The sequence below is a fragment of the Streptomyces sp. NBC_00122 genome (assembly GCF_045160845.1).
Classification (GTDB): domain Bacteria; phylum Actinomycetota; class Actinomycetes; order Streptomycetales; family Streptomycetaceae; genus Streptomyces.
In genome coordinates, this window is sequence record NZ_CP108191.1 from 3,790,072 (window position 1) to 3,904,798 (window position 114,727).

At 71.8% G+C, this 114,727-nt stretch carries 106 protein-coding genes, 1 pseudogene and 1 riboswitch (2 of these 108 running past the window's edge); of the genes and pseudogenes, 78 read left to right on the forward strand and 29 right to left on the reverse strand.

The window, feature by feature from the left end:
• From secY to glmM, 15 genes are all read left to right on the forward strand, one after another.
• On the forward strand, positions 1-896 hold the 3' portion of the coding sequence (gene secY / locus OG737_RS18075) for a preprotein translocase subunit SecY (protein ID WP_328927162.1). It extends 418 nt beyond the left edge of the window; the window shows 896 of its 1,314 coding nt (coding positions 419-1,314); its start codon lies beyond the left edge, outside the window; it ends in the stop codon at positions 894-896.
• On the forward strand, positions 896-1,543 hold the full coding sequence (locus tag OG737_RS18080) for an adenylate kinase (protein WP_328927163.1): 648 nt from the start codon (positions 896-898) through the stop codon (positions 1,541-1,543). Before secY ends, OG737_RS18080 begins: the two co-directional genes overlap by 1 nt.
• A 169-nt stretch (positions 1,544-1,712) precedes the next feature.
• The gene (gene map, locus OG737_RS18085) at positions 1,713-2,564 is read left to right on the forward strand and encodes a type I methionyl aminopeptidase (protein WP_328927164.1); all 852 of its coding nucleotides are present in this window, start codon (positions 1,713-1,715) and stop codon (positions 2,562-2,564) included.
• A gap of 138 nt (positions 2,565-2,702) precedes the next feature.
• Positions 2,703-2,924, forward strand: coding sequence for a translation initiation factor IF-1 (gene infA / locus OG737_RS18090; protein WP_003956442.1), 222 nt, complete (start codon positions 2,703-2,705; stop codon positions 2,922-2,924).
• 74 nt (positions 2,925-2,998) lie between these two features.
• Positions 2,999-3,112, forward strand: coding sequence for a 50S ribosomal protein L36 (gene rpmJ, locus OG737_RS18095; RefSeq protein ID WP_003956441.1), 114 nt, complete (start codon positions 2,999-3,001; stop codon positions 3,110-3,112).
• Positions 3,113-3,310: 198 nt separating this feature from the next.
• The gene (gene rpsM / locus OG737_RS18100) at positions 3,311-3,691 is read left to right on the forward strand and encodes a 30S ribosomal protein S13 (protein ID WP_007265919.1); all 381 of its coding nucleotides are present in this window, start codon (positions 3,311-3,313) and stop codon (positions 3,689-3,691) included.
• A 54-nt stretch (positions 3,692-3,745) separates the two neighbouring features.
• The gene (gene rpsK, locus OG737_RS18105) at positions 3,746-4,150 is read left to right on the forward strand and encodes a 30S ribosomal protein S11 (protein WP_003956432.1); all 405 of its coding nucleotides are present in this window, start codon (positions 3,746-3,748) and stop codon (positions 4,148-4,150) included.
• Between the two features lie 150 nt (positions 4,151-4,300).
• The gene (locus OG737_RS18110) at positions 4,301-5,323 is read left to right on the forward strand and encodes a DNA-directed RNA polymerase subunit alpha (protein WP_007265920.1); all 1,023 of its coding nucleotides are present in this window, start codon (positions 4,301-4,303) and stop codon (positions 5,321-5,323) included.
• A gap of 92 nt (positions 5,324-5,415) precedes the next feature.
• Positions 5,416-5,889, forward strand: a complete 474-nt coding sequence (gene rplQ, locus OG737_RS18115) for a 50S ribosomal protein L17 (RefSeq protein ID WP_319733898.1) — start codon at positions 5,416-5,418, stop codon at positions 5,887-5,889.
• A gap of 107 nt (positions 5,890-5,996) precedes the next feature.
• Entirely contained in the window at positions 5,997-6,848 is an 852-nt protein-coding gene (truA, locus tag OG737_RS18120) for a tRNA pseudouridine(38-40) synthase TruA (RefSeq protein WP_328927166.1), read from the forward strand.
• Positions 6,849-6,890: 42 nt separating this feature from the next.
• Entirely contained in the window at positions 6,891-8,510 is a 1,620-nt protein-coding gene (locus OG737_RS18125; protein ID WP_405678944.1) for an ABC-F family ATP-binding cassette domain-containing protein, read from the forward strand.
• A 67-nt stretch (positions 8,511-8,577) separates the two neighbouring features.
• On the forward strand, positions 8,578-9,861 hold the full coding sequence (locus tag OG737_RS18130) for a glycosyltransferase family 87 protein (RefSeq protein WP_328927168.1): 1,284 nt from the start codon (positions 8,578-8,580) through the stop codon (positions 9,859-9,861).
• Between the two features lie 232 nt (positions 9,862-10,093).
• Entirely contained in the window at positions 10,094-10,537 is a 444-nt protein-coding gene (gene rplM / locus OG737_RS18135; RefSeq protein WP_150258788.1) for a 50S ribosomal protein L13, read from the forward strand.
• Positions 10,538-10,579: 42 nt separating this feature from the next.
• A complete protein-coding gene (gene rpsI, locus OG737_RS18140; RefSeq protein ID WP_215143970.1) occupies positions 10,580-11,101 on the forward strand; it encodes a 30S ribosomal protein S9 in 522 nt (173 codons plus the stop codon).
• 136 nt (positions 11,102-11,237) lie between these two features.
• Entirely contained in the window at positions 11,238-12,596 is a 1,359-nt protein-coding gene (gene glmM / locus OG737_RS18145) for a phosphoglucosamine mutase (protein WP_405678940.1), read from the forward strand.
• Here the strand turns inward: glmM and OG737_RS18150 are convergent.
• Both OG737_RS18150 and coaA read right to left on the reverse strand, forming a co-directional pair.
• Entirely contained in the window at positions 12,593-13,564 is a 972-nt protein-coding gene (locus OG737_RS18150; RefSeq protein ID WP_405678938.1) for a DUF389 domain-containing protein, read from the reverse strand. The genes glmM and OG737_RS18150 overlap by 4 nt on opposite strands.
• A 16-nt stretch (positions 13,565-13,580) precedes the next feature.
• Positions 13,581-14,630, reverse strand: coding sequence for a type I pantothenate kinase (gene coaA, locus OG737_RS18155; protein ID WP_405678936.1), 1,050 nt, complete (start codon positions 14,628-14,630; stop codon positions 13,581-13,583).
• Between the two features lie 253 nt (positions 14,631-14,883).
• On the opposite strand from coaA, the gene OG737_RS18160 reads away from it, so the two are divergent.
• The 8 genes from OG737_RS18160 to OG737_RS18195 all read left to right on the forward strand — a co-directional run bounded on the left by OG737_RS18160 (position 14,884) and on the right by OG737_RS18195 (position 22,901).
• Positions 14,884-15,657, forward strand: coding sequence for a hypothetical protein (locus tag OG737_RS18160; RefSeq protein WP_328927172.1), 774 nt, complete (start codon positions 14,884-14,886; stop codon positions 15,655-15,657).
• Positions 15,658-15,764: 107 nt separating this feature from the next.
• The gene (gene glmS, locus OG737_RS18165; RefSeq protein WP_405678934.1) at positions 15,765-17,612 is read left to right on the forward strand and encodes a glutamine--fructose-6-phosphate transaminase (isomerizing); all 1,848 of its coding nucleotides are present in this window, start codon (positions 15,765-15,767) and stop codon (positions 17,610-17,612) included.
• A gap of 14 nt (positions 17,613-17,626) precedes the next feature.
• Positions 17,627-17,995: a holo-ACP synthase gene (locus OG737_RS18170; RefSeq protein WP_328927174.1), complete on the forward strand. Its 369-nt coding sequence runs from the start codon at positions 17,627-17,629 to the stop codon at positions 17,993-17,995.
• 216 nt (positions 17,996-18,211) lie between these two features.
• Entirely contained in the window at positions 18,212-19,603 is a 1,392-nt protein-coding gene (locus OG737_RS18175; protein ID WP_328927175.1) for an NAD(P)H-hydrate epimerase, read from the forward strand.
• A 119-nt stretch (positions 19,604-19,722) separates the two neighbouring features.
• Entirely contained in the window at positions 19,723-20,859 is a 1,137-nt protein-coding gene (gene alr, locus OG737_RS18180; protein ID WP_328927176.1) for an alanine racemase, read from the forward strand.
• A gap of 20 nt (positions 20,860-20,879) precedes the next feature.
• Complete coding sequence (locus tag OG737_RS18185; protein WP_328927177.1) at positions 20,880-22,073, forward strand: alpha/beta hydrolase; 1,194 nt, start codon at positions 20,880-20,882, stop codon at positions 22,071-22,073.
• Entirely contained in the window at positions 22,021-22,602 is a 582-nt protein-coding gene (gene tsaE / locus OG737_RS18190) for a tRNA (adenosine(37)-N6)-threonylcarbamoyltransferase complex ATPase subunit type 1 TsaE (protein WP_328927178.1), read from the forward strand. The genes OG737_RS18185 and tsaE overlap by 53 nt, the downstream gene beginning before the upstream one ends.
• A 116-nt stretch (positions 22,603-22,718) precedes the next feature.
• Positions 22,719-22,901 (forward strand): hypothetical protein, encoded by a 183-nt coding sequence (locus OG737_RS18195; protein WP_328927179.1) that lies wholly within the window; start codon positions 22,719-22,721, stop codon positions 22,899-22,901.
• A 40-nt stretch (positions 22,902-22,941) separates the two neighbouring features.
• Here OG737_RS18195 and OG737_RS18200 read toward each other — a convergent pair whose 3' ends face one another.
• Positions 22,942-23,499, reverse strand: a complete 558-nt coding sequence (locus OG737_RS18200) for a hypothetical protein (protein ID WP_405921757.1) — start codon at positions 23,497-23,499, stop codon at positions 22,942-22,944.
• A 109-nt stretch (positions 23,500-23,608) separates the two neighbouring features.
• On the opposite strand from OG737_RS18200, the gene tsaB reads away from it, so the two are divergent.
• Genes tsaB through OG737_RS18225 form a run of 5 tightly spaced genes read left to right on the forward strand, consistent with a single transcriptional unit; the run spans position 23,609 to position 26,850 of the window.
• On the forward strand, positions 23,609-24,286 hold the full coding sequence (gene tsaB / locus OG737_RS18205; protein WP_328927181.1) for a tRNA (adenosine(37)-N6)-threonylcarbamoyltransferase complex dimerization subunit type 1 TsaB: 678 nt from the start codon (positions 23,609-23,611) through the stop codon (positions 24,284-24,286).
• A 17-nt stretch (positions 24,287-24,303) separates the two neighbouring features.
• Positions 24,304-24,786, forward strand: a complete 483-nt coding sequence (gene rimI, locus OG737_RS18210; RefSeq protein WP_405922431.1) for a ribosomal protein S18-alanine N-acetyltransferase — start codon at positions 24,304-24,306, stop codon at positions 24,784-24,786.
• Complete coding sequence (gene tsaD, locus OG737_RS18215) at positions 24,779-25,909, forward strand: tRNA (adenosine(37)-N6)-threonylcarbamoyltransferase complex transferase subunit TsaD (protein ID WP_328927182.1); 1,131 nt, start codon at positions 24,779-24,781, stop codon at positions 25,907-25,909. The genes rimI and tsaD overlap by 8 nt, the downstream gene beginning before the upstream one ends.
• Entirely contained in the window at positions 25,906-26,178 is a 273-nt protein-coding gene (locus OG737_RS18220; protein WP_328927183.1) for a hypothetical protein, read from the forward strand. The genes tsaD and OG737_RS18220 overlap by 4 nt, the downstream gene beginning before the upstream one ends.
• Before the next feature lie 51 nt (positions 26,179-26,229).
• Entirely contained in the window at positions 26,230-26,850 is a 621-nt protein-coding gene (locus tag OG737_RS18225; RefSeq protein ID WP_405921758.1) for a hypothetical protein, read from the forward strand.
• On the opposite strand, the gene OG737_RS18230 is transcribed toward OG737_RS18225, so the two are convergent.
• Positions 26,840-28,027, reverse strand: a complete 1,188-nt coding sequence (locus OG737_RS18230) for a THUMP-like domain-containing protein (RefSeq protein WP_328927185.1) — start codon at positions 28,025-28,027, stop codon at positions 26,840-26,842. The two genes, OG737_RS18225 and OG737_RS18230, sit on opposite strands and share 11 nt — an antisense overlap.
• 190 nt (positions 28,028-28,217) lie before the next feature.
• On the opposite strand from OG737_RS18230, the gene OG737_RS18235 reads away from it, so the two are divergent.
• Entirely contained in the window at positions 28,218-29,090 is an 873-nt protein-coding gene (locus OG737_RS18235; RefSeq protein WP_328927186.1) for a polysaccharide deacetylase family protein, read from the forward strand.
• Entirely contained in the window at positions 29,087-29,971 is an 885-nt protein-coding gene (locus OG737_RS18240) for a polysaccharide deacetylase family protein (protein ID WP_328927187.1), read from the forward strand. Before OG737_RS18235 ends, OG737_RS18240 begins: the two co-directional genes overlap by 4 nt.
• A 51-nt stretch (positions 29,972-30,022) precedes the next feature.
• Here OG737_RS18240 and OG737_RS18245 read toward each other — a convergent pair whose 3' ends face one another.
• Both OG737_RS18245 and OG737_RS18250 read right to left on the reverse strand, forming a co-directional pair.
• Entirely contained in the window at positions 30,023-31,423 is a 1,401-nt protein-coding gene (locus OG737_RS18245) for an FtsW/RodA/SpoVE family cell cycle protein (RefSeq protein WP_405921759.1), read from the reverse strand.
• A gap of 317 nt (positions 31,424-31,740) precedes the next feature.
• Positions 31,741-32,123 (reverse strand): annotated as a pseudogene (locus OG737_RS18250) (response regulator); the annotation flags it as partial.
• 287 nt (positions 32,124-32,410) lie between these two features.
• Between OG737_RS18250 and groES the strand changes: the two are divergent.
• Together groES and groL are read left to right on the forward strand one after the other, a co-directional pair.
• Positions 32,411-32,719, forward strand: coding sequence for a co-chaperone GroES (groES, locus tag OG737_RS18255; RefSeq protein ID WP_030230757.1), 309 nt, complete (start codon positions 32,411-32,413; stop codon positions 32,717-32,719).
• 136 nt (positions 32,720-32,855) lie between these two features.
• The gene (gene groL, locus OG737_RS18260) at positions 32,856-34,484 is read left to right on the forward strand and encodes a chaperonin GroEL (RefSeq protein WP_328927189.1); all 1,629 of its coding nucleotides are present in this window, start codon (positions 32,856-32,858) and stop codon (positions 34,482-34,484) included.
• 69 nt (positions 34,485-34,553) lie between these two features.
• On the opposite strand, the gene OG737_RS18265 is transcribed toward groL, so the two are convergent.
• From OG737_RS18265 to OG737_RS18275, 3 genes are all read right to left on the reverse strand, one after another.
• On the reverse strand, positions 34,554-35,243 hold the full coding sequence (locus OG737_RS18265; RefSeq protein WP_328927190.1) for an ester cyclase: 690 nt from the start codon (positions 35,241-35,243) through the stop codon (positions 34,554-34,556).
• 79 nt (positions 35,244-35,322) lie between these two features.
• Entirely contained in the window at positions 35,323-36,096 is a 774-nt protein-coding gene (locus OG737_RS18270; RefSeq protein ID WP_328927191.1) for an SDR family oxidoreductase, read from the reverse strand.
• 31 nt (positions 36,097-36,127) lie between these two features.
• Positions 36,128-36,814 (reverse strand): MOSC domain-containing protein, encoded by a 687-nt coding sequence (locus tag OG737_RS18275; protein WP_328930382.1) that lies wholly within the window; start codon positions 36,812-36,814, stop codon positions 36,128-36,130.
• A gap of 89 nt (positions 36,815-36,903) precedes the next feature.
• Between OG737_RS18275 and OG737_RS18280 the strand changes: the two genes are divergently transcribed.
• Positions 36,904-37,812: a LysR family transcriptional regulator gene (locus OG737_RS18280; RefSeq protein WP_328927192.1), complete on the forward strand. Its 909-nt coding sequence runs from the start codon at positions 36,904-36,906 to the stop codon at positions 37,810-37,812.
• Positions 37,813-37,944: 132 nt separating this feature from the next.
• Here OG737_RS18280 and OG737_RS18285 read toward each other — a convergent pair whose 3' ends face one another.
• Positions 37,945-38,271: a WhiB family transcriptional regulator gene (locus OG737_RS18285; protein ID WP_053786417.1), complete on the reverse strand. Its 327-nt coding sequence runs from the start codon at positions 38,269-38,271 to the stop codon at positions 37,945-37,947.
• Positions 38,272-38,650: 379 nt separating this feature from the next.
• Between OG737_RS18285 and OG737_RS18290 the strand changes: the two genes are divergently transcribed.
• The 4 genes from OG737_RS18290 (at position 38,651) to OG737_RS18305 (ending at position 43,065) form a co-directional block, all read left to right on the forward strand.
• Positions 38,651-39,262 (forward strand): response regulator transcription factor, encoded by a 612-nt coding sequence (locus tag OG737_RS18290; protein ID WP_003948568.1) that lies wholly within the window; start codon positions 38,651-38,653, stop codon positions 39,260-39,262.
• Positions 39,263-39,540: 278 nt separating this feature from the next.
• Positions 39,541-40,170, forward strand: coding sequence for a sigma-70 family RNA polymerase sigma factor (locus OG737_RS18295; RefSeq protein ID WP_328927193.1), 630 nt, complete (start codon positions 39,541-39,543; stop codon positions 40,168-40,170).
• A gap of 126 nt (positions 40,171-40,296) precedes the next feature.
• Entirely contained in the window at positions 40,297-41,796 is a 1,500-nt protein-coding gene (gene guaB, locus OG737_RS18300; RefSeq protein ID WP_328927194.1) for an IMP dehydrogenase, read from the forward strand.
• 144 nt (positions 41,797-41,940) lie between these two features.
• Positions 41,941-43,065 (forward strand): GuaB3 family IMP dehydrogenase-related protein, encoded by a 1,125-nt coding sequence (locus OG737_RS18305; protein WP_328927195.1) that lies wholly within the window; start codon positions 41,941-41,943, stop codon positions 43,063-43,065.
• 81 nt (positions 43,066-43,146) lie between these two features.
• Here OG737_RS18305 and OG737_RS18310 read toward each other — a convergent pair whose 3' ends face one another.
• Positions 43,147-43,623: a hypothetical protein gene (locus OG737_RS18310; protein ID WP_328927196.1), complete on the reverse strand. Its 477-nt coding sequence runs from the start codon at positions 43,621-43,623 to the stop codon at positions 43,147-43,149.
• A gap of 119 nt (positions 43,624-43,742) precedes the next feature.
• Positions 43,743-44,972: a nucleotide sugar dehydrogenase gene (locus tag OG737_RS18315; protein WP_328927197.1), complete on the reverse strand. Its 1,230-nt coding sequence runs from the start codon at positions 44,970-44,972 to the stop codon at positions 43,743-43,745.
• A 254-nt stretch (positions 44,973-45,226) separates the two neighbouring features.
• On the opposite strand from OG737_RS18315, the gene OG737_RS18320 reads away from it, so the two are divergent.
• The 6 genes from OG737_RS18320 to OG737_RS18345 all read left to right on the forward strand — a co-directional run bounded on the left by OG737_RS18320 (position 45,227) and on the right by OG737_RS18345 (position 57,361).
• Complete coding sequence (locus tag OG737_RS18320) at positions 45,227-46,933, forward strand: glycerol-3-phosphate dehydrogenase/oxidase (protein WP_328927198.1); 1,707 nt, start codon at positions 45,227-45,229, stop codon at positions 46,931-46,933.
• 149 nt (positions 46,934-47,082) lie between these two features.
• Positions 47,083-49,431, forward strand: coding sequence for a protein kinase domain-containing protein (locus OG737_RS18325; RefSeq protein ID WP_405921760.1), 2,349 nt, complete (start codon positions 47,083-47,085; stop codon positions 49,429-49,431).
• 79 nt (positions 49,432-49,510) lie between these two features.
• Complete coding sequence (locus tag OG737_RS18330; protein ID WP_328927200.1) at positions 49,511-52,006, forward strand: protein kinase; 2,496 nt, start codon at positions 49,511-49,513, stop codon at positions 52,004-52,006.
• 125 nt (positions 52,007-52,131) lie between these two features.
• Positions 52,132-53,829, forward strand: coding sequence for a serine/threonine-protein kinase (locus OG737_RS18335; protein WP_328927201.1), 1,698 nt, complete (start codon positions 52,132-52,134; stop codon positions 53,827-53,829).
• 103 nt (positions 53,830-53,932) lie between these two features.
• Positions 53,933-55,561 carry a succinic semialdehyde dehydrogenase gene (locus OG737_RS18340; protein ID WP_405921761.1) on the forward strand — a complete coding sequence of 543 codons (1,629 nt, stop codon included), beginning with the start codon at positions 53,933-53,935 and terminating at the stop codon, positions 55,559-55,561.
• 9 nt (positions 55,562-55,570) lie between these two features.
• Positions 55,571-57,361, forward strand: coding sequence for a GMC family oxidoreductase (locus tag OG737_RS18345; protein WP_328927203.1), 1,791 nt, complete (start codon positions 55,571-55,573; stop codon positions 57,359-57,361).
• A gap of 446 nt (positions 57,362-57,807) precedes the next feature.
• Here the strand turns inward: OG737_RS18345 and OG737_RS18350 are convergent, their stop codons facing one another.
• On the reverse strand, positions 57,808-58,071 hold the full coding sequence (locus OG737_RS18350) for a chorismate mutase (protein WP_328927204.1): 264 nt from the start codon (positions 58,069-58,071) through the stop codon (positions 57,808-57,810).
• Between the two features lie 294 nt (positions 58,072-58,365).
• Here OG737_RS18350 and guaA point away from each other — a divergent pair, with 294 nt between their 5' ends.
• The 4 genes from guaA to OG737_RS18370 all read left to right on the forward strand — a co-directional run bounded on the left by guaA (position 58,366) and on the right by OG737_RS18370 (position 62,816).
• Positions 58,366-59,952, forward strand: a complete 1,587-nt coding sequence (guaA, locus tag OG737_RS18355; protein ID WP_328927205.1) for a glutamine-hydrolyzing GMP synthase — start codon at positions 58,366-58,368, stop codon at positions 59,950-59,952.
• A gap of 147 nt (positions 59,953-60,099) precedes the next feature.
• Positions 60,100-60,933 (forward strand): class II aldolase/adducin family protein, encoded by an 834-nt coding sequence (locus OG737_RS18360; RefSeq protein WP_328927206.1) that lies wholly within the window; start codon positions 60,100-60,102, stop codon positions 60,931-60,933.
• Between the two features lie 94 nt (positions 60,934-61,027).
• Complete coding sequence (locus tag OG737_RS18365) at positions 61,028-62,284, forward strand: hypothetical protein (protein ID WP_328927207.1); 1,257 nt, start codon at positions 61,028-61,030, stop codon at positions 62,282-62,284.
• A gap of 19 nt (positions 62,285-62,303) precedes the next feature.
• Positions 62,304-62,816 carry a DoxX family protein gene (locus OG737_RS18370; RefSeq protein ID WP_328927208.1) on the forward strand — a complete coding sequence of 171 codons (513 nt, stop codon included), beginning with the start codon at positions 62,304-62,306 and terminating at the stop codon, positions 62,814-62,816.
• Here OG737_RS18370 and OG737_RS18375 read toward each other — a convergent pair.
• Positions 62,762-62,986: a hypothetical protein gene (locus OG737_RS18375; protein WP_328927209.1), complete on the reverse strand. Its 225-nt coding sequence runs from the start codon at positions 62,984-62,986 to the stop codon at positions 62,762-62,764. The two genes, OG737_RS18370 and OG737_RS18375, sit on opposite strands and share 55 nt — an antisense overlap.
• Entirely contained in the window at positions 62,973-64,298 is a 1,326-nt protein-coding gene (locus OG737_RS18380) for a PspC domain-containing protein (RefSeq protein WP_328927210.1), read from the reverse strand. The genes OG737_RS18375 and OG737_RS18380 overlap by 14 nt, the downstream gene beginning before the upstream one ends.
• A 132-nt stretch (positions 64,299-64,430) precedes the next feature.
• Between OG737_RS18380 and OG737_RS18385 the strand changes: the two genes are divergently transcribed.
• The 3 genes from OG737_RS18385 (at position 64,431) to OG737_RS18395 (ending at position 67,620) form a co-directional block, all read left to right on the forward strand.
• A complete protein-coding gene (locus tag OG737_RS18385) occupies positions 64,431-65,726 on the forward strand; it encodes a PspC domain-containing protein (protein WP_405921762.1) in 1,296 nt (431 codons plus the stop codon).
• The gene (locus tag OG737_RS18390) at positions 65,723-66,424 is read left to right on the forward strand and encodes a response regulator transcription factor (RefSeq protein WP_328927212.1); all 702 of its coding nucleotides are present in this window, start codon (positions 65,723-65,725) and stop codon (positions 66,422-66,424) included. The genes OG737_RS18385 and OG737_RS18390 overlap by 4 nt, the downstream gene beginning before the upstream one ends.
• 83 nt (positions 66,425-66,507) lie before the next feature.
• On the forward strand, positions 66,508-67,620 hold the full coding sequence (locus OG737_RS18395) for an alpha/beta hydrolase-fold protein (RefSeq protein WP_328927213.1): 1,113 nt from the start codon (positions 66,508-66,510) through the stop codon (positions 67,618-67,620).
• A gap of 24 nt (positions 67,621-67,644) precedes the next feature.
• On the opposite strand, the gene OG737_RS18400 is transcribed toward OG737_RS18395, so the two are convergent.
• From OG737_RS18400 to OG737_RS18410, 3 genes are all read right to left on the reverse strand, one after another.
• The gene (locus OG737_RS18400) at positions 67,645-68,721 is read right to left on the reverse strand and encodes an NlpC/P60 family protein (protein WP_405921763.1); all 1,077 of its coding nucleotides are present in this window, start codon (positions 68,719-68,721) and stop codon (positions 67,645-67,647) included.
• Positions 68,722-68,849: 128 nt separating this feature from the next.
• Positions 68,850-69,203: a hypothetical protein gene (locus OG737_RS18405; RefSeq protein WP_328927215.1), complete on the reverse strand. Its 354-nt coding sequence runs from the start codon at positions 69,201-69,203 to the stop codon at positions 68,850-68,852.
• Between the two features lie 120 nt (positions 69,204-69,323).
• The gene (locus OG737_RS18410) at positions 69,324-70,232 is read right to left on the reverse strand and encodes an alpha/beta hydrolase (protein ID WP_328927216.1); all 909 of its coding nucleotides are present in this window, start codon (positions 70,230-70,232) and stop codon (positions 69,324-69,326) included.
• A gap of 141 nt (positions 70,233-70,373) precedes the next feature.
• Here OG737_RS18410 and OG737_RS18415 point away from each other — a divergent pair, with 141 nt between their 5' ends.
• On the forward strand, positions 70,374-70,715 hold the full coding sequence (locus OG737_RS18415) for a metalloregulator ArsR/SmtB family transcription factor (RefSeq protein ID WP_328927217.1): 342 nt from the start codon (positions 70,374-70,376) through the stop codon (positions 70,713-70,715).
• Between the two features lie 12 nt (positions 70,716-70,727).
• Positions 70,728-73,262 (forward strand): DNA helicase PcrA, encoded by a 2,535-nt coding sequence (gene pcrA, locus OG737_RS18420; RefSeq protein WP_328927218.1) that lies wholly within the window; start codon positions 70,728-70,730, stop codon positions 73,260-73,262.
• 74 nt (positions 73,263-73,336) lie between these two features.
• On the opposite strand, the gene OG737_RS18425 is transcribed toward pcrA, so the two are convergent.
• Both OG737_RS18425 and OG737_RS18430 read right to left on the reverse strand, forming a co-directional pair.
• On the reverse strand, positions 73,337-74,896 hold the full coding sequence (locus OG737_RS18425; RefSeq protein ID WP_405921764.1) for a peptidoglycan DD-metalloendopeptidase family protein: 1,560 nt from the start codon (positions 74,894-74,896) through the stop codon (positions 73,337-73,339).
• A gap of 222 nt (positions 74,897-75,118) precedes the next feature.
• Positions 75,119-75,925, reverse strand: a complete 807-nt coding sequence (locus OG737_RS18430; protein ID WP_328927220.1) for an alpha/beta fold hydrolase — start codon at positions 75,923-75,925, stop codon at positions 75,119-75,121.
• A gap of 174 nt (positions 75,926-76,099) precedes the next feature.
• On the opposite strand from OG737_RS18430, the gene OG737_RS18435 reads away from it, so the two are divergent.
• Positions 76,100-76,501, forward strand: coding sequence for a cobalamin B12-binding domain-containing protein (locus OG737_RS18435; RefSeq protein ID WP_328927221.1), 402 nt, complete (start codon positions 76,100-76,102; stop codon positions 76,499-76,501).
• Positions 76,502-76,590: 89 nt separating this feature from the next.
• Here OG737_RS18435 and OG737_RS18440 read toward each other — a convergent pair whose 3' ends face one another.
• Together OG737_RS18440 and OG737_RS18445 are read right to left on the reverse strand one after the other, a co-directional pair.
• On the reverse strand, positions 76,591-78,183 hold the full coding sequence (locus OG737_RS18440; protein ID WP_405921765.1) for a DUF5691 domain-containing protein: 1,593 nt from the start codon (positions 78,181-78,183) through the stop codon (positions 76,591-76,593).
• 252 nt (positions 78,184-78,435) lie between these two features.
• Complete coding sequence (locus OG737_RS18445) at positions 78,436-79,779, reverse strand: SWIM zinc finger family protein (protein WP_328927223.1); 1,344 nt, start codon at positions 79,777-79,779, stop codon at positions 78,436-78,438.
• Between the two features lie 134 nt (positions 79,780-79,913).
• Here OG737_RS18445 and OG737_RS18450 point away from each other — a divergent pair, with 134 nt between their 5' ends.
• From OG737_RS18450 to sucD, 5 genes are all read left to right on the forward strand, one after another.
• Positions 79,914-81,020 carry an AAA family ATPase gene (locus tag OG737_RS18450; RefSeq protein WP_405921766.1) on the forward strand — a complete coding sequence of 369 codons (1,107 nt, stop codon included), beginning with the start codon at positions 79,914-79,916 and terminating at the stop codon, positions 81,018-81,020.
• Complete coding sequence (locus tag OG737_RS18455) at positions 81,017-83,275, forward strand: DUF5682 family protein (protein WP_405921767.1); 2,259 nt, start codon at positions 81,017-81,019, stop codon at positions 83,273-83,275. Before OG737_RS18450 ends, OG737_RS18455 begins: the two co-directional genes overlap by 4 nt.
• A gap of 95 nt (positions 83,276-83,370) precedes the next feature.
• On the forward strand, positions 83,371-84,570 hold the full coding sequence (locus OG737_RS18460; RefSeq protein WP_328927226.1) for a VWA domain-containing protein: 1,200 nt from the start codon (positions 83,371-83,373) through the stop codon (positions 84,568-84,570).
• Positions 84,571-84,848: 278 nt separating this feature from the next.
• Positions 84,849-86,027 carry an ADP-forming succinate--CoA ligase subunit beta gene (sucC, locus tag OG737_RS18465; protein ID WP_030864234.1) on the forward strand — a complete coding sequence of 393 codons (1,179 nt, stop codon included), beginning with the start codon at positions 84,849-84,851 and terminating at the stop codon, positions 86,025-86,027.
• A gap of 21 nt (positions 86,028-86,048) precedes the next feature.
• Positions 86,049-86,939 (forward strand): succinate--CoA ligase subunit alpha, encoded by an 891-nt coding sequence (gene sucD, locus OG737_RS18470; protein ID WP_030710487.1) that lies wholly within the window; start codon positions 86,049-86,051, stop codon positions 86,937-86,939.
• 65 nt (positions 86,940-87,004) lie between these two features.
• Here sucD and OG737_RS18475 read toward each other — a convergent pair whose 3' ends face one another.
• Positions 87,005-88,336: a helix-turn-helix domain-containing protein gene (locus OG737_RS18475; RefSeq protein ID WP_405678912.1), complete on the reverse strand. Its 1,332-nt coding sequence runs from the start codon at positions 88,334-88,336 to the stop codon at positions 87,005-87,007.
• A 120-nt stretch (positions 88,337-88,456) separates the two neighbouring features.
• On the opposite strand from OG737_RS18475, the gene OG737_RS18480 reads away from it, so the two are divergent.
• On the forward strand, positions 88,457-90,061 hold the full coding sequence (locus OG737_RS18480) for a DUF6350 family protein (protein WP_328927228.1): 1,605 nt from the start codon (positions 88,457-88,459) through the stop codon (positions 90,059-90,061).
• 152 nt (positions 90,062-90,213) lie between these two features.
• Here the strand turns inward: OG737_RS18480 and OG737_RS18485 are convergent, their stop codons facing one another.
• The gene (locus OG737_RS18485) at positions 90,214-90,798 is read right to left on the reverse strand and encodes a hypothetical protein (protein ID WP_328927229.1); all 585 of its coding nucleotides are present in this window, start codon (positions 90,796-90,798) and stop codon (positions 90,214-90,216) included.
• A gap of 226 nt (positions 90,799-91,024) precedes the next feature.
• On the opposite strand from OG737_RS18485, the gene purN reads away from it, so the two are divergent.
• Together purN and purH are read left to right on the forward strand one after the other, a co-directional pair.
• Positions 91,025-91,648 carry a phosphoribosylglycinamide formyltransferase gene (purN, locus tag OG737_RS18490; protein WP_328927230.1) on the forward strand — a complete coding sequence of 208 codons (624 nt, stop codon included), beginning with the start codon at positions 91,025-91,027 and terminating at the stop codon, positions 91,646-91,648.
• Positions 91,645-93,240 (forward strand): bifunctional phosphoribosylaminoimidazolecarboxamide formyltransferase/IMP cyclohydrolase, encoded by a 1,596-nt coding sequence (gene purH / locus OG737_RS18495; protein WP_328927231.1) that lies wholly within the window; start codon positions 91,645-91,647, stop codon positions 93,238-93,240. Before purN ends, purH begins: the two co-directional genes overlap by 4 nt.
• Positions 93,241-93,337: 97 nt before the next feature.
• Here purH and OG737_RS18500 read toward each other — a convergent pair whose 3' ends face one another.
• Positions 93,338-93,952 (reverse strand): hypothetical protein, encoded by a 615-nt coding sequence (locus OG737_RS18500; RefSeq protein ID WP_328927232.1) that lies wholly within the window; start codon positions 93,950-93,952, stop codon positions 93,338-93,340.
• Between the two features lie 242 nt (positions 93,953-94,194).
• Between OG737_RS18500 and OG737_RS18505 the strand changes: the two genes are divergently transcribed.
• The 6 genes from OG737_RS18505 to OG737_RS18530 all read left to right on the forward strand — a co-directional run bounded on the left by OG737_RS18505 (position 94,195) and on the right by OG737_RS18530 (position 99,947).
• On the forward strand, positions 94,195-95,055 hold the full coding sequence (locus OG737_RS18505; RefSeq protein WP_328927233.1) for a bifunctional methylenetetrahydrofolate dehydrogenase/methenyltetrahydrofolate cyclohydrolase: 861 nt from the start codon (positions 94,195-94,197) through the stop codon (positions 95,053-95,055).
• On the forward strand, positions 95,045-95,554 hold the full coding sequence (locus OG737_RS18510; protein WP_328927234.1) for a DUF3017 domain-containing protein: 510 nt from the start codon (positions 95,045-95,047) through the stop codon (positions 95,552-95,554). Before OG737_RS18505 ends, OG737_RS18510 begins: the two co-directional genes overlap by 11 nt.
• A 245-nt stretch (positions 95,555-95,799) precedes the next feature.
• The gene (locus tag OG737_RS18515) at positions 95,800-96,789 is read left to right on the forward strand and encodes a malate dehydrogenase (RefSeq protein WP_328927235.1); all 990 of its coding nucleotides are present in this window, start codon (positions 95,800-95,802) and stop codon (positions 96,787-96,789) included.
• Positions 96,790-96,929: 140 nt separating this feature from the next.
• A complete protein-coding gene (locus OG737_RS18520) occupies positions 96,930-98,681 on the forward strand; it encodes a hypothetical protein (protein WP_328927236.1) in 1,752 nt (583 codons plus the stop codon).
• Entirely contained in the window at positions 98,671-99,048 is a 378-nt protein-coding gene (locus tag OG737_RS18525) for a hypothetical protein (RefSeq protein ID WP_328927237.1), read from the forward strand. The genes OG737_RS18520 and OG737_RS18525 overlap by 11 nt, the downstream gene beginning before the upstream one ends.
• A gap of 2 nt (positions 99,049-99,050) precedes the next feature.
• Positions 99,051-99,947 (forward strand): hypothetical protein, encoded by an 897-nt coding sequence (locus OG737_RS18530; protein WP_328927238.1) that lies wholly within the window; start codon positions 99,051-99,053, stop codon positions 99,945-99,947.
• On the opposite strand, the gene OG737_RS18535 is transcribed toward OG737_RS18530, so the two are convergent.
• Positions 99,948-100,433, reverse strand: a complete 486-nt coding sequence (locus tag OG737_RS18535) for a carboxymuconolactone decarboxylase family protein (protein WP_328927239.1) — start codon at positions 100,431-100,433, stop codon at positions 99,948-99,950.
• Between the two features lie 47 nt (positions 100,434-100,480).
• On the opposite strand from OG737_RS18535, the gene OG737_RS18540 reads away from it, so the two are divergent.
• Positions 100,481-101,878, forward strand: a complete 1,398-nt coding sequence (locus OG737_RS18540; protein ID WP_328927240.1) for a PLP-dependent aminotransferase family protein — start codon at positions 100,481-100,483, stop codon at positions 101,876-101,878.
• 48 nt (positions 101,879-101,926) lie between these two features.
• Here the strand turns inward: OG737_RS18540 and OG737_RS18545 are convergent, their stop codons facing one another.
• Positions 101,927-102,772 carry a DMT family transporter gene (locus tag OG737_RS18545; RefSeq protein ID WP_328930383.1) on the reverse strand — a complete coding sequence of 282 codons (846 nt, stop codon included), beginning with the start codon at positions 102,770-102,772 and terminating at the stop codon, positions 101,927-101,929.
• Between the two features lie 111 nt (positions 102,773-102,883).
• Here OG737_RS18545 and OG737_RS18550 point away from each other — a divergent pair, with 111 nt between their 5' ends.
• Both OG737_RS18550 and OG737_RS18555 read left to right on the forward strand, forming a co-directional pair.
• The gene (locus OG737_RS18550; protein WP_328927241.1) at positions 102,884-103,201 is read left to right on the forward strand and encodes a hypothetical protein; all 318 of its coding nucleotides are present in this window, start codon (positions 102,884-102,886) and stop codon (positions 103,199-103,201) included.
• 8 nt (positions 103,202-103,209) lie between these two features.
• The gene (locus tag OG737_RS18555; protein ID WP_328927242.1) at positions 103,210-104,412 is read left to right on the forward strand and encodes a glutathionylspermidine synthase family protein; all 1,203 of its coding nucleotides are present in this window, start codon (positions 103,210-103,212) and stop codon (positions 104,410-104,412) included.
• Between the two features lie 7 nt (positions 104,413-104,419).
• Here the strand turns inward: OG737_RS18555 and rocD are convergent, their stop codons facing one another.
• Positions 104,420-105,622, reverse strand: a complete 1,203-nt coding sequence (rocD, locus tag OG737_RS18560) for an ornithine--oxo-acid transaminase (RefSeq protein WP_328927243.1) — start codon at positions 105,620-105,622, stop codon at positions 104,420-104,422.
• A 109-nt stretch (positions 105,623-105,731) separates the two neighbouring features.
• Positions 105,732-105,822: riboswitch (ZMP/ZTP riboswitch) on the forward strand.
• Positions 105,823-105,856: 34 nt separating this feature from the next.
• Here rocD and glyA point away from each other — a divergent pair.
• The 6 genes from glyA to OG737_RS18590 all read left to right on the forward strand — a co-directional run bounded on the left by glyA (position 105,857) and on the right by OG737_RS18590 (position 112,207).
• Positions 105,857-107,122 carry a serine hydroxymethyltransferase gene (glyA, locus tag OG737_RS18565; RefSeq protein WP_328927244.1) on the forward strand — a complete coding sequence of 422 codons (1,266 nt, stop codon included), beginning with the start codon at positions 105,857-105,859 and terminating at the stop codon, positions 107,120-107,122.
• A gap of 480 nt (positions 107,123-107,602) precedes the next feature.
• Positions 107,603-108,616, forward strand: coding sequence for a tryptophan--tRNA ligase (trpS, locus tag OG737_RS18570; protein ID WP_328927245.1), 1,014 nt, complete (start codon positions 107,603-107,605; stop codon positions 108,614-108,616).
• Positions 108,617-108,711: 95 nt separating this feature from the next.
• Complete coding sequence (locus OG737_RS18575; protein WP_328927246.1) at positions 108,712-109,296, forward strand: 2'-5' RNA ligase family protein; 585 nt, start codon at positions 108,712-108,714, stop codon at positions 109,294-109,296.
• A 166-nt stretch (positions 109,297-109,462) separates the two neighbouring features.
• Entirely contained in the window at positions 109,463-110,341 is an 879-nt protein-coding gene (locus OG737_RS18580) for a YhjD/YihY/BrkB family envelope integrity protein (RefSeq protein WP_328927247.1), read from the forward strand.
• A gap of 52 nt (positions 110,342-110,393) precedes the next feature.
• Positions 110,394-111,476 carry an IS630 family transposase gene (locus OG737_RS18585; RefSeq protein WP_405922432.1) on the forward strand — a complete coding sequence of 361 codons (1,083 nt, stop codon included), beginning with the start codon at positions 110,394-110,396 and terminating at the stop codon, positions 111,474-111,476.
• A gap of 281 nt (positions 111,477-111,757) precedes the next feature.
• On the forward strand, positions 111,758-112,207 hold the full coding sequence (locus OG737_RS18590; protein ID WP_328927248.1) for a hypothetical protein: 450 nt from the start codon (positions 111,758-111,760) through the stop codon (positions 112,205-112,207).
• 73 nt (positions 112,208-112,280) lie between these two features.
• On the opposite strand, the gene OG737_RS18595 is transcribed toward OG737_RS18590, so the two are convergent.
• Positions 112,281-113,543: a D-alanyl-D-alanine carboxypeptidase family protein gene (locus OG737_RS18595; RefSeq protein ID WP_405678904.1), complete on the reverse strand. Its 1,263-nt coding sequence runs from the start codon at positions 113,541-113,543 to the stop codon at positions 112,281-112,283.
• A 121-nt stretch (positions 113,544-113,664) separates the two neighbouring features.
• On the opposite strand from OG737_RS18595, the gene OG737_RS18600 reads away from it, so the two are divergent.
• Both OG737_RS18600 and OG737_RS18605 read left to right on the forward strand, forming a co-directional pair.
• Complete coding sequence (locus tag OG737_RS18600) at positions 113,665-113,925, forward strand: SCO4848 family membrane protein (protein ID WP_328927250.1); 261 nt, start codon at positions 113,665-113,667, stop codon at positions 113,923-113,925.
• Positions 113,922-114,727: the 5' portion of a metallophosphoesterase gene (locus OG737_RS18605; RefSeq protein WP_328927251.1), read on the forward strand. 523 nt of this gene lie beyond the right edge of the window; only the first 806 of its 1,329 coding nucleotides appear in the window; it begins with the start codon at positions 113,922-113,924; the stop codon falls past the right edge of the window. Before OG737_RS18600 ends, OG737_RS18605 begins: the two co-directional genes overlap by 4 nt.

A 114,727-nucleotide genomic window follows, 5' to 3' on the forward strand; every position in this document is an offset into this window, starting at 1 on the left:
CCCTTTTCGGGACCTGCCCGGTCGGCCGCGAGATCGTTCCGGACCGGTCGATCTTCACCACGATCGTCATGGTGATCACCATGACCGCCGGCACCTGCGTCGTCATGTGGCTCGGTGAGCTCATCACCGACCGCGGCATCGGCAACGGCATGTCGATCCTCATGTTCATCTCGATCGCCGCGGGCTTCATCGGCGCCCTCTGGGCCATCAAGCTCCAGGGCAAGATCGCGGGCGGCTGGGTCGAGTTCGGCGTGGTCATCATCGTCGGCCTGGTGATGGTCGCCCTGGTGGTCTTCGTCGAGCAGGCGCAGCGCCGGATCCCGGTCCAGTACGCGAAGCGCATGATCGGTCGCCGCGCGTACGGCGGCACCTCGACCTACATCCCGCTGAAGGTGAACCAGGCGGGTGTCATTCCCGTCATCTTCGCCTCGTCGCTGCTGTACATCCCGGCGCTGATCGTCCAGTTCAGCGGATCCCAGGCGGGCTGGGCCACTTGGATCCAGAAGCACTTCGTCAAGGGTGACCACCCGTACTACATCGCGACGTACTTCCTCCTGATCGTCTTCTTCGCGTTCTTCTACGTGGCGATTTCGTTCAACCCCGAGGAAGTTGCAGACAACATGAAGAAGTATGGTGGGTTCATCCCGGGTATCCGCGCCGGTCGACCTACCGCCGAGTACCTGAGCTACGTACTCAACCGGATCACCTGGCCGGGGTCGCTGTACCTGGGTCTCATCGCTCTTGTGCCGACGATGGCGTTGGCCGGCTTCGGAGCGAACCAGAACTTCCCGTTCGGCGGGACGAGCATCCTGATCATCGTGGGTGTGGGTCTGGAAACCGTGAAGCAGATCGAGAGCCAGCTCCAGCAGCGTAATTACGAAGGGTTCCTCCGCTGATGCGAATCGTCCTCGTTGGACCGCCCGGTGCGGGCAAGGGAACGCAGGCTGCGTTCCTTGCCAAGAACCTGTCGATCCCGCACATCTCCACGGGCGACCTGTTCCGGGCCAACATCAGCCAGAACACCGAGCTCGGCTTGCGCGCCAAGGCGTTCATGGATGCCGGTGACCTCGTCCCCGACGAGATCACCATCGGTATGGCCAAGGACCGCATGGAGCAGGCCGACGCGGTGAACGGCTTCCTGCTCGACGGCTTCCCGCGCAATGTCTCGCAGGCCGAGGCGCTCGACACGATGCTCCAGGCCGCGTCCATGAAGCTGGACGCCGTCCTCGACCTGGAGGTCGAGGAGGACGAGGTCGTGAAGCGGATCGCCGGTCGGCGCATCTGCCGCAACGACTCCGCGCACGTGTTCCACGTCACGTACGCCCCGCCGAAGGCCGAGGGTGTCTGCGACACCTGCGGCGGCGAGCTGTACCAGCGCGGCGACGACTCGGAGGACACCGTCCGCAACCGGCTGGAGGTCTACCACACGCAGACCGAGCCGATCATCGACTACTACAAGGCCCAGGGCCTGCTCGTGACCATCCCCGCCCTCGGTGAGGTCGCGGACGTCACGAAGCGCGCGATGGAAGCGCTGCAGAAGTAGTCACCCCTTGTTGTGCAGGTACGGCCGCGGTGTCCCCACGGGGGTGCCGCGGCCGTCTGCATGGCGCGGCTTCTTGTGACATCAGCCAATAATTGAGGAACCACAGCGGAGATCAACCACCTCCGCGAGAGCGGCGGCGGTTTAGCCGCAAAAGAGGGAAGGCACGTTCATGGTGCAGATCAAGACCCCCGAGCAGATCGCGAAGATGCGCGAGGCAGGGCTGGTCGTCGCCGCGATCCACGCGGCGACCCGTGAGGCGGCCGTCCCGGGCGCCACGACGCGGGATCTGGACATGGTGGCCCGCAAGGTCATCGCGGACGCCGGGGCCAAGTCGAACTTCCTCGGCTACGGCGGTTTCCCCGCGACCATCTGCACCTCGGTGAACGAGGTCGTCGTCCACGGCATCCCGGACGACAAGACGGTCCTCAAGGACGGCGACATCATCTCGATCGACGCCGGCGCGATCGTCGACGGCTGGCACGGGGACGCGGCCTACACCGCCTTCGTGGGCACCGGGCACGCTCCTGAGCTCGTGGAGCTGTCCCGGGTGACCGAGGAGTCCATGTGGGCCGGCATCGCCGCCATGAAGCTCGGCAACCGCCTCGTGGACATCTCGAAGGCGATCGAGGGGTACATCAAGCGCCAGCCGCGTCCGGCGACGGGTGAGCACAGCCTCGGCAAGTTCGGGATCATCGAGGACTACGGCGGCCACGGCATCGGGTCCGAGATGCACATGGACCCCCACCTGCTGAACTACGTCTCGCGCAAGCGGGGCAAGGGGATCAAGCTGGTCCCGGGCGTCTGCCTGGCGATCGAGCCGATGGTCTCCCTGGGCACGGCCCAGACCGAGGTCCTGGCGGACGACTGGACGGTCATCTCGACGGACGGCACCTGGTCCTCGCACTGGGAGCACTCCATCGCCCTGACGGAGGACGGTCCCATCGTCCTGACCAGCCCGGACTGCGGCAAGGCGAAGCTGGCGGAGTACGGAGTCACCACGGCTCCGGACCCTCTGGCGTAATGATCTACACTCTGGGGCAAACTTTCCGGATTCGTCTTTCTGGGTGCCCTGACGTAGACTGACTCGTCGGCTCTCGTGCACTTCCATGCCTGCATGGCGCGCGAGGCCGATCAAGGTAGCCGATTCGAAGGGCGAAGCGTGGCCAAGAAGCAAGGTGCCATCGAAATCGAGGGCACCGTGATCGAGTCCCTCCCGAACGCGATGTTCAAGGTGGAACTGCAGAACGGTCACAAGGTCCTCGCGCACATCAGCGGCAAGATGCGCATGCACTACATCCGCATCCTCCCGGATGACCGGGTCGTCGTGGAGCTGTCTCCGTACGACCTCACGCGTGGCCGGATCGTCTACCGATACAAGTAGATCTTGTCCTCACTCCTGCCTGGGCGTCTTGTCCCGGTGCGGGTGGTGGCACTGACCCGGAGAACCTCACCAACATGAAGGTCAAGCCGAGCGTCAAGAAGATCTGCGACAAGTGCAAGGTGATCCGCCGTCACGGTCGGGTCATGGTCATCTGCGACAACCTGCGCCACAAGCAGCGCCAGGGCTGACGCACGCCGACCGACCTGCACTACGCAGTTCTTCGCGCGACGTAAGAAAACGTACATACGCAGAATCCGCCCAGCCCTGCAAGGGGCCGGCGGTACCTCCGGCGGGGGCCGGGGACCCGGACGTACCATCACCCACTTCGGGTGGTCGGCGGTCGGGAGTGGTTCTGCGGAAGACCCCCGAACACACAGGAGCCATTTGTGGCACGCGTTTCCGGTGTTGACATCCCGCGCGAAAAGCGTGTGGAGATCGCACTCACCTACGTCTTCGGTATCGGGCGCACCCGGTCCAAGGAGATCCTCGCCTCCACCGGCGTGAACCCGAACACCCGCGTTCGTGACCTGGCCGAAGAGGACCTCGTCAAGATCCGCGAGTACGTGGACGCCAACCTCCGTACCGAGGGTGACCTCCGCCGCGAGATCCAGGGCGACATTCGCCGCAAGATCGAGATCCAGTGCTACCAGGGCATCCGCCACCGTCGTGGCCTGCCGGTGCACGGTCAGCGCACCAGCACGAACGCGCGTACCCGCAAGGGCCCGCGTCGCGCGATCGCCGGTAAGAAGAAGCCGGGCAAGAAGTAGTCCTGTTCAGCGGTCTTGCGCTGTAGGACCGACCACCTCCCGTAGGAGATTTAGATGCCCCCCAAGGGTCGTCAGGGCGCTGCCAAGAAGGTGCGCCGCAAGGAAAAGAAGAACGTCGCTCACGGGCACGCCCACATCAAGAGCACGTTCAACAACACCATCGTTTCGATCACCGACCCCTCGGGCAACGTGATCTCCTGGGCCTCCGCCGGCCACGTCGGCTTCAAGGGCTCGCGCAAGTCCACCCCCTTCGCCGCGCAGATGGCCGCCGAGTCGGCCGCCCGCCGCGCGCAGGAGCACGGCATGCGCAAGGTTGACGTCTTCGTCAAGGGTCCGGGCTCCGGCCGCGAGACCGCGATCCGCTCCCTCCAGGCCACCGGCCTCGAGGTCGGCTCGATCCAGGACGTCACCCCCACCCCGCACAACGGCTGCCGCCCGCCGAAGCGCCGCCGCGTCTGACGCAGCGGACGCACCTGTGCGTTCTTGAGTGTCCGGGCGGTACGACCCCTTCGGGGGACGTACCGCCCGTACCCTTGCAGTAGCCGTACTCCGGTACGGCATCCCGTCGGGCGTCAAATAGTGGGCGTCCACGAATGAAGGAACACAGACATGCTTATCGCTCAGCGTCCTTCGCTGACCGAAGAGGTCGTAGACGAGTACCGCTCGCGGTTCGTGATCGAGCCGCTGGAGCCGGGCTTCGGCTACACCCTCGGTAACTCCCTGCGCCGTACGCTCCTGTCCTCGATCCCGGGTGCCGCTGTCACCAGCATCCGCGTGGACGGCGTCCTGCACGAGTTCACCACCGTGCCGGGTGTCAAGGAAGACGTCACCGACATCATCCTCAACATCAAGCAGCTGGTCGTCTCCTCGGAGCACGACGAGCCGGTCGTGATGTACCTGCGCAAGCAGGGTCCCGGCCTGGTCACCGCTGCCGACATCGCGCCCCCGGCCGGTGTCGAGGTGCACAACCCGGACCTGGTCCTCGCCACGCTCAACGGCAAGGGCAAGCTGGAGATGGAGCTGACCGTCGAGCGCGGTCGCGGCTACGTCTCCGCCGTCCAGAACAAGCAGCTGGGCCAGGAGATCGGCCGCATCCCGGTCGACTCCATCTACAGCCCGGTCCTCAAGGTCACCTACAAGGTCGAGGCGACCCGAGTCGAGCAGCGCACCGACTTCGACAAGCTGATCGTCGACGTCGAGACCAAGCAGGCCATGCGCCCGCGTGACGCGATGGCGTCCGCCGGTAAGACCCTGGTCGAGCTGTTCGGTCTGGCGCGCGAGCTCAACATCGACGCCGAGGGCATCGACATGGGCCCGTCCCCCACGGACGCCGCCCTGGCCGCCGACCTGGCGCTGCCGATCGAGGAGCTCGAGCTCACCGTTCGGTCGTACAACTGCCTCAAGCGCGAGGGCATCCACTCCGTGGGTGAGCTCGTCGCCCGCTCTGAGGCCGACCTGCTCGACATCCGCAACTTCGGTGCGAAGTCGATCGACGAGGTCAAGGCGAAGCTGGCCGGCATGGGCCTGGCCCTCAAGGACAGCCCGCCCGGATTCGACCCGACCGCCGCCGCCGACGCCTTCGGCGCCGACGACGACGCGGACGCCGGTTTCGTCGAGACCGAGCAGTACTAAGCAGCACCCGTAGATCTTTCCCGCGGCGTCCGCCTCGGGGGAACTGACACCGGTACCTGACACGGCCGGTGCAGATATGAAGGAGTAACACCATGCCGCGTCCCGCAAAGGGTGCCCGTCTGGGCGGCTCCGCCGCGCACGAGAAGCACCTTCTCGCGAACCTCGCGAAGGCGCTCTTCGAGCACGGCCGCATCACCACCACCGAGGCCAAGGCCCGTCGCCTGCGTCCCTACGCCGAGCGTCTGGTCACCAAGGCCAAGAAGGGCGACATCCACAACCGTCGCCTGGTGCTGCAGACGATCACGGACAAGAGCATCGTGCACACGCTGTTCACCGAGATCGCCCCGCGCTACGAGAACCGCCCCGGTGGTTACACGCGCATCACCAAGATCGGCAACCGTCGTGGCGACAACGCCCCGATGGCCGTGATCGAGCTGGTCGAGGCCCTTACGGTCGCCCAGCAGGCCACCGGTGAGGCCGAGGCCGCCACCAAGCGTGCGGTCAAGGAGGCGGAGGCCAAGGCCGAGGCCACCGAGACCCCCGCCGAGGAGACCAAGGAGGCCTGATCCCGCTACGGGATCGAGCTTGCTTGATCGGCTTTGAACGGGCCCGCCCCTTCCGGGGGCGGGCCCGTTCTACGTTCCTGAAAGACCCGCCTGAGAGGATCTGTCACGTGAGTGACGAGGTGGAGCCCGGGCACGTCCGGGTGCGGCTGGACCTGAGCTATGACGGCAAGGACTTCTCCGGCTGGGCGAAGCAGCGCGTGCTGCGGACCGTCCAGGGCGAGCTGGAGTCGGCCCTGCAGACCGTGATGCGGCTGTCCGAGCCCGTCGAGCTGACCGTGGCCGGGCGTACCGACGCGGGTGTGCACGCCCGCGGGCAGGTCGCGCAGTTCGACCTGGCCGAGGAGGTCTGGGCCGAGCACCACGACAAGCTGTTGCGCCGCCTCGCGGGCCGGCTGCCGCACGACGTACGGGTGTGGAAGGTGGCCGAGGCCCCGCAGGGCTTCAACGCGCGTTTTTCGGCCATCTGGCGCCGCTACGCCTACCGCGTAGGCGACCATCAGGGCGGCGTCGACCCGCTGCGCCGCGGCCACGTGCTGTGGCACCAGTGGCCCCTCGACGTGGACGCCATGAACGAGGCCGCCGCCCCGCTGCTCGGCGAGCACGACTTCGCCGCGTACTGCAAGAAGCGCGAGGGCGCCACGACCATCCGTACGCTCCAGCAGCTCAGCTGGGAGCGCGGCGACGACGGGATCATCACCGCGACCGTCCGCGCCGACGCCTTCTGCCACAACATGGTCCGCTCGCTGGTGGGGGCCCTGCTGCACGTGGGTGACGGGCACCGGCCGACCGACTGGCCCGGCAAGGTGCTGGAAGCGGCCGTACGGGACTCCTCGGTGCACGTGGTCAAGCCGCACGGGCTGACCCTGGAGGAGGTCGGCTACCCGGCCGACGAGCTCCTGGCGGCCCGCAGCAAGGAAGCGCGCAACGTGCGGACCCTCCCGGGCGCCGGTTGCTGCTAATCCGTTTGGGCGGATCGGCGCTCGGCCTGGACAATGCCCGGCATGGGACATCTCGAAGCCAGCCACCTGGAGTACTACCTTCCCGACGGGCGGGTACTGCTCCCTGACGTCTCCTTCCGCGTGGGGGAGGGGTCGGTCGTCGCGCTCGTCGGGGCGAACGGGGCCGGTAAGACCACCCTGCTGAAGATGATCTCCGGGGAGCTGCAGCCGCACGGCGGCGGCATCACCGTCTCCGGCGGCCTCGGTGTGATGTCGCAGTTCGTGGGCTCGGTGCGGGACGAGACGACCGTACGGGACCTCCTGGTCTCGGTGGCCCAGCCGCGGATCCGGGAGGCCGCGAAGGCCGTGGACCGCGCCGAGCATCTGATCCTGACGGTGGACGACGAGGCCGCGCAGATGGCGTACGCGCAGGCGCTGAGCGACTGGGCCGACGTCCAGGGGTACGAGGCGGAGACGCTGTGGGACGTCTGCACGATGGCCGCGCTGGCGATCCCGTACGACTCGGCGCAGTTCCGCGAGGTGCGCACGCTGTCGGGCGGTGAGCAGAAGCGGCTCGTGCTGGAGGCGCTGCTGCGCGGGCCGGACGAGGTGCTGCTGCTCGACGAGCCGGACAACTATCTGGACGTCCCGGGCAAGCGGTGGCTCGAGGAGCAGCTGAAGGCCACCCGCAAGACGGTGCTGTTCGTCTCGCACGACCGGGAGCTGCTGACGCAGGCCGCCGAGAAGATCATCAGCCTGGAGGCGAGCCCGAACGGTTCCGACGTCTGGGTGCACGGCGCGGGCTTCGGCACGTACCACGAGGCCCGCAAGGAGCGCTTCGCGCGCTTCGAGGAGCTCAAGCGGCGCTGGGACGAGGAGCACGCCCGGCTGAAGGCCCTGGTGCTGCGGCTGCGCAACCAGGCCGCGATCAGCCCGGACATGGCCTCGCGGTACCACGCGATGCAGACCCGCTTCAAGAAGTTCGAGGAGGCCGGTCCGCCGCCCGAGCCGCCGCGCGAGCAGGACATCCGGATGCGGCTCAAGGGCGGCCGTACGGGCGTGCGCGCGCTCACCGTGGAGAACCTGGAGCTCACGGGCCTGATGAAGCCCTTCTCGCTGGAGGTCTTCTACGGCGAGCGGGTCGCGGTGCTCGGCTCGAACGGCTCGGGCAAGTCGCACTTCCTGCGGCTGCTGGCGGGCGAGGACGTCAAGCACACGGGCACGTGGAAGCTGGGCGCACGGGTGGTTCCCGGCCATTTCGCGCAGACGCACGCGCACCCGGAGCTGTTCGGCCGCACGCTCGTGGACATCTTGTGGACGGAGAGCGCGCTGCCGCTCGGCGCGGCGATGGGCGCACTGCGCCGGTACGAGCTGGAGCGCCAGGGGGACCAGCCGTTCGAGCGGCTCTCCGGCGGCCAGCAGGCACGTTTCCAGATCCTGCTGCTGGAGCTGGCGGGCACGACGGCGCTGCTGCTGGACGAGCCGACGGACAACCTGGACCTGGAATCCGCGGAGGCGCTCCAGGACGGCCTGGAGGCCTACGAGGGCACTGTGCTGTGCGTCACGCACGACCGGTGGTTCGCGCGCACATTTGACCGTTACCTGGTCTTCGGTTCGGACGGTGTTGTGCGGGAGACTCAGGAACCCGTCTGGGACGAACGTAGAGTCGAACGCAAGCGCTAGGGGGAGACCACCCCCTCCGCCGGAGTGAGGGGAAGTCGCCGTGGGGCTGCGGCCTAGCATCTGGCTGATGAAGTGGGAGACCCAGAACGCCGGGGCCCGGATCCCCGGGAGCGCGCCCGCCGGCAACCGGCTGATCGACTGGCTGCTGCGGCCCGCCTCGCGGCCCTGGCAGCTCCTCTCGCTCGCGGTGCTGCTGGGGATCGCCGTCTCCACGAGCCTGCGGGAGAACTGGGGCTCGGACAACGCCTTCGTGGTCAAGGCCGCGGAAACGCTGCTGGCGGGCGGGTCCCCGTACGAGGACAAGCGCTTCCTGTACCTGCCCAGTGCCGTGCTGATGGCGGTGCCGGAGGCGCTGCTGCCGCAGGTGGTGCTGAGGTGGACGCTGCCGGTCGCGATGTCGGCGCTGCTGGGCGTGGGGTGGCTGGCGGCGCTGCGGCTGTTCTCGGTGCCGCTGCGCTCGCGCTTCGCGGTGGTCGGCTTCCCGGTCCTCGCCCTCGCCTACAAGCCGTACATCAACCTCGTGCTGATCGGTAACTGGACCGCCATCTCGGCGGCCGCGCTGCCGGTGGCGCTGCTGCTCGCGCACCGGCGGCACTGGGGGGCGGCCGGCCTGGTGGTGGGGCTGGCCATCGCCTGCAAGCCGATGCTGGTGCCGATGGGGCTGCTCTTCCTGGTCGCCCGGCGGTGGCGGGGGCTGGCCGCGGCCGTGCTCGTGCCGCTGGGGATCTCGATGGCCGGCGCGCTGCTGATGCCGAGCCCGTCGCTGTTCTTCACCAAGACCCTGCCGTTCCTGCTCCAGGGGCAGGACGCGTACGCGCTCCCGTGGGACGCCTCGCCGATCGCGGTGCTGCCGCGGCTGGGGGTGCCGGAGCCGCTGGCGGTGCTGGTCGCGTTCGCGGGTGCCGGGGCCGGACTGTGGGCGGCCTGGACGCGGTGGCGGCGGACGGACGAGGCCGACGACGGCGAGCTGCGGCTGGTGGAGACGGCCTGCATGGTGATGCTCGCCGCATTCCTGGTCTCGCGGCCGTCCTTCGACCACTACCTGCTGGTGGTCCTGCCGCTGCTGCTCGCCTCGGCGGTGCGGCCGGGCTCGATGCCCCGCTCGCCCTGGTTCTGGGCGGCCCTGGGGCCGCAGGTGGCGGGGATCCCGTGGCCCTCGGAGCTGGAGCGCAAGCGGCGGGCGTTCAAGGACTGCGCCACCCTGTGCGGGCTCGCGATCCTGCTGGGGCGTCGTGCGCTGCGCTCCGGGCGGGTTACTCTGGACCCTGTAACAACTGCGGGGTCCCCTCCCAGGACCGAACCGGAGTGCGCCGCGACGCCAGCAGAATCGGCATCGCGGACCGCGTTTTGACCCGTATGGGTCTGCTTGGGTATCCTGCTGGTTTGTTATGCGTATTGGCTTGCTCATTCTCACGTGAAAGGGCCTTACGCCGGTCCACCGGGCCGATGACCAGCGGTTCACACGGGTTGCGTCCCTGATGTGAACGAGGGCTGTCGTGATCGTCCGTGGTGACCTGTCAGGACCCTTCCCGCAGGGCTTGCGCCCCAGGGGATACCACCACTGAAGAAGCGAAGGCATACGCGTGCGTACGTTCAGCCCCAAGCCCGGCGACATCTCGCGCCAGTGGCTCGTCATCGACGCCCAGGACGTTGTCCTCGGCCGTCTGGCGACCCAGGCCGCTGCCCTCCTGAAGGGCAAGCACAAGCCGACCTACGCCCCCCACATGGACATGGGCGACTTCGTCATCATCGTCAACGCCGACAAGGTTCACCTGTCCGGCAACAAGGCGTCGCAGAAGATGGCGTACCGCCACTCCGGCTACCCGGGTGGTCTCCGCTCCGTGCGCTACGACGACCTCCTGGCGAACAACCCGGAGAAGGCCGTCGAGAAGGCCATCAAGGGCATGCTCCCCAAGAACACCCTGGGCCGTCAGATGCTCTCGAAGCTGAAGGTCTACTCGGGCGACCAGCACCCCCACGCTGCCCAGCAGCCGGTGCCGTTCGAGATCACCCAGGTCGCGCAGTAGTTCCGGCCACCCCCTAAGACGTAGAAAATTCTGAGGAGCATCGTGGCCGAGACCACCGCCGAGACGACCCCCGTCGACGAGTTCGAGGGCAACGTCGAGGAGTACACCAGCGAGTCTGAGGTCGTCGTCGAGGGCGACTACACCTCCGAGTCCCTTGCCGGTCGCTTCGGCGACCCCCAGCCGGCTGCCGGCCTGGGCCGTCGCAAGAACGCCATCGCCCGCGTCCGGATCGTTCCGGGCACCGGCAAGTGGAAGATCAACGGTCGCACCCTTGAGGACTACTTCCCCAACAAGGTGCACCAGCAGGAAGTCAACGAGCCGTTCAAGCTCCTTGAGCTGGACAACCGCTACGACATCATCGCCCGCATCGCGGGTGGCGGCGTCTCCGGCCAGGCCGGCGCCCTGCGCCTCGGTGTGGCCCGTGCGCTGAACGAGGCGGACGTGGACAACAACCGCCCGGCGCTGAAGAAGGCCGGCTTCCTCTCCCGCGACGACCGTGCGGTCGAGCGCAAGAAGGCCGGTCTCAAGAAGGCCCGTAAGGCTCCGCAGTACAGCAAGCGTTAATCTGCGCCTGCTGTTCTGCAACGAAACCGCCCCGGCAGCACTCTCTGTGCTGCCGGGGCGGTTCGTTTACCGCCACAAGCGGCAAATACCTGTCACAAGCGGTCACAAAGCGAAGCGGAAACTCGGGAGGACAACAGTGGGACGACTCTTCGGGACGGACGGTGTACGCGGCGTCGCCAACGCGGATCTGACGGCGGAGCTCGCGCTCGGCCTCTCCGTGGCGGCTGCCCACGTACTGGCCGAAGCGGGTACCTTCGCGGGTCACCGCGCGACCGCCGTGGTCGGCCGGGACCCCCGGGCCTCCGGCGAATTCCTCGAGGCGGCGGTCGTGGCCGGCCTCGCGAGCGCGGGCGTGGACGTCCTGCGCGTCGGTGTGCTGCCCACCCCGGCGGTGGCGTATCTCACCGGTGCGCTGGGTGCCGACCTCGGCGTGATGCTCTCCGCCAGCCACAACGCCATGCCCGACAACGGGATCAAGTTCTTCGCGCGCGGCGGCCACAAGCTCGCCGACGAGCTGGAGGACCGCATCGAGTCGACCTACGAGGAGCACCGCACCGGCGCTCCCTGGGACCGGCCCACCGGCTCCGGCGTCGGCCGGGTCTCCGACTACACCGAGGGCTTCGACAAGTACGTCGCCCACCTCATCGGGGTCCTCCCCAACCGCCTCGACGGCCTGAAGGTCGTCCTGGACGAGGCGCACGGCGCGGCCGCGTACGTGTCGCCCGAGGCCTTCACCCGGGCCGGCGCGGAGATCGTCACGATCGGCGCCGAGCCCAACGGCCTGAACATCAACGACGGCTGCGGCTCCACCCACCTCGGCCTGCTCAAGGCGGCCGTGGTCGAGCACGGCGCGGACTTCGGCATCGCGCACGACGGTGACGCGGACCGCTGCCTGGCCGTGGACGGCACCGGCGCGGAGGTCGACGGCGACCAGATCCTCGCGGTGCTGGCGCTGGCCATGCGCGAGGCCGGGCAGCTGCGCGAGAACACCGTGGTCGGCACCGTGATGTCGAACCTGGGCTTCAAGCTGGCCATGGAGGCCGAGGGCATCCAGGTCGTGCAGACCGGCGTCGGCGACCGGTACGTGCTGGAGTCGATGAAGGAGCACGGCTACGCGCTGGGCGGCGAGCAGTCCGGCCACGTGATCATCCTCGACCACGCGACGACCGGCGACGGCACGCTGACCGGCTTGCTGCTGGCGGCGCGCGTCGCGGCCACCGGCAAGTCCCTCGCCGAGCTGGCGGGCGTCATGCAGCGGCTGCCGCAGGTGCTGATCAACGTTCCCGACGTGGACAGGTCCCGCGTGGGGACCTCCGCGGAGCTGGCGGCGGCGGTGGCCGACGCCGAGCGCGAGCTCGGCACCACCGGGCGGGTGCTGCTCCGTCCGTCGGGTACGGAGCCGCTCGTACGGGTGATGGTGGAGGCCGCGGACATCGAGCAGGCCCGCGCGGTGGCCGGCCGGCTCGCGGACGTCGTGAAGTCGGCGCTGGGCTAAACCGCACCGCTCGGCCCGCGTGGCGCACCCGGCTTCCGGATCATCCGGCTCTGCTGGGTGCGCCACAGCAGTTTCCAGGCGATGAGGGTGAGCGTGCCCGAGAGGATGATGCCGCCCAGGTTGAGCGCCAGCTGGATGGCGGAGCCCCACATCTGGGCGAACTCTCCGTAGCTGAGCGCCACGGCGGCGTTGGCGCCCGCCGGGACGGTGGTGACGGAGATCGCCACGCCGACCAGCGCACCGGCCTTCGCCGACGTCAGCGACAGCATGCCGGCCACGCCGGCGAGCAGCGCCACGACGAAGGAGAACGGGTCGGGCTGCCAGATGAAGCTGGTGTTCGGCCGGGGGTTGTCGAGCATTCCGCCGTGGAACAGGCCGAGCGCGTCCATCACCAGACTGAAGACCGTCGTCGCCACGATCGCCGCCGTGAAGCCGACGACCAGCGCGAAGAGCGAGCGCCCGGCCAGCCTCGGCCGGCGCTGCACCAGGCCCGTGCAGATGCCGGCGAGCGGGCCGAACTCCGGGCCGACCGCCATGGCGCCCACGATCAGGATGGCGTTGTCCAGGATCACGCCGCAGGCCGCGATCATCGTCGCCACGATCATGAAGACGCCGTAGGTGATCGTGAGGGTGGATTCCTCGTGGGTCGACTCGGCGAGCTGTTCCCAGACCACCGCGTCGGCGGCCTCGCCCGGCGCCTCCTCCTCCGCGTCGTCGGCGCGTGCGGAGATCGACAGGTCGATGTTCTCGACGGCGATCGAACCGGTCTTGCCGATGCCGATCGAGCGCATCTCCTGCAGCAGCTCGTCGGCCGCCTCGCGGGCGACGTCGCACAGTACGAGATCGCCCTCGGGGTCGCGGGCGGCGCCGGTCAGCACGACCAGATGGGTGGTTCCGACCGTCCGGCCGATCAGCGCCACCACCTGCTCGGTGAGGTGGTGCGGGGTGATCATCCGGAGATGCAGCATTCCCGCACCCTAGCCACTAGAGCTTGCGCAGGCTCAGCTTCTGCACCTTGTGGTCCGGTCCTTTGCGTACGACCAGGGTGGCGCGGCCGCGGGTGGGGGCCACGTTCTCCAGCAGGTTGGGCTTGTTGACGGTCCGCCACATCGTCTGCGCGTACTCCATGGCCTCCTCCTCGGAGACCTGGGTGTACTTGCGGAAGTAGGAGAAAGGATTCTGGAAGGCGGTCTCGCGCAGCTTCCGGAAGCGGCCCAGGTACCAGCGCTCGATGTCCTCGGGGCGCGCGTCCACGTACACGCTGAAGTCGAAGTAGTCGGCGAGGCCGACGCGGGTCCGGCCGTCCTTGCCGGGGAGGGCCGGCTGGAGCACGTTGAGGCCCTCGACGATGAGGATGTCCGGGCGGCGTACGACGAGCTCCTCGCCCGGCACGATGTCGTAGATCAGGTGCGAGTAGACCGGGGCCCGGACCTCGTCCTTCCCGGCCTTGATGTCGGCGACGAAGCGGGTGAGCGCACGGCGGTCGTAGGACTCGGGGAAGCCCTTGCGGGACGTGAGCCCGCGCCGCTGGAGCTCCTTCATCGGGTAGAGGAAGCCGTCGGTGGTGACGAGCTCCACGCGCGGGTGCTCGGGCCAGCGGGCGAGGAGGGCCTGGAGCAGACGGGCCACGGTGGACTTGCCCACGGCGACCGAGCCGGCGACCCCTATGACGAACGGGGTGCCCTGCTGGGCCCCGTGGCCGTTGCCCGCGTCGCCGAGGAAGGTGTTGAGGGTGCCCCGGAGGTTGCTGGTGGCGCCGACGTACAGGTTCAGGAGGCGGGACAGTGGCAGGTACACGTCACGGACCTCGTCGAGGTCGATGACGTCGCCGAGGCCGCGCAGCCGCTCGACCTCGTCGGCGGTGAGCGGCAGCGGGGTCCGCTCGCGCAGGGCGCTCCACTCGGCACGGGTGAGGTCGACGTACGGCGAGGGCTCGGGGCCCCGCCGGTGGGCGGGGCGCGTGGGGTGCCCCTCCCGGCCATTGCGCCCCGTTGCGCTGTCCGGCGTGCTGCTTCGTGGCGGCGAAGTGATCACACCGCCATTGTCGGGGCTCGGGGGCGGTTGTGGGTGGTGGGGTCGGTCACGTGCCGAGGGGGAGCGGGCAGGGGCCCGGGCCGGGGCCGGTCTCGATTCGGCGCAGCGGGGGTCTCGCCCTGGTCACGATCCGGAGCCGCCGCGCGAAAACCCGATCGCGTGATCGAATCGCCCGTACATTGTGGATCACCGCAGCTCCGAGAAGTTCTTCGTGCTGCCCTGAATTCGTCGTGCTCCATGGGGGAGATCTTTCGTGCGTACCGCTCTTGTCCGTCGTAGCGTCCTGGCCGCGTCCGCGGTGTCCCTGACCCTGCTGGCCACCGCCTGCGGTGCCGACAAGGCCGACACCAAGGCGGACGCCAAGCCGTCCACCGGCGCCCCGGCGGCGTCGGCCGCGCCTGCCGCCAAGGCGAAGACGGACGCCGAGCTGACCGGCCTGCTCGTGGTCCAGGCCGACCTGCCCGAGCACGTGGTCAAGCCGGCCACCCCGGCCGAGGCCGCCGCGGCGGCCGGCGCCACCAGCGACAAGCCCGAGTGCCAGCCGCTGGTCAAGGCGCAGTCCATGGCCCCGGTCGGCTCCGCCGCGGGCACCGCCCGTACCAAGGCCGTCGCCAAGGGCAAGGAGCCCGCCGCGGACGCCAGCCCCGAGGACAAGCTGAAGGCCGCGATGAACGCCCTGGGCGCCACCGCCACCTCCGTCACCCTGTCCTCGTACGAGGGCAAGGGCGCCGAGGAGGCCTTCGGCATCATCAAGAAGGCGGGCACGGCCTGCACCGGCGGCTACACGGGCAGCCAGGCCGGCGACTCCCTCAAGATCACCAAGCTGGCTCCCGGTGCCGCGGTCACCGCCGGTGACGAGGCGCTCTCCTACACCGTGGTGGGCGACGCGGACGGCGAGAAGCTCAGCATGGAGCTCGTGGTCGTGCGCAAGGGGAACACCCTCGCGACCTTCTCGGCCCTGAGCCTGACCGGCACCGCCGAGCAGCCGAAGGCCGTCGTCGACGCCCAGGTCAAGAAGCTCGGCTGAGCCCGGTCTGACTGACCGTCGACCCCGCTCCGGCGTATTCGCCGGGGCGGGTTTTCGTCTTGTTCAGGTACGGGGCAGGCGGGCGACTTCGGCGTACGCTGCGGCCTATGTGCGGAATTGTGGGTTACGTGGGAGCGCAGTCGGCGCTCGATGTGGTCATCGCCGGACTCAAGCGGCTGGAGTACCGCGGCTACGACTCGGCTGGCGTCGCCGTGCTTTCCGACGGGGGCCTGACCTCCGTGAAGAAGGCCGGGAAGCTCGTCAACCTGGAGAAGGAGCTCGTCGGCAGACCGATGCCGGCCGGATCCACCGGACTGGGGCACACCCGGTGGGCCACCCATGGCGGGCCCACCGACGTCAACGCCCATCCCCACCTGGACAACTCCGGCCGGGTGGCCGTCGTGCACAACGGCATCATCGAGAACTTCGCCGCGCTCCGTGCCGAACTGGCCGAGCGCGGGCACCGGCTGGAGTCCGAGACGGACACCGAGGTCGTGGCGCACCTGCTCGCCGAGCGGTTCGGGCAGACCGCGGACCTGGCGGCGGCGATGCGGCAGGTGTGCCGGCGGCTGGAGGGCGCCTTCACGCTGGTCGCGGTGCACGCCGACGAGCCGGACGTGGTGGTCGGCGCGCGCCGGAACTCGCCCCTGGTGGTGGGCGTTGGAGAGGGAGAGAACTTCCTCGCCTCGGACGTGGCCGCGTTCATCGCCCACACCCGGTCCGCGATCGAGCTGGGGCAGGACCAGGTCGTCGAGCTCCGCCGCGACGGGGTGACGGTGACCGACTTCGACGGTGCGCCCGCGTCCGTGCGGGCGTACCACGTGGACTGGGACGCCTCGGCGGCCGAGAAGGGGGGTTATGACTACTTCATGCTCAAGGAGATCGCCGAGCAGCCGAAGGCTGTCGCCGACACCCTTCTGGGCAGGATCGACGCGAGCGGCTCGCTGACCCTGGACGAGGTGCGCATCCCCGTCTCGGTGCTCAGGGAGGTCGACAAGGTCGTGATCGTGGCGTGCGGTACGGCGTACCACGCGGGCATGATCGCGAAGCTGGCCATCGAGCACTGGACCCGCATCCCGTGCGAGACGGAGCTGGCGAGCGAGTTCCGCTACCGCGACCCGATCCTGGACCAGCGGACGCTGGTGGTCGCGATCTCGCAGTCCGGCGAGACCATGGACACCCTGATGGCGCTGCGGCACGCGCGCGAACAGGGCGCCAGGGTGCTGGCCATCTGCAATACGAACGGCTCGACGATCCCGCGCGAGTCCGATGCCGTGCTGTACACGCACGCCGGTCCCGAGGTGGCCGTCGCCTCGACCAAGGCGTTCTTGACGCAGCTGGTGGCCTGCTACCTCGTCGCGCTGTACCTCGGGCAGGTACGGGGCACGAAGTGGGGCGACGAGATCGAGGCGGTGATCCGGGAGCTGTCGGACATCGCCGCGGCGGTGGACACCGTCCTGGAGACCATGGAGCCGGTACGGGCGCTCGCACGGTCCCTGGCCGACAAGAACACCGTGCTGTTCCTGGGGCGGCACGTGGGGTACCCGGTGGCGCTGGAGGGTGCGCTCAAGCTCAAGGAGCTGGCGTACATGCACGCCGAGGGCTTCGCGGCGGGCGAGCTCAAGCACGGTCCGATCGCGCTGATCGAGCAGGACCTGCCGGTGGTGGTGGTCGTCCCGTCGCCGCGCGGGCGGTCGGTGCTCCACGACAAGATCGTGTCGAACATCCAGGAGATCAGGGCGCGCGGGGCGCGGACCATCGTGATCGCGGAGGAGGGCGACGAGGCGGTCGTCCCGTACGCCGACCACCTGATCCGGATCCCGGCCACCCCGACGCTGCTCCAGCCGCTGGTGGCGACGGTGCCCCTGCAGGTGTTCGCGTGCGAGTTGGCGACGGCGCGCGGCAACGAGGTGGACCAGCCGCGTAACCTCGCAAAGTCGGTGACGGTGGAGTAGTGGGGGCTGATGCGGTGATTATCGGCGTGGGGATCGACGTCGCGGAGATCGAGCGGTTCGGTGCGGCGCTGGAGCGGACGCCGAACATGGCGCAGCGGCTCTTCCTCGACGACGAGTTGACGCTGCCGAGCGGTGAGCGGCGCGGAATCGCCTCGCTCGCCGCCCGGTTCGCGGCCAAGGAGGCGCTGGCCAAGGCGCTCGGCGCGCCCGCCGGGCTGCTGTGGACCGATGCCGAGGTGTACGTGGAGGACTCCGGGCAGCCGCGGCTGCGGGTGTCCGGGACGGTCGAGGCGCGGGCGCTGGAACTGGGCGTGAAGTCCTGGCACATCTCGCTGAGCCACGACGCCGGTGTCGCGTCCGCCGTGGTGATCGCCGAGGGTTAGGGGGTGTCTTGCCGATCAGGCCGGGCTCGCGGCGTCTGGTGCCGCGCCTCGCCGCGTTCTCGTCGGTCGCCGACGTCCCCCAGCTACCGCTGGGAGGTGCCCCCACTGCGTCGACTCCCTCCTCGGCCTTGCGATACACGGCACCAGAAGCCGCTCCCTGTTCCGGCCTGATCGGCAAGACACCCCCTTTGCGTCCTCGTCGGGCACGCTGGTGCCATGCGTACTGCTTACAGCGTGGAGACCGTACGGGCCGCAGAGCGCGAGCTGATGGCCCGACTGCCCGAAGGCGCCCTGATGCAGCGCGCGGCGGCCGGGCTGGCCGCCGTCTGCGCCGGGCTGTTGCCGAGGGTCTACGGGGGGCGGGTCGTCCTGCTGGTCGGGCCCGGCGACAACGGCGGTGACGCCCTCTACGCCGGGGCGCGGCTCGCCCGGCGCGGGGCCGGGGTGACGGCGGTGCCGATGGACCCCGAGCGGATGCACGCGGGCGGGTCCGCCGCGCTGCGGGCCGCCGGCGGGCGGATCGCGCGGGAGGTCCCGCGGCGGGCGGACCTCGTCGTGGACGGGCTGCTCGGGATCGGCGGGCGGGGCGGTCTGCGGCCCGCGGCCGCAGCGCTGGTGGAGGGGATCCCGCAGGGGGTCCCCGTGGTCGCCGTGGATCTGCCGAGCGGCGTGGACGCGGACACCGGGGAGGTGGCGGGGCCCGCCGTCACGGCCGATGTGACGGTGACCTTCGGGGCGTACAAGCCCGGACTGCTGATCGATCCCGGGGCCTCGCGGGCGGGCGTGGTGCACCTGGTGGACATCGGGCTCGAACTGTCCGCGCCCGCCGTGGAGGCCCTGCAGCACGCCGATGTGGCGGGGCTGCTGCCCGTGCCGACGGCGTCGAGCGACAAGTACCGGCGGGGCGTGGTCGGGATCGTCGCCGGTTCCCTCCAGTACCCGGGCGCGGCCGTGCTGGCCGTGGCGGGGGCGCTGCGGGGCGGCGCGGGCGCGGTGCGGTACGTCGGACCGGCGGCGGAGTCCGTGCTCGCCCGGTACCCCGAGACGCTGATCGGCCGGGGCCGCGTACAGGCGTGGGTGGTCGGGCCGGGACTGGGCGAGGGGCGCGGCGGGGAGGTCGCGGACCTGCTGGCGCAGGACGTGCCGGTCCTGATCGACGCGGACGGGCTGCGGGGGCTGGACGCCGGGGTGCTGCGGGCCCGGACGGCCCCGACCCTCCTCACCCCGCACGCGGGGGAGGCGGCGGCGCTGCTGGCGGTCTCGCGGGAGTCGGTGGAGGCGGGGCGGCTGGCCGCGGCGCGGGCGCTTTCGCAGCGGTACGGGGCGGCGGTACTGCTGAAGGGCTCGACGACGCTGGTCGCCTCCGCCGGGGTGGCGGCCGTCCGGGTCAACCCGACGGGGACCGCGTGGCTGGCCACCGCGGGGAGCGGGGACGTGCTGTCCGGGCTGGCCGGGTCCCTGCTGGCGGGCGGGCTGTCCGGGGCTGACGCCGGGTCGGTGGCGGCGTACCTCCACGGTCTGGCGGCCAGGCTCACCGGCGGGCCGCTGCTGGCCCAGGACGTGGCCGCAGCCCTGCCGACCGCCTGGCGCGACGTCCGCCGGCCGTGACGGGCCCGGGCGCCGCGCCCCTGCCGGGGATCCGCCCCGGACCCCGCGCCGCAAGCGGCAGCGGTGTGCACGTGGCGCCCCGAGCAGGGGGCGGCAGGGGTTCTGAGAGACTGTGGGGGATGAACGAGACACCGACGCGCGTGTACGCCGAGATCGACCTCGATGCCGTACGGGCGAACGTGCGCGCGCTGCGCGAACGGGCACCCCGGGCCGAGCTGATGGCCGTCGTCAAGGCGAACGCCTACGGGCACGGGGCCCTGGCCTGTGCCAAGGCTGCCCAGGAGGCCGGCGCCACCTGGCTCGGTACCGCCACGCCCGACGAGGCGCTCGCGCTGCGCGCCGCCGGGATCGAAGGCCGGATCATGTGCTGGCTGTGGACCCCCGGCGGCCCCTGGCAGGCGGCCGTCGAGGCCGATCTCGACGTCTCCGTCAGCGGGATGTGGGCCCTGGACGAGGTACGTGAAGCCGCCAGGGCGGCCGGCCGGCCCGCCAGGATCCAGCTCAAGGCCGACACCGGACTCGGCCGCAACGGCTGCCAGCCCGCCGACTGGGCGGAGCTCGTCGGGGCGGCCGTCGCCGCCCAGGCGGAAGGCGCCGTCCAGGTCACCGGCGTCTGGTCGCACTTCGCCTGCGCCGACGAGCCCGGACACCCGTCCATCCAGCTCCAGCTCGCCGCCTTCCGCGACATGCTCGCGTACGCCGAGAAGGAGGGCGTCGAGCCCGAGGTCCGGCACATCGCCAACTCGCCCGCCACCCTCACCGTGCCCGAGTCGCACTTCGACCTCGTGCGCTGCGGGCTGGCCGTCTACGGGGTCTCGCCCGCGCCCGAGCTCGGCACCCCGGCCCAGCTGGGCCTGCGGCCCGCCATGGCCCTCAAGGCCTCCGTCGCGCTGGTCAAGAACGTCCCGGCCGGGCACGGCGTGAGCTACGGGCACCACTACGTCACCGACGCCGAGACCGCCCTCGCGCTGATCCCGGCGGGCTACGCCGACGGCATCCCGCGGGCCGCCTCCGGGCGCGGCCCGGTCCTCGTCGGCGGGAAGATCCGCCGTGTCGCCGGGCGGGTGGCCATGGACCAGTTCGTCGTCGACCTCGACGGCGACCGGGCGGCGGTGGGTGACGAAGCCGTCATCTTCGGGGACGCGGAGCGCGGCGAGCCCACCGCCGAGGACTGGGCTCAAGCGTCAGACACGATCGCGTATGAGATCGTCACCCGTATCGGAGGGCGCGTGCCCCGGGTGTACCTGGGCGCCTGAGACGGAGTGAGGGCGGCGGCGTGAGCGAGAACTGGCGCAAGGCCGGCTGGGCCGGCGCCGCCATCGGCGTGATAGCCGCGGGCGCGGCTGCCGGTGTCGCGGTCGAACGGATCACCGTCGGGCGGGGCATGCGCATGAAGGCGCGCCTCGCCCTCGACGCGGCGGGCGATTACGGGTCCCTGCGCGGGACGCAGGGGACCTGTCAGGCCGAGGACGCCACCGAGCTCTACTACGAGGTCGACGAGCTCCCCGAGGAGGGCAAGCGGCCCCGGTCGCGACTGCGCCGCAAGCCCGCCCAGCCGGCCACCGTCGTCTTCTGCCACGGCTACTGCCTCGGCCAGGACTCCTGGCACTTCCAGCGCGCCGCCCTGCGCGGCGTGGCCCGCTCGGTCTACTGGGACCAGCGCAGCCACGGCCGCAGCGCCCGCGGACTGGCCCAGGCGGACGGCGATCCGGTGACCATCGAGCAGCTCGGCCGCGACCTGAAGGCCGTCATCGACGCCGCCGCGCCCGAGGGCCCGCTGATCCTCGTGGGTCACTCGATGGGCGGAATGACCATCATGGGATTCGCGGAGCAGTTCCCCGACCTCGTACGCGACCGCGTCGTCGGTGTCGCCTTCGTCGGCACCTCCAGCGGCCGCCTCGACGAGGTGACGTACGGGCTGCCCTCCGTCGGTCTCGGTGCCGTACGCCGCATCCTGCCGGGCGTGCTCAAGGCGCTGGGCTCACAGGTGGAGCTGGTGGAGAAGGGCCGCAGGGCCACCGCCGACCTGTTCGCCGGCATGATCAAGATGTACTCGTTCGGCTCCCGGGACGTGGACCCGGCCGTCGCGCGCTTCGCCGAGAGGCTCATCGAGGCCACCCCGATCGACGTGGTCGCCGAGTTCTACCCGGCCTTCCAGACCCACGACAAGACCTCCGCGCTCCAGCGGTTCGCGGACATACCCGTCACCGTCATCGCCGGGGACAAGGACATGATCACTCCGCCCGGGCACAGCGTGGCCATCAAGGAGGTGCTGCCGGGCTCCGAACTGGTGGTCCTGGAGTCCGCCGGGCACCTGATGATGCTGGAGCACCCGGAGACGGTGACGCGGCTGCTGACCGAGCTGCTGGCGCGCACCGGGGCGGTCCCGGCCGCCGCACCGACTAACGTTGGCGGGCATGGAAGAAGTACCGCTGGAAGCACAGCGCAGCCAGGCACCGGGACGACCTGAGGCAGGCGCCGACGCGGGCGCCGGGGCCGAGGCCCGGATCACCGTCGACTCCCCGGACGCGATGCGCGATCTGGGCCGCAGGCTCGCCGGCCTGCTGCGCCCGGGCGATCTCGTCCTGCTGACCGGAGAGCTGGGCGCGGGCAAGACCACGCTGACCCGCGGGCTCGGTGAGGGCCTGGGCGTGCGCGGGGCCGTGACCTCGCCGACCTTCGTGATCGCCCGCGTACACCCTCCGCTGGGCGGCGGGCCGGCGCTGGTGCACGTGGACGCGTACCGGCTTGGCGGCGGGCTGGACGAGATGGAGGACCTGGACCTCGACGTCTCGCTGCCCGAGTCCGTCGTCGTCGTGGAGTGGGGCGACGGCAAGGTGGAAGAGCTCTCCGACGACCGGCTGCACGTGGTGATCGCGCGGGCGGTCGGCCACGAGGAGGTCCTGGACGACGTACGGCAGGTCTCGGTCCGCGGGGTCGGGGCGCGCTGGGCGGGCGGGGCCGGGCTGGACGCCCTGGCGGGCGTCCTCTCGGAGTAAACGTACCGACAACTCGTCGGCAAGATATTGCGCCCATGGCGGCGCCCGTGATGACATGGTACCGAGAGTTTCTTAGGTATGCCTAAGTTCGGCGTGCCGGGGCCCAGGAGGCAGCCATGTCGGCACCATCAGGAGCGCACCGCGAACCCCGCCCGTCCGCCGTGTCGATGCGGGCGCTGCTCGCCGCCGGCATGGCCGCCACCGCCGTCTCGACGCCGCCCGCGCCCGAACACGTACCGCAGGACGGGCCGGAGGGCGGCGTACGGGAACAGGCCGCTCCGGAGTCCGAAGCGGCCTGAGTGCGTGCGGGCCTGAGCTCTTACGGGTGAAGCCGGCCCGTCAGGGAACGACGACGACCTTCGAGTTGATCGTCGCGAAGGCCCACATCGCGTCGCCGTCGGCCTTCGCCATGCGGATGCCGCCGGTCTTCTTGTTCGGGTCGGGCTCCGGAGTGGCGCCGTCCGCGCGGGCGCTGAAGCCGATCGCCACGCCCTCCGTGCTGGCGAACCGTACGACGTGCTCGATCGGCACGCCGTCCGAGCCGGTGACCGAGCCCGAGCGCGAGCCGACCACGTAGCTGCCCGCCTTCGGGTGCACCGTGCTCGGCATCACCGTGAACGACTTCGGCTCCTGAGCGGCGTCGCCCACCAGCCACACCCGCTTCTGGGCCACCGAGTACACGACGCGCACCCCGGTACCGGATCCCTCCGGCACGGGCACCGGCTTCTTCGGGTCCTGCTTGACGGCGGACGGGCTCGGGGCGGGAGCCGGCTCCTGCTGCGCCGCCTTCGGAGGGTGCGCGGGCGCCGTCGCGGATGCCTGGTAGCCGAGGAAGCCGACGGCGGCGATTGCCGCGGCGGTGAGCCCGGCCACGATTCCCGAGCTGCTGCGTGCCACCTTGCTCCACCTCTCCGTGCTGCCTGGAATACCTGATCGAAAGGTAGCAGCAGGCCCGCTCCGCAACCGCCCGCGAACCCTTGGGGTTCCGGAGTCGTAGGCTGTTCGCGTGCTCTTGCTCGCTGTAGATACCGCCACGCCCGCCGTCACCGTCGCCCTGCACGACGGCGAGTCCGTCCTCGCCGAGTCCAGTCAGGTCGACGCCCGCCGCCACGGGGAGCTGTTGCTGCCCTGTGTCGACAAGGTGCTCGCCGAGGCCGGGCTGAAGCTCGAAGCCGTCACCGGCATCGTCGTCGGCGTCGGCCCCGGCCCCTACACGGGTCTGCGCGTCGGCCTCGTCACGGCCGCGACCTTCGCCTCCGTGCTGGGCGTGCCCGTGCACGGCCTGTGCACCCTCGACGGCCTCGCCTACGCCGCGGGGGCCGCCGGGATCGAGGGTCCCTTCACCGTCGCCACCGACGCACGGCGCAAGGAGGTCTACTGGGCGCGCTACGAGGACCCGCGCACGCGGGTCGGCGAGCCCGCCGTGGACCGCCCGGCCGACATCGCCGAGCAGGTCGCCGGCCTCCCGGCGGTGGGCCAGGGCGCGCTGCTGTACCCGGACGTCTTCACCGACGCGCGGGCCCCCGAGCACCAGAGCGCCGCCGCCCTCGCGTCCCTGGCCGTGGAACGGCTCGCGGCCGGGGCGCCCTTCGAGAATGCCGAGGGTCTGCCTCCGACGCCGCTCTACCTGCGCCGGCCCGACGCGCAGGTGCCCAAGAACTACAAGGTGGTCACCCCGCAGTGACGGCAGCACTGCGCGAGATGCGCTGGTGGGACATCGAGCCCGTGCTGGAACTGGAGCACGAGCTGTTCCCCGAGGACGCCTGGTCCGCGGGCATGTTCTGGTCCGAGCTCGCCCACGCCCGCGGCCCGCGCGCCACCCGCCGCTACGTGGTCGCCGAAGACCCCCGCACCGGCCGTCTCGTCGGCTACGCCGGGCTGGCCACCGCCGGCGACCTGGCCGACGTACAGACCATCGCGGCCGCCCGCGACCAGTGGGGGACCGGGCTCGGCGCCCGGCTCCTGACCGACCTGCTGCGGGCCGCCACCGCCTTCGAGTGCGCCGAGGTGCTGCTGGAGGTACGGGTGGACAACACCCGCGCCCAGAAGCTCTACGAGCGCTTCGGCTTCGAGCCCATCGGCTTCCGGCGCGGCTACTACCAGCCCGGCAACGCCGACGCGCTCGTCATGCGACTGACCGACCCCGCACAAGCACGAACTGAGAGCAGTGAGAGCAATGGCTGACGAACCTCTCGTCCTCGGCATCGAGACCTCCTGCGACGAGACCGGCGTCGGCATCGTCCGCGGCACCACCCTCCTCGCGGACGCGATCGCGTCGAGCGTCGACGAGCACGCGCGCTTCGGCGGGGTCGTGCCCGAGGTGGCCTCGCGCGCCCACCTGGAGGCGATGGTCCCCACCATCGAGCGCGCGCTGAAGGAGGCCGGGGTCAGCGCCCGCGACCTCGACGGCATCGCGGTCACGGCGGGTCCGGGCCTCGCGGGGGCACTGCTGGTGGGCGTGTCGGCTGCCAAGTCGTACGCGTACGCCCTCGGCAAGCCGCTCTACGGCGTCAACCACCTCGCCTCGCACATCTGCGTGGACCAGCTGGAGCACGGCCCGCTGCCGGAGCCGACCATGGCGCTGCTGGTGTCCGGCGGGCACTCCTCGCTGCTGCTGGCCCCGGACATCACCTCCGACGTGCGGCCGCTCGGCTCGACCATCGACGACGCCGCGGGCGAGGCCTTCGACAAGATCGCCCGCGTGCTCCAGCTGGGTTTCCCCGGCGGCCCGGTGATCGACCGGCTGGCGCGCGAGGGCGACCCGAAGGCGGTCCACTTCCCGCGCGGGCTGACGGGGCCGCGCGACGCCCCGTACGACTTCTCCTTCTCCGGCCTGAAGACGTCCGTGGCCCGCTGGATCGAGGCGAAGCGGAACGCGGGGGAGGAGGTGCCGGTGCGCGATGTGGCCGCGTCCTTCCAGGAGGCCGTGGTGGACGTGCTGACGCGCAAGGCGATCCGGGCGTGCAAGGACGAGGGCGTCGACCACTTGATGATCGGCGGCGGTGTGGCCGCCAATTCCCGGCTGCGCTCGCTGGCGCAGGAGCGGTGTGACGACGCGGGCATCATCCTGCGGGTGCCGCGGCCGAAGCTGTGCACCGACAACGGCGCGATGGTGGCGGCGCTGGGCGCGGAGATGGTCAAGCGGAACCGGCCCGCCTCGGACTGGGACCTGTCGGCGGACTCCTCGCTGCCGGTGACGGACCCGCACGTGCCGGGCGTCCAGGGGCACGGCCACGGACCCGGCCACGGGCAGGCCCACGACCACGACCACGTGCACGAGTTGAGCAAGGACAACCTGTACTCATGAGCACCGTCGCGCTGATGTGGGAGGCCCGGGCCGCCGACGGCCGGGGCAGCGAACTGCTGGAGTGGGCCCGTTCGCAGGTCCTCGCGCGGGAGCCGGTGCGCCGCGAGGTGTTCCGCGCCCCGCAGGACCGGGTCCTTGTCGTCACCTGGTGGGAGGCGGCCGAGGGAGTGGCGGCGGATCTGCCGCAACTCCCGGAGCCCGCCGCCGACTTGATCACGCGGGCGGTGCACCGCTGGAGGTTCGAGTCGGTGGAGGTCACCGGCGGCTGACCGGTGTCGTCCGGCCCCGGGCCGGGCCGCCGTGCCGCTATGGTCATGCGCATGCCTCGCCGTGACCTGCCGCCTCCGCCGCCCCCCGTGCACATGCGCGCCTGGCTGGACGAAAGCGCCGTACGGGCCGACCGCGCGCGCATCCTGCGGGAGTTGGGCCGCCGGAGCCTGGGGATGGGGCGGCTGCTGCTGCTCTGGGCCGTCTCGGCCGTCTTCGCCCTCGGCTGGACCTTCGTCGCCATGGGTCTGATGGCCTTCGAGGAGGGCGACGTGGTCTCCTACGGCCTCGGCGTCCTCTTCGCGGTGCTCGGCGTCGGTGTGCTGGTACCGGCCGGGTTCTGGTTCGCCTGGGGCGCCCGGCGGGACCGGCAGGTGCGCAGGCTGCTGTGCGCGTGGGCGGAGGCGGACCGCGATCCGGCCGCCGACGCGCGGGTGCGCGCGCCCGGCCGGAGCCTGACCTGGCTGCTCGCCTCCTTCGGGCTGGCCGGGGCGGGACTGTTCCTGACCTTCGGGGTCGCGCTGTCGGTCCCGCCGGCCGAGGGGCGGTTCGGCGAGATCGCGTACTACATGGGCCTCGGGATGATCCTGTGGATCACGGGACTGCTGGGCCTGGGCAAGGCGGGCGCGCACTACCGCTGGGCGGTACGCGCCTTCCGCGCGCCTACGCCGTAGGAGCCGCCTTCGCGGGCGAGCCGATCAGCATCGACGGGGCCCCCGCCACCCGGGTCAGGAAGACCGTCGCCGAGTTCGGCCCCTGCGGCTTGACCCTCTTGCGCAGCTCCTCGGGCTCGATCGCGGAGCCGCGCTTCTTCACGGTCAGGATGCCGACCCCGCGCTCGCGCAGCAGGGCCTTCAGCTTCTTCAGGCCGAAGGGCAGCACGTCGGTGATCTCGTACGCCGTCGCGTACGGCGTCGCGCGCAGCTCGTCGGCGGTGATGTAGGCGATGGTCGGGTCGATCAGCCGGCCGTCCAGCTGCTCGGCGACCTCGGCGACCAGGTGCGCGCGGATGACGGCGCCGTCGGGCTCGTAGAGCCAGCGGCCGACCGGCCCCGCCTCCGGGTCGGGCAGCGGATCGACGGTGTGCAGGGCGCGCGGCCCGGGCAGCAGGGTGGCGCGTACGGTGCCGGGCGCGGTGCCGAACCAGAGCACGGCCTCCTTGACGTCGCCCTGGTCGGAGATCCACTCGGCCTCCGCCTCGGCCGGGACCGCCTCGTGCGGGATCCCGGGGGCGATCTTGATGGCGGCGTACTTCGCCGCACGGGCCGTCTCCACGGCCCACGACAGCGGCGGCGAGTAGGACTCCGGGTCGAAGATCCGGCCGCGCCCCCCGCGCCGGGCCGGGTCGATGAAGACGGCGTCGTACGAGGACACGTCCACGTCCGTCACGTCCGCCTCCCTGACCTCGATCAGGTCCGCCAGCCCCAGCGCTTCGGCGTTGGCCCGCGCGACGGCGACGGTCAGCGGGTCGTGGTCGACGGCGAGCACCCGGATGCCGAGCCGCGCGAGGGCGAGGGCGTCCCCGCCGATGCCGCAGCACAGGTCGGCGAGACTGCGGACGCCGAGGTCCGCGAGCCGCTCGGCGCGGTACGCGGCCACCGACGCGCGGGTGGCCATCTCGCCGCCGCCGGGGGTGAAGTACATCCGGAAGGCGTCCTCGGCGCCGAACTTCGCCACCGCCCGCTGCCGCAGCCGGGCCTGCCCGAGCGCGGCGGAGACCAGCCCGGCGGGGTGCTCGCGGCGCAGCCGGGTGGCGACGGCCAGCTCCTGGGCGGGGTCGTAGTCGCGGAGCGAGTCGAGGAGGGCGTGCCCCTCGGGAGTGAGGAGGGCGGCGAAGTCTTCGGGGGTCACGTGTCCATTGTCGGCGACGGGGCCGGCCGGTGTGGGCCAGTCGATGGAAGGTCGGATTCCGCTCGCGGTGCCTTCCGGGGAGCCCGCGTGTCGGGTGCCAGGATGCGCAGCTATGCAGCTAGTCCGACAAAAGGAAGATAAGACGCAACACGGTCACCGGTACGCGGCGGGTCCGCGCGGCCGGTTCGGGGTGGCCGTGGCCGCCCTGCTGGTAGCCGCCCTCGGCACGGCGTGCGGCTCCGGGCAGTCCGGCGCACCGGACAAGGCCGAGAAGACGAAGACCGCCAAGGGCGCGGAGGCGGGTGCGGCCGGCGCGCTCGGCGCGGCCGAGAAGGCCAAGGCGGCCCAGCAGGCGCGCATCGCCGCGGCGAAGAAGTGGGGGCTGGCCAAGACACCGCTGACGGCCCCGCCGGCGCCCAGGACGAAGCCGGAGATCACCACCCGCGACGGCTTCGAGGTGGAGGACCAGGAGGAGTACCCGCACGTCTTCACCACCGTCCCCACGGAGGACAAGGTCGTCTTCCTGACGATCGACGACGGCGCGGAGAAGGATCCCGAGTTCCTGAAGATGATGCAGGAGCTGAAGATCCCGTACACGGCCTTCCTCAGCGACTACATCGTTCGGGACAACTACCCGTACTTCAAGCAGATGCAGGCGGCCGGCGTCACCCTGAACAACCACACGCTCAACCACCGCTACATGCCCGGCCTGTCGTACGAGAAGCAGCGCGAGGAGATCTGCGGCCAGCAGGACACGATCCAGAAGGAGTTCGGCAAGCGGCCGACCCTCTTCCGGCCGCCGTACGGCAACTACAACCAGGACACGCTGCGCGCGGCGAAGTCCTGCGGCATCAAGGCGGTCCCGCTGTGGAACGCCGAGGCCTTCCCGAACCGGATGGACTACCGGGAGTGGGACCGCGATCTGCACCCCGGTGACATCATCCTCACGCATTTCCGGGGCAAGGAGGACTGGAAGGGCACGATGCCTGACATGATCCGTCATGTCATGAAGACCGTCACGGCCAAGGGGTACGCCGTGGCTCGCCTGGAGGACTATCTGTGAAGCACGCGCGCCGGTTGGTAGCCGGAACGCTGGTGGCCGGCGCGCTCGCGCTGTCCCTGACGGGGTGCGGGGACAGCGCGGACACCACCGAACGGCTGGGGCCGAAGGCGAAGGAGACACCGGGTGCGCCCGGCGCGTCCGCGTCGCAGCCCGCGCCGTCGCCGACGGGCGGGGCGGGCGCGGCCTCGGACGAGGCGTACCGGAAGTGGGGCCTGAAGGGCCCCCTCGAATACGCCCCGAAGCCGGCCCGGAAGCCCGAGATACCGAAGGCGGCCCCGGGCAAGGTCCCGGTGGTCGACCGAATACCCGTCCCGGCCGGGGAGAAGGTCGTCTTCCTGACCTTCGACGACGGCGCGGAGAAGGACCCCGAGTTCCTGAAGATGGCGGCCGATCTGAAGCTGCCGATCAGCATGTTCCTGACGGACAGTGTGGCCTCGCCGGACTACGGGCACTTCGAGAAGCTCCGTGACAACGGCTCGGCGAGCACGATAAACAACCACACGCTGACGCACCCGAACCTGCGGACCCTGTCCTACGCGGCGCAGAAGCACGAGATATGCGGCCAGCAGGAACGCCTGGAGAAGCGCTTCGGCCACCGCCCGCCGCTCTTCCGCCCGCCGTTCGGGAACTACAACGACGACACCCTCCGGGCCGCCTCGGAGTGCGGAGTCTCGTCCCTGGTCCTGTGGCGGGTCTCGATGCAGATCAACAACTTCCAGTACGCCGAGGGCTCCGCCCTCAAACCCGGTGACATCATCCTGGCCCACTTCCGCGGCCCGTCCGAGCTCAAGGGCACGACGGAGACCCAGATGACGACGCGGATGCTCCAGCGGATCCAGGAACAGGGGTACCGGATAGGGCGCCTGGAGGACTACCTGTAGGCGGCGGCCCTGGCGGAGCCGGCGGACCTGCGGACGCGGGGACTCCCGGCGTCATCCCGCCCTCGACACCACCGGGGTGATCGTCGTCTCCGCCGGGCCACGGGCGTCCGCCTCGCGTTGGCGTTCCGCGCTGTCGCTGATGCGCAGCAGCAGGGCGATCATGATCCAGTTGGCCAGGAGGGACGAGCCGCCCTTGGCCAGGAACGGCAGCGCCTTGCCCGTCAGCGGGATCAAGCCCGTCACACCGCCCGCGACCACGAAGACCTGCAGGGCCAGCGCCGAGGCGAGGCCGACCGCCAGCAGTTTGCCGAAGGGGTCGCGGGCGCCGAGCGCCATCCGCAGCCCCCGCTGCACGAGGAGGGCGTACAGGATCAGGACGGCCATCACCCCGGCCAGCCCGAGTTCCTCGCCGACCGTGGTGAGGATGAAGTCGCTGCGGCCGGCGAACTTGATCAGTTCCGGGTGGCCCATGCCGAGGCCGGTGCCCGAGATGCCGCCGGTGCCGAAGCTGAACAGCGCCTGGGCCGACTGGTCGGAGGTGACCCCCGGGGGAGGGCTCGGCGAGTAGACCGACAGCGGCTCCAGCCAGGCCGCCACGCGCGCCTTGACGTGCGGTTCCGTCGAACCCACCACGAAGGCGCCCAGCGACGCCATGAGCACGCCGCACACGATCCAGCTGGTGCGCTCGGTGGCGACGTAGAGCATCACCACGAACACCCCGAAGAAGATCAGCGAGGTGCCGAGGTCGCGTTCGAAGACCAGCACCAGCATCGAGACGATCCACACCGTCACGATGGGGCCGAGCTGGCGCATCGGCGGCAGCCGCATGCCCAGGAACCTGCGGCCCGTCAGCGCCAGGGAGTCGCGGTGGATGACCAGGTATCCCGCGAAGAAGATGGCGATCATGATCTTCACGAACTCGCCCGGCTGCAGCGAGAAGCCGAAGAGGATGATCCAGCGCTTCGCGCCGTAGGTGTCCGCGCCGAAGAACGCCGGAGCGATCAGTAGCACCAGTGCGACGGCCATCGTGATGTAGATGAACCGCTGCAGCAGCCGGTGGTCGCGCAGCAGCGCCAGCACCAGGATGCAGGCGGCGACGCCGACCACGGTCCACATCAGCTGCCCGGGCGCGTTGGCGTCCGAGCCGTACCGCTCGATGTACCCCTGGTCGAGCCGGTGCAGCAGCACCAGTCCCAGCCCGGTCAGCAGCATGGCCAGCGGGAAGATCAGCGGATCCGCGTAGGCGGCGAAGCGGCGCACGCCCAGGTGACCCACCAGCGACAGCAGCGTCATGCTGATCGTGAAGCCGGTGAGGTTGGGCGGCAGCTCGCCGTTCATCGCGAGGCCCGCGGCGGCGTGGCCGAAGACGGCGATCGCGACGACGAAGACCAGGAGCAGCGCCTCGGTGCGGCGGCGTGCGCCCGCCGTCGTCAGGGGCCTCAGTCCACGCACGGGATGCCGCCACCGTCCGCGGGGGCGGGGGAGGACGGCGGTGAGGACGGCGGCGGGGCCGCGTCCGGTGAGGAGGAAGCGGCGCCCGGCGAGCTCGGGCTCGCAGTGGCCTTGGGCCCGATCTGCTCGGCAATGAGGCGCTTTATCTTCATATCATCTACGACGTTTATGTCCTCCCCGTGGTTCCTTCCGAAGCGTTCGGGGCGCGCGGGCGGGAGGACGGCCGAGCAGGAGTCCGCCCCGGGTCCGGCGCGCACCCCGCACAGGCCCGGGCCTCCTTCGGGTCCCCGCTGGTCGCCACCGTCCGCCCGCCCGGAGGGTGGTGCGAGGTCGGGGGTGCGGGCGCGGCGGGCCAGGGCCCGGATGCGGGCGGCCAGGACCACGAAGGAGAACGGCTTGGTGAGGTAGTCGTCGGCGCCGGAGTCCAGGCCCTCGGCCTCGTCGTACTCACCGTCCCTGGCGGTGAGCATCAGCACCGGGGTGGTGTCGCTGTGGGCGCGCATGCGGGTGCAGATCTGACAGCCGCTCACGCCCGGCAGCATCACATCGAGGAGGACGACGTCATACGGGCCCCGGCCAGGGCGAGGTCCAGGCCGCGGTGGCCGTCGTGCGTGACCTCGACCGCGTGCCCGTCGGCGGACAGGCCGCGCCGCAGGGACTCGGCGAGGCCCTCTTCGTCTTCGACCACGAGGATGCGCACGCCCCCAAGCGTCACATACCAGACACAATGCCCCGGTGCGGGTGGTGATCCACAGGCGCTCCCGCCCGGGTTTCCGGGGCTCGGAGGCCTGATCCGCGCAACGCCCGGCGGCGAGAATTGGCACTCCGCTTGACCGAGTGCTAATCGCCGGAATAGTCTCGCACCTGGCACTCGCCCCTGGTGAGTGCCAACACAGCGACAGGCAGGTCCGGCACCCGCGACGACGGATCGACCTGGTCGCCACCTCAGACAGTTAACCCCGGATCTCCGAAGGGGGAGGTCGGATCGTGACGACCGCCAGCTCCAAGGTTGCCATCAAGCCGCTTGAGGACCGCATCGTGGTCCAGCCGCTCGACGCCGAGCAGACCACGGCCTCCGGCCTGGTCATCCCGGACACCGCGAAGGAGAAGCCCCAGGAGGGCGTCGTCCTCGCGGTCGGCCCGGGCCGGTTCGAGGACGGCCAGCGTCTCCCGCTGGACGTCAGCGTCGGCGACATCGTGCTGTACAGCAAGTACGGCGGCACCGAAGTGAAGTACAGCGGCGAGGAGTACCTCGTCCTCTCGGCTCGCGACGTGCTCGCGATCGTCGAGAAGTAATTCGCTTCCAGTTTTGATTTGAGCTGCGCCCCTGGTCACCCTGCTGATGCCGGGCGGCGAGGGGCGTAGTTCGTTCTAGGCGGTGGAGGTCGCGGTGAGCGGCCGAGGATCGCAACGAGAGGACTGAACCGCTCCCATGCCGAAGATCCTGAAGTTCGACGAGGACGCCCGTCGCGCCCTCGAGCGCGGCGTCAACAAGCTTGCCGACACGGTGAAGGTGACGATCGGCCCCAAGGGCCGCAACGTCGTCATCGACAAGAAGTTCGGCGCCCCGACCATCACCAACGACGGCGTCACCATCGCCCGCGAGGTCGAGCTGGACGACCCGTACGAGAACCTGGGCGCGCAGCTCGTGAAGGAGGTGGCGACCAAGACCAACGACATCGCGGGTGACGGCACCACCACCGCCACCGTGCTGGCCCAGGCGCTCGTCCGCGAGGGTCTGCGCAACGTCGCCGCGGGCGCGTCCCCGGCCGCCCTGAAGAAGGGCATCGACGCCGCGGTCAAGGCCGTCTCCGAGGAGCTCCTCGCGACCGCCCGCCCGATCGAGGACAAGTCCGACATCGCCGCCGTGGCCGCGCTCTCCGCGCAGGACCAGCAGGTCGGCGAGCTCATCGCCGAGGCGATGGACAAGGTCGGCAAGGACGGTGTCATCACCGTCGAGGAGTCCAACACCTTCGGCCTGGAGCTGGAGTTCACCGAGGGCATGGCCTTCGACAAGGGCTACCTCTCGCCGTACATGGTCTCCGACCAGGAGCGTATGGAGGCCGTCCTCGACGACCCGTACATCCTGATCAACCAGGGCAAGATCTCCTCGATCCAGGACCTCCTGCCGCTGCTGGAGAAGGTCATCCAGGCCGGCGCCTCCAAGCCGCTGCTGATCATCGCCGAGGACGTCGAGGGCGAGGCGCTCTCCACCCTCGTCGTCAACAAGATCCGCGGCACCTTCAACGCGGTCGCCGTCAAGGCCCCCGGCTTCGGTGACCGTCGCAAGGCGATGCTGCAGGACATGGCCACCCTCACCGGTGCCACCGTCATCGCCGAGGAGGTCGGCCTCAAGCTCGACCAGGCCGGTCTGGACGTACTGGGCACCGCCCGCCGCGTCACGATCTCCAAGGACGACACGACCATCGTCGACGGTGGCGGCAGCCACGAGGAAGTCGTCGGCCGTGTCAACCAGATCAAGGCCGAGATCGAGTCCACGGACTCCGACTGGGACCGCGAGAAGCTGCAGGAGCGCCTGGCGAAGCTCGCCGGCGGCGTCTGCGTCATCAAGGTCGGCGCCGCCACCGAGGTGGAGCTCAAGGAGAAGAAGCACCGCCTCGAGGACGCCATCTCGGCGACCCGCGCCGCGGTCGAGGAGGGCATCGTCTCCGGCGGTGGCTCCGCGCTCGTCCACGCCGTCAAGGTGCTCGAGGGCAACCTCGGCCTGACCGGCGACGAGGCCACCGGTGTCGCGGTCGTGCGCCGCGCCGCCGTCGAGCCGCTGCGCTGGATCGCCGAGAACGCCGGTCTCGAGGGTTACGTCATCACCTCGAAGGTCGCCGAGCTCGACAAGGGCCAGGGCTTCAACGCCGCCTCCGGCGAGTACGGCGACCTGGTCAAGGCCGGCGTCATCGACCCGGTCAAGGTCACCCGCTCCGCGCTGGAGAACGCCGCTTCCATCGCCTCCCTGCTGCTCACGACCGAGACCCTGGTCGTCGAGAAGCCGGCCGAGGAAGAGGCCGACGCGGGCCACGGCCACGGTCACGGCCACAGCCACTGATCACGCCCCGCACACCGGGAAGGCCCCGTTCCGCACCTGCGGAACGGGGCCTTCCCGTGTGTGTGGCGGCTACATGGCGCCCAGTTGGCGCATCATGCCCATGGCGTCGTAGTGCCACCAGCCTTCCTTGATCATTCCGTCCTGACATCGGAAGACCGTCGTGCCGGTCATCGTGCAGGTCTTGCCGGTGGGGGCGATGCCCATGAACTCGCCCTTGTGCGTGCCCGTCCAGGTCCACAGCGTGGTGACGTAGTCGTCCTGCGCCATCTGGGCGTCGCGCGTGAAGGAGAAGTCGAAGCCGCTCCGCCACATCTCCACGTCCTCGCGGATGCCCGCGGGCCCTATCTTGTCCTCGGCGTTGCTGATGTCGTGGTCGCGGTAGTCCGACGCGAAGATCTCCGGGATGACGGACATGTCGCCCTTCATCGCGATCTCGTCGTACATCCGGTTCACCAGCATCGTGTTGAGGTGTTCGTCCCGGACGACGTCCAGGTTGGTGAAGCTGGGCATCCCGTCACAGAGGGCCATCATCTCCTGGAACATCCTGTCCGTCTCCGGAAGATGAGAGTTCTTCATGGCCTCTTCGTACGAGGGGAATTCGACCACGTCCACGTAGTGGTTCTCGTTCTCGCGGTCCCTGCCCACAATGCTGTGGGTGACAGTGCGCTTGCCCTGGCTCTGCGAGACGTACCGGTCGAGCAGCTGATCGAGGTCGTCCTGCCGACTGGTCTTGTAATCGATTATCTGTACGAATGTCATGGCGGTCTCCCGGGCTTGGTGGACAAGTCCAGTTTAGGGAGATTTCACCCGGTTGGCCGGTTTACCGGCGAGTACTGGGTTACTGGGGGCCGTACTTGCGGCCCGTACGCGAGGACACGCCACCCAGCAGCCCGCGCGGCGTCAGCTTCACCACGCCCATCAGCGCCTTGTACCGCGGGTCCGGGATCGACACCGTCTTGCCGCGCGCCAGGTCGTCCAGGGCGGCGGCCACCAGCTTGTCGGCGTCGAGCCACATCCAGCCGGGGATGTTGTCCGTGCCCATGCCGGCGCGCTGGTGGAACTCCGTCCGGACGAAGCCGGGGCACAGCGCCATCAGCCGCACCCCGGAACCCGCCAGGTCCTTCGCCGCGCCCTGGGTGAACTGGACGACCCACGCCTTGCTCGCCCCGTACGTACCGCGCGGGACGAAGGCGGCCACCGAGGCCACGTTGATCACGCCGCCGCGGCCGCGCGTGCGCATCGACGCGGTGGCCGCCGAGGTCAGCCGCAGGACCGCCTCGATGTGCACCTTCACCATGGTGAGCTCGTCGGCCATGGAGACCTCGAGGTAGCGGCCCTTGTTGCCGAAGCCGGCATTGTTGACGAGCAGGTCCACGGGGTGGGTGCGGTCGCCGAGGCGCTCCTCGACCGCCGCGATGCCCTCCTCGGTGGCCAGATCCGCGGCCAGCACCTCGGCCTCGATGCCGTGCCGGTCGTGCAGCTCGGTGGCCTGCTCGCCCAGCCGCTTGGTGTCGCGCGCCACCAGCACCAGGTTGTGGCCCTGGGCGGCGAGCCGCCGGGCGAAGGCGGCGCCGATGCCCGCCGTGGATCCCGTAATCAACGCAGTCGTCATAGGCGCAACCTAGCCGCCCCGGGTGTCGGTTCTACTTCGCCCCGGCTCCGGTCCCGTACTTCTCCACGTACCGGCGCACGGTCTCGTGACCTTCCGGTTCCATTGCCGCGCCCGCCGCCAGGGTGTGCGGCAGCAGCGCGCGCTCCGTGGTGAAGGCGCGGAACCAGAATTCCACCGTCACCTCGTGGTCCGCGCGGTGGACGACCTCGATGGCGTCGCCGGGGGAGACCGAGCCCTCCTCGATCACCCGCAGGTAGGCGCCCGGCCGCCCCGCCTGGGTGAACCGCCTGACCCAGCCGCTCTCGCCGAGGGCCCCCTGGAAGGTCCGGCACGGGATGCGGGCCGAGGCGACTTCGAGGAGGAGGTCCGCGCCGACCCGCCAGCGGTCGCCGAGGCGCGCGGAGTTCAGGTCGATGCCGGAGGTGGTGAAGTTCTCGCCGAAGGTCCCGCCAGGCAGCTCGCGGCCCAGCTCGGCCTCCCAGTGGTCCAGGTCCTCGCGCGCGTACGCGTAGACGGCCTGGTGGTCGCCTCCGTGGTGGCGGCGGTCGCACACGGCGTCGCCCTCCACACCGCTGCCGAGGCCGGTGGCTCTCGGGCCCGGGGCGAAGACGCGGACCGGCCCGGGGACCGGGCGCTTGCCGTGGCCCGTCACCCCGCCCTCCGCGTCGGTGTAGTCGGCGGCTTCGGCACGGCCGAGGTTCACGGAGATCAGATGCATGGGAGCCATGCGCACACGCTAACCGAGCCCGCCCCAAAGGGGCGCGACGTTATTCACGCGACGGTCAAAGAAGGGCTTATGCTCAAAAGGTGATCGAGGCACGTCATCTCCGGGTTCTGCGCGCCGTCGCCGGGACCGGGTCCTTCTCCGCCGCCGCCCGCGAGCTCGGCTGCACCCAGCCCGCCGTCTCCCAGCAGATGAAGGCGCTGGAGCAGTCGGCCGGCACCCCGCTGCTCATCCGCACCGGCCGCGAGATGCGGCTGACCCAGGCCGGCGAGGCCCTGGTCCGGCATGCCGCGGGGATCCTGGCCGGGCTGACCGCCGCCGAGGAGGAGGTCGCGGCCATCTCCGGGCTGCGCGCGGGCCGGGTCCGGCTGGTGTCCTTCCCCAGCGGCAGCTCCACGCTGGTGCCGACCGCGCTCGCCGCGATGCGCGCCGAGCACCCGGGCACCCGGATCTCCCTGGTCGAGGCCGAGCCGCCGCGCTCGGTGGAGATGCTGCGCGAGGGCGACTGCGACCTGGCGCTGGCCTTCCGGTACGGCGGGGACGGTGACGGGCGGGGCTCCACGGCGGAGTGGGAGGACCTCGTGGTGCGCCCGCTGCTGACCGACCGGCTCGTCGGACTGGTCCCCGAGGGGCACCGGCTGGCCGGGTCGGAGCGCGTGGGCATGGCGGACCTGGCCGACGAGCCCTGGATCGCGGGCTGTCCGCGCTGCCGCCGCCATCTGGTGGAGGTGTGCGAGAGCGCGGGCTTCACCCCGCGGATCGACTTCGCGACCGACGACTACCCGGCGGTGGTCGGCCTGGTCGGCGCCGGGCTGGGCGTCGCGGTGCTGCCGGAGCTCGCGGTGGAGTCCGTACGGGCCAAGGGCGTGAGCACGGTGGCCGTGGAGCCGGCCGTCGAGCGCGAGGTCGTGGCGCTGACCCTGCCCGACCTGGCCAGGGTCCCGGCGGTGGCCGCGACCCTGGCCGAGCTGGAGCGGGCCGCCACGCGCTGACCGCACCCGTGGCGTCGGGTACGGCCGGACGGGTGACGCCGCGCGCAGGACTGCGACACGCCCGGCGAGGGCGGCGGCCGGAAGGATTTCGCGGACGCTGCAGCAACGTTCCTTCGGACGTTTGTACTCGGATCAGTGCGGCGGGATCGGTCCGATCGTGCTGGACGCCGGGATCAGTCGATGCCGCGCGCGGCCCATCAGTTCCTCGCGCTCGTCCTCGGTGAGGCCTCCCCACACTCCGTAGGGCTCGCGGACGGCGAGTGCGTGCGCGGCGCATTCCGAACGAACCGGGCATCGCATGCAGACCTCTTTAGCCGAGGCCTCGCGCGCGCTCCTGGCCGCGCCCCGCTCACCTTCCGGGTGGAAGAAGAGGGAGCTGTCGACCCCGCGGCAGGCAGCAAGCAGCTGCCAGTCCCAGAGGTCGGCGTTCGGTCCGGGGAGCCGGGAGAAATCTGCCATTGGTAGTCCTCTTGGTGCCGGTACTGAGGCGGATACGGTCCATGTCTCCACACCTACTGTCCTAGTAGATGTAAATATGACTCACTGGGAATCTAGCCTCAGACATGTGCCAAACGGAAGGAAAGCCGCCAAATAGGGCATAGCTCCAGATGGAGGACGAGTGGCTCGTGGCTCCAGCGCCGTGATCGCTTCCTCACGTAGAGTGCTGAAGGTGTCCGTCCGACCCGTAACTCTTTCGAGTGACCATCGTTGAGAGTGCGAAGGCGGTTGAACCAATAAGTTCTCGGACAGGTGTCCGGGGGCATCGACCGCACAGGTGACGATACGTACCAGCCTGGAGGCTCAAGGTGACGCGCATCAGCAGCTGCGGAGGGCGGTCATGACATCCGTCCTCGTCTGCGACGACTCCCCGCTTGCCCGAGAGGCGCTCCGTCGCGCGGTTGCCACCGTGCCCGGCGTCGAGCGTGTGACGACGGCTGCCAACGGCGAGGAAGTCCTCCGCCGCTGGGGTGCCGACCGCTCCGACCTGATTCTGATGGATGTACGGATGCCCGGGCTCGGCGGTGTGGAGACGGTCCGCCGGCTGCTCTCGGCCGACCCCGGCGCCCGCATCATCATGCTGACGGTCGCCGAGGACCTGGACGGCGTGGCCCTCGCGGTCGCCGCCGGCGCCCGCGGATACCTGCACAAGGACGCCTCGCGCGCCGAACTGCGGGCCACGGTCACCCAGGCCCTCGCCGACCCGACCTGGCGACTGGCCCCGCGCCGGCTCCGCTCGGCCGAGATGGGCGCGGCGCCCACCCTCACCGCTCGCGAGATCCAAGTGCTGGAGGGCATGAGCCACGGCCGGTCCAACGCGGAGATCGGGCGCGAGCTCTTCCTCTCCGAGGACACGGTCAAGACGCACGCCCGCAGGCTGTTCAAGAAGCTCGGCGCCTCGGACCGGGCGCACGCCGTGGCGCTCGGCTTCCGCTGGGGCCTGGTCCGCTGACCCGCGGGTCACGGTCCGGTCCGTGTCCCGCCGTACCCGGTGCGCACTCGGGGATTGGCGGGGCACAATCCGGGGGACGTGTCGCTTCGTGCGCGATGCCGCATCCTTGAGGGTGTGCCGCATTCTTGGAGATGTGGAGTCCTCGTCCTTGGGGACCATTCGGCCGAGCGGGAGGGGAGGGCGCAATCATGAGTTCCGGCGCACCCGCTCATAACGCTTCGATGCACGAAACCGGCCGTGGTGCCACGGAAGCTCCGGCGTCAAGGCACCATGGATTGATGCGCGACGACGAGGCCCTGGGGTCACCCGCGGCCACCGGCCCCACTGGCGCCGCCAAAAGCGGTAGTGCCGGGGGTGTCAGCGCGCTCGTACGCCGAGCGGTGGAGGGCGACGAGCAGGCCACGCACGACCTGCTCGCGTTCGTTCACCCCCTCGCTATCCGCTATTGCCGCACCCGGCTCTCGCGGCTCCCGGGTGACGCTCGCCACTTCGTGGAGGACCTGGCGCAGGAAGTCTGCGTCGCCGTCCTGATGGCCCTGCCGCGCTACCGGGACACCGGGCGGCCCTTCGAGGCCTTCGTCTTCGCCATCGCCGCGCACAAGGTCGCCGACCTGCAGCGGGCCGCCATGCGGCACCCGGGCAGCACGGCCGTTCCCTCGGACGAGATGCCGGAGCGGCCCGACGACTCGCTGGGTCCCGAGGAGCGGGCGCTGCTCAGCAGTGACGCGGCCTGGGCCAAGAAGCTGCTGGCCAACCTTCCGGAGAACCAGCGGGAGCTCCTCGTACTGCGGGTGGCCGTCGGGCTGACCGCCGAGGAGACCGGGCAGATGCTCGGCATGTCCCCCGGGGCGGTGCGCGTCGCCCAGCACCGCGCGCTCAGTCGGCTCCGCGCGCTCGCCGAGCAGTAGGAATCCCGGCGAGGATCTCCGTAGGAAACTACAAATCTTCTGCTTGACCTTGGTCGTGGAATGAGACGCGTCGGGATCCCGTTAGCATGGACATCCGCGCTGAGCAAGACCATTTGGGAAGGTGTCATGACCGCCGACGGAGTGCCCGACAAATTCGCCACGCTCGGACTGACCTACGACGACGTGCTGCTGCTGCCGGGCGCGTCGGACATGTCGCCTGACGCGATCGACACCTCTTCCCTGATCTCCCGGAACGTACGCGTGAACGTTCCGCTGCTGTCCGCGGCGATGGACAAGGTCACCGAGGCCCGCATGGCCATCGCGATGGCCCGCCAGGGCGGCGTGGGCGTACTGCACCGCAACCTGTCGATCGCCGACCAGGCCAACCAGGTCGACCTCGTCAAGCGCTCCGAGTCCGGCATGGTCAGCGACCCGATCACGGTGCACCCGGACGCGACGCTGCGCGAGGCCGACGAGCTGTGCGCCAAGTTCCGCATCTCCGGTGTCCCGGTCACGGACCCGGCGGGCAAGCTGCTCGGCATCGTCACCAACCGCGACATGGCCTTCGAGTCGGACCGCAGCCGTCAGGTGCGCGAGGTCATGACCCCGATGCCGCTGGTCACGGGCAAGGTGGGCATCTCCGGCGTGGACGCCATGGAGCTGCTGCGCCGCCACAAGATCGAGAAGCTTCCGCTGGTCGACGACGCGGGCATCCTCAAGGGCCTCATCACGGTCAAGGACTTCGTCAAGGCCGAGAAGTACCCGAACGCCGCCAAGGACAAGGAAGGCCGGCTGCTCGTCGGCGCGGCCGTCGGCGTCGCCGGTGACGCGTACGACCGCGCCCAGGCCCTGATCGAGGCGGGCGCCGACTTCATCGTCGTCGACACCGCCCACGGCCACTCCCGCCTGGTCGGCGACATGGTCGCCAAGATCAAGTCGAACTCCGCCGTGGACGTCATCGGCGGCAACGTCGCCACCCGCGACGGTGCCCAGGCGCTGATCGACGCCGGCTGCGACGGCATCAAGGTCGGCGTCGGCCCCGGCTCCATCTGCACCACCCGCGTGGTCGCCGGCATCGGCGTCCCGCAGGTCACCGCCATCTACGAGGCCTCGCTGGCCGCCAAGGCCGCGGGCGTCCCGGTCATCGGCGACGGCGGCCTGCAGTACTCCGGCGACATCGCCAAGGCCCTGGTCGCGGGCGCCGACACGGTGATGCTCGGCTCGCTGCTCGCGGGCTGCGAGGAGTCCCCCGGCGAGCTGCTCTTCATCAACGGCAAGCAGTTCAAGTCGTACCGCGGCATGGGCTCGCTCGGCGCGATGCAGTCCCGTGGCGACCAGCGCTCCTTCTCCAAGGACCGCTACTTCCAGGAGGGCGTGGGCGGCGACGACAAGCTCATCCCCGAGGGCATCGAGGGCCAGGTTCCCTACCGCGGTCCGCTCGCCGCGGTCGTGCACCAGCTCGTCGGCGGCCTGCGCCAGTCGATGTTCTACGTCGGCGGCCGCACGGTCCCCGAGCTGCAGGACCGGGGCCGCTTCGTCCGGATCACCTCGGCGGGCCTCAAGGAGAGCCACCCGCACGACATCCAGATGACGGTGGAAGCGCCGAACTACAGCCGCAACGGCTGATCTGAGCGACCGCGTGAGGGGCGGGCCCGACGGGCCCGCCCCTTCGCCGTGCCCGTGCCCGCGTCCGTACAGCGGTCATGGGAACGCGACTCTCCGGCGTTCGGGGATACTGGACGGGCAGACCCAGAGGAAAGGCCACCACACGTGACTGAGATCGAGATCGGGCGCGGCAAGCGCGGCCGCAGGGCGTATGCGTTCGACGACATCGCCATCGTCCCGAGCCGGCGTACCCGGGACCCGAAGGAGGTCTCGATCGCCTGGCAGATCGACGCGTACCGCTTCGAGCTCCCCTTCCTGGCCGCCCCCATGGACTCGGTCGTCTCCCCGCAGACCGCGATCCGCATCGGCGAGCTCGGTGGCCTCGGCGTGCTGAACCTCGAAGGCCTGTGGACCCGCTACGAGGACCCGCAGCCACTGCTCGACGAGATCACGGAGCTGGACGAGGAGTCCGCCACCCGCCGTCTCCAGGAGATCTACTCCGCCCCGATCCAGGCGGACCTGATCCGGCAGCGCATCAAGGAGGTGCGCGACTCCGGAGTCGTCACCGCCGCCGCGCTCTCCCCGCAGCGCACCGCCGAGTTCTCCAAGGCCGTCGTGGACGCGGGCGTGGACATCTTCGTGATCCGCGGCACCACCGTGTCGGCGGAGCACGTCTCCGGCGCCGCCGAGCCGCTGAACCTGAAGCAGTTCATCTACGAGCTCGACGTCCCGGTCATCGTCGGCGGCTGCGCCACCTACACCGCGGCCCTGCACCTGATGCGCACCGGCGCCGCGGGTGTCCTGGTCGGCTTCGGCGGCGGCGCCGCGCACACCACGCGCAACGTGCTCGGCATCCAGGTCCCGATGGCGACCGCCGTCGCGGACGTGGCCGCGGCCCGCCGCGACTACATGGACGAGTCCGGCGGCCGGTACGTGCACGTCATCGCCGACGGCGGCGTGGGCTGGTCGGGCGACATCCCGAAGGCCGTCGCCTGCGGCGCGGACGCCGTGATGATGGGCTCCCCGCTGGCCCGTGCCACCGACGCGCCCGGCAAGGGCAACCACTGGGGCATGGAGGCCGTCCACGAGGACGTGCCGCGCGGCAAGAAGGTCGACCTGGGCACGGTCGGCACCACCGAGGAGATCCTCACCGGCCCGTCGCACTCCCCGGACGGTTCGATGAACATCTTCGGCGCGCTGCGCCGCTCGATGGCCACCACCGGCTACAGCGAGCTCAAGGAGTTCCAGCGGGTCGAGGTCACGGTCGCGGACTCGCAGCACAGCCGCTGACCGGCTCTTTGCCGTACGTACGCCGGAGGGCCGGCACCCCGTGTGGGGTGCCGGCCCTCCGGCGTCACGCGGTGCGCAGGGTCAGTCGCTGACCTTCTTGGCCGCGCCGAAGGCGGCGAAGCCGCCGATCCCGAGGAAGACGTAGGACATGAAGTCCGCGTTCTCCTTCCAGAGGTCGTTCAGGCCGCCGATGCCGACCTGGCTGAGGACGTCGCCGACGCCGATCTTGCCGTAGTCGGCCATCACGAGCGCGATGAAGAAGAGCTGGCCGAGGTAGACGGCGCCGATGGAGAGCACGGCGGAGATCACGGGCAGGACCGGGTTGCGGCCGCCGAGCTTGCCGGCGGCGAGGCCGACGAGCAGGCCGACGCCGATCGCGGCGTAGCCGACCTCGCGGTCGATGGCGTTCATGATGCCGCCGTACGCGGCCGCCGCGACGAGGGCCGCGACGACGGCCGCGACGATGCCGAGGCCGATGTTGCCGCTGCGGGCCGGGGCCGGGGCGGCGGGCGCCTCGGTGAAGGAGTCGGGCGCGGGCGGCTGGAAGTTCTGGCTCATGGTGATCCCCCCCAAGGGATGCGTGGGCACACGTGTCCGGGGGGACGTATGTGCGAGATAAGTGACGCCGCAGGCTAGCAGGCGGTCACGACATCCATGAGGGGGAATTTCCAAGGCGTTCAGAGCCGGTGGGCGGCCCCCGCCGGGCTGGCGCCCCGGGTGTCCAGGAGCAACTGGGCCTTGACCGCGAGGCCTTGCAGGTCATAGGTGCGGTGGTGCTGGAGCAGGATCGTCAGGTCCGCGTTGGCGGCGGCCTCGTACAACGATTCGGCACGGGGGACCGGCTGGTCCCGGACCCGCCAGCCCGCGATGTACGGGTCGTGGTAGCTGATGAGCGCCCCCAGGTCGAGCAGGCGGCTGGCGATCTCGCGGGCCGGGGAGCCCTCCTGGTCGGCGAGATCGGGCTTGTAGGTGACGCCCAGGAGGAGGACGCGGGCGCCGCGGGCGGATTTGCCGTGCTCGTTCAGCAGGGTGGCGGAGCGCTGGATGACGTACTGCGGCATCCGGTTGTTGATCTCCTGCGCCAGGCCGACCATGCGCAGGGGGTGGCCGGGGGTGCGGGTGGTGTGGGGGAGGTAGTTCGGGTCGAGCGGGACTCCGTGGCCGCCGACGCCCGGGCCGGGACGGAAGGCCTGGAAGCCGTACGGCTTGGTCTCGGCGCAGCGGATGACGTCCCACAGGTCCACGCCGAGGTCGTGGCAGAGGACCGCCATCTCGTTCATGAGCGCGATGTTGACGTGCCGGTAGTTCGTCTCCAGGAGCTGTACGGTCTCGGCCTCGCGCAGGCCGCGGGCGCGGACGACCTTCTCGGTGAGGCGGGCGTAGAAGGCGTGCGCGGACTCGGTGCAGGCGGGGGTGAGGCCGCCGATCACCTTGGGGGTGTTGGAGACGCCGTGCGTGCGGTTGCCCGGGTCGAGGCGGCTGGGGGAGTAGGCCAGGTGGAAGTCGCGGCCTGCCCGGAGCCCGGAGCCCTCTTCGAGGACGGGGCGGAGGTAGTCCTCGGTGACGCCCGGGTGGACGGCGGATTCGAGGATCACGGTGGTGTGGGGGCGTAGCCGGGCGGCGAGCGCGCGGCCGGCCTCGCCCACGGCGGACAGGTCCAGCGCGCGGTCGGCGCCGAGCTGGGTGGGCGCGCAGATGACGGCGGTGCGGACCCGGCCGAGCTCGGCGGGGTTGGTGGTGACCCGGAAGCCGGCCGCCGACATGCGGCGGATCTCGGCGGCGGTGAGGGTGGAGTCCGTGACCGGACCGCTGTCGTAGCCGACCGTCTCGATCCCGGCGGCGACTGCCGCCTGGGCGAGTGGGAGGCCGAGATGGCCGAGTCCGATGACGGCGAGGTCTGCGGGCATGGGGGTGCCGTCCCTTCCCTGACATGAGGGGGATGCGCGCGCAAGTCCTGTGGACAGGAGGAGCCCGGGAGCTGGCGCAATGTCAGACTAGGCGTATATATGAAAGATATGTCGCATTCTGGGGTAGTGGTCGCCGTTGTGTTGTCCACAGGCGGTGGCTGATGTGGGTGCGGGCGGTCAGAATCAGGAAACGGGGCATGTGAGCGGGATCACCCGCACGACGCGGGGAACACCCGCACCAACGGGAGGCAGCCGTGAGGACAGCGACACTGGGACCGGTGCAGCGTGCCGAGGCGCTCGCCCGGATGGCCGAGCGGGAGCTGGACGTTCTGGTTGTGGGCGCGGGGGTGGTCGGCGCCGGTACCGCGCTCGACGCGGCGACCAGAGGTTTGTCGACCGGGCTGGTGGAAGCGCGTGACTGGGCATCCGGCACGTCGAGCAGGTCGAGCAAGCTCATCCACGGCGGCCTGCGGTACCTGGAGATGCTCGACTTCGCCCTCGTCCGGGAGGCGCTGAAGGAGCGAGGCCTGCTGCTGGAGCGCCTCGCGCCGCACCTGGTGAAGCCCGTGCCTTTCCTCTACCCCTTGCAGTACAAGGGCTGGGAGCGGCTGTATGCGGGCTCGGGCGTCGCGCTGTACGACGCCATGTCGGTCTCCAGCGGACACGGGCGCGGGCTGCCGGTGCACCGGCACCTGTCGCGCAAGCGCGCGCTGCGGGTGGCGCCGGCGCTGCGCAAGGACGCACTGGTGGGGGCCCTGCAGTACTACGACGCCCAGATGGACGACGCGCGGTACGTGGCCACGCTGGTGCGGACGGCCGCGGCGTACGGGGCGCACTGCGCCAACCGGGCGAGGGTGATCGGCTTCCTGCGCGAGGGCGAACGGGTGGTCGGGGCGCGGGTGCGGGATGTCGAGGGCGGCGGGGAGTACGAGATCCGCGCGAAGCAGATCGTGAACGCGACCGGGGTGTGGACGGACGACACCCAGGCGCTGATCGGGGAGCGCGGGCAGTTCCACGTACGGGCGTCGAAGGGCATCCACCTGGTCGTGCCGAAGGACCGGATCCATTCGAGCACCGGGCTGATCCTGCGGACCGAGAAGTCGGTGCTGTTCGTCATCCCCTGGGGACGGCACTGGATCATCGGGACCACGGACACCGACTGGGACCTGGACAAGGCGCACCCGGCGGCGTCGAGCGCGGACATCGACTACCTGCTGGAGCACGTGAACTCGGTGCTGGCGGTGCCGCTGACGCGTGACGACGTGCAGGGTGTGTACGCGGGCCTGCGGCCGCTGCTGGCCGGGGAGTCGGACGCGACGAGCAAGCTGTCGCGCGAACACACGGTGGCGCACCCGGTGCCGGGGCTGGTGGTGGTCGCGGGCGGCAAGTACACGACGTACCGGGTCATGGCCAAGGACGCGGTCGACGAGGCGGTGCACGGGCTGGACCAGCGGGTCGCGGAATGCGTGACGGAGGACGTGCCGCTGGTCGGCGCGGAGGGGTACCGGGCGCTGTGGAACGCGCGGGCGAGGACCGCCGCCCGGACGGGCCTTCACGTGGTGCGGGTGGAGCACCTGTTGAACCGGTTCGGGTCGCTGACGGAGGAACTGCTGGACCTGATCGCCGCCGACCCGGGGCTGGGGGAGCCGGTGACCGGGGCGGAGGACTATCTGCGCGCCGAGATCGTGTACGCGGCCTCGCACGAAGGGGCGCGGCACCTGGACGACGTACTGACGCGGCGGACACGGATCTCGATCGAGACCTTCGACCGGGGGACGCGGTCGGCGCGGGAGTGCGCGGAGTTGATGGCCCCGGTCCTGGGGTGGGATAAGCAGCAGATCGAGAAGGAAGTGGAGCACTACGAGAAGCGGGTCCAGGCGGAGCGGGAATCGCAGCGCCAGCCGGACGACCAGACGGCGGACGCGGCGCGGCTGGGGGCGCCCGACATCGTTCCGTTGTAAGTCCGGGATGCGGAAAGGGGAACCGCGGACCCGGGGCGCCCGTCCGTTGCGGAGTGAGGAACAATGAGGTTTCTGCCGGGGCGGGTTACCGCGGACCCCGGCAGCTGCCGGGGCCGCCGGAGCGGGCGGCACGATCGCAGAGGGGACGCATGTCGAAGCCGGAGCACGGGACGCCTGCGGCGAAGCCCGAGGATGAGGGAGCTGCGGCTCCGGCTGCGCCGGCCGAGGCCGCGCCTGCTGGGGGTGCGAAGCCCGCGGCTGCGAAGCCGGGGCTGACGAAGGCCAAGGCCGAGGAGGGGAAGCCCGTGGCCAAGGCCGGGGCCGATGCCGTGGCCGAGGACGCGAAGGCCGTGGCCAAGGCCGAAGACGCCAAGGACGCGCCTGGGCCTGGGGCGAAGCCCGAGGCGGCCAAGGCCGACCTGGCGAAGCCCAGGGCCGAGGCGGCCAAGGCCGACCTGGCGAAGCCCGTCAATTCCGTGGTGGAGAAGGCCGATGCCGTGGCCGCCGAGGTCAAGGCCAGGGCCGAGGCCGCCAAGTCGGCCGGGAACGGCGAGGACAAGGGCCGGCTGCTCGCGGGCCGCTACCGGCTGGGTGCCGTGCTCGGCAAGGGCGGCATGGGTACCGTCTGGCGCGCCGAGGACGAGACCCTCGGCCGGATCGTCGCCGTCAAGGAACTCCGCTTCGGCACCGGGGTCGACGAGGACGAGAAGCGCCGTCTGATCACCCGTACCCTCCGCGAGGCCAAGGCCATCGCCCGGATCCGGAGCGGGGGCGCGGTCACCGTCTTCGACGTCGTCGACGAAGACGGCCGCCCCTGGATCGTCATGGAGCTCATCGAGGGCCCCTCGCTCGCCGAGTTCATCCGGGAGAACGGTCCCCTCACCCCGCACCGCGCCGCCGAGGTCGGCCTTGCGGTGCTCGACGTCCTGCGCGCCGCGCACGGCCAGGGCATCCTGCACCGGGACGTCAAACCGTCCAACGTGCTCATCGCCGCCACCGGCCGCGTCGTCCTCACCGACTTCGGCATCGCGCAGGTCGAGGGCGACCCCTCCGTCACCTCCACCGGCATGCTCGTCGGCGCGCCCTCGTACATCTCCCCGGAGCGCGCCCGCGGTTACAAGCCCGGTCCGCCCGCCGACATGTGGTCGCTCGGCGGTCTGCTGTACGCCGCCGTCGAGGGCGTGCCCCCGTACGACAAGGGCTCCGCCCTCGCCACCCTCACCGCCGTGATGACCGAGCCGGTGGAGCCGCCCAAGAACGCGGGCCCGCTCACCGAGGTCATCTACGGCCTGCTCGCCAAGGACCCGGCCCAGCGGCTCGACGACGTCCGGGCGCGGGCGATGCTCACCGCCGTCGTCAACGCGCCCGAGCCCGCACCGGCCCCCGTTGCGGCCCCGGCCGCCGAGGAGACCCGGCAGATATCGCTCGCGGACGCCAAGGCGGCCGCGGAGCAGGCGGCCGCGGACAAGGCCGCCGAGAAGGCGGCGAAGAAGGAACGCGAGCGGCGGGAGCGCGAGCAGCGCGAACGCGCCCGCGCCGCGCTGAAGGCGGCCCGCAAGGCGGCGGCGGTGGCCACCGCCACCACGGCCGCCTCGGCCGCGGAGGCACCCGCGTCCGAACCCAAGCCCAAGCCCACGGCAAAGACCTCCCCGGTGGCGGCCCCGCTCACCGACGTCATGCCGCGCCGCACCATCGTGCTCGCGATAGCCGCCGTCGTGGTCGTACTCGCGGCCGTCGGCTCGCTCATCGTCTACGCCTTCAACGGCGACGACACCGACGGCCGCAAGGATGAGGGCAAGGGCGGCAAGACCAACCCGTCCGCGTCCGCCGCCCAGTCCCCGGGCACCGCCCCGCAGTCCTCGCCGCAGACTTCGGCGAAGCCCGGCGAGCAGGGCGGGACCAATGGCAATGCCACCCCGGGCGCCCAGACCCAGGGCCAGACCCAGGGCCAGACCCAGGGCCAGACCCAGGGCCAGGGCCAGCAGACCCCGGCCGCCGGCCAGGGCCAGGGCACCACGTCCGGCGGAGCGGGCGGCGGAATCCCGGCGGGTTACGCCCTCCAGCAGGACTTCGGGTTCCACTTCTCGATGGTGATGCCCGAGGGCTTCAAGCAGACGGGCATAGCGGGGGAGAACTCCGGCGCCATATACAGCCGTGACGGCGGATTCCCGCGCATCCAGGTCGACCACACCGCCAGTCCCGGTGACGACGCCCGCGCTGCCTGGGCCGATTCGGTCAAGCCGACGGCGAGCAGCAGTCAGAACTACCGGCACATCAGGATCGACACGGTGCAGTACAGGGGCTACCCGACTGTCGCGGACTGGGAGTTCGAGCGGGACCAGAAGGGGATCAGGGTCCGCGTGCTCAACCGCGGCTTCAAGGTCGACGCCAAGAACGGCTACGCGATCATGATCAGCTGCGCCGCCGACCAGTGGGACGGCGCCGAGTGCACGCAGATGCGCAACGTCGCCTTCGAGACCTTCAAGCCGCTCGGCTGACCTCGGGACGCGGGCGGCCCCGGCGACGTATCGTGGCGGTGGGGCCGCGGGGGACCCCACCGCACTCGGGGGAGGCGATGTGGAGGAGTACGCGGGCCGGATCCTGGCTCACCGCTACCGTCTGCCGCTCCCGCCGTCGGACGAGTACGAACTGGTGGAGACCCGGGCCTTCGACACCCGCAGCGGGCAGGAAGTCCTGGTGCGGCAGGTGCCGTTGCCGGAGGTCGTGGACGCCGAGCTGCTGGACGGGCAGCGGGCCGTCCCGGCGGCGGGGCGCCGCGCTCCGGGCGACCTGCCGGCCGTGCGGCGCGCGATCGAGGCGGCGCAGGCCGCGGCCTCCATCCCCGACCATCCCCGGCTGGACCAGGTCTTCGACGTGTTCGCCGAGGACGGGTCGCTGTGGATAGTGAGCGAACTGGTCCCGGCCAGGCCGCTGGCGGCGCTGATAGCCGATGAACCGCTGAGCCCCTACCGGGCGGCGGAAGTGGCCTCGGACGTGCTGACCGCGCTGCGGGTGCTGCACGCGCACGGCTGGACCCACCGGAACATCACCGTGCGGACCGTGCTCGTCTGCGACGACGGCCGGGTCGTGCTGACCGGCCTCGCGGCCGGTGCGGCGGAGGAGGCCCTCTGCGGGTACGACCCCGTCCCGGGCACCGCCGAAGGCGAGGCCTCCGGCGGCGGCGCGGGGTGGGGCGGCCCGCGCACCCCGGCGGCTCGGGAGACCGGGCCGGGTGAAGGACTCGACCGCGGGACCGTCGCGGAGACGGGGGCCGTCGGCCCCGGCAACCCGGGGCGGGACCGTCCGGGCGCTTCGGCAGACTACGGGCCCGGCCACGGGCCCGGGCCCGACGCCGGATACGCGCCGCTGGTGGCCCCGGGGTACGACACCGGGCCGCGGTACACCGATCACATCACCCCCGTACGCCCCCAGGAGCAGCCCGACCTCAACGCCGCCGCGCGCGCCGGGGCCATCGCCGCGTACCGGGCCGGGGCGCGGGCGGCCGCCGCCAAGGTCGGCGAGCAGCGCAGGACCGAGCCCGTGGTCGTGCCGGAGCCGAGGCCGCAGGGGTCGACCCTCCCACAGGGATACTCGTACCCGTACGGCGGCCCGGAGACCGGCGCCGCCGCCTGGCATGGGGCCACCCCCCGCCGCCCGGCCCTCTCCCCGCCCGACCGTGAGCCCGACCAGGAGCCGGAGCCGGAGCCCGTACCCGCCCTGGAGCCCGCGCCCGCCCTGGAGCCCGCGCCGGAGCCGGAGCCCGGGCCGCAGCCGCCCGTGCTCCCCGCCCAGCTCGCGCTCCCGCAGGGCTACCGCCAGGCCGACACCGCACCGGCGCGACCGCAGCCGCAGGCGGGCCCCGGACCGGGCTCCGGTTCCGGCTGGGCCGGGCCCCGGAGCGGGCTGGACGCCGAGCGCGCGCGCCAGACGCGGATGGCCGTCGTCGGAGCCGTCACCGAGCGGTGGGCCCCCGAGCAGGCCGGTCCCGTGCACGGGCACTGGCAGCTGGCGCCCCCCATCGGGCCCGCCACCGACCTCTGGGCGCTCGGCGCGCTGCTGTACCGCGCGGTCCAGGGCCACGCCCCGTACCCCGAGGAAAGCGTCGCCGAGCTCGTCGAGATGGTCTGCGCCGAGCCGCCCGCCTTCGCGGAGGAGTGCGGCGCGCTCCGCCCGGTCGTGGAGTCGCTGCTGCGTCAGGACCCGGAAGAGCGGCCCGATTTCGAGGAGCTGCGCGGCTGGCTGCGCTCGCTCGTACGCTCCGCACCCGAACCCGAGGCCGGCTTCGCCGTGCTCCCGATGCCGGAGCCGGATCCCGCGCGGCTGCCCGTCGTACGCCGCCGCGGCGAACTCCACGGGCGCCACCGCAATCCCACGGCCACCCGCAAGTCCCGCTCCCTGGGCCGGACCCTGCTCGTCGGCATCCTGGTCCTGCTCGCCGGGGCCGTGGCGTACGCGATGCTGTTCATGCCCCGGTCCGCCGAGCCGGGGGAACAGGGCAGCAGCGGGCAGGCAACGCCGAAGCAGAGCCCGTCCCAGGTGCCCACCGGCACTCCCGAGTCCAAGCCCGCGCCCCAGACCACCACGCCGCCCGCGACCGCTCCGACGGCAGCGCCGGCCCCCGCCCCGGCCGGCTACACCACCCAGCAGGACCCGGAGCACTTCGAGATCGCGGTCCCCGACGGCTGGGAGCGCCGCGGCATCAACGAGGCCGGCCAGGTGCGCTACACCGGGGGGCAGTTCACCCTGACCGTCGTCCCCGGCCGGGACAAGGTCGAGGGGAACCCGGACCCGGCGGCGTACCAGAAGGACAAGCAGCAGGAGCTGGCCCCGTACCGGAGCTCCACCTGGGCCACCGTCGGCGACGTCAAGACCACCAAGGTCGGGCAGCAACTGCGTGCCACGGGCCGCTACACGTGGATCGACGGCACCGGCCGCAACGTCTTCGCCCGCAATTTCGTCGTCGCGCTCGGCGGCAGCTACCACGTCGTGATGGTGACGGGCCCGGAGGACGAACAGAGCAAGGTCACCGAAGTTTTCGAGAAGGCCACGGCGAGTTACAAGTCGGGGGGTTGAGGGGAGCCTGACGGGCGGTCAGTACGGCGATTGCGTCACAGTGCCGCCTTTCCGCGGCCGGGCGGTTCCGACAGCCCCCATGGGCTCCGTAATCTGGCCTGAAGTGCAGAGAGCGGCGGGGTTTCGTGGAACAGCAGACAGGTGGGGGCGCCGTGCTGGCGGGCCGGTATCGGCTCGTCGAGCCGATCGGCCGCGGCGGCATGGGCAAGGTGTGGCGCGCGCATGACGAGTTGCTCCACAGGACCGTCGCCGTCAAGGAACTGACGGCTGGTCTGTACGTGGCCCAGGCCGACCGGGACGTCATGCACGCCCGGACGCAGAAGGAGGCCCGGGCCGCGGCCCGGATCCAGCATCCGGCGGTCGTCACCGTCCACGACGTGCTGGAGCACGACGACCGGCCGTGGATCGTCATGGAGTACATCGACGGACCCTCGCTCGCGGACGCGGCCAAGGCGGCCGGGCGGATCGAGCCCCGCGAGGCGGCCAGGATCGGGCTCCACGTGCTGGGCGCGCTGCGCGCCGCGCACGCGGTGGGCGTACTCCACCGGGACGTGAAGCCGGGCAACGTGCTGCTCGCCAAGGACGGCCGGGTGCTGCTCACGGACTTCGGTATCGCCGCGATCGAGGGCGACTCGTCCATCACGCGCACCGGCGAGATCGTCGGCTCCATCGACTACCTGGCCCCCGAGCGGGTCACCGGCGCGACCCCCGGCACGGCCTCCGACCTGTGGTCGCTGGGCGCCACCCTGTACACGGCCGTGGAGGCGCGCTCGCCGTTCCGTCGCACCTCGCCGATCTCCAGCCTCCAGGCCGTGGTGAACGACGAACCGCCGGCGCTGCGCCAGGCCGGTGCGCTGGGGCCGGTCATCACCGCCCTGCTGCGCAAGGATCCGGCGGAGCGGCCGACGGCCGAGGAAGCCGAGCGGATGCTGATCGAGGCGATGGAGGGCCGGGCGCCGAAGGCCGCCCAGGCGTACGTGCCGACGCGCGCGGTGACGTCGCAGGAACTCGCTCCGGCCCAGGAGCAGCAGCAGGAGGCGGCCCCGACGGGGGACGTCGCGCAGACGGCCGCGCTGCCGGAACCGTCGGCGACCTCGACCTCGACCTCGACCTCGACCTCCACCTCCACCTCGACCGCGACGGCGACCGAGGCCGGGGCGGTGTCCGCCCCCGCCCGCCCGGCCCCGGGCCGGCTCAAGCGTGCCGCGGCGGTCGCCCTGGTGGCGGCGCTGCTCGGCGGCGGCGGTGTCTTCGGCGTGCTCAAGTTCACCGATGACTCGAACAAGGGCGGCGGCTCGGACAAGAACGCGAGCGCCCCCGACCAGCAGGGCGATGACGACTCCACGCCGGACGAGGCCGATGCCGTGCCGGCCGGATGGACCGAGGTCACCGACCCGACCGGCTTCACCCTCTTCGTCCCGGAGGGCTGGAAGCGTCAGATGGACGGCAACCAGATCGACTACACCCCGGACAACGGAAAGCACTTCATCCGGATCGCCACCGACTCCACCCCGGACTATGCGACCCCGCACGAGCACCTGGTCGACCTGGAGAAGCAGGTGGCGAAGCGGACTGACTACAAGAAGCAGCGGCTGAACCAGAACACCTTCCGCGACACCGTCCGGGCCGCGCTGTGGGAGTTCAGCTGGACCGAGAAGGGGACGCAGGCGGGACCGCGCCGGGCCATCGAGCAGATGTACATCGCCCCGGACGGCACCGAGTACGCGATCTACATGTCGAGCCCCGCCGCCGACTGGGACACGACCCGCCAGCAGTTCGACATCGTGCTCAGCGGCTGGGCACCGCCCGCCGCGAAGCCGTAGAACCGCGGATTCCGCCAATCCTGCCAGCGATCACTGGCGGAAATGGCAAAATCCGGTTACCCACGGGTACCCAAAGGCCCCCGGGCGCAATACGCTCACCGCCATGACGGACTCGCAGGCCCCGGCCCCCCTCCGCACCGCACCGGAACCCACCAACCCGGTCGCCCCGGCCCCGGCCGGCGCCCGCACCGCCGCCGACGTGGTGACCCCCGACCTGATCGCCCGCCTCACCCGCGGGGTGATCGGCTCCGGCCGCACCGCCAACCACACCCCCTTCACCGGGGACCGGCTGGCCGAGCTCCCCGAGGCCACCCCCGAGGACGTCGCCGAGGCGTTCGGCCGGGCCCGCGCCGCCCAGCCCGCGTGGGCCGCCCTCCCCGCACGCAAGCGGGCCGCGGTCCTGCTCCGCTTCCACGACCTGGTCCTCGCCCGGCAGGCCGAGGTCCTCGACCTCATCCAGCTGGAGACCGGCAAGGCCCGCCTGCACGCCCACGAAGAGGTCCAGGCGGTCGCCGTCTCCGCCCGCCACTACGGCCGCAAGGCCCCCTCGTACCTGCGCCCCAAGGGCCACACGGGCGCGATGCCCACCCTCACCAAGGTCACCGAGCTGCGCCAGCCGCGCGGGGTCGTCGGCCAGATCGCGCCCTGGAACTACCCGCTGGAGCTCTCCGTCGGTGACGCCCTGCCCGCCTTCGCGGCAGGCAACGCGCTCGTCATGAAGCCCGACACCGAGACCGCGCTGACCGCCCTGTGGGCCCGCGACCTGCTGATCGAGGCCGGCCTGCCCGCGGAGGTCTTCCAGATCGTCCTCGGTGAGGGCCCCGTCGTCGGCCCCGAGGTCGTCCGGCACGCCGACTACGTCTCCTTCACCGGCTCCACCCGCACCGGCCGCGAGGTCGCCCGGGGCGCGGCCGACCGCCTCGTCGGCGTCACTCTCGAGCTGGGCGGCAAGAACGCGATGCTGGTCCTGCACGACGCCGACATCGAGAAGGCCGCGGCGGGCGCCGTCCGCGCCTGCTTCTCCTCCGCCGGCCAGCTGTGCATCTCCATCGAGCGGCTCTACGTCCACGCCTCGATCGCCGACGCGTTCGTGGCCCGCTTCGCCGCCCGGACGAAGGCGATGCGCCTCGGCAAGTCCCTCGCCTACGGCGCCGACATGGGATCGCTCGTCGGCGAGCGCCAGCTGGAGACCGTACAGCGGCACGTGGACGAGGCCGTCGCCAAGGGCGCCACCCTCGTCGCGGGCGGCACCGCCCGCCCCGACATAGGCCCCCTCTTCTACGAGCCCACCATCCTCGACGGCGTCGAGGCACCCATGGCGGTGTGCGGCGAGGAGACCTTCGGCCCGGTCGTCTCCATCTACCGCTTCACCGACGAGGAGCAGGCGATCGCGGACGCCAACGCCACCTCCTACGGCCTGAACTCCAGCGTCTGGACCAAGGACTCCCGCCGCGGCCACGCGGTCGCAGCCCGCCTGCGCACCGGCACCGTCAACATCAACGAGGGCTACGCCCCCGCCTACGGCAGCGCCCAGGCGCCCATGGGCGGCATGAAGGACTCCGGCCTCGGCCGCCGCCACGGCTCCGAGGGCATCCTCAAGTACACCGAGGCCCAGACCGTCGCCCACCAGCGGCTCCTGCCGATGGCGCCCTCGCTGGGCATGGACGACGAGAAGTACGCGGCGTTCATGACCCGCAGCCTCAAGGTCATGAAGGCTCTCCGACTGCGCTAAGGGGTACCCGTGTCGCACGACGACGCATACGACTACGACGTCATCGTCATCGGATCGGGCTTCGGGGGGTCGGTCTCGGCCCTGCGTCTCACCGAGAAGGGCTACCGGGTCGGCGTCCTGGAGGCCGGCCGCCGGTTCACCCGCGAGAGCCTGCCCAAGAACAGCTGGGACCTGCGGAACTACCTGTGGGCCCCGGCCCTCGGGCTGTACGGGATCCAGCGGATCCACCTGCTCGGCAATGTCATGGTGCTCGCGGGCGCCGGCGTGGGCGGCGGCTCGCTCAACTACGCCAACACCCTGTACGTGCCGCCCACCGCCTTCTTCGAGGACCGGCAGTGGGCGTCGATCACCGACTGGCGCGACGAGCTCACCCCGTACTACGACCAGGCCAAGCGGATGCTCGGCGTGCGCCTCAACCCGACCATGACCCCCTCCGACGTCCACCTCAAGGCGGCCGCCGAGAAGATGGGCGTGGCGGACTCCTTCCACATGGCCCCGGTCGGCGTGTTCTTCGGGGACGGCGCGGACGCCGGGGGCGGCTGCGAGGCCCGCCCCGGCCAGGAGGTCCCCGACCCGTACTTCGGCGGCGCGGGGCCCGCCCGCAAGGCCTGCACCGAGTGCGGCGAGTGCATGACCGGCTGCCGTCACGGCGCGAAGAACACCCTGAACGAGAACTACCTGCACCTCGCCGAGCGCGCGGGCGCCGTCATCCACCCCATGACCACGGTCACCGCGCTCTCCGAACACCCCGAGGGCGGCTACCGGGTCCGTACCGTCCCCACCGACGGCCGCCGCTCCGGCAGGGCCAAGGTGCTGCGCGCCCGGTACGTGGTCGTCGCGGCGGGCACGTACGGCACCCAGACCCTGCTGCACACGATGAAGGACCTGGGCGAGCTGCCGAAGATCTCGGAGAGGCTCGGCGACCTGACCCGGACCAACTCGGAGGGCCTGGTCGGCGCGCAGACCGACGACCGCCGCTACCGCAAACGGCACGGCGCCGACCGGCGGGCCGACTTCACCCGGGGCGTGGCGATCACCTCCTCGGTGCACCCCAACGACGACACCCACATCGAGCCGGTCCGCTACGGCAAGGGCTCCAACGCCATGGGGTTCATGACCGTCCTCCAGGTGCCCTACGCCAAGCACCGGGTCCGGGCCTGGTTCGCCCGCACCGCCCGCCACCCGCTGCAGCTGGTCCGCTCGCTCTCCAACCGTCGCTGGTCGGAGCGGACGATCATCGGCCTGGTCATGCAGTCGCTGGACAACTCCCTGACGACCTACCGCAAGCCCGGCGGGATCGGGAAGGGCCTGCTGACCGCCCGCCAGGGCCACGGCGCCCCGAACCCGGTGCAGATCGCGGAGGCCACCCAGGCCGCGACGCTGCTCGCCGAGGAGATCAACGGCTTCCCCGGCAGCAACGTCGGCGAGCTGATGGGGACACCGCTGACCGCGCACTTCCTCGGTGGCTGCCCGATCGGCGCCTCCGCGGGGGAGGGTGTGGTGGACCCGTACCACCGGCTCTACGGGCACCCGGGGATCTCGGTGGTGGACGGTTCGGCGGTCTCCGCGAACCTCGGGGTCAACCCGTCGCTGACGATCACGGCGCAGGCCGAGCGGGCGATGTCGTACTGGCCGAACAAGGGCGAGCAGGACCCGCGGCCGGAGCCGGGGGAGGGATACGTGCGCCTCGCGGCGGTGGAGCCGGTCCGCCCGGCCGTCCCGAAGGAGGCCTTCGGTGCGCTGCGGCTGCCGTTCCTGGCGGTCCCGGAAGTCCCGCCGAAGGCCGCGGACCCGGCCTGACGACCGGGTCGGTACCGCGCTCCCCCTCCGAGCGCGGTACCCACCGCGGTACATGAGTGACAGGCAGTCGGTACGGATGGTTGTACCGGAATCCCGGGGCCCGGGCTGTGGCGTCGATCACACAGCGAAGTGTGCATGTGCTACGTGAGGGGTCTGAAGGGCCCGGGGGCTCGCGAGCGGACCGCGGAACGCGGAACGCCGAACGGCCGACCCGGGGCGTCCCCTGGGCCGGCCGTCCTTCGCGGGGTGACCGGGCTGCTGTCCCCTGCCGTCCGGTCACGCGAGGGAGCGAGGTCCCACGACGCACGCTCCACGGGGCGTGCGTCTCATCGCTCCGGCGGAGCCACGCGTGGTGTTGCGGTCGTCCCGCGCCTGGCTGGCGCGGACATCCTCACCAACGAAGGGCCCCGGCGGCGGTCACGGGCCGGACGAGTGACGAACACCCGTCAGACGCGGCCCCGGCACAGCTCCAGCAGCGTCATGGCCAGGGTCGTGCCGGGCTTTCCGAGGGCGTCGCTCCAGTGCGAGAGCACCTCCATCTCGCGCGACAGGTGCACCCGGCGACCGCCGGAGGTGATCCGGGCCTCCTGGATGACCGTCGAGACGGCCATGCGTTCCTGGATCAGGCCGATGATCCGGTCGTCGAGGGCGTCGATGCGCGCGCGGGAGTCGGCGATCAGCTGCTCGGGGGTGGTGGTGATCGTGTTCATGGTCGGTCTCCTGCCGGGTGGGGGCCCACAGGCCGGAGAACGCGAGCGCCCCGGTCCTGTCGGACCGGGGCGCTCTGGGAAGTCAGCGGCTCAAGCGAGCATCACGATGACCCATGGCGACCGGACCGGCCGGTGCCATAGGTAAAGAGGAAGCTCAGCTGCTTGCGCATGAAGGGGATTATTGCCTTCCGTCCCCCTCCCGGCCAACCGGGTTCGGATGGTGAGACGAATAGGTGGGTGCGTCCCCCGTTAGAATCGACAAAACAGCCACCTCTTCCGCCGGAAGGCCGCCCCGTGCCAGAAGCACCCTCCGCCGCCCACGACAGCGCCCCGGACACGGTTCTCGTCGTCGACTTCGGCGCCCAGTACGCCCAGCTCATCGCCCGTCGCGTCCGCGAGGCACGGGTCTACAGCGAGATCGTGCCGAGCTCGATGCCCGTCGACGAGATGCTGGCCAAGAACCCCAAGGCGATCATCCTCTCCGGCGGCCCGTCCTCCGTGTACGAGGAGGGTGCCCCGCAGCTCGACCGTTCCCTGTTCGAGGCCGGTGTCCCCGTCTTCGGCATGTGCTACGGCTTCCAGCTGATGGCGACCACCCTCGGTGGCCAGGTCGACAACACCGGCGCCCGCGAGTACGGCCGCACCCCGCTGGCCGTCTCGAAGGCCGGTTCCACCCTCTTCGAGGGCACCCCCGAGCAGCAGTCGGTGTGGATGTCCCACGGCGACGCCTGCTCCGCCGCCCCCGAGGGCTTCAGCGTCACCGCGTCGACCGACGTCGTCCCGGTCGCGGCCTTCGAGAACGACGAGAAGAAGCTGTACGGGGTCCAGTACCACCCCGAGGTCATGCACTCCACGCACGGCCAGCAGATCCTGGAGCACTTCCTCTACCGCGGCGCCGGCCTGGCCCCCACCTGGACCACCGGCAACATCGTCGAGGAGCAGATCGCCGCCATCCGCGAGCAGGTCGGCGACAAGCGCGCCATCTGCGGCCTCTCCGGCGGCGTGGACTCCGCGGTCGCGGCAGCCCTCGTGCAGAAGGCCATCGGCTCGCAGCTGACCTGCGTGTACGTGGACCACGGTCTGATGCGCAAGGGCGAGACCGAGCAGGTCGAGAAGGACTTCGTCGCCGCCACCGGCGTGCAGCTGAAGGTCGTCGACGCGCAGGAGCGCTTCCTGAACGCGCTGGCCGGGGTCTCCGACCCGGAGACCAAGCGCAAGATCATCGGCCGCGAGTTCATCCGCGTCTTCGAGCAGGCCCAGCTGGAGATCCTCCAGGAGGACGGCCCCGCGGTCGCCTTCCTGGTCCAGGGCACCCTGTACCCGGACGTGGTCGAGTCCGGCGGCGGCACCGGTACCGCGAACATCAAGTCCCACCACAACGTGGGCGGTCTTCCCGACGACATCGAGTTCGAGCTCGTCGAGCCGCTGCGCCAGCTGTTCAAGGACGAGGTCCGGATGGTCGGCCAGGAGCTCGGCCTGCCCGACGAGATCGTCCAGCGCCAGCCCTTCCCGGGCCCCGGCCTCGGCATCCGCATCGTCGGCGAGGTCACCAAGGAGCGCCTGGACCTGCTGCGCGAGGCCGACGCGATCGCCCGCCACGAGCTCACCGCGGCCGGCCTGGACCGCGAGATCTGGCAGTGCCCGGTCGTCCTGCTCGCGGACGTCCGCAGCGTCGGCGTCCAGGGCGACGGCCGCACCTACGGCCACCCGATCGTGCTGCGCCCCGTCTCCTCCGAGGACGCGATGACCGCGGACTGGACGCGCATGCCGTACGAGGTGCTCGCGCGGATCTCCACCCGCATCACCAACGAGGTGCCGGACGTGAACCGTGTGGTCCTGGACTGCACGAGCAAGCCCCCGGGCACCATCGAGTGGGAGTAAGGGGCCCCGCCCCGTCCGACGGCGCCGCCGCTCAGCCTGGCTGAGCGGCGGCGCCGTCGTTTCGTGCGTGCGCGGCTCTGTTCTCCTCGCGCGGGGAGAAGTACCTTGCGCCGGCGACGGCGGAGCCGAACAGAGGGAGAGCGGGCGATGGCCGAGGAGACGGCGATGCCGGGCGTGCGGCCCGCCCCGGTGCCGGTGGAACGGCTGCGCCTGGACCTGCCCCCCGTGCACGGCTCCGTCCGGGAAGCGCGCGCACACCGCAAGGAACGGCTCGCCGAGGCGCTGCGGCTGCTGGGGCGGCTCGGGTACGAGGACGGGGTGGCCGGGCACGTCAGTGCGCGGGACCCGGAGTTCGAGGACTGCTACTGGGTGAACCCCTTCGGGCGGGCCTTCGGCGGGCTGACCCCCGCGGACCTGCTGCTGGTCGACGGGGACGGACGGGTGCTCCAGGGGGAGCGCCGGGTCAACGAGCTGGCCTTCGCCGTGCACGCGGCCGTCCACCGGGAGCGCCCCGAGGTGGTGGCCGTCGTGCGCACGCAGGCCCCGTACCTTCGCGCGCTGGCCGCCCTCGGCGAACTGCTGGCTCCCGTCACCCAGGAGGCCTGCGCCTTCTACGAGGACCACGCGCTGCTGGACGAGTTCGAGGCGGACGGGGCCGTCGGCGCCGCGCGGATCGGGCGCGCGCTGGGCCCGTACAAGGCGCTGATCCTGCGCAACCGGGGGCTGCTGACGGTAGGGGGTTCGGTGGACGCCGCGGTCTGGTGGTTCCTCGCGGCGGAGCGGGCGGCGCAGGCGCAGCTGATCGCGCGGGCGGCCGGGAAACCGGTGCTCATCGACCACCACAGCGCGGTCGCCACCCGGGAGCGGTTCGGGTCCGACCTGGCGGCCTGGGTGAGCTACCAGCCGGTCCGCCAGAGCGTGGCCCAGGCCGTGGCCCAGGAGGTGGGCCCAGGAGGTGGCGTCAACATCATGAACCGTTAATCACCTGCTCTGACATCGTGGGCAATCCGGAACACTGCCGCAGTGGTGCACAATTCGCTGGCACTGCACCGTTGTTCAGAGAGGCGGCACGCACGTGGCTGTCCAAGAGATCTCCCGAAGTACCCATACCGCCGCCTGCACCTGCGAGGAGTGCGTGCGGGTAGGGCACCGCCGCGCCGTCGCCGCCTTCCGGGAGAAGCGCGACGAGTTCGCCGCGGGGCAGGGGGTGCCGGCCGCCGTGGCCCACTCCCTCGGAGCGTCCCGCCAGTGGGTCTCCGACGAGCTGACGCTGTCGGCCCGCAGCGTCGCCGACCGCGGCCGGGAGGCCGGGAGCTCCTGGCTGTACCTGTTCTCGCGGCGGGCCGTGCTCGCCGTGTGGATCGCCGCCGGGGTCCTGCTCCTCCTCCAGGTCGGCACCGCGCTCGGCACCGGCTGGTCCACGGCCCGCACCGCCGGACTGCTGACGGCCCTGGCGCTGGCCGGGCTGCTCACCGTCGCGGCCCGCGCCCAGTCGGTGCGCGGCGGACTCCTCGCCCCGCTCGTCGGCGAGGACAACCGGCTGTCCACCTCCAAGACGGTGCCCAGTGCCTGGGTGGTGCTGACGGCGTTCGCCGCACTGCTGCCCGCGCTGCGGCTGGCGGCCTCGTCGCCCGGCCCGGAGCGGCAGGCGCTGTACGCGGGACTGGCGCTGGACCGGGCGCTGCCCCTGCTGGCGGTGGTCTCGCTGACCTCCGTCGTGGCCGTGCTGGTGCGCCGGGTGGTCTCCGTACGGATCATGGGTCAGCGGCTGCAGAAGCTGCCCGCCGACCGGCCGCGGGGGGTGGACCTGCTGACGGACGACGCGGGGCGCGGCAGCTTCCCGGACGCGCAGTACATGCTCGTCTCGACGGTGGTGCTGGCCTACGCGGCGGCGTCGCTGGCCCGCTTCCCGGACCGGCTGCCGCGGCTCCCGTGGGCGCTGGCCCTGCTGATGGCCCTGTCGGCCGCGGTGTACCTGGCGGCCAAGTACGCGGAGGGCACCCGCCCGCTGGTGCTGTCGGTGGTGCGCAGACGGGAGCCCGGGGACCTGGACGCGGCCGTCCGCCCCGGGGACGACATCGAGATCCGGGGGGTGGGCTTCGTGCCGCCCGGGGCGCAGACTCCGGAGATGCTGGCCCGGCTGGTGGTGCGGATCGGGGCGGTCCACGTGCACGTGCCGCTGGTCCCGGTGGCGGGCGGGTTCACCAACCCTTCCGACGCCGTGCTGACCGTGCCGGTCCCGGCGGAAGTGGAACCGGGACGCGTCGAGATCCAGGTGGTGACCGCCGCCGGAGTGGAATCCAACCGCTGCACCATCGACGTGGCCGAGTGAACGGGGTACACATGCCCCCATGACCCGAACTGATGTCTCGGCTGTCCTCCCGCCGAAGCGCTCCTCGCTGAAGGAGACGGCGGCCCGGCACGCCCTGCTGCCCCTGCGGATCTTCCTCGGCGTGACCTTCGTCTACGCGGGTCTGGACAAGCTGACCGACTCCGCGTTCCTCTCCGCCTCCGGTGCGGGCTCCATCGGCGAGCTGATGCGCGGGGTGCGCGACACCTCAGCCGTCCCCGCCCTCGTGGACCTGGCGCTGAAGGCCCCCGTCGGCTTCGCGGTGGCCCTGGCCATCGGGGAGATCCTGGTGGGCCTCGGGGTGCTGGCCGGCCTGCTGACACGCGTCGCGGCCCTGGGCGGAGCGCTGATCTCGCTCAGCCTGTGGCTCACGGTGTCGTGGGCGGTGACCCCGTACTACTACGGCAACGACCTGATCTACCTGATGGCCTGGACCCCGCTGATCCTCGCCGGGGCGCCCTACCTGTCCCTCGACTCGGTGATCCGATCGCGCTGGTCACGGCGTACGGCGTAGGTCACCATCCCCACGAGCGCCGCGAGCGAGAGCCCGCCCAGCGCGATCGGGACCACGACGAACCACGGCACGTCGGCCTCGCCGCTGCTTCTCAGCAGGTACAGCACGCCCGCCACCAGCAGGGCCAGCCCCGCGATCAGCCGCCCCGGCTGGAACTCATGACGCCGCACGGGCCACCTCCACCTGTCCCACACCCGCGTTCAGGTGCAGCTTGATCGTCCCGCCGGCCTCGGTGCCCGCGGGGGGCACCAGGGTCTCCTGCTGGTGCTCGCCGCCGCCGCGGATCCGTACGTCCTGGCTCGTGTCCCCGGGCATCCGGATGTCGCCCAGCTCGATCGTGACGTCGGCCTCGGCCGTCACCTCCCGGGGCACGATCACCTTGAGCCGGCCCGCGTCGAGGGAGGCGGCGACGGCCAGGGTGGTGCCCTTCGGCACGTCCAGCCGGCTGAGGTCCAAGGTGGCGAAGCCGGTGTCCGCCTCGTACACGGGCCGTACGTCGGCCACCGCGGCCGGACGCCACTCGGTGTCCCGCCAGTCGGTGCCGATCTCCTGGGGCAGCACGGCCGCGACCGCGAGCAGCCCCGAGGTCAGCAGGGCCAGCACGACCGTGCCGAAGCCGGTCCGCCCCAGCAGGGAACTGACCGCGAGGCCGAGGCCGAAGACGACCAGCGCGGCGGCGAGCCCGGTCTGCAGGGCCTCGCCCAGCGGGTGGCCCTCCCAGTTCACCGCCGTGCCGACGATCCCGGCGATCAGCGCCAGCACGAAGACCCGGCCGCCGATCCCGCCGCGCGGAGCCGCGACGGCGGGCGCCTTCGCGGCCTTCTTCGGAGCACCGGCGGAGCGCACCGCGTCGGCGGTGTCGTCCGGCCCCCACAGGTACCCCGTGGCGCCGACCGGGCCCGTGGTGCCGTCCTTGACCAGCGGGTCGCGCCACCACGACGGGGCGCCCGGGGCGGGCGGAGCCTTCGTCTCCGGCGGGGCGGGCGAGTGCGCGTCGGGGGCCTGCGCCTCCGGGGGCTGGACGAGGCGCCGCCGCTGAGACCAGTACGAGGCACCGCCCAGCGCCAGGATGACCAGTACCGAGAAGACCGCGAGGCCGCCGTTGTCCAGCATCGACAGGAACAGCGCGCAGCCCACCAGGGCGGCGAACACCGCCGCGAGCGTGGCGCCCTCGACCCGGCCGGTCAGCATCTTCTTCGCCTCGCTGTCGTCCTCGCCCTCCAGGGGGAGCAGCAGCCAGGCGAACCCGTAGAAGATCAGCCCGACGCCGCCGGTGACGGCGAGGACACCGAGGACGATCCGGAAGACCACCGGGTCCAGGTCGAAGTACCGGCCCAGCCCTCCGCACACGCCCGCGAGGACCTTGTCGCGCTTGCTGCGGCGCAGGGGAGGCCGGGCGTCGGGGTACTGGGGTGCCCCGGGATCCTCTCCCGGGCTTCGTCCGGAGGAACTCCCAGGCGGGGCGTCGTGTACTTCGGTCATGGGTCCATGGTGACGGGCCCCGGCCGCCGTCGGCATCGGGCCCGACCCTGGCACAACCCTGATATCCGCGAAGCCGAATTGGGGGGCAGCCCTGATGTCCGCACCGCGCCCGCGCGTGTGACCATCGGTGACATGCCCGTAGCTGCCGCCCCCCGCCCCCCGCTCGTGTCCGACATAGAGGACGTTCCGCAGCGCAAGCTCTACCGCAGCGCCGAAGGACGGATGCTCGGCGGTGTCGCGCGCGGTCTCGCCGGGCACCTCGGGCTGCAGGTGATCTGGGTCCGGCTGGCCTTCCTGGGCCTGTTCATGTGGGGGGACGGCCTCGGCGTGCTGCTGTACGCCGCCTTCTGGGTGTTCGTACCGCTGGGCGTCGGCGGCCGCGCCGGGCACCGCTCCTACTTCGAGACCCTGCCCGACGGCACCCGCCGCCTGCGCAAACCCGACCGGGGGCAGATCACCGCGCTGATCGCCCTGTGCATCGGCGCGGGCATCTTCATCTCCAAGGTCCAGCTCGGCGGCGCCTCCGGCCGGTACGTGTGGCCGACGCTGCTGGTCGGGGCCGGGGTGGTGCTCGTATGGCGACAGGCGGACAATTCCCGCCGCGCCCACTGGAACGAGTCCGCCGCGCGGAACGGGCGCCTGCTCCCCGTCGCCCGGGCGCTCGCGGGCGTCGTCCTGGTCGGCGTGGGCCTCACCGTCTTCATCGTCGTACGCGGCTCCGCGGCGCAGCTCGGCAACGTCCTCACCGCCACCCTCGCCGTGCTCGTCGGCGTCGCCCTGCTCGCCGGACCCTGGCTGATCCGGATGACCCAGGACCTCTCCGAGGAGCGACTGATGCGCATCCGCGCCCAGGAGCGCGCCGAGGTCGCCGCCCACGTGCACGACTCCGTCCTGCACACCCTCACCCTGATCCAGCGCAACGCCGAGGACGTCGGAGAGGTACGCCGGCTCGCGCGGGCCCAGGAACGGGAGCTGCGGAACTGGCTGTACAAGCCCGAGGGCACCGGCAAGGACGAGGCCGAGGAGGCGGCCACCCTGGCGGAGGCCGTGAAGAAGACCGCCGCCGAGGTGGAGGACCACCACGGCGTCCCCATCGAGGTCGTGGTCGTCGGCGACTGCCCGCTCGACGAGCGGCTGGCCGCACAGATCCAGGCCGCGCGCGAGGCAATGGTCAACGCCGCCAAGTACGGTGGCGAGGGCGGGCCCGTGCAGGTGTACGCGGAGGTGGAGGGGCAGACGGTGTTCGTGTCCGTACGGGACCGGGGACCGGGCTTCGACATGGACGCGGTACCGGACGACCGCATGGGCGTACGAGAATCGATCATCGGCCGGATGCAGCGCAACGGCGGGACCGCACGGCTGCGGTCCGCGCCCGACGGCGGCACGGAAGTCGAGCTGGAGATGGAGAGGGCGGCGAACGCAGCATGACCGAGGCAGCTGGGACGACCGAGAACGGGACCGAGGCCCGGCGCGTCCGGGTGGTGCTCGTCGACGACCACCGGATGTTCCGCACCGGCGTACAGGCCGAGATCGGCGAGACCGCACGGACGGGGGTCGAGGTCGTCGGCGAGGCCGCCGACGTCGACCAGGCCATCACCGTCATCACGGCCACCCGGCCCGAGGTCGTCCTGCTGGACGTGCACCTGCCCGGGGGCGGCGGGGTCGAGGTGCTGCGGCGCTGCGCCCCGCTGATGTCGGCGGCCGAGAACCCCGTACGGTTCCTGGCCCTGTCCGTGTCGGATGCGGCAGAGGATGTCATCGGGGTCATCCGGGGCGGCGCGCGCGGCTACGTCACCAAGACCATCACCGGCACCGACCTGGTGGACTCGGTGTTCCGGGTGCAGGACGGGGACGCGGTGTTCTCGCCGCGGCTGGCGGGCTTCGTGCTCGACGCCTTCGCCTCGTCGGACGCGCCGCCCGTGGACGAGGACCTGGACCGCCTCACCCAGCGCGAGCGCGAGGTGCTGCGGCTGATCGCGCGCGGGTACGCGTACAAGGAGATCGCCAAGCAGCTCTTCATCTCGGTGAAGACGGTGGAGTCGCACGTCTCGGCGGTGCTGCGCAAGCTCCAGCTCTCCAACCGGCACGAGCTGACCCGCTGGGCGACGGCGCGCCGCCTGGTGTGACCGGCCGGTAGGGAACGGTGTGACCCATGCCGCAGGCCCCCCGGGCAACCGGGGCGGGCCGCGGCGCCCTCTACGTTGCCGTGATGAGCTTGACGGGGACTCCCCTGTTCGTGACGGTGATCGTACTGACCGTGATCGCCGTCCTCCTTCCGCTGGCCGTGTGGAGCAAGGTGCGCGGGCCTGCCGCCGTGCGCGTGGCCACCCGTGCCCTGATGGTGGTGTTCGCCCAGGTCACCGCCGTCGCGGTGGTGTTCATCGCGCTCAACCGGGACATGAACTTCTACGCCTCCTGGGGCGATCTGTTCGGCACCGGCAAGTACGTCACGGCCGCCCCCGACCTCGGGCCGGACGGGCTCGGCGGGAAGAAGGTCGCGGAGGTCAAGGCCGAGCCGAAGGTGAAGCAGAACTTCGAGCCGGTCGAGGGCCTCGGCGGCCGGGTCCGCAAGACGGAGCTCGACGGCAAGATCTCCGGGGTCAAGGGCGACGTCATGGTGTGGCTGCCGCCCCAGTACGACGACCCGGCCTTCAAGGACAAGAAGTTCCCCGTGGTCGAGCTGATCCCGGGCATACCGGGGACGGGCAAGTCCTGGTTCCAGGGGCTCAAGGCGCACGAGGTACTGGAGCCGCTGATGAAGAGCGGCAAGGTGCAGCCGTTCATCCTGGTCTCACCGCGCGCCATGCTGGTCGGCAACGCCGACACCGGCTGCGCCAACATCCCCGGCAAGGTCAACGCCGACAGCTGGTTCAGCGTCGACGTCCGCAAGATGGTCACCGACAACTTCCGGGTCTCGGACGAGGCCCGCACCTGGGGTGTGGCCGGGTACTCGGCCGGTGCGTACTGCGCGGCCAAGCTGGCGATCGCCCACCCCGACCGCTACAGCGCGGCCGTCTCCCTGTCCGGTTACAACGACCCCGGCCAGGAGCCCACTTCCCTGGTGGCCCAGGACCCGCAGATGCGCACCACGCACAACCTGAAGAACGTGCTGAAGGCCGCGCCGAAGCCGCCCGCGGTCTCGCTGTGGATGTCGGGGGCCGAGCAGGACGGCTACCTGTCCGGCACGGACCTCAAGGGGATCGCGCAGAGCCCGACGGTGGTGCACGCGGAGAAGGTGGTCGGCGGCCACAACCTCGAATCGTGGTCGAAGCAGCTGCCCCAGACCTTCCAGTGGCTCAGCACCGTGGTCAAGACGCCGTAGCGGCCGTTGCGGGGGCGGGAGGCGCTACGCGGGACGGGAGGCGCCTGCCCACGGCATCGAGTCGATCGGTGCCACCCGGACCGTGGAACCGGGCCGCGGGGCGTGGATCATCTGGCCGTTGCCGATGTACATCCCGACGTGTGTGACTCCGGAGTAGAAGAACACCAGGTCGCCGGGGGCCAGCTGGTCGCGGGAGACGCGCTGTCCGGCATTGATCTGGGTGTAGGTGGTGCGGGGGAGGGAGACCCCGGCCGCGCGCCAGGCCGCCTGGGTCAGGCCCGAGCAGTCGAAGGACCCCGGACCCGTCGCGCCCCACACGTACGGCTTGCCGATCGCCCCGTGCGCGAAGGCCACGGCGCGGGCCGCGCGCGATTCTCCGCCGACCCGCGCCGGGGCCGATGCCGGGGCGGACGCCGGGGACTGCGCGGACTGCGGGCCGGAGACGGGGGCGGCCCCGGCCGTACGGGCCTCGTACGCGGCCCGCTGCTCGGCGGTGAGCTTGGCCAGCAGCTGCTTGGCGGTGGCGAGCTTGCCCTCGATCTCAGCCTTGCGCCGGGCGAGTTCGTCCCGCTGCGCGCGCAGCTCGGCGAGCCGCCCGCCGGCTTGCTCCCGCAGTGTGGCGACCTCGTCGAGCTTGCGGCGCACGGTGCTGATCCCGGCAGCATTGCGGTCCCCGGCGCGGTTGATGAGGGAGGCCTGGGAGAGGTACTCCTGCGGGTCCCTGGCCGTCGCGAGTTTCACCGCGGTGCCCAGGGACCCGCCGTTGCGGTACTGGCCGGCCGCGAGCGAACCGAGCGTGCCGCGGGCGGCGTTGAGCTGATCGGTCTTGCGGGCGGTCTCGTCGCGCAGTCCCGTCAGCGCCTGCTCGGCCTCGTCGGCCTTCTGCTTCGCCCCGTTGTACCGCTCGGTCGCCGCCTCCGCCTCCTCGTAGAGCCGGTCCACCTCCGACTCGACCTGCCCGGCGGTGGGCTGCGGGTCGGCCTGGGAGGTGCCTTCGAAGGCGGTGGCGGTGGCAGCGCCCGCGAGGGCGAGGGTGGTGGCGGCGGTCCGTACGGTGCCGCCGGAAAGCGGGCGCTGCCTGGGCTTTCGATGACTGGCCACGAGGGCCTCACGTCCTTCCTCCGTCGGTGCTTGGAGGAGGACGCTAGACCCGGAGGTAACGGCTGGATGACGGGTGACCGCAAGTGGCCTGATGCGACCGGGGATGGCCGCGCGGGACCGAAGCGGGATCAGTGCCAGAGGGTGGCGATGAAGATATTGACCACGGTCAGTCCGCCGACCGCGCCGAACAGCGCCTTCTCCACCCGCTCCTCGTCGCGCTTGACGTAGACGAGGGAGAGGATCACGAAGAGGATCGCGAGCTTCGCGCCGATCTTGATGTTGTTGACGGCGGAGCCGTCCATCTCGTTGAAGCCGACCAGGAGCACGCCGGTCACCAGCATGGTCAGCGCGCCGTGCAGCATGGCGGGCACGAAGCGGGCGGTGCCCGCGCCCATCGCCTTCATCTGGGTCAGGAAGCCGCCGAGGAGCGAGGCTATCCCGATGATGTGCAGGCCGACGAAGACATTGATCAGGACGGTCATGCGTCGAGCGTACGGGGCGGTCGTCCGCGGTCTTCGAGCGGGCCGGGAGGTGGGCCGGGAGGTGGTCTGGGACGTGGTCTGGGACGTGGGCCGCGGGCCCGGCCGGAGGGTGGCGGGCCGTCACCCGAAGAACGTCGTCAACTCGTCGACGACGGCCTGCGGCTGTTCCTCCGGGAGGTAGTGCCCGCTGCCGTCGACGCGGACGACCCGGGTGTCGGTGCCCAGCGCGGGGACCGCCGCCACCAGGCGTCCGTAGTTGCTGTGCTCCCCGCCGAGGGCGAGCAGCGGGGCGGTCACGGGGGCGTAGGCCGCGAGGTCGGCGATGTCCTGGCCGAAGGCGCGGTACCAGCCGTTGCCGGCCCGGATCGCGTCCGGGGAGTCGTAGGCCCGCGCGTACACCGCGCGGGAGTGGGCGTCGATGGAGGCGGGGTCGGCCGTCATGGCGGCGAACAGCCAGTCCAGCAGGAGGTGGTAGCGGCCGGCGAGGAGCTGCTCGGGCAGCCCGTGCACCTGGTTGAAGGCGAACCACCACAGGTGGCGGACGGGGCCGGGCTGGGGGAGCAGCGGCATCCGGGTCCAGGACTCCTCGGGGTGCGAGACGTCGAGGAGGGCGACCCGGTCCGTGGCCTCGGGGTGGTTGGCGGCGTACGCGTAGGCGACCATCGCGCCGATGTCGTGCCCCGCGACGTGGGCCCGGCCGATGTCCAGGTGCTTCAGGAGGGCGTGGACATCGGCGGCCATCGTCTTCTTGTCGTACCCCTCATCCGGCCCCTCTTCCGGCTTGGCGGAGCCGCCCATGCCGCGCAGGTCCACGGCGATCACCCGGTACCGGCGGGCCAGGGCCGGCATCACTTTGTGCCACTGCCACCAGGTCTGCGGCCAGCCGCCGAGGAGGACGAGGGGTTCGCCGCCGCCGCCCTCCACGTAGTGCAGGCGGGTGCCGTTGACCTCGGCGTGGTGGCTGGTGAAGCCGCCGTCGAGGGAGGCGGCGAGGGAGGCGTCGTCGAGCGGGGCGGTGGTGGCGGGCATGGGAGTCCTCACGTCGGAACGTCGGAGTGTCGGAGCGCCGGAACGTCCGAATGACCGTACGAAGATCTCGTACAGTCGAGACCGTACGAGATTTTCGTACGGTTGGTCAATGTCCGTTCGGGTTTTGCGTACAGTTGCTGCATGGCCGCCGAAGCGCTCCACCACCCCGACGCCGCCCGGATCGCACTGGTCGAGGTCCTGGCGGCCCTCGGTCATCCGGTGCGGCTGGAGATCGTCCGGACCCTCGCCGGCTCGGAGTCGGAGGTCTACTGCGGTGCGGTGGCCGAAGGCCTGCCCCGTTCCACCGTCACCCACCACCTGCGCACACTGCGCGAGGCCGGCGTGATCTGTCAGCGCCCCGAGGGCCGCAAGCTCTTCCTGACCCTGCGCCGAGCGGACCTGGAGCAGCGCTTCCCGGGTCTGCTGGCGCTCGCCGTAGGCGATTTTCCGGGCCCGGAACCGGCTGTCGGTCCCGCCCCCTAGACTCGGAATGCGATGAGCAGCCTCTTTGACGACAGTTTCCTGGCGGACCTCACCCCCTCCGACGAGGTCCCGCCGCCGCCCGAGGACCACGCCGCCCCGGAAGCGGGCGCGGACGACCTCTTCGGGGGCCGGTTCGACGTGCCCATGACCGGGGACGCGTACTACCGGGACGGCGCCCCCAGGCCCGTCATCGACCCGGCGGCGCTCCTGGACGGGCTGAATGAGCAGCAGGCCGCGGCCGTGGTGCACGCGGGCTCCCCGCTGCTCATCGTGGCCGGCGCCGGCTCCGGCAAGACCCGGGTGCTGACCCACCGCATCGGCCACCTGCTGGCCGCGCGGAACGTCCACCCCGGCCAGATCCTGGCGATCACCTTCACCAACAAGGCCGCCGGTGAGATGAAGGAGCGCGTGGAGGGCCTGGTCGGCCCGCGGGCGAACGCCATGTGGGTCTCCACCTTCCACAGCGCGTGCGTGCGCATCCTGCGCCGCGAGTCCAAGCGGCTCGGCTTCACGTCCTCGTTCTCGATCTACGACGCCGCCGACTCGAAGCGCCTGATGGCGCTCGTCTGCCGCGACCTGGACCTGGACCCGAAGAAGTTCCCGCCCAAGGCCTTCAACGCCAAGATCTCCAACCTGAAGAACGAGCTGATCGACGAGGAAGCCTTCGCCGACCAGGCCGTGGACGGCTTCGAGAAGACCCTCGCCCAGGCGTACGCGATGTACCAGGGGCGGCTGCGCGAGGCCAACGCGCTCGACTTCGACGACATCATCATGACCACCGTCCACCTGCTCCAGGCCTTCCCGGACGTCGCCGAGCACTACCGGCGCCGCTTCCGGCACGTCCTGGTGGACGAGTACCAGGACACCAACCACGCCCAGTACACGCTCGTGCGCGAGCTGGTCGGCACCGGCTACCCGGACCTGCCGCCCGCCGAGGTGTGCGTGGTGGGTGACGCCGACCAGTCGATCTACGCCTTCCGCGGCGCGACCATCCGCAACATCCTCCAGTTCGAGGAGGACTACAAGGACGCGACGACGATCCTGCTGGAGCAGAACTACCGCTCCACGCAGACGATCCTCTCCGCGGCCAACGCGGTCATCGAGCGCAACGAGAACCGCCGCGCCAAGAACCTGTGGACCGAGGCCGGCAGCGGCGCCGTGATCACCGGCTACGTCGCGGACACCGAGCACGACGAGGCGCAGTTCATCGCCGACGAGATCGACCGGCTGACGGACGCCGGGGAGACCAAGGCCGGGGACGTCGCGATCTTCTACCGGACCAACGCGCAGTCGCGCGTGTTCGAGGAGATCTTCATCCGGGTCGGGCTGCCCTACAAGGTCGTCGGCGGCGTCCGCTTCTACGAGCGCAAGGAGGTCCGCGACGTCCTCGCGTACCTGCGCGTCCTCGCGAACCCGGAGGACAACGTCCCGCTCCGCCGCATCCTGAACGTGCCCAAGCGCGGCATCGGCGAGCGCGCCGAGGCGATGATCGACGCCCTCGCGATGCGCGAGAAGATCACCTTCCCGCAGGCGCTGCGGCGCGTGGACGAGGCCTTCGGCATGGCCGCGCGCTCGACCAACGCGGTGAAGCGGTTCAACGTGCTGATGGAGGAGCTCCGTACGATCGTCGACTCCGGCGCGGGCCCCGCGGTGGTGCTGGAGGCGGTGCTGGAGCGCACGGGCTACCTCACCGAGCTCCAGGCGTCGACCGACCCGCAGGACGAGACGCGGATCGAGAACCTCCAGGAACTGGCGGCGGTGGCACTGGAGTTCGAGCAGGGGCGCGAGGCGGCGGCCACCGAGGCGGCCGAGGCCGGCGCCCCGGCTCCTGGCCCCGGCACGCTCGCCGAGTTCCTGGAACAGGTCGCGCTCGTCGCCGACTCCGACCAGATCCCGGACGAGGACACCGACGGCAGCGGCGTCATCACGCTCATGACCCTGCACACCGCCAAGGGCCTGGAGTTCCCCGTGGTCTTCCTGACCGGCATGGAGGACGGGGTCTTCCCGCACATGCGGTCGCTGGGCCAGACCAAGGAGCTGGAGGAGGAGCGCCGCCTCGCGTACGTCGGCATCACGCGTGCCCGCGAGCGGCTGTATCTGACCCGGTCCTCGATGCGCAGTGCGTGGGGGACCCCCTCGTACAACCCGCCGTCGCGGTTCCTGGAGGAGATCCCGGCCGAGTACCTGCAGTGGAAGCGCACGGGCGCCTCTCAGAAGCCGGCCGGGCCGATGCGGAGTTCGGGCTACGGGTCTTCGGGCTCGGGTTCGGGCTTCGGCGGCGGCAAGGCCTCGTTCGGCACCTCGCCGGAGGCGTTCCTGTCCTCGTCGCGTACGAAGTCGGGCCCGTCCGGGTTCGCGACGCGCCGGGCCGCCGACAAGCCGGTCATCACCCTCGTGGTCGGGGACCGGGTCACGCACGACCAGTTCGGGCTCGGGACCGTCATGGAGGTCAAGGGAGCGGGCGCGGACGCGCAGGCCACCATCGATTTCGGGGACGACAAGCCGAAGCGGCTGCTGCTGCGCTACGCGCCGGTGCAGAAGCTCTGACCCCCTTCGGGGGGCCGGGGGCTCAGGGGTCCAGGGGGCCCGGAGGGCCCAGGGGTTCGCCGGGATACGTCGGGTTACGTCGGGTCCAGGCCGTGGCTGCGGAGCCACGGCAGGGGGTCGATCGCGGACCCGCCGCCGGGCCGTACCTCGAAGTGGAGGTGCGGGCCGGTGGAGTTGCCGGAGTTGCCCGAGTAGGCGATGACGTCGCCGGCCTTCACCTTGCCGGACCGGATCTTGGTGCTGCTGAGGTGGCAGTACCAGGTCTCGGTGCCGTCGGGCGAGGTCACTATGGCCATGTTCCCGTAGGCGCTGTTCCACTGCGTGCGCACGGTGCCGTCGGTGGCGGCCATGACCGGGGTGCCGTAGGAGACCGGGAAGTCGATGCCCGTGTGCACGGACATCCACATGCCGCCCGCCTGGCCGAAGCTGGCGCTGAGGCCGTGCTGCCCGACGGGGATCGCGAACTTGGGGCGGGCCGCTTCCTTGGCCGCGGCCTCCTCCGCCTTCTTCTTCTTCTCATCGTCCTGGCGCTGGCGCAGGTCGATGCGCTCCTGCGTGCGGCTCGCGCGGTCCGCGAAGTCGCCCGCGTCGGCGCTGAGCGCCGCCAGCTGGGTGTCGAGCTTCGTGTTCGCCGCGACGGGCTTGACGGAGGCCGGGTCGGGCGCGGCCATCGTGGTGGTGTCCTCGCTGGGCTTGTCCGTGCCGGTGAGCCCGCCGACGGAGGCGGCGGCGACGCCGGCGACGCCCATCACGCAGGCGGAGGGGACGGCCACGGTCAACAAGGCGGAACGCTTCGCCGGGGTGCGGCGACGGCTGCTGCCGGCCTTCGCGCCGGCCTTGGTGCCCGCCTTGGTGTCGCCCTTGGCGGTGGTCCGGCGCGCGGCGCGCGGCACGGAGGTCAGGGGTACGGCCTGGGTGGGGAGGTCGTACGCCTCGGGCACCTCGTACGCTTCGTGCGCCTCGTCCGCTTCGGGTGCCCCGGGTGTTTCGGGCGCTTCGTCGGTGACGGGCTCGAAGACCGCGGTCTCGCTGTAGGGCGCCTCGTAGGTGTACTCCTGCGCGTACTCCTGCTCCGGCTGCGCGTACTCCTGCTCCTGCTGCGCGGGCTGCTGGTACTCGTACCCGTACGTGTAGCCGGTCTCGGGCTGCTGCTGCGGCTGGGTCTGCGTCTCCGGGACGGAGTTCCAGGCGGTGGCGTCGTACGCCCCCGTCTCGGTGCCGGTGAGGGTGCCGTAGCCCGGCATCGACCAGTGGCCGGTCTGCTCGGCGGAGGTCTCGTAGTCGAAGGAGGCCTGCGGCTGCTGGTACTCGGTGTAGCCGGAGTAGTCCGCGCTCGGGGCGCTCGGGGTGCTCCAGGCGTTCGTGTCCCTCCCCCAGCTACCGCTGGGAGGTGCCCCCAGCCCGGTGCCGTCCGCAGGGACACCCTGGGCCGGGATCGAGCACAGGTAGGGGTCCTGCGAGGTCCACGCGGTGGTGTCGTACGCGCCGGTCTCGTAGGAGCCGTATGCCGCGTAGTTGACCCCCTGGCCCTGCGTTTCGTAGGAAACGTAGGTCGAGTCACCAGCGAAAGTGGCGGTGGCAAGGCCGTCATACCCGGGATCCGGGTACTGGCCCGGCGAGGGGCGGTCGTTCACCAACTTCTCTTTCGCCTCGGCAGTGGGGGCCTGGGTGGCCGGGGAACTCGTGGTTCACCGGAGGAGAGCAGTGGCGTGACTGTACCCGGCGGTTACTGGCAACGACAATCTTCGGAGGACGTCCATATCCCGGGAACCGGGCATTCGGCCGTCTTTCGGTCGCACAAAGACGCACCCTTGGCCTTGAGTTCGAAATTCGTTCGACTCTTCGTCGTTGTGCGTCTATGCGACGGACGTGGCTTCCGAGCTCCCCGACACGGCCGTCGCGGGCCCGTCGAGGGCGCGCAGGACCGCCGCGATCACGGTGGGATGCGCGGGCAGGGCGAGATGCCCGATGCCGGTGACCTGCACGTTCTCCACGCGCAGATCCGGATGCTCGATCCGGGCCGTACCGACCGGGGCCATCAGCGCGTCGAACTCGCTCCAGAACGCCACACATCGGGTCGCGCAGCCGGGCGCGGGCGCGGCCAGTTCGGCGAGCACCTCGGAGTCGGGGCGCATCTGCCGGACCAGCGGGTGCGCGTCCATGAAGGGGGCGACCGACGTGCCGGAATGCGGGGTGCCGAGCGTGACGAGCGTCCGGACGCGGGCGTCGCCGCCGAGGCGCTGGATGTAGTACCGGGCGACCAGTCCGCCCAGGCTGTGGCCGACCAGGTCCACCTGCTCCTGCCCGGTGCGCGTGCACAGTTCCTCGACGCGCCGGGCCAGATGGCGGGCGGTCACGCGCAGGTCGCGGGTGAAGGGCGAATAGTTGTACGCCTCCACGTGCCGGCGGCCCCCCGCCCCGAGGGCGCGGCGCAGTAGGACGAAGACGGAACGGTTGTCGGAGAACCCGTGGAGGAGGAGGGCGGGCGGGCGCGTCGCGGACGTCGCGGACGAGCGTGTCGCCGGTGGACCGGCGCCGACCTTCTCCTGGCACACTCCGGTGGGATACAGGAGGAGGTGCCCGCCGAGCACGATCACCTCGAGCGCTCCGGCCCGCAGCGCGGCGCCGGATACGGGAATGGACACGGGTACGCACAGCCCCATCGATGGCCTCCCCTGAGCCTTCTGGGACTGCGGCCGGTCGCGCCACCGTGCCGTGCGGCTGCCGGCACGGTGGCGCAATGCCGTCCCACGTGTGATTTCCCCCTCCTGGTTGACCGTGAAACGGCGGCGTGCGCGATGCTGTACTTAACGTTCGTTCACTCGGGAGGCAGTGCGATGGGTGTGACCGGTCCGATCCGTGTGGTGGTGGCCAAGCCGGGTCTCGACGGCCACGACCGCGGCGCGAAGGTGATCGCGCGGGCGCTGCGTGACGCGGGCATGGAGGTCATCTACACCGGCCTCCACCAGACCCCCGAGCAGATCGTGGACACCGCCATCCAGGAGGACGCCGACGCCATCGGCCTCTCGATCCTCTCCGGCGCCCACAACACGCTCTTCGTGCGCGTGCTGGAACTCCTCAAGGAGCGCGACGCGGAGGACATCAAGGTCTTCGGCGGCGGCATCATTCCGGAGGACGACATCGCCCCCCTGAAGGAGAAGGGCGTGGCCGAGATCTTCACCCCGGGCGCGACCACGACCTCCATCGTCGACTGGGTCCGCGGCAACGTCCGCCAGTAGCCGTCCCACGGCCGTCCGGCGCGGGATCCGGGGCGGAGCCCCGGGATCTTCGAGCCCCGCCACCGCCACCCCGCCCCCGGAGGGCGGGGTCAGGCCGGGGCCAGCTCCGCCAGCATCGCCTCGCGCAGGCGAAGGGTGGCCACCAGCCGCTGAAAGGCCTCCGCCCAGTACGCGGCGGCGCCGGACTCCGCCTCCGGCGGCGCCGAGGCCGCCGCGGTCAGTATCTCCAGCCGCCCCGCCTCCGCAGGGTCGAGGCAGCGCTCCGCCAGCCCCATCACCCCGCTGAAGCTCCACGGGTAGCTGCCCGCCTCCCGGGCGGAGTCCAGCGCGTCGACCACGGCCCGCCCCAGCGCCCCGGCCCACGGCACCACGCACACCCCGAGCAGCTGGAACGCCTCCGACAGCCCGTGGGCCCGTATGAACTCCGCTACCCAGTCCGCCCGTTCCCCGTCCGACAGGGTCTCCAGCAGCTTCGCCCGCTCCGCCAGTGAGGCCGTCCCCGGCCCCGCCGCGGGCGGCGCGGACGCCGGGCCGAGCAGAGCCCGCGACCACCGCGCGTCGCGCTGGCGCACCGCCGCCCGGCACCAGGCCGCGTGCAGTTCCTCCCGCCACTCCTCGCCCCCGGCCACCGGGAGCGCCACGATCTCCGCCGGGCCGAGCCCACCGAACCGATCCCGCCAGCAGGACAGCGGGGCCGCCTCCACCAACTGGCCGAGCCACCAGGCCCGTTCCCCGCGTCCGGCGGGGGGCCGCTTGACCACCCCGTCCCGCAGCATTCGCGCATCGCACTCGGCCGGCGGGGTCACCCCCTCGGGGCCCACGCATGCCAGGGCGCGCTCCGCCATCCGCCCGGCCAGCGCCGAGCCCGGCAGCGCCGACAGCAGCTCGGCCGCCGTCGCGCGGACATTGCGGCTGCGGTCGCCCAGGGCGGCCTCCAGGAACGGCTCGTCCTGCGGCGACAGCCCCGCCCGCAGCGAATCGAGGAACATCAGCCGGTCCTCGGCCCGCTCGGTGGCCCAGGTCGTCGCCAGCAGCCTCGGCGCGGCCGCCGCCTCGTGGGCCCGTACGGCACCCAACAGCGCCACCCGCTCCGCGAACAGCCCCTCCTGCCACAGCCGTTCCACCGCGGCCCCGTCCGTCACGTCCGGCAGCTCCCCGGCTCCTCCGGCTCCGCCGCGCAGGGCGAACCGCCAGTCCGGATTCAGCCGCGCCAGCCACATCCCCCGCGCCCCGGCCAGCGCCAGCGCCGGTGCCCTCAGATCCGTACGGGTCCGGGCCGCGTCCAGCAGCGCGGGCACGAGCGCGGCCGGTGAGCGGTAACCGTGCCGGCCGGCCGCGGCCAGCCACTGCGGCAGCAGCTCCGTCAGATCCGGGGCCGCGCCGCGCCGGCCGCCGCTCGCCGCGGCGGTCCGGCCGGCCAGCAGTTGCGCGAGCCGCTGCCGGGCCGCCGCCGGTGGTGCCGGCCGCGGGTCCCGGGGCGCGGGCTGCGGGCGCGGGCCCGCCTCGGCCGGCCGCAGCCCCGCCCGGCGCCGCACGGTGTGCACGGCCGCCGCGTCCAGCAAGGCCTCCGGCGAGCCGGCCGGGCCCCCGCCCCGGCGCCGGTCGGTGCCCAGCAGTGCGGCGCCGACCAGCTCCTCCCAGTCCCCGTACCCCTCGTCGTACCCCTCGTCGCCCGTGACCATCGAACCCCTCCCTCTGCCCTCTGCGAGTCCTGCGCTCCGATCCCGCCCCCTCCGCGGGACCGGAGCTGTCGATGCCGTCGTTGAATTCGTTCAGCTGGCGTGGTTGTCGTTCACGGCAAAGCCCCCCGGCTTCTCGTCACGTCACGCCGACGCACCCGCGCCGCCGTGTCCTCCCCGTTCCCCTCCCCGCCGCTCCCGCGGCACACGGGCCCCCAGGCCCCCAGCGCTTTCCTGTGTGTTTCCGCCCCTTGTTCAGGCGAGCGGCACCGGCTCGGGTGAGCCCGGCTGCCAGGCCGTCAGGGGGGTGAAGCCGCGATGGCCGCACTCCCCGAACACCGTGACGGGCCCCCCGCCCGACAGTGCGGCCAGTTGCCACAACCCCGGTCGGGAGCGGCTCCCGGCCCCGGTGAGGGGCACCGGCAGGGCGGAGGTGCCCTCCGCGTCCGCCAGCTGCCAGCCCAGCTCTCCCGGTATCGGGATCACCGGGCCCAGGACCACCGGCCAGGACTCCAGCCACGGGTCCTCCCGCAGCGCCGCCCCGTAGGCCTCCAGGGCGGCCCCCGTGCTCACCCCGGCCGGAACCTCCGCGCACGGCACGGCCGCCGGCCGTCTCTCCCCGAGATCCGCCCGCAGCCCCGCCGACCCGGGCCGGAAGCGGACTTCCGCCTCCAGCACCAGCCCCACCGGCAGCGCCAGCCCCGGCGGCCGCCCGGGCGGTCCGAAGTCCAGCACCAGGGCGGGCCGCCCGCTCCCCAGCCCGCGCAGCCATATCCGGCGGGTGGTGAGCCGGCCGTCCGGTGACACCGAGTCGTACTGGGCGAGCACCAGCCATCGGTCCCGTACGGCCTCCCCCTCCCCGGAGGCCGGCAGTCCCACCCGGCTGCGCACGGTCGCCGCCAGCTGTTCTGGCAACGAGGCCACCCCCAGCCAGGCCCGGTCCAGCAGGTGCAGCAGCGCCGCCTCCTCAAGCATCCGGGCGGGCCAGCCGGAGCCGCAACTGGGTATCGTCCCCAACTCCCGGACCCGCGCGGCCAGTCCGGGTGCCTGGGCGTCGACCATCCGGGCGGCCGTCTCCTCCCACCTCGCGTACCCCGACTGTTCCTGGTCGGCGAGACCGCCGCGCAGCAGGTCGGCCAGCCGCTGCTCCAGCTCGCCGACGCCCGCGCCGATCCGCGCCGCCCGCCGCTCGGCCCGCCGACGGGCCCCCTCCTCGTCCGCCGGCCTGCCCGCCGCGGCGGCCGGCCGCGCGGCCTTCGCCGCCCGGTCCGCCAGCCACTGTGCGGCCCATTCCGGCGCCTCACCCGGCTCGCCCACCCCTTCCGCGGACCAGAGCAGCAGCAGTCCCAGCGCGTGCTTGCACGGGAACTTGCGGCTCGGGCAGGAGCACTTGTACGCCGGCCCCGCCAGATCCACGACCGTCCGGTACGGCGTGCTGCCGCTGCCCTTGCACAACCCCCACAGCGAACCGGAAGCGGAACCTCCGATCTGCGACCACGGACCCGCCCCGCCGAGCCTGCCTCCCGCCTTGCGTGAGGCATCGTCAGGAGCCAGAGCCAGTACCTGTTCCGCCGTCCAGCGGACGTGCTGCTCAGTCATGTGAACCACCGTACGGACCCCCACTGACAATCGCTCTGACCTGCAACAACGCCTCGAACAAAGGGCGTTGTCAGTGCCGTGGTGCACCTTGGACACAGCAGTCGGGAGCGGCTGCCGAGCATCGGAGGGGGACCATGACCATGCCCGAGGACACCCAGCGCGGCGAGGCGCTGCGACCGCACGCCGAAGACGCCTTCGCACACGAACTGAAAGCCCTCGCCGTCGCCGACGACCGGCCCCGCCCGGCCCGTTGGAAGCTCTCCCCCTGGGCCGTGGCCACGTACCTGCAGGGCGGCACGCTCGCCGACGGCACGGTCATCACGCCCAAGTACGTCGGGCCGCGCCGCATCGTCGAAGTCGCCGTCACCACCCTGGCCACCGACCGCGCCCTGCTCCTCCTCGGCGTCCCCGGCACCGCCAAGACCTGGGTGTCCGAGCACCTCGCCGCCGCCGTCAGCGGGGACTCCACCCTCCTCGTCCAGGGCACGGCCGGAACCCCGGAGGAGGCGATCCGCTACGGCTGGAACTACGCCCGCCTCCTCGCCCACGGCCCCAGCCGCGAGGCCCTCGTCCCCAGCCCCGTCATGCGGGCCATGGCCGACGGCATGACCGCCCGCGTCGAGGAGCTCACCCGCATCCCCGCCGACGTCCAGGACACCCTCATCACCGTCCTGTCCGAGAAGACCCTCCCGATACCGGAACTCGGCGAAGAGGTGCAGGCCGTGCGCGGCTTCAACCTCATCGCCACCGCCAACGACCGCGACCGCGGGGTCAACGAGCTCTCCAGCGCGCTGCGTCGGCGCTTCAACACCGTCGTCCTGCCGCTGCCCGCCACCGCCGACGCCGAGGTCGACATCGTCGCCCGCCGCGTCGACCAGATGGGCCGCTCCCTCGACCTGCCGGCCGTACCCGAGGGCCTGGAGGAGATCCGCCGCGTCGTCACCGTCTTCCGCGAGCTGCGCGACGGAGTCACCGACGACGGCCGGACGAAGGTGAAGTCGCCCAGCGGCACCCTGTCCACCGCCGAGGCCATCTCCGTCGTCACCGGCGGCCTGGCCCTGGCCGCCCACTTCGGGGACGGCGTGCTGCGCCCCTCCGACGTGGCCGCCGGGATCCTCGGCGCCGTCGTCCGGGACCCGGCCGCCGACAAGGTCGTCTGGCAGGAGTACCTGGAGGCCGTGGTGCGCGAGCGGGACGGCTGGAAGGACTTCTACCGCGCCTGCCGGGAGGTGACGGTATGAGCCCACTGCTCCTGGGCGTACGGCACCACGGGCCCGGCTCGGCCCGCGCCGTGCGCGCCGCCCTCGACGCGGCCCGGCCGCCCGCCGTGCTCGTCGAGGGGCCGCCCGAGGGGGACGCGCTGCTCGCCTTGGCCGCCGATCCCGGGATGCGGCCGCCGGTGGCGCTGCTCGCGCACGCCGCGGACGATCCCGGCCGGGCCGCGTTCTGGCCGCTCGCCGAGTTCTCCCCGGAGTGGGTCGCGATCCGCTGGGCCCAGGAGGCCGGCGTACCCGTCCGGTTCATGGACCTCCCCGCCGCGCACTCGCTGGCCGCGCGGGACGAGGGCGAGGAGCCGGACTCCGCCCGGCCGGACCCCCTCGCGGTGCTGGCCGATGCCGCCGGGTACGACGACCCCGAGCGCTGGTGGGAGGACGCGGTCGAGCACCGGGACTCCGGGGCCGTACGGGATCCCCTCGCCCCGTTCGAGGCGCTCGGGGAGGCCATGGGAGCCCTGCGCGAGGGGTCTGGAGAGAGCGGTCACGGGCGCGACCTCGTGCGCGAGGCGTACATGCGGCAGCGGATGCGGGCCGCCCGCCGGGAGTTCGGCGACACGTACGCCGTGGTGTGCGGAGCCTGGCACGTCCCGGCGCTGCGCGCGAAGACCACCGCGGCCGCCGACAAGGCGCTGCTGACCGGCCTGCCCAAGGTCAAGGTGGAGACCGCCTGGGTGCCCTGGACCCACCGCAGGCTGGCCCGGGCCGGAGGGTACGGAGCGGGCATCGCCTCGCCCGGGTGGTACGCGCACCTCTTCGCCGCCCGGGACCGGCCCGTGGAGCGCTGGCTGACCAAGGTCGCCGGGCTGCTCCGGGAGGAGGACCGGCAGGTCTCCTCCGCCCACGTCATCGAGGCGGTCCGGCTGGCCCGGACCCTCGCCGCGATGCGGGGGCGGCCGCTGCCGGGCCTGACGGAGACCCTGGAAGCGGTCCGGGCGGTGATGTGCGACGGCTCCGACATACCGCTCGCGCTGATCGAGGACCGCCTGGTCGTCGGAGACGTGCTCGGCGAGGTCCCGGACACGGCGCCCGTCGTACCGCTGCAGCGCGACCTCACACGGCGCCAGCGCTCCCTGCGGCTCAAGCCCGAGGCGCAGGACCGCGAGCTGGAGCTCGATCTGCGCAAGGAGACCGACGCGGCGAAGTCCCTGCTGCTGCACCGGCTGCGGCTGCTCGGCATCGACTGGGGCATACCCACCGCCTCCCGGGGCACGACCGGCACCTTCCGGGAGACCTGGCGCCTGCGCTGGGAGCCGGAGCTGTCGGTGCGGGTGGCCGAGGCCGGGATCTGGGGAACCACCGTCCCGGCGGCGGCCACCGCCAAGGCGGAGGCGGATGCCGCGGGCGCCGAGGAGCTGGGCGAGGTCACGGCACTGGCCGAGCGGTGCCTGCTGGCCGGGCTGTCGCAGGCGCTGCCCGCCGTGCTGCGGGCGCTCGCCGACCGGGCGGCGCTGGACACCGATGTGGCGCGCCTGGCCAAGGCCCTGCCCGCGCTGGCCCGTTCGCTGCGGTACGGGGACGTCCGGGGCACCGACGCGGCGGCCCTCGGCACGGTGGCGGCCGGGCTCGCGGAACGGATATGCGTGGCGCTGCCGCCGGCCTGCACCGCCGGGCTGGACGCCGACGCGGCGGCGGAGCTGCGCGGCCACGTGGACGGGGTGCACGGGGCGGTCGGGCTGCTGGCGGACGCGGACGAGGGGCTGCGCGAGCGCTGGTCCGCGGTGCTGCGGACGCTGGCGGGCCGGGAGACCGTGCCGGGCCTGATCCGCGGCCGCGCGGCCCGGCTGCTGCTCGACGACGGACGGCTCCCGGCCGGGGAGACGGCCCGGCTGATGGGGCTCGCGCTGTCCCCGGCGGCCTCCCCCGCCGACGCGGCGGGCTGGATCGAGGGCTTCGCCGGCGGGAGTTCGGGCGGCGGCACCCTGCTGGTCCACGACGACCGGCTGCTGGGCCTGATCGACGCCTGGCTGACGGGGGTGCCGGAGCGTGCGTTCACCGACGTACTGCCGCTGCTGCGGCGGACGTTCGGGGCGTACGAGCCGGGAGTGAAGCGGACCCTGGGCGAGCTGGTCCGGCGCGGCCCCGGCGGCCCGGCCCGGCGGTCTCGCGCCGGCTCGGCCCCCGAGGGCTTCGCCCCGGACCTGGACCCGGCCCGCGCGGACGCGGTCCTGGACCTGGTCCTGCTCCTGCTGTCACCGCCGGGCCCCCTCCGGGCGGGCTAGCGGCGGGCCAGCGGCGGCCCGAGGGGGGAGCCCGAGAGGGGAGAGGGACCGGCGGCGGTGGCCGCCGGCACACGACGAGTCGAGGGGACGGACGGATGACCGGCACGGAGAACGCGACGGTGGCCGAGGCGGCCGCCGCAGGCACCGCCGGGGACGAGCGGCTGAGGCGGTGGCGGATGGTGCTCGGCGGGGGAGAAGGCGGGACCGGGTGTGCGCTGAGCGGGCGGGACGTGGCCATGGACGCCGCGCTCGGTGCGCTGTACGACGGGGGCGGCGCGGGCGGCGCGGGGGGCTCCCGCAAGACGTCGGGGGCACGGTCGGCCGGGCTCGGCGGATCCGCGCCCAACGTGGCCCGCTGGCTCGGGGACATCCGTACGTACTTCCCCAGCTCGGTGGTCCAGGTCATGCAGCGCGACGCGATCGAGCGGCTCGGCCTGTCCGCCCTGCTGCTGGAGCCGGAGATGCTGGAGGCGGTCGAGCCCGACGTGCACCTGGTCGGCACCCTGCTCTCCCTGAACAAGGCGATGCCCGACACGACGAAGGAGACGGCGCGGGCCGTGGTCCGCAAGGTGGTCGAGCAGCTGGAGAAGCGCCTGGCGACCCGTACCCGGGCCACCCTCACCGGCGCCCTCGACCGCTCCGCCCGGACCAGCCGCCCCCGCCACCACGACATCGACTGGAACCGCACGATCCGGGCCAATCTCAAGAACTACCTGCCGGAGTACCGCACCGTCGTCCCCGAAAGGCTGATCGGCTACGGCCGGGCGGCCCAGTCGGTGAAGAAGGAGGTCGTCCTCTGTATCGACCAGTCGGGTTCGATGGCGGCATCCGTCGTCTACGCCTCCGTCTTCGGCGCCGTCCTCGCCTCCATGCGCTCCATCGCCACCCGCCTCGTCGTCTTCGACACCTCCGTCGTCGACCTCACGGACCAGCTCGACGATCCGGTCGACGTCCTCTTCGGCACCCAGCTCGGCGGCGGCACCGACATCAACCGCGCCCTCGCCTACTGCCAGTCGAAGATCACCCGTCCTGCCGACACCGTCGTCGTCCTGATCAGCGATCTCTACGAGGGCGGCATACGCAACGAGATGCTCAAACGGGTCGCCGCGATGAAGGCCGCGGGCGTCGAGTTCGTGACCCTTCTGGCCCTGTCCGACGAGGGCGCCCCGGCCTACGATCACGAGCACGCCGCGGCCCTCGCGGCGCTGGGCGCGCCGGCCTTCGCCTGCACCCCCGACCTGTTCCCCGAGGTGATGGCCGCGGCCCTGGAGAAGCGGCCCCTGCCGGTGCCGTGACCGGCCGCGCGCGGATCGCGGGGAACCGGCAGATCACACGAATCTCCAGCTCAACCGTGAGGTGTTCTGTGACAGGTATCACCGCTCAGGTGTGATCTGCGATTTAGGGACCTACGTCCCACGGGGATAACCTGCGGGACGGACATGCCGCGTCCACGGTCACCGTGTGCGCCTTCCTTGTGACAGCGCCGTCACGTTGCCCTCCGCGGCACGCCCACGCAGATAGCAGACAACCGCGAATCACTGCGAATCTTTAAAAAGACAAGGGACGGACGCGCGTGGACCTGTTCGAGTACCAGGCGAGGGACCTCTTCGCCAAGCACGGTGTACCGGTGCTGGCCGGTGAAGTCATCGACACGCCTGAGGCGGCTCGCGAGGCCACCGAGCGGCTGGGCGGCAAGTCGGTCGTCAAGGCGCAGGTGAAGGTCGGCGGCCGCGGCAAGGCCGGCGGCGTGAAGCTGGCCGCCACCCCGGACGAGGCTGTCGCCCGGGCGACGGACATCCTCGGCATGGACATCAAGGGCCACACGGTCCACAAGGTGATGATCGCCGAGACGGCTCCCGAGATCCTCGAGGAGTACTACGTCTCGTACCTCCTCGACCGCACCAACCGCACCTTCCTGGCCATGGCCTCGGTCGCGGGTGGCATGGACATCGAGCAGGTCGCGGAGGAGACTCCCGAGAAGCTCGCCAAGGTCCCGGTGAACGCCAACGAGGGCGTGACCATCGAGAAGGCCCGCGAGATCGTCGCCCTGGCGCAGTTCCCGGCCGAGGTCGCCGAGAAGGTGGCCGAGGTCCTGGTGACCCTGTGGGCGACCTTCATCGCCGAGGACGCGCTCCTCGTCGAGGTCAACCCGCTCGCGAAGGTCGCCTCCGGCGACGTCATCGCGCTCGACGGCAAGGTCTCGCTCGACGAGAACGCCGAGTTCCGCCAGCCGGGCCACGAGGAGTTCGTGGACCACGCGGCCGCGAACCCGCTCGAGGCCGCCGCCAAGGCGAAGAACCTCAACTACGTGAAGCTCGACGGTGAGGTCGGCATCATCGGCAACGGCGCGGGTCTCGTCATGAGCACCCTCGACGTCGTCGCGTACGCCGGCGAGAACCACGGCGGCGTCAAGCCCGCCAACTTCCTGGACATCGGTGGTGGCGCCTCCGCCGCCGTCATGGCCAACGGTCTCGAGATCATCCTCGGCGACCCGGACGTCAAGTCCGTCTTCGTCAACGTCTTCGGTGGCATCACCGCCTGCGACGAGGTCGCCAACGGCATCGTCCAGGCGCTTCAGCTGCTGAAGGACAAGGGCGAAGAGGTCACCAAGCCCCTCGTCGTCCGTCTCGACGGCAACAACGCCGAGCTGGGTCGCAAGATCCTCTCGGACGCCAACCACCCGCTGGTGCAGCGCGTGGACACCATGGACGGCGCGGCCGACAAGGCCGCCGAGCTCGCGGCTGCGAAGTAAGGGCAGAGGTCACAGACTCACATGGCTATCTTCCTCAACAAGGACAGCAAGGTCATCGTCCAGGGCATGACCGGTGCCACGGGCATGAAGCACACCAAGCTGATGCTGGCTGACGGCACCAACATCGTCGGCGGCGTGAACCCGCGCAAGGCCGGCACGACCGTCGACTTCGACGGCACCGAGGTCCCGGTCTTCGGCTCGGTCGCCGAGGCGATGGAGAAGACGGGCGCCAACGTCTCCGTCCTCTTCGTCCCGCCGGCCTTCGCCAAGGCCGCCGTCGTCGAGGCCATCGACGCCGAGATCCCGCTGGCCGTCGTCATCACCGAGGGCATCGCGGTGCACGACTCCGCCGCCTTCTGGGCGTACGCGACCGCCAAGGGCAACAAGACCCGGATCATCGGCCCGAACTGCCCGGGTCTGATCACCCCCGGCCAGTCCAACGCCGGCATCATCCCGGGCGACATCACCAAGCCCGGCAAGATCGGTCTCGTGTCCAAGTCCGGCACGCTGACCTACCAGATGATGTACGAGCTCCGTGACATCGGCTTCACCTCCGCCGTCGGCATCGGTGGCGACCCGGTCATCGGCACCACGCACATCGACGCCCTGGAGGCCTTCGAGGCCGACCCGGAGACCGAGCTGATCGTCATGATCGGCGAGATCGGCGGCGACGCCGAGGAGCGGGCGGCGGACTTCATCGCGAAGAACGTCACCAAGCCGGTCGTCGGCTACGTCGCGGGCTTCACCGCCCCCGAGGGCAAGACCATGGGCCACGCCGGCGCCATCGTCTCCGGCTCCTCCGGCACCGCGCAGGCCAAGAAGGAGGCCCTCGAGGCCGCCGGCGTCAAGGTCGGCAAGACGCCGACCGAGACCGCGAAGCTGGCGCGCGAGATCCTGAACGCCGCTCAGTAAGCAGGAGCAGCACGTGTGTACGGGCGTGGCCCGCACCCTTCCCGGGTGCGGGCCACGCCCTTTTCTCATTCGATCCGCGGGGTGATGCGGGCGGGACCGGCGGCCGGGTCCGCGCGCAGCTTGTCGTGGAGCTGCCTGCTGTGCTCGGTGAGCTGCTGGGGGCCGCTGAGCGGGGGTACGCCCGAGACGTTCGAGCCGGGTGCGATCGGCGGCTCGTAGTGGGTGGGCGCGGTCGCGGCGGTATAGGCGGTGGCGACGGCGATGACCGAGGTCAGGCTCACGGCGGCGCGGGTCCACCGCCGGGTACGCCGCTCCGCGCGGCCCCGTACGGCGGCGGCGGGGCGCGCCTGCAGCGGTACCGCCGGTGTCAGCGCGGCGAGCCGGTCGTGCAGCACCGAGGAGTGCTTCTCGGGCGGTACGCCGGCCAGTTCGGGGACCCGGTCGGCGAGGTCGGCGTGCGCGTGCAGCAGGCGGCCGCCGGCGGTGGGGGTGCTGGCCTCCGTCTCGGCGGCGGTGTCGGGGAGGTCGAGGCCGACGCCGTCGTAGAGCAGGACGGTGCGGCGGTGGGCGGTGGGGAGCGCGAGCAGGGCGTCGAGGAGGATCCGGTCGGCGGGCTCGGCGGGGGGCTTGTCGGGATGCCGGCTGACCGGGCGCATCTGGTGCCAGGGGGAGAGGGCGTACTCGTACGCGGCGATCCGCACCCAGCCCACCGGGTCCGGATCGGTGGCCACTTCCGGCCACTGCCGCCAGGCCTGGCGGAACGCCCGCTCCACGGCCTCCTGGGCCAGGTCCCGGCGTCCCGTGAGCAGGTAGGCCTGGCGGATGAGGCCGGAGGCGGCCCGGGCGTAGAGGTCGTCGAAAGCCCCTTCGGCTCCGGAGAGGACGGGGCTCCCGGGTGCCTCGGGGACTGCGCGTGCATCGGGGACCGCGGGCGGCTCGTGGGTTCCGCCGGCTTCGTCCCGGTCGGGCCCGGCGCTGCCGTCGCTCGCGTCGGCTGCGCCGGACGGGCCTTCTTCGACCAGCTCTTGCACGGCCTCGGCGGCGGCCGGCACGGCCACGACCGGCGTCATCGCGGGGTCGGCCTCGGCCGCCTCGGCCGCCTCGGCCGCCTCGGGGGCCGCCTGCGACGGCGGGTCCGGGTCGGCCGGTGTCGGGCCCTCGGCTTCGGGAGCGTCCTCCGGCGGCCTTGCGAGGCCGGCCAGGAACTCCGCGTACGCCGCGCGCTTGCGCCCGCGCGGGTCCGTGCGGCCCGCCTCCCAGGAGCGCACCGTGGTCACGGTGACGCCGACGGCCGCCGCGACCTGCCCGTGCGTCAGGTCCGCCGCTTCGCGCAGTCTGCGGCGTTCCTTCGGGGAAGGGAGGCCAAGCTCCGAGCCCGACTCGACGCTTTGTGTCATGCCACGCTCCCCGCGACCCGACCACCCTGGGCGAAAAAGTACATAAAACGTATATTGGGCGACACCACGGGTATTCGCCTGTTACCCGTCCATAGCGCGTGTCGTTGGCACCATGGCAGGGTGACCCAAGTGACCGAACACGGGACCCCGTTGTCCGCGGCCCCGGGAACCGTCCGGCGCCGCCGCTCCCCGGCCGCGGCCGCATGCGTGGTGGGCGGCGCCGTGGCCGCCGGACTCGGACTCGGCTTCCTCGCCGTGCTCGTCACCGTGCTGTGGATCAGCTCCCCCTATCCCGACAGCGGCCCCGCCGGGGCCCTGCACCTCGCCGCCGGGCTGTGGCTGCTCGCCCACGGGACGGAACTGGTGCGGTACGAGACGCTCTCCGGCGTGCCCGCGCCCGTCGGCCTGACCCCCCTGCTGCTCGTCGCGCTGCCCGTGCTGCTCATGCGGCGGGCCGCGCGGCTGGGGAGCGCCTCCGAGGAGGAGGGGGAGGAGGTGCTGCCGGCCGGCGCCGTCCTTTCGGCCGTGCTGTGCGGCTATCTGGCCGTCGGCGCCCTCGCCACGGTGTACGCGGCGGGCGGGCCCATGCCGGCCGACCCGCTGAGTGCGGCCTGGCACGTCCCGGTGGTCGCCGCGATCGCCGCCGCCAGTGGGGTGCTGGCGGTCCGGGGGCGACCGGACGGGTCGTTGCCGTCCTGGGTTCCGACGGGCGTACGGAGGGCGGTCGCGCGCCCCCGGTACGCGCTGGCGCTCCGGGCCGGGGCGGGCGGGGCCCTCGTACTGCTGGGCGGTGGGGTGCTGCTCGTCGGCGGCTCGCTCGCATGGCACGGCGCGGAGGTCCAGGGGACCTTCCTGGGGCTGACCGGGGTGTGGTCGGGCCGCTTCGCGGTGTTGCTGCTGGCGCTCGCGCTGATCCCGAACGCCATGGTGTGGGGTGCGGCGTATGCGCTCGGGCCCGGTTTCGCGCTCGGCGTCGGCGTGACCGCCACGCCGCTCGGGTTCACGGGCTCGCCCGCGCTGCCCCGGTTTCCGCTGCTGGCGGCGCTGCCGCCCGAGGGGCCCGGGTCGCTGCTGACCTGGACGGTCGTCGGGGTGCCGGTGGTGGCCGGGCTGGCGGTGGGCTGGTTCGCGGTACGCCGGGCGAGGGAGGTCTCGTACGGGGAGACCGCGCTCACGGCGGCGCTGGGCGCGCTGGTCTGCGGGCTGGTCATGGCCGGGCTGGCGGCGGCCTCGGCGGGGCCGCTGGGGTCGCGGGCGCTGGCGGACTTCGGGCCGGTGTGGTGGGCGGTGGGGGCGGCGGCCTGCGTCTGGACGCTGGCGCTGGCCGTGCCGGTGGCGGTGGGGGTGCAGGCATGGCGGACGCGGCCGGTCAGGACCGGGCTGCCGGTTTCCGGGGAGGACGGGTGGCACGACAGCGGTGTGCGGGAGGTCCGGTGGGCGGCGCTGCGTCGTGCGGCGGGCACGCTGGTCCCGGACATCTCGGCCGCAGCCGCACCCCCGGCCGCAGCACCTGCCGCTGCTCCGGTCCCGGCTCCGGTCCCGGCGAGGCCGCAGCGGCCGGTGACCGTCGTGCCGGGGCTCAGCCTGGACCTGGGTCCGGTCCTGATCCCGGCGAAGCCGGCCGAGCCGCAGGCTGCTCAGCCATTGGCTCAGCCATTTGCTCAGCCATTGGCTCCGCCGGTGGCGGGTGCCCGCGTCCTGGCCCGCCGCAAGCCGCCGTCGTAGCGTCCGCCGTGCCGCTGCCAGGGACCAGCCCCCGGGCCCCGCGCCTCAAACGCCGACGGGGCTGAGGGTGGGGCCAGTCCCCGGGCGTCGGACGCCGGGCGCCGGTGGGGTCGCGGCCCGCGCCCCGGGGGACAGTCGGCGTAGAGCGATCGTTACTGGCGGACCTTCAGGACGTCGCCCACGAAGTTGTCCGGGAGGAGCCTGTTGCACTGGAGTTCCGCCGCGTTCGTCAGGGCGTCGTCGCGGCAGACGTAGAAGTCCTTGTACACGAGCTGCACGGCGTACGAGGTCATCGCCAGCAGGATCGCCAGTGTGGCCGTGACCAGGCCGCTCACCGCCGCCGTGCGCTGGGGGCGGGCGGCCTCGCCCAGGGCCGCCAGGCCTCCCGGGGTGGCGGCCTGGCCCGGTTCCGCCGACGCAGGCCTGCCCCGCAGCGCGCTGATGCCCCAGTACATGGCGAGCGCCCCCAGCAGCAGTCCCACCGACGGGATCCCGAAGATCCCGAAGAAGAAGCCCCACATGCCGGCCAGCAGCGCGTAGCGGGCGCGGCGCTGGACCGGGTCCGTCGGGTCCCAGCGCGCCGGGCCGCCCCGGCCCTCGGAATCCGGCCGGCCGTTCCCGTCCCCGCCGCCGTCGCCACCGCCGCGCGGCTGCCACGGCTGGTCGGGCCGGCCTTCCGGCGGAGCCGCGAAGGGGTTGTCGTCGGTGGGGGAGTCGGGCTGACGGCGGTCCGGCATCGGGTGTGTTACTTCCCCTGTGTCAAGGACGTCACGACGACGTCGATTTCGGCTTGTACGCAGACGCTACCCCTCGGCCGTCCCCCCGTCCCTCGGGGGCCGTCCCGTGTGCCGGTATCGTTGCAGGCGGTCGGTTGCTTCGTATGGTCCCCCGTATATCGGTACCCCGAAGTTTCGTATGACCATACAAAGACGAACACCGCATTCCCGTGAGAAAGGGCCTCCCATGGCCGCCTCCCGCCTGGTCGTGCTGGTTTCCGGTTCCGGCACCAACCTCCAGGCCCTGCTCGACGCCATCGACGCCCACCCCGGCGGATCCGAGGGCTTCGGCGCCGAAGTCGTCGCCGTGGGAGCCGACCGCGAGAACATCGTCGGCCTGGAGCGCGCCGAGAAGGCGGGGATCCCCACCTTCGTGTGCTCGGTCAAGGCCTACGGGAGCCGTGAGGAGTGGGACACCGCCCTCACGGAGGCGACCGACGCCCACGCTCCGGACCTCGTCGTGTCCGCCGGTTTCATGAAGATCGTCGGCAAGGCGTTCATCGACCGCTTCGGCGGCCGGTTCATCAACACCCACCCCGCCCTCCTCCCCGCTTTCCCGGGCGCCCACGGCGTACGGGACGCGCTCGCCTACGGGGCGAAGGTCACCGGCTGCACGGTCCACTTCGTGGACTCCGGCGTGGACACCGGTCCGATCATCGCCCAGGGTGTCGTCGAGATCCGGGACGAGGACGACGAAGCCGCTCTCCATGAGCGCATCAAGGAAGTCGAGCGCCAGCTGCTCGTCGACGTCGTGGGGCGCCTGGCCCGGCACGGCTACCGCATTGAGGGACGAAAGGTAACAATCCAGTGACCGCCGTAGAGAGCAACGACCCGACCACGACCCAGCGGCCGATCCGGCGTGCGCTCGTCAGCGTCTACGACAAGACGGGACTGGAAGAGCTGGCCCGCGGGCTGCACGAGGCGGGCGTCGCGCTCGTCTCCACCGGCTCCACCGCCTCGAAGATCGCCGCCGCCGGGGTGCCCGTCACCAAGGTCGAGGAGCTGACCGGCTTCCCCGAGTGCCTGGACGGCCGGGTCAAGACCCTGCACCCGCGCGTGCACGCCGGCATCCTCGCCGACCTGCGCCTGGAGGACCACCGCAACCAGCTCGCCGAGCTGGGCGTCGAGCCCTTCGACCTGGTGATCGTCAACCTCTACCCCTTCCTGGCCACCGTCCAGTCGGGTGCCACCCCGGACGAGTGCGTCGAGCAGATCGACATCGGCGGCCCCTCCATGGTCCGCGCCGCCGCCAAGAACCACCCCTCCGTCGCGGTCGTGACCAGCCCCGCCCGCTACGCCGACGTGATCGCGGCCGCGCAGGGCGGCGGCTTCGACCTCACCGCGCGCAAGCGGCTGGCGGCCGAGGCCTTCCAGCACACCGCCGCCTACGACGTGGCCGTGGCCTCCTGGTTCACGAACGTGTACGCGCCGGAGGCCGGGGAGAACGCCCTGCCCGAGTTCCTCGCGGGCGCCTGGGAGCGCAAGTCGACCCTGCGCTACGGCGAGAACCCGCACCAGGCCGCCGCCCTCTACACCGACGGCCGGCCGGGCGGGCTCGCCAACGCGGAGCAGCTGCACGGAAAGGAGATGTCCTTCAACAACTACGTGGACACCGAGGCCGCCCGCCGGGCCGCCTACGACCACGAAGAGCCCTGCGTCGCGATCATCAAGCACGCCAACCCGTGCGGTATCGCGGTCGCCGGCAACGACGAGGACATCGCCGCCGCCCACCGCAAGGCGCACGCCTGCGACCCGCTGTCGGCCTTCGGCGGCGTCATCGCCGTCAACCGCCCGGTGACCGTCGAGCTCGCCGAGCAGGTCGCCGAGATCTTCACCGAGGTCATCGCCGCCCCCGCCTACGAGGACGGCGCGGTCGAGGTCCTGGCCAAGAAGAAGAACATCCGCGTCCTGAAGGTGGACGGCCACCCGCACCAGCCGGGTGACCTCAAGCCGGTCTCCGGCGGCGTACTGCTGCAGCAGTCGGACGTCTTCCAGGCCGAGGGCGACGACCCGGCCAACTGGACCCTCGCCACCGGCGACGCGCTCTCCGCGGACGAGCTCGCCGAGCTCGCCTTCGCGTGGAAGGCCTGCCGCGCCGTCAAGTCCAACGCCATCCTGCTCGCCAAGGACGGCGCCTCGGTCGGCGTCGGCATGGGCCAGGTCAACCGCGTCGACTCGGCGAAGCTCGCCGTCGAGCGTGCGGGCGCCGAGCGCGCGCAGGGCTCGTACGCCGCCTCCGACGCCTTCTTCCCCTTCCCGGACGGGCTGGAGATCCTCACGGCCGCCGGTATCAAGGCCGTCGTCCAGCCGGGCGGTTCGGTCCGCGACGAGCTGGTCGTCGAGGCCGCGAAGAAGGCCGGCGTGACGATGTACTTCACCGGGACCCGGCACTTCTTCCACTGAGCACGTCCCGCACACGGCGAAGGCCGCGACCCGCGCACTGCTGGGGGTCGCGGCCTTCGCCGTACATGTCGTGCGTGTCCTGCGTGTCGTACGAGGCTCAGAAGCGCGGGCGCTTGAACCAGGAGGCGCCGGGGGCGGTGACCATCGCGGCGAGGATCAGGCCGCCGATGGCCAGGCTGAGGATGCCGCTGAAGACACCGGAGCCACCGTTGGCGGAGGTGTTGGCGAAGTTGAAGAAGCTGCCGAGGATGGACAGCGAGGCGTAGACGATCGTCGTGATGCGGACGCCGTTGCCGCCCTTGGCGAACTTGGCGCCGAGGATGACGGCCAGCACGCCGATGGCGAGCAGGAAGAGGCCGAGGGCGATGACCACGCCGCCGGCCACGGCGCCGGCGGTGCCGGTGTCCGTGGAGGACAGCGCGGCGCCCCCGAGCAGCGCGAGGAGGCCGATGATGAGCTGCAGGCCGCCGACGACGAAGAGGAGGACGCGCGCGGTCTTCACCAGACCCGGCATCTCCATGGGCATGCCCGGGTAGCCGCCGGGGCCGCCGGGGTAGCCCGGGTAGCCCTGCGGGGCCTGCTGCTGCGGGTAGGCGTAGCCGCCCTGCGGCGGGACGCCCTGGGGTGCCTGCTGCGGGTAGCCGTAGCCGGGCTGGCCCTGCGGGGCCTGGGGCTGCTGTCCGTACGGGTTGTTCGGGTCGCCGAAGCTCATCTGGGGTGTTCCTCCGTGGAAGTGCGGGGACGCACGGCATGCGCGGAGGAAAGCTTTGTTCTACGGTCCGCCCCCCGGCACTGCCCGCGGCACTCTTTTCCGGTCATCGTCATCCGAGACGCCTGAACTTGTCCAGCCGGTTCCCGCGCGGCCGGTGACTTGTTGTGCAAGTGCAATGAACCGCGCGCGTCCGTGAGCGCCTTGACTGGAACCGGGGGCACTCCATCCGGGAGGATGGGTACATGACCGCCCAGATTCTCGATGGCAAGGCCACCGCAGCCGCGATCAAGTCCGAACTGACCGCCCGTGTGGCGGCCCTGAAGGCCCGGGGCATCACCCCCGGCCTCGGCACCCTGCTGGTCGGTGACGATCCGGGCAGCCGCTGGTACGTCAACGGCAAGCACAAGGACTGTGCCGAGGTCGGCATCGCCTCCATCCAGCGCGAACTGCCCGCGACGGCCTCCCAGGAGGACATCGAGGAAGTCGTACGGGAACTCAACGCCAATCCGCAGTGCACGGGCTACATCGTCCAACTGCCGCTCCCCAAGGGCATCGACACCAACCGGGTCCTGGAGCTGATGGACCCGTTGAAGGACGCCGACGGCCTGCACCCCATGTCCCTCGGCCGGCTCGTCCTGAACGAGCCGGGCCCGCTGCCCTGCACCCCGTACGGGATCGTCGAACTGCTGCGCCACCACGGCGTCGGGATCAACGGGGCGCACGTCGTCGTCCTCGGCCGCGGCATCACCGTCGGGCGCTCGATCGGCCTGCTGCTGACCCGCAAGTCCGAGAACGCCACCGTGACGCTCTGCCACACCGGTACCCGCGACCTCTCGGGGCTGCTGCGCCAGGCGGACATCGTCGTCGCCGCGGCGGGTGTCCCGCACCTGGTCAAGCCGGAGGACGTGAAGCCGGGCGCGGCCGTGCTCGACGTGGGCGTCAGCCGGGACGAGAGCGGCAAGATCGTCGGCGACGTGCACCCCGGTGTCGCCGAGGTGGCCGGCTGGATCTCCCCGAACCCGGGCGGTGTCGGCCCGATGACCCGGGCCCAGCTGCTCGTCAACGTCGTCGAGGCGGCGGAGCGGAGCAGCAGTGCGGGCTGAACGGGCCGAGCGGGCTGAACGGGCCGAGCGGGCCGAGCGGGCCGAGCGGGGCGAGAGGGGCGAGCGGGGCGACGAGAGCACGGCGGCGATGGCCGGGGCGCCCAGGTCCCGCCGCTTCCCGTCCATCACCCGGGACACCGCGCGCCCGGAGGGCAGCGGCCGTGCCGTCCCCGGGGCCGTGTCCACGTCCGCCCGTCAGTGGCCGATGCTCAGCGTGCTCACCGCGACCGCGGCGGGGCTGCTGCTCACTGCGTTCGGGCATCCGCGGGTCGGCTGCCTGGTCATCGGCCTGGCCCTGATCGCGGCCGCGGTGCTGCGGCGCGTACTGCCCTCGGTGGGCATGCTCGCGGTGCGCTCCCGGTTCACGGACATGGTCACGTACGGGGTCCTGGGCGTGGCGATCACGCTGCTCGCGCTGGTGATGCAGCCCAGCCCGCCCGGCAAGCCGTGGCTGGAGGTCCCGTTCCTGGAGACGGCGGTCCGCTTCACCGTGCGCTGACCTGGCCTTGGGCGGGCCGCCGGCAGGGTCGGCCCGCCGACGGTCCGCCCAAGGTCCGCCCACCGGCCGGGCGGCCGGAACGGGCCGGATCCATCCGGTGGACCAGCCCCCATGGAGACCGGCCGCCCCAGGGTCCGATAGCCTGACGGCGGATGTCTCTTCACGTCAAGATTTACTGGGGAGCGGCGTCCTCCAGCACATGGGGCGGGGACGCCCCGACCGCCAGCTGTCTAACGGAGAAGGCCATGACCCGCACTCCCGTGAATGTCACCGTCACCGGCGCCGCAGGCCAGATCGGCTACGCGCTGCTCTTCCGCATCGCGTCCGGCCACCTGCTCGGCGCGGACGTGCCGGTCAAGCTCCGACTTCTGGAGATCCCCCAGGGCATGAAGGCCGCCGAGGGCACCGCCATGGAGCTCGACGACTGCGCCTTCCCGCTGCTCAAGGGCATTGACATCTTCGACGACCCGAACCAGGGCTTCGAGGGTGCGAACGTCGCGCTGCTCGTCGGCGCCCGCCCGCGTACCAAGGGCATGGAGCGCGGCGACCTGCTCTCCGCCAACGGCGGCATCTTCAAGCCGCAGGGCAAGGCGATCAACGACCACGCCGCGGACGACATCAAGGTCCTGGTCGTGGGCAACCCGGCCAACACCAACGCGCTCATCGCGCAGGCCGCCGCCCCGGACGTACCGGCCGAGCGCTTCACCGCGATGACCCGCCTGGACCACAACCGCGCGATCTCGCAGCTCGCGCAGAAGGCCGGCGCCGACGTCTCCGACATCAAGCGCCTGACCATCTGGGGCAACCACTCGGCCACCCAGTACCCGGACATCTTCCACGCGGAGATCGCCGGCAAGAACGCCGCCGAGGTCGTCAGCGACGAGCTGTGGCTCGCCGAGACCTTCATCCCGACCGTCGCCAAGCGCGGCGCCGCGATCATCGAGGCCCGTGGCGCCTCCTCGGCCGCCTCGGCCGCCAACGCCGCCATCGACCACGTGCACACCTGGGTCAACGGCACCGCCGCGGGCGACTGGACCTCGATGGGTATCCCGTCGGACGGCTCCTACGGCGTCCCGGAGGGCATCATCTCCTCCTTCCCCGTCACCACCAAGGACGGCAAGTACGAGATCGTCCAGGGCCTGGACATCAACGAGTTCTCCCGCGCCCGCATCGACGCCTCCGTGCAGGAGCTCGTCGAGGAGCGCGACGCGGTCCGCGAGCTCGGCCTCATCTGATCACTGCTCCACCGCTCCACCGCTCCACCGCTTGAGAAAGGCTCCGGCGCCCAGCGCGCCGGGGCCTTTGGCGTGATCCGGTCTGTCCTGGCATCCCCGGGCGCCGTACCTTTTGCCTCCTCACACCGGAGGGGGATTCGGTGAGCGAAATATCGGACGTCGCAGCACCCGTCCATCCGTCGAAGTCGGAGGCGGGCCGGCTGCTGTGCGCCGGCGTGTATCTCGACGCCGCATACCGCGAACGGGTGATCGACGAGCTGTACGTCCACGAGGAACGTTTCACCGCGCCCTCCTACGGATTCGACGCCGCTCGCGTCCTCGCCCACGCCCTGCGCGCCCGGCGCATCGAAATGGCCTGGGCGGTGGCGGTGGTGGCGGTCTGGGCCCTCGGACTGCTGCTGCTCCAGACCTTCATCGTCTTCCTGATCGTCCCCGGGCTCCTGCTCAGCGGCGCCGGTCAGATCAAGCGGTACCGCGACCGGACCGGCCGCGGCAGCCGGATCGTCGAGTACGTCCTGCGCGGGTACGCCGTCTGGATGCTCGGCAACGTCCTCTGGGGGGTGGTCGCCGGTTTCGCCGACGGCCGCGTGGCGCCGCTGCGCTTCTCGGAGGCGGGGTTCTTCTTCCCGTTCCTCGGCGGGGTGATCGCGCGGGACCCGCTCGGCATCTTCCTGGAGTGGCCGCGGATGGGGGGCTTCTACGGGGAGGCCTACTCGTGGGTCGCCGTACTCGTCTTCCTGCTGCTCACGACCGTCGCCGGGCTCCAGCGCGGGCACTTCGCCCGGGTCCTGCACCTCTCGCTCGACCGGGAGGAGTACGCCGCCGGGGCGGGTGACCTGGTGGTGACGGGCCGGCGGTTCGGGCGGGCCCGCGCGCGGATCCAGCGGATCCAGCACGCGCCCCTGGTCCTGTACGACGTGGGCAATCCGTTCTGCGGCGCGGGCCGGGCACACCTGCCGTGGCAGCTGTCCGTCGAACTGCGCCCGCGCGGCGACGGCGAGGTGGACGAGCTGGACAACGCGCAGATCGTGGACCGGATCCGGCCACGGCTGGAGGCCCTGCGCGTCCCGTCGCCGCACGGCTCCCCGGAGGCGGAGGCCTCCGTGCTGGACCGGCTGCGCGAACTGGTCGTCGACGAGTGCGTGTTCCTGCCGGCCGACGGGCTGCCCGACGTCGACTCCCTGGACCTGTCGCACGAGGCGTTCGCCGAGCACCGCGCCACCGCCGTCGAGGAGGGCGGCGAGCGCCGCCGCCACTTCCTGCGCGTACGGATCGGCGGCTGGGACGAGAACCTCGTCGTCACCGTCTTCATCCGCGTCCACACGCAGGGCGGGATGCTGATGCTGGAAGTGGCGCCGCACGTGCTGCTGCCCGTCCGGCCCGACTTTCAGCGTGCCGACGACACCGCCCAGCGGCAGCGGCGCAACACCGCCTTCGCCAAGGTGGTCTGGGCGGTCGTGAACGGTGCGGGCGCTCTCGGTCCGGCGCTGCTCGTCCTGGTGCGCGCGCTCCGCATCCCGTGGCGGATGGCTACCGCGGGGCACGGCGTGGCGATCCCGGCCGGGCCGGCCGTCTCCGTACGCGAACTCGCGGCGCAGGACGACGCCTCGCTGTTCCAGCTGATGGACCTGGACCGGTACCTGAAGACGATCCAGGACCGGATCGTCGGCGGGGTGACCCTGGCCCTGCACGAGGCGGGCTGGCACACCGAGGAGTTCGCGGAGCGGGCGGTCAACGTCGCCGAGGGCGCGGTCTTCATCCAGTCGGTGCGCGACAGCGCCTTCGGGATCGGCGGAGAGAGCCACAACCACGTCACCCACCAGGGCTCCGACCCGGACAAGGGCAAGGACAAGCGCACGAGCTCGGGCAGGAGGAGAAACGGTGGCAACTAGCGGGGGAGAACAGCCGGCGGTGCGGATCGGCGACGTCCACGGCAGCAGCTTCAGCATCGGAGGCACCCACAACACCAACAGCACCGTCCACCACGGCGGTACGGAGGCCACGGCGCCCGGCGCCGAGGAACTGCTGGAGGCCGTACGGGAGCTGCGCGCGGCCCTCGTACGGCTGCCCCGCAGCCCCGAACGGGCGGCGCTGGACGGCGAACTGGACGAGGTGGCGGGGGAACTGGAGACGGGCGGAGAGGTCCGCCCCGGTCTGCCGGCCAGGCTGCGCGGGGCGCTGGAAAGGTGGGCCCCGCTGGTGGACTCGGTGAGCGCGGCGACCGCCCTGGCCGCGCTGCTGACCTCGCTGGGAGGCTGAGCGTGGCCACGGGGGAGGGCGGCGTCCGCTGGAATCCGCGGTCGCAGCGGTGGGAGCGGACCGAGCCGGCGGAACGGGCCGAGCCGACCGAGCGGACCGCGCCGGCGGAGCGGACCGAGCCGGGCCCGGCCCCGGGCCGAACCCCGAGTCCGGCCTCGGGCCCCGCCCCGGCACCGTGGCCGTCGGCCCCGCCCGCGTACCCGCCGGGGCCCCCGCCGGCGCCGGGGTGGCCCCCGCAGGGTCCGGCGGCGGCGCCGCCCGCGCGGCGCCGCCGGACCCTGGCGGTGGTGACCCTCGGCGTGGCCCTGGTGGGCGCGACGGCCGTGGCCGGGTGGCTGTACCTGGGCCACAAGGGCCCCGGCTCCGGTCAGGGCGGCCCGGGTGCCTCCGGCTCCGCGACCCCGACCGCCACCTCCGGCCCGGCCCCCACCGCGACCTCGACCTCGACCTCGGCCACCGTGCCGTCCGGGTACGCGTGGGTGCGCGAAACGGCGGCCGGCTTCACGGCCGCGGTTCCCACGGGCTGGTCGGCCGACCGCAGCGACCCGAGCGTCGGCTCGGTGTACCGGTCGGGCGACCAAAGCGCGCTGCTCCAGATCTTCCGGGCCACCGAGGACACCATGACGGCCTGCGAGGTCCTCGCCGACTCCACGAAGCAGCTGGGCGCGAAACCGGGATTCCGGGAGATCTCCCGGAATCCCGTGGACGGTTCCGGCTGCGAGCTGGTCTTCGAGTACGCCGATCCGGCCTCGACCGCCCCGCCCAGCCACGCGGTCGAACGGCTCCTCGTCGCCGCCGACCGCAGCCGGTGGGTGATCATGGTCACCGGCCCCAGCAGCGACAAGCCGCTGATCCGCACGCACCTCACGGCGGTCGTCCAGTCCTTCCGGCCGGTCTGATCAGCCCTTCGCGTACATGCCGGGCGTGTAGTGCCCGGGCACCATGCGGGTGGTGACGCCGATGCGGTTCCAGACGTTGATCGTCGCGATGACGGCGATCAGCTGGGCCAGCTCGCGCTCCTCGAAGTGCTTCGCGGCCTTCTCGTACACCTCGTCGGGCACGAAGCCTTCCGTCAGGACGGTGACCGCCTCGGTGAACTCGATCGCGGCGAGCTCCTTCTCGGTGTAGAAGTGCCGCGACTCCTCCCAGGCGGTGAGCTGCACGATCCGCTCGACGCTCTCACCGGCCGCGATCGCGTCCTTGGAGTGCATGTCCAGGCAGAAGGCGCAGTGGTTGAGCTGCGAGGCCCGGATCTTGACGAGCTCGACCAGGGCCGGGTCCAGGCCCTTCTTGGCGGCGATCTCCAGGGCCAGGACCGCCTTGTAGACCTCGGGGGCGGCCTTCGCCATGTTCATACGGGGCGTGTGCTCGTGTGCGTTCGTCATGTGATCAACCGTAGGCGGCGGACGGCCCACCGATATGGTCCATATCCATGACGGAATCCTGGGCCACTTTCGGCGCCGACCTGCATCTGGAACTCTCCGCCGGACGCGGGCTGCGGGCCGGGCTCGTCGAGGCGCTGCGCGAGGCCGCGCGCAGCGGCCGGCTGGCCGCCGGGACCCGGCTGCCGTCCTCCCGTTCGCTCGCCGGCGACCTGGGCATCGCCAGGAACACCGTCGCGGAGGCCTATGCCGAGCTCGTCGCCGAGGGCTGGCTGACGGCCCGCCAGGGCTCCGGCACCCGGGTCGCGGAACGGGCCCGGCCGCGCCGGACCGCCGCGGCGGCCGCCCGCGTACGGCGTCCCGCGCGCCAGGGGCCCTCGTACAGCCTGCGGCCGGGCTCCCCGGACGTGAGCGCCTTCCCGCGGGCGGCCTGGCTGTCGGCGGCCCGGCGGGCGCTGACGGGTGCCCCGAACGAGGCCTTCGGGTACGGGAGCGACGGCCGCGGCCGGCCCGAGCTGCGCGAGGCGCTGACCGGATACCTGGCGCGGGCGCGCGGGGTGTACGCGGACCCGGACCGGATCGTGCTGTGCGCCGGCTTCGCGCACGGGATCACCCTGCTGGCACGGGTGCTGCGGGCGCGGCGGGTACGGGAGGTGGCGGTGGAGGGGTACGGCCTGGACGTCCACCGGAACCTGCTCACGCGGGCCGGGCTGCGGACGCCGCCGCTGGGCGTGGACGGGGAGGGGGCCCGTACGGGGGAACTGGGCCCCGGTCCGGGCGCGGTGCTCCTGACCCCGGCGCACCAGTTCCCGACGGGGGCCGCCCTGACCCCGGCCCGCCGGGCGGCGGCGGTCGACTGGGCCCGCACCACCGGCGGCCTGATCCTGGAGGACGACTACGACGGGGAGTTCCGCTACGACCGCCAGCCGGTCGGCGCCCTGCAAGGGCTGGACCCGGACCGGGTGGTGTACCTCGGCACGGCCAGCAAGTCCCTCGCCCCGGGGCTGCGCATGGGCTGGATGGTGGTCCCGCCGGGGCTGGTGGACGAGGTCCTGGCGGTCAAGGGCATGGGCGACTGGACCTCCAGCGCGCTGGACCAGCTCACCCTGGCGGAGTTCATCACCTCCGGGGCGTACGACCGCCACGTGCGCGGCATGCGCCTGCGCTACCGGCGCCGCCGGGACGAACTGGTGGCGGCGGTGGACGGCCGGGTCGGCGTCTCCGGGATCGCGGCGGGCCTGCACGCGGTCCTCGACCTCCCGGCGGGGACGGAGCGCGCGGTGCTCCAGTCGGCGGCCTGGCAGGACCTGGCCCTGGACGGCCTGTCCGGCTTCCGCCACCCGCAGGCGGTGCTCCCGCCGCGCGACGCGCTGGTCGTCGGCTACGGAACCCCGTCGGACAGCGCGTGGACCCCGACCCTGGCGGCCCTCTCGGCGGCCCTCCCGTAGCGCCGCCGCACCGGAGCCCCGCAGTGCGGCGGGGTCACGCGGCCGGGGTCACGCGGCCGGGGGTACGGGCACCGGCGCGGGTTCCGGGGGCTCCCCGAAGCGGGCCAGTGCAAGGGCTCCGGTCACCGCCACCACGAAGCCCGTCACCGCCAGCCAGGCCAGGCCCTCCCGGGGGCGGTCGCCCAGCCAGACCACCCCCACCACCGCCGGGCCGACCGTCTCGCCGAGCACCAGGCCGGCCGTCGCCGCCGTCACCGAGCCGCGCTGGAGGGCCGAGGTGAGCAGCAGGAACGCCGCACCCCCGCCCAACAGCAGCGCGTACAGGGCGGGATTGCGCAGCTCGGCGGGCGAGAAGCCGTCGATCAGCCGGACCGCCACCTCCACCACCCCGAAGCCCGTCCCCGCGGCCAGACCCAGCACCAGCGCCCGCGGCCCGTCCGGGAGCCGGCCCGCCACCGTGCCGACCAGCAGCACCAGCCCCGCCACGGCCAGCAGCCCCAGCTTCAGCGCGAGCGACCCCTCCCCCGTGCCCTCCTCTCCGGAAGCCAGCCCCAGCATCAGCATCCCCGCGCACACCACCCCCACCGCGCCCCACTCCGTCCTGGACAGCCGCACCCGCATCAGCCGGGCCGCGACCACCGCCGTCACGGCCAGGCTCGCGGCCAGCGCGGCTCCCACCACGTAGATCGGGATGTGGCGCAGCGCGATGATCTGGAACACGAAGCCCACCGCGTCGAGGCCGAGACCGGCCAGATAGCGCCACTGCCGGACCGCCCGCATCATCAGCGCCGGGTCCACTCCGGACCCCGTCCCCGGCTCCACGGCTCGCGACGCCATGGCCTGCAGAACGGACGCCGTGCCGAAGCAGACCGCCGCGCCCAGCGCGCAAATCATCCCAATGAGCACGAACTGACTTTAGGTCACGGATCTCACGGCGGCCGGATTCCATCGGCCCGGGCCGCCGCTCTAGTCTGTCGGGAGCACGCCATCAGGGGAGCAGCAGACATGGACAGCAGCAGTAGTAGTACCAACCAGCGCCGGATGCGCTCCGGCGCCGTCGTCCTCGGCGGCATGGGCCTGCTCGCGGCCACGCTCGTGGCCTGCGGCAACAGCAACGAGCCGGACCGGCGCTGCGTCGACCGGACCACGCTGGACAAGCTGGACGACAAGCACTGCAAGGGCAGCAGTAGCAGCAGCCGCGGCACGTACTACTACGGCGGTTCCGTCCGCAACGGCAAGGTCTCCGGCGGCAGCTTCGACAAGTCCGCCGTCACCCGCGGCGGCATCGGCGGGCACAGCAGCTCCGGCTCCAGCGGCGGCTGAGCGCACCCGTGGAGCGGCACACCATCGAGCCCCGCCCCGACTGGCAGAAGACCGTCGAGGAGCAGGGGCTGATCTACCCCCTCACCCGGTACCCCGACGACTCCCTGCGCCCCTACTGGGACGAGAGCGCCTACTACTCCTTCTCCCTTCCCGAGGTCGAGGCGCTGGAGGACGTCGTCGAGGAACTGCACGCCATGTGCCTGGCCGCGGCCGCGCACATCGTCGAGCACGACCGCTTCGCCGACCTCGGCATCACCGACCCGGAGCTCGCCGCGCTGATCGCCGAGTCCTGGCGCCGCCGCGCCGAACAGCCCTCCCTCTACGGCCGTTTCGACCTGCGCTACGACGGCACCGGCAGCCCGGCCAAGATGCTGGAGTACAACGCCGACACCCCCACCTCCCTCGTGGAGGCGGCCAGTCCGCAGTGGTTCTGGATGGAGGCGCGCTTCCCGGGCGCCGACCAGTGGAACTCCCTGCACGAGCGCCTCGTCGACGCCTGGCGCCGGCAGGCCGAGCTGCTTCCGCCCGGCCCCCTGCACTTCGCGCACTCCGAGACCGACGAGCTCGGCGAGGACCTGATGACGGTCGCCTACCTCAAGGAGACCGCGGAGCAGGCCGGCCTGGACACCCAGGCCCTGTCCGTGGAGCAGATCGGCTGGGACAGCCTGTCCGGCCGGTTCGTGGACGAGAAGCTCCGCTTCATCCGCTCCTGCTTCAAGCTCTACCCGTGGGAGTGGCTGGCCACCGACGAGTTCGGCCCCCAGGTCCTCGGCACGTACGACCACGGCGGCGGCTCCGGCACCACCTGCTGGATCGAGCCGCTGTGGAAGATGCTGCTGTCCAACAAGGCGCTGCTGGCGATCCTGTGGGAGCTCTTCCCGGAGCACCCGAACCTGCTGCCCGCCTACCTCGACGGCCCGCGCGAGCTGGCGGAGCCCGGCGCCGGGGGCTACGTGGCCAAGCCGCTGCTGGGCCGCGAGGGCGCCGGGGTCACCCTCCACCCGGCGGACGGCACCGGCGAGCCGTTCACGCCGGAGGAGGGGGAGCGGTACTGCTTCCAGGCCCTGGCCCCGCTGCCCGACTTCGACGGCAACCGGGTGGTGCTCGGCGCGTGGGTCGTCGAGGACGAGGCGGCGGGGCTCGGCATCCGCGAATCGGCGGGGCCGGTCACGGACGAGTACGCCCGCTTCCTGCCCCACGTGATCCTGTAGCGAAGGGTCAGGCGAGGAGGGACCTGAGCTGGTCCAGGCCCCAGTCCAGGTCCTCCTTGCTGATCACCAGCGGCGGGGCGATCCGGATCGTGGACCCGTGGGTGTCCTTCACCAGGACGCCCAGCTCCATCAGCTTCTCGGAGATCTCCCGTCCGGTCCCGCGCGACGGCTCGATGTCCACGCCCGCCCACAGCCCCCGCCCGCGTACGGCGGTCACCGCGCCCGTGCCGACCAGCAGGTTCAGCTCCCGGTGCAGGTGGTCGCCCAGCTCGGTGGCGCGCTGCTGGTACTCGCCCGTCCTGAGCATCGCCACGACCTCCAGGCCGACGGCGCACGCGAGCGGGTTCCCGCCGAAGGTGGAGCCGTGCTCGCCCGGCCGGAACACCCCGAGCACGTCCCGGTCGGCGACGACGGCCGAGACCGGCACCACTCCGCCGCCGAGCGCCTTGCCGAGGACGTACATGTCGGGGACGACGCCCTCGTGGTCGCACGCGAAGGTCCTGCCGGTCCGGCCCAGCCCCGACTGGATCTCGTCCGCCATGAAGAGGACGTTCCGCTCGCGCGTCAGCTCCCGTACGCCCTTCAGGTATCCGGTGGGCGGCACCAGCACCCCCGCCTCGCCCTGGATCGGCTCCAGCAGGACGGCGACGGTGTGCGCGGTGACCGCCGACTCCAGCGCGGTCAGGTCGCCGTACGGGACGATCTCGAAGCCGGGGGTGTACGGGCCGTAGTGGTCGCGCGCCTCGTGGTCCGTGGAGAAGGAGACGATCGTCGTCGTCCGGCCGTGGAAGTTGTTCGCCGCGACCACGATCTTCGCGTGCCCGTCCGGCACGCCCTTGACCTCGTAGCCCCACTTGCGCGCGGTCTTCACGGCCGTCTCCACGGCCTCCGCGCCCGTGTTCATGGGCAGCACCATCTCCTTGCCGCACAGCGCGGCGAGCTCGGTGCAGAAGTCGGCGAAGCGGTCGTGGTGGAAGGCGCGCGAGGTCAGCGTGACCCGGTCCAGCTGCGCGCGGGCGGCGTCGAGCAGACGGGGGTTGCCGTGCCCGAAGTTGAGCGCCGAGTAGCCGGCGAGCATGTCGAGGTACCGGCGGCCCTCCACGTCGGTCATCCACGCGCCTTCCGCGGTGGCGACGACCACGGGCAGCGGGTGGTAGTTGTGCGCACTGTGCGCTTCGGCGGAGCGGATGGCATCAGCAGTTGTCGACACGGGGTCTCCGATCGTCCGTCAGGCCGGTGACGAGGGTGGCGTCACTTTCCATCCTCGCTCGCACAGCGGACGGAGAAACCTTTCTTGTGGCGCGCCCGCTAAGGTGGCCGGTACGCACGGCGACTGGCGTACGGAGAACCAACTCCGGGGGAGCCGTGCGCGCTCGTCCGCATACAGGGCCGCTCGCCTGGGCCTCGCGGGGTACCGATCACATCGACCCCGGAGGAGCCCGCCATGTCCGCGAGCCGCCATCCCGCCCTTTCCGCGACCGACCCCGAACTGGCGTCCTTCGTCGCGGCGGAGGAAACGCTCCAGGCGCAGACCCTGCGTCTGATCCCCAGCGAGAACTACGTGTCCGCGGCCGTGCTCGAAGCCTCCGGCACGGTGCTGCAGAACAAGTACAGCGAGGGCTACCCGGGCCGCCGCTACTACGAGGGCCAGCAGAACATCGACCGCGTCGAGGCCCTCGCCGTCGAGCGGGCCAAGGGCCTGTTCGGCGTGGACCACGCCAACGTCCAGCCGTACTCCGGCTCCCCGGCGAACCTGGCCGTCTACCTCGCCTTCGCGAAGCCGGGCGACACGGTGATGGGCATGGCGCTGCCGATGGGCGGGCACCTGACCCACGGCTGGGGCGTCTCGGCGACGGGGTCGTGGTTCCGGGGCGTGCAGTACGGCGTCCGTGCGGACACCGGGCTCATCGACTACGACGCGGTGCGCGACCTGGCCCTGGCGGAACGCCCCAAGGTGATCTTCTGCGGCGGCACCGCGCTGCCGCGCACGATCGACTTCGCGGCGTTCGCGTCGATCGCGCAGGAGGCGGGCTCGGTCCTCGTCGCCGACGTGGCGCACATCGCGGGCCTGATCGCGGGCGGGGCGCACCCGTCCCCGGCGGGGCACGTGGACGTGATCTCCACGACCACGCACAAGACGCTGCGCGGTCCGCGCGGCGCGATGCTGATGTGCCGCGAGGAGCACGCGAAGGCCATCGACAAGGCCGTCTTCCCGGGCCTCCAGGGCGGGCCGCACAACCAGACGACGGCCGGTATCGCGGTGGCGCTGCACGAGGCGGCGCAGCCGTCGTTCGTCTCGTACGCCCACGCGGTCGTCGCCAACGCGAAGGCGCTGGCGGCTGCGCTGCTGGAGCGGGGCTTCGACCTCGTCTCGGGCGGTACGGACAACCACCTGATCCTGATCGACCTGACGGGCAAGGACGTCCCGGGCAAGGTCGCGGCGAAGGCCCTGGACCGGGCGGGGATCGTGGTGAACTACAACACGGTGCCGTTCGACCCCCGCAAGCCGTTCGACCCGTCGGGCATCCGGATCGGCACCCCGTCCCTGACGTCGCGGGGGCTCGGGGCCCTGCACATGCCGCTGGTGGCGGACTGGATCTCGCGCTCGGTCGACGCCGCCGCCAAGTCCGACGAGGTGGCGCTGGCCGCCGTCCGCGCGGAGGTCACCGCCCTGATGTCCGCCTTCCCGGCCCCGGGCCTCCCCCTGTAACCCCCACGGCCCCGCCCGGGCCGCCGCCCCGGCCCCCCGCGCCTCAAACGCCGGCGGGGCTGGATCGTGCCCGGCAGGGCTGGATATGCCGCGGCAGCGGCTTGGAAGTGCGCGCGGCGCAACCCCGCGCCCAGCCTGGGCTGGATTGCCCGCAGGGCAATCCAGCCCAGCCCGGCGTTCGAAGGCGTACCCGCGCCGAAGGCGCCGGGTCCGGGGCGGAGCCCAGCCCGGCCCCGCCGGCGTTCGAGGCGCAGTCGGGCGGAGCCCGGAGAGCCCCGCGCAGCGGCACCGCCCAGCCCCGCCGGCGTTCGAGGCGCGGGTTCGGGCGGCGGCGGAAATCGGTCGTTCGGCCGGGGCAAGATCCGGCCGGGCCGCTACCGGCCGGTACCCGTGCGCGGCACCGGCGCGACCGGTCGCGACCCGGAAGGTTCCGGCCAGCGGAGGGCCCGAGCCCGCCCCCGCACCTGAGAGAATGAAGCCATGGCTTCTGATCGTCCTCGCGCGCTCTCCGGCATCCAGCCCACCTCCGGTTCGTTCCACCTCGGGAACTACCTCGGAGCCATCCGCCAGTACGTCGCCCTGCAGGAGACGCACGACGCGTTCTACATGGTCGTCGACCTGCACGCGATCACCATGCCGCAGGATCCGAAGGATCTGCGCGCGAACACCCGCCTCTCCGCCGCGCAGCTGCTGGCCGCCGGCCTGGACCCCGAGCGCTGCACGCTCTTCATCCAGAGCCACGTGCCCGAGCACGCGCAGCTCGGCTGGGTCATGAACTGCATCACCGGCTTCGGCGAGGCCAGCCGGATGACCCAGTTCAAGGACAAGTCCGCCAAGGGCGGCGTCAACAACGCCACCGTCGGACTGTTCACGTACCCGATCCTCCAGGTCGCCGACATCCTGCTCTACCAGGCGAACGCGGTCCCCGTCGGCGAGGACCAGCGCCAGCACATCGAGCTGACCCGCGACCTGGCCGAGCGCTTCAACCAGCGCTTCGGGCAGACCTTCACCCTCCCCGCCGCGCACATCGTCAAGGAGGTCGCGAAGATCTACGACCTCCAGGACCCTGCGATCAAGATGTCGAAGTCCGCGTCGTCCCCCAAGGGCCTGATCAACCTCCTCGACGAGCCCAAGGTCACCGCGAAGAAGATCAAGAGCGCGGTCACCGACACCGAGGCCGAGGTCCGCTTCGACTCCGAGAAGAAGCCCGGCGTCAGCAACCTGCTCACGATCTACTCCACCCTCACGGGCGAGACGATCGCCGCCCTGGAGGAGAAGTACGAGGGCAAGGGCTACGGCGCGCTGAAGACCGACCTGGCCGACGTGATGGTCGATTTCGTCACACCGTTCAAGCAGCGCACCCAGGAATACCTGGACGACCCGGAGACGCTGGACTCCATCCTGGCCAAGGGCGCGGAGAAGGCCCGCGCCGTCGCCGCCGAAACCCTGGCACAGGCGTACGACCACCTCGGTTTCCTGCCCGCGAAGCACTGACTCGGGATCGAACGAAAGACGGCCCTGGCGATACCGGGGGTGCTGCCCGCACACTGGGTCGGCAGCGTCCATCCAGACAAGCGGAGGAGAGATACGTGGGGACCGTAACGCTCGGCGTTTCGATCGCGGTCCCGGAGCCGTACGGCAGCCAGCTCCAGGAGCTGCGCGCAGGCTTCGGGGACGTTGCCGCGCACGGCATCCCCACGCATGTCACCCTCGTCCCGCCCACCGAGGTGGAGGCGGACCGGCTGCCGGAGATCCGCGCCCACCTGTCCGAGGTGGCGGCCGCCTTCCGCGGCTTCACGATGCGGCTGGGCGGGACGGGAACCTTCCGTCCCCTCTCGCCGGTCGTCTTCGTCAAGATCGTCGAGGGTGTCGTGGGCTGCACCCGCCTCCAGGACACGGTCCGCGCCCCCGACGGGCCGCTCAGCCGTGAGCTGGCCTTCCCGTACCACCCCCACGTCACGGTCGCCCACGGGATCTCCGAGGAGGCGATGGACCTGGCGTTCACGGGCCTCGCCGAGTACGCCGCGACGTGGGTCTGCGAGGGCTTCGCGCTCTACGAGCAGGGCTCGGACGGGGTCTGGCGCAAGCTGCGCGAATACCCTTTCGGGACGGGCCCGACCGGGGTCCCGGCGCAGCCCGGCTCACCCACGGACGAGACCGTGCGCCGCTCCTGACGGAGCGGCCGCAGGGCCTGGCGGGTGCGGAACCTGAGCCTGCGCAGGACCAGGGTGTGGAACGGACGGACCGCCCGGGGGACATCGCGAAAAGTCACAGTCGACGACCGTAGCCCCAGAACGGGACAATCCAGGCTATTTCCGGCAGTTCAATTACGGTGACTTCATGGACTGGCTGACGAAACTCCCGGTGATCGGCCCGCTGGCGGCCCGCCTGATGCGGACGCACGCCTGGCGTTCCTACCAACGGCTCGACCGCGTCCACTGGACCAGGCTCGCCGCGGCGATCACCTTCATCAGCTTCCTCGCGCTCTTTCCGCTGATCGCCGTGGCCGCCGCCGTCGGCGCGGCCCTCCTCAGCCAGGAGCAGCTCGACCGGCTCCAGAAAAACCTCGCCGAACAGGTCCCCGGCATCTCCGACCAGCTCGACATCAACACGCTCGTCGACAACGCGGCCACGATCGGTCTCGTCGCCGGCGCCCTGCTGCTCTTCACCGGCATCGGCTGGGTGGGTTCGATGCGGGACTGCCTGCGCGCGGTGTGGGAGAAGGACGACGAGGACGAGGGGAACCCGATCGTCCGCAAGGGCAAGGACGGGCTGGTGCTGCTCGGCCTCGGCGCCGCGGCCCTGGCCTCCGCCGCCGCCTCGATCATCGGCTCCAGCGCCGTCGGGAAATCCGCCGAGTGGCTGCACATCCCGCGCGAGGGCGCGGGCGGCGTGCTGCTGCGCGCGGGCGTCTTCCTCGTCGGCGTCGCGGCCGCGTTCCTGCTGCTGCTCTACCTCCTGACCCTGCTCCCGGGCGTCGAACCGCCGCGCGGCCGCCTGATCCAGGCGGCCCTCATCGGCGCGGCGGGCTTCGAGCTGCTGAAGCTCCTGCTCGGCGGCTACATGCGGGAGGTCGCGACGAAGAGCATGTACGGGGCCTTCGGCGTGCCGATCGCCCTGCTGCTGTGGATCAACTTCTCGGCGAAGCTGCTGCTCTACGTCTCGTCCTGGACGGCGACCCGCGGCGACGAGGACGGCGGCGACGGGCACGGCGCCTAGTGTTCTGAGTCTTGAGTTCTGTTCAGATGTGTAGGGTTGGCCTATGGCGCGGATGGGGCGGCCGAAGGCCGAGTTGACGCTGTCGGACGAGGAACGGGTCGCACTGGAGGGGTGGGTGCGGCGTCGTTCCACGCCGCAGGCGTGGGCTTTGCGGTGCCGGATCATCCTGGCCTGCGCCGAGGGTGTCTCGAACAAGGACGTGGCCGTCCGTCTCGGATCAACGCCTCAGGCGGTCGGCCGTTGGCGGGCCCGTTTCGTGCAGTACCGGATCGCGGGCCTGGGAGACATGCCGCGTTCCGGCGGCCCCAGATCGGTGACGGACGGGCAGGTTGCCGCGGTGGTCACCAGGACCTTGGAGTCCAAGCCGAAGAACGCGACGCAGTGGTCGACGCGGTCGATGGCGAAGGAAATGGGCCTGTCCCAGTCCTCGGTCTCACGGATCTGGCGGGCGTTCGGCCTGCAGCCGCACCGCTCGGAGACCTTCAAGCTGTCGACCGACCCGTACTTCGTCGACAAGGTCCACGATGTCGTCGGCCTCTATCTGGACCCGCCCGAGCGGGCGCTGGTGTTCTGCGTGGACGAGAAGTCGCAGATCCAGGCCCTGGACCGGTCCCAGCCGGTGCTGCCGATGATGCCCGGGGTCCCGGAGCGGTCAACGCACGACTACGTCCGGGCCGGCACGACCACCCTGTTCGCCGCACTCAACGTGGCCACCGGCAAGGTGATCGGCTCCCTGCACCGCCGCCATCGGGCCGAGGAGTTCAAGAAGTTCCTGGTCAAGCTCGACAAGGAAGTGCCGGCAGGCCTGGACGTCCATCTGATCTGCGACAACTACGCCACCCACAAGACCCCGGACATCAAGAAGTGGCTGCTCGGCCACCCCCGGTTCCACCTGCACTTCACCCCGACCGGGTCGTCCTGGCTGAACCTGGTCGAGCGATGGTTCGCCGAACTCACCAACAAGCAGATACGGCGAGGCGTCCACAAGTCAGTCCAGGCCCTCGAGAAGGACATCCGTGACTGGATCGCCGCCTGGAACACCGACCCCAAGCCCTACGTCTGGACCAAGACCGCAGACGAGATCCTCGAACGCCTCGCCAGCTATCTGAACAGAATTCCCGACTCAGAAGACTAGGCCCTGTCGTCAAAGTCCCGCCTGGCCCGCGACGCCCAGCACCGCACCTCGCCGCGTTGTCGGGGCGCCCAAGTACGTCCAGTACTCGGGCGCCCCTCCGCCTTGCGATGCACGGCACCGGACGCCGCGGGCCCTACCGGCGCTACTTTGACGGCAGGACCCAGGGCGCTTCCCGTTCGAGTGAATCCTGGGCTCGGGCACATGAGGGCTGGGTAGGCCTGCCGCGAGGTTCCGTGCACGATGCAACGGGATCGATCGTCCTGGCCGCCCCTGGAGGGCTCATGTCCGCTTCACCGCGTCCGCGCAAGCTCCTCACCGCGACTGCCGTCGCCCTGCTCCTGTCCCTCGCCGGGGCCGGTCTCGCCGCCCCCGCGAGCGCCACCGCCACCGGGGGCGCCCCCAGTGCGGTCCGGCAGCTGCGGACGCCGCCCGCCTACCACGCCGGCGGGGTCTGGGACCTCTACCAGACCAATGCCACCGTGCACATGAACCTGACGCAGGACGCCGACGGCAACCTCTTCGGAACCGTCTCGTCCGGTAACACCGTCGGGACCCTCGAAGCCGGCGGCGCCGTGGACGGGGAGAACATCTACTTCACCGTCCGCTGGAACCACGGGCCGGTCGGCCGCTACACCGGGGTCCGCGGCGCGGACCACCGGCTCTCCGGCACCACCTTCGACCTGACCAACCCGTCCAGCCACGCGAACTGGTCCACCCAGCGCATGTTCTGACGAGGCGGAACGCCAGAAGACCCCCGCGTCGCGGGGGTCTTCGTCCGCCGGGCTCAGATCCAATCCGCCGGGCTCAGACCCAGTCCTCGTCCCGCCCCCGGCGGCCGCGCAGGGGCCACCGGCGGTTGACCGCGAAGGCACCGCCCGCCAGGACCGCCAGCGCACCGCCCGCGACACCGAGCGCGGTGCCGATGCCGCCGCCCGAGCCGCCGCCGGCGGCCGCGTTGTTCTCGTGGGACTGGGCCGGCGACCCGTGCGGGCGGGTGTCCGCGCTCTTCGGCGGCACCAGCTCACCCACCGGCTTGACCTTCCCGGCCGCCGCGAACCCCCAGTCGAAGAGCGCGGCGGTCTCCTCGTACACCGAGTTGGCCCCGCCCGCGCCCGGGTTCATCACCGTGACCAGCAGCTTGCGCGCGCCCTGCTGCGCGGCGCCGGTGAAGGTGGCGCCCGCCATCGTGGTGTTGCCGTTCTTCACCCCGGCGATGCCCTTGTACGGGGAGATGCCGCCGGCGCCCGTCATCAGCCGGTTGGTGTTCTGGATCTCGAAGTACTCGCGGGGCTTCCCGGCCTCCTGCTTGCCGGGGAACTTCGCCCCGACCGTGCCGCAGTACTCCCGGAAGTCCTGCTTCTGCAGCCCGGAGCGGGCGACGAGGGTGAGGTCGTACGCGCTCGACACCTGCTCCGGGGCGTCGTACCCGTCGGGGGAGACCACATGGGTGTCCAAGGCCTGCAGTTCCTCGGCGTGGGCCTGCATGTCCTTGACGGTCTTCTCGATGCCGCCGTTCATCGCCGACAGCACGTGCACGGCGTCGTTCCCCGACCGCAGGAACACCCCGAGCCACAGGTCGTGGACGGTGTACTCGAGGTCTTCCTTGACCCCGACCAGGCTGCTGCCCGGCCCGACGCCTTCCATGTCCTTGTCGGTGACCTTGTGGACCTGGTCCTTGGGCAGGCCCGGCAGCACCGTGTCTGCGAAGAGCATCTTCATGGTGGAGGCCGGGGGGAGCCGCCAGTGCGCGTTGTGCGAGGCCAGGACCTCGCCGGTCTCCGCGTCGGCCACGATCCACGACCGCCCCGTGAGGTTCGCGGGCAGGGCGGGCGCGCCGGGCAGCAGGTTCACCTGGGTCCCCGGCTGGCCGAGCAGGGCTCCGCCGACCGTGGACATCGCCGCGGGGGGCGCGGGCGCCGCCTTGGCGTCCGGGGTCATCGGCGGCTGCGCCTTCCCGTCGGCCGGCTGCGCGGGCGGGGTCGGCGCGGCGTGCGCGGGGGCCACGAACATCACGGGGACCAGCAGCGCGGCGGAAAGGACCGTCAGCGCGGTCTTCTTTACAGACACGCAGGTGAAAGTACCTCCCGATGGACTGGATACGGTCGCTGACCGGCCAATCCGGCGAAACGACCGCCGGGACAGCCCACCCCGGCGCGTCCGTCGCGGAGACGAATCCGATACTGGGGGCATGAGACTCAGCCGTACCGCCTCCTGGTTCCTGCTCGCCTTCGGAGTGTGGAGCTGGTTCATCTGGGTGTCTTTCGTCCGGAACCTGTGGAAGGACAGCAGTGGCCAGGCGTTCGATGCGGCGGGCGACCCCACGGCTTTCTTCTGGGTGCACCTGACGCTCGCGGTGACGTCCTTTCTCCTGGGGACGGCCGTCGGAGTGATCGGGTTGCGTGGGGTCCGCGCCCTGCGGCGCGAATCACGTAACGGCTCGAACGCGTGAAAATCGCCCTCGTCGCGGTGGTCGTCCTCGCCGTCATCGCGCTGCTCGTACTCGTCCACCGGTGGCTCTGGATCCGTCTGGTCCGCGACACCACCGCCCCCGGCGCCCTGTCCCGCCGCATCGGCACGGTCCTCGCCATCGCCCTGCCCCTCCTCTCCGTGGCCGCGCTGACCGCGGGCCGCGCCGGAGCTCCCTTCCGCCTCCAGCAGGCCGTAGCCTGGCCGGGGTTCCTCTGGCTCGCGGTGCTCCTGTACCTGACGTTGACGATGCTGGTCGCCGAGCCGGTCCGCGCGCTGCTGCTCCGCCGTATGGCCCACCGGATCCCCTCCGAGGAGGACCGGGGCTCCGCCCCGAACCCCGCGCCCCGGTCTCCGGCGGGGCTTCAGCCCGCCGGTCGTTCGACGGCGGCGCAGGGCCCCGGACCCGGCCCCGGGCCCGGCGACCCGGCACCCGCTCCGCAGGATCCCGGCTCCGGCCCGGCCGATTCCGGCGGACTTCTGCTGGACCGCCGCAGGTTCGTCGCGCGGGCGATCGGCGGCGCGGCCGCCGCCGTGGCCGTCGGGACCGTGGCGAACGGCGCCCACGGAGTGCTGCGCGGCCCGCGCGTCAAGCGGGTCCAGGTGCCCCTGGCCAAGCTGCCGCGCGCCGCGCACGGCTTCCGGATCGCCGTCGTCAGCGACGTCCACCTCGGCCCGGTCCTCGGCCGCGCCCACACCCAGCGCATCGTCGACACCGTCAACCGCACCCAGCCCGACCTCATCGCCATCGTCGGCGACCTCGTCGACGGCAACGTCCACGACCT

Coding starts and splice junctions, on each gene's coding strand:
- OG737_RS18080 (WP_328927163.1), top strand. CDS start 896: ATGCGAATCGTCCTCGTTGGACCGCCCGGTGCGGGCAAGGGAACGCAG.
- map (WP_328927164.1), top strand. CDS start 1,713: ATGGTGCAGATCAAGACCCCCGAGCAGATCGCGAAGATGCGCGAGGCA.
- rpmJ (WP_003956441.1), top strand. CDS start 2,999: ATGAAGGTCAAGCCGAGCGTCAAGAAGATCTGCGACAAGTGCAAGGTG.
- rpsK (WP_003956432.1), top strand. CDS start 3,746: ATGCCCCCCAAGGGTCGTCAGGGCGCTGCCAAGAAGGTGCGCCGCAAG.
- OG737_RS18110 (WP_007265920.1), top strand. CDS start 4,301: ATGCTTATCGCTCAGCGTCCTTCGCTGACCGAAGAGGTCGTAGACGAG.
- rplQ (WP_319733898.1), top strand. CDS start 5,416: ATGCCGCGTCCCGCAAAGGGTGCCCGTCTGGGCGGCTCCGCCGCGCAC.
- OG737_RS18125 (WP_405678944.1), top strand. CDS start 6,891: ATGGGACATCTCGAAGCCAGCCACCTGGAGTACTACCTTCCCGACGGG.
- OG737_RS18130 (WP_328927168.1), top strand. CDS start 8,578: ATGAAGTGGGAGACCCAGAACGCCGGGGCCCGGATCCCCGGGAGCGCG.
- OG737_RS18150 (WP_405678938.1), bottom strand. CDS start 13,564: ATGCTGCATCTCCGGATGATCACCCCGCACCACCTCACCGAGCAGGTG.
- glmS (WP_405678934.1), top strand. CDS start 15,765: ATGTGCGGAATTGTGGGTTACGTGGGAGCGCAGTCGGCGCTCGATGTG.
- OG737_RS18175 (WP_328927175.1), top strand. CDS start 18,212: ATGCGTACTGCTTACAGCGTGGAGACCGTACGGGCCGCAGAGCGCGAG.
- alr (WP_328927176.1), top strand. CDS start 19,723: ATGAACGAGACACCGACGCGCGTGTACGCCGAGATCGACCTCGATGCC.
- tsaE (WP_328927178.1), top strand. CDS start 22,021: ATGGAAGAAGTACCGCTGGAAGCACAGCGCAGCCAGGCACCGGGACGA.
- OG737_RS18195 (WP_328927179.1), top strand. CDS start 22,719: ATGTCGGCACCATCAGGAGCGCACCGCGAACCCCGCCCGTCCGCCGTG.
- rimI (WP_405922431.1), top strand. CDS start 24,304: ATGCGCTGGTGGGACATCGAGCCCGTGCTGGAACTGGAGCACGAGCTG.
- tsaD (WP_328927182.1), top strand. CDS start 24,779: ATGGCTGACGAACCTCTCGTCCTCGGCATCGAGACCTCCTGCGACGAG.
- OG737_RS18220 (WP_328927183.1), top strand. CDS start 25,906: ATGAGCACCGTCGCGCTGATGTGGGAGGCCCGGGCCGCCGACGGCCGG.
- OG737_RS18225 (WP_405921758.1), top strand. CDS start 26,230: ATGCCTCGCCGTGACCTGCCGCCTCCGCCGCCCCCCGTGCACATGCGC.
- groL (WP_328927189.1), top strand. CDS start 32,856: ATGCCGAAGATCCTGAAGTTCGACGAGGACGCCCGTCGCGCCCTCGAG.
- OG737_RS18265 (WP_328927190.1), bottom strand. CDS start 35,243: ATGACATTCGTACAGATAATCGATTACAAGACCAGTCGGCAGGACGAC.
- OG737_RS18270 (WP_328927191.1), bottom strand. CDS start 36,096: ATGACGACTGCGTTGATTACGGGATCCACGGCGGGCATCGGCGCCGCC.
- OG737_RS18275 (WP_328930382.1), bottom strand. CDS start 36,814: ATGCATCTGATCTCCGTGAACCTCGGCCGTGCCGAAGCCGCCGACTAC.
- OG737_RS18285 (WP_053786417.1), bottom strand. CDS start 38,271: ATGGCAGATTTCTCCCGGCTCCCCGGACCGAACGCCGACCTCTGGGAC.
- OG737_RS18290 (WP_003948568.1), top strand. CDS start 38,651: ATGACATCCGTCCTCGTCTGCGACGACTCCCCGCTTGCCCGAGAGGCG.
- OG737_RS18295 (WP_328927193.1), top strand. CDS start 39,541: ATGCGCGACGACGAGGCCCTGGGGTCACCCGCGGCCACCGGCCCCACT.
- guaB (WP_328927194.1), top strand. CDS start 40,297: ATGACCGCCGACGGAGTGCCCGACAAATTCGCCACGCTCGGACTGACC.
- OG737_RS18310 (WP_328927196.1), bottom strand. CDS start 43,623: ATGAGCCAGAACTTCCAGCCGCCCGCGCCCGACTCCTTCACCGAGGCG.
- OG737_RS18315 (WP_328927197.1), bottom strand. CDS start 44,972: ATGCCCGCAGACCTCGCCGTCATCGGACTCGGCCATCTCGGCCTCCCA.
- OG737_RS18325 (WP_405921760.1), top strand. CDS start 47,083: ATGTCGAAGCCGGAGCACGGGACGCCTGCGGCGAAGCCCGAGGATGAG.
- OG737_RS18340 (WP_405921761.1), top strand. CDS start 53,933: ATGACGGACTCGCAGGCCCCGGCCCCCCTCCGCACCGCACCGGAACCC.
- OG737_RS18350 (WP_328927204.1), bottom strand. CDS start 58,071: ATGAACACGATCACCACCACCCCCGAGCAGCTGATCGCCGACTCCCGC.
- OG737_RS18360 (WP_328927206.1), top strand. CDS start 60,100: ATGGCCGAGGAGACGGCGATGCCGGGCGTGCGGCCCGCCCCGGTGCCG.
- OG737_RS18370 (WP_328927208.1), top strand. CDS start 62,304: ATGACCCGAACTGATGTCTCGGCTGTCCTCCCGCCGAAGCGCTCCTCG.
- OG737_RS18380 (WP_328927210.1), bottom strand. CDS start 64,298: ATGACCGAAGTACACGACGCCCCGCCTGGGAGTTCCTCCGGACGAAGC.
- OG737_RS18385 (WP_405921762.1), top strand. CDS start 64,431: ATGCCCGTAGCTGCCGCCCCCCGCCCCCCGCTCGTGTCCGACATAGAG.
- OG737_RS18390 (WP_328927212.1), top strand. CDS start 65,723: ATGACCGAGGCAGCTGGGACGACCGAGAACGGGACCGAGGCCCGGCGC.
- OG737_RS18395 (WP_328927213.1), top strand. CDS start 66,508: ATGAGCTTGACGGGGACTCCCCTGTTCGTGACGGTGATCGTACTGACC.
- OG737_RS18405 (WP_328927215.1), bottom strand. CDS start 69,203: ATGACCGTCCTGATCAATGTCTTCGTCGGCCTGCACATCATCGGGATA.
- OG737_RS18410 (WP_328927216.1), bottom strand. CDS start 70,232: ATGCCCGCCACCACCGCCCCGCTCGACGACGCCTCCCTCGCCGCCTCC.
- OG737_RS18415 (WP_328927217.1), top strand. CDS start 70,374: ATGGCCGCCGAAGCGCTCCACCACCCCGACGCCGCCCGGATCGCACTG.
- pcrA (WP_328927218.1), top strand. CDS start 70,728: ATGAGCAGCCTCTTTGACGACAGTTTCCTGGCGGACCTCACCCCCTCC.
- OG737_RS18430 (WP_328927220.1), bottom strand. CDS start 75,925: ATGGGGCTGTGCGTACCCGTGTCCATTCCCGTATCCGGCGCCGCGCTG.
- OG737_RS18435 (WP_328927221.1), top strand. CDS start 76,100: ATGGGTGTGACCGGTCCGATCCGTGTGGTGGTGGCCAAGCCGGGTCTC.
- OG737_RS18440 (WP_405921765.1), bottom strand. CDS start 78,183: ATGGTCACGGGCGACGAGGGGTACGACGAGGGGTACGGGGACTGGGAG.
- OG737_RS18445 (WP_328927223.1), bottom strand. CDS start 79,779: ATGACTGAGCAGCACGTCCGCTGGACGGCGGAACAGGTACTGGCTCTG.
- OG737_RS18450 (WP_405921766.1), top strand. CDS start 79,914: ATGACCATGCCCGAGGACACCCAGCGCGGCGAGGCGCTGCGACCGCAC.
- OG737_RS18455 (WP_405921767.1), top strand. CDS start 81,017: ATGAGCCCACTGCTCCTGGGCGTACGGCACCACGGGCCCGGCTCGGCC.
- OG737_RS18460 (WP_328927226.1), top strand. CDS start 83,371: ATGACCGGCACGGAGAACGCGACGGTGGCCGAGGCGGCCGCCGCAGGC.
- sucD (WP_030710487.1), top strand. CDS start 86,049: ATGGCTATCTTCCTCAACAAGGACAGCAAGGTCATCGTCCAGGGCATG.
- OG737_RS18475 (WP_405678912.1), bottom strand. CDS start 88,336: ATGACACAAAGCGTCGAGTCGGGCTCGGAGCTTGGCCTCCCTTCCCCG.
- OG737_RS18485 (WP_328927229.1), bottom strand. CDS start 90,798: ATGCCGGACCGCCGTCAGCCCGACTCCCCCACCGACGACAACCCCTTC.
- purN (WP_328927230.1), top strand. CDS start 91,025: ATGGCCGCCTCCCGCCTGGTCGTGCTGGTTTCCGGTTCCGGCACCAAC.
- OG737_RS18500 (WP_328927232.1), bottom strand. CDS start 93,952: ATGAGCTTCGGCGACCCGAACAACCCGTACGGACAGCAGCCCCAGGCC.
- OG737_RS18505 (WP_328927233.1), top strand. CDS start 94,195: ATGACCGCCCAGATTCTCGATGGCAAGGCCACCGCAGCCGCGATCAAG.
- OG737_RS18515 (WP_328927235.1), top strand. CDS start 95,800: ATGACCCGCACTCCCGTGAATGTCACCGTCACCGGCGCCGCAGGCCAG.
- OG737_RS18535 (WP_328927239.1), bottom strand. CDS start 100,433: ATGACGAACGCACACGAGCACACGCCCCGTATGAACATGGCGAAGGCC.
- OG737_RS18540 (WP_328927240.1), top strand. CDS start 100,481: ATGACGGAATCCTGGGCCACTTTCGGCGCCGACCTGCATCTGGAACTC.
- OG737_RS18545 (WP_328930383.1), bottom strand. CDS start 102,772: ATGATTTGCGCGCTGGGCGCGGCGGTCTGCTTCGGCACGGCGTCCGTT.
- OG737_RS18550 (WP_328927241.1), top strand. CDS start 102,884: ATGGACAGCAGCAGTAGTAGTACCAACCAGCGCCGGATGCGCTCCGGC.
- glyA (WP_328927244.1), top strand. CDS start 105,857: ATGTCCGCGAGCCGCCATCCCGCCCTTTCCGCGACCGACCCCGAACTG.
- trpS (WP_328927245.1), top strand. CDS start 107,603: ATGGCTTCTGATCGTCCTCGCGCGCTCTCCGGCATCCAGCCCACCTCC.
- OG737_RS18580 (WP_328927247.1), top strand. CDS start 109,463: ATGGACTGGCTGACGAAACTCCCGGTGATCGGCCCGCTGGCGGCCCGC.
- OG737_RS18585 (WP_405922432.1), top strand. CDS start 110,394: ATGGGGCGGCCGAAGGCCGAGTTGACGCTGTCGGACGAGGAACGGGTC.
- OG737_RS18590 (WP_328927248.1), top strand. CDS start 111,758: ATGTCCGCTTCACCGCGTCCGCGCAAGCTCCTCACCGCGACTGCCGTC.
- OG737_RS18600 (WP_328927250.1), top strand. CDS start 113,665: ATGAGACTCAGCCGTACCGCCTCCTGGTTCCTGCTCGCCTTCGGAGTG.